The sequence below is a fragment of the Paenibacillus tritici genome (assembly GCF_013204885.1).
GTDB classification, from domain to species: Bacteria; Bacillota; Bacilli; order Paenibacillales; family Paenibacillaceae; genus Paenibacillus_AQ; species Paenibacillus_AQ tritici.
On record NZ_JABMKX010000001.1, the window covers coordinates 57,672 to 173,014 of the forward strand.

At 52.6% G+C, this 115,343-nt stretch carries 108 protein-coding genes, 1 tRNA gene and 1 other annotated feature (1 of these 110 only partly in view); of the genes, 83 read left to right on the forward strand and 26 right to left on the reverse strand.

Annotated elements, in window-relative coordinates; genetic code table 11:
* Positions 1–34: 34 nt before the first annotated feature.
* From HQN87_RS00280 to HQN87_RS00295, 4 genes are all read left to right on the forward strand, one after another.
* Positions 35–3,412 (forward strand): X2-like carbohydrate binding domain-containing protein, encoded by a 3,378-nt coding sequence (locus tag HQN87_RS00280; protein WP_173126000.1) that lies wholly within the window; start codon positions 35–37, stop codon positions 3,410–3,412.
* Positions 3,413–3,615: 203 nt separating this feature from the next.
* Positions 3,616–4,209 (forward strand): sigma-70 family RNA polymerase sigma factor, encoded by a 594-nt coding sequence (locus tag HQN87_RS00285; RefSeq protein ID WP_173126003.1) that lies wholly within the window; start codon positions 3,616–3,618, stop codon positions 4,207–4,209.
* Complete coding sequence (locus HQN87_RS00290) at positions 4,188–5,168, forward strand: hypothetical protein (RefSeq protein ID WP_173126006.1); 981 nt, start codon at positions 4,188–4,190, stop codon at positions 5,166–5,168. The genes HQN87_RS00285 and HQN87_RS00290 overlap by 22 nt, the downstream gene beginning before the upstream one ends.
* Before the next feature lie 516 nt (positions 5,169–5,684).
* Positions 5,685–6,308, forward strand: a complete 624-nt coding sequence (locus tag HQN87_RS00295) for a DUF8426 domain-containing protein (protein ID WP_173126009.1) — start codon at positions 5,685–5,687, stop codon at positions 6,306–6,308.
* A gap of 65 nt (positions 6,309–6,373) precedes the next feature.
* Here HQN87_RS00295 and HQN87_RS00300 read toward each other — a convergent pair whose 3' ends face one another.
* Positions 6,374–6,991, reverse strand: coding sequence for a nitroreductase family protein (locus HQN87_RS00300; protein WP_173126012.1), 618 nt, complete (start codon positions 6,989–6,991; stop codon positions 6,374–6,376).
* Positions 6,992–7,312: 321 nt separating this feature from the next.
* Here HQN87_RS00300 and HQN87_RS00305 point away from each other — a divergent pair, with 321 nt between their 5' ends.
* Together HQN87_RS00305 and HQN87_RS00310 are read left to right on the forward strand one after the other, a co-directional pair.
* Positions 7,313–7,750 (forward strand): DUF1641 domain-containing protein, encoded by a 438-nt coding sequence (locus HQN87_RS00305; RefSeq protein WP_173126015.1) that lies wholly within the window; start codon positions 7,313–7,315, stop codon positions 7,748–7,750.
* Positions 7,751–7,788: 38 nt separating this feature from the next.
* The gene (locus tag HQN87_RS00310) at positions 7,789–8,967 is read left to right on the forward strand and encodes an NAD(P)/FAD-dependent oxidoreductase (protein ID WP_173126018.1); all 1,179 of its coding nucleotides are present in this window, start codon (positions 7,789–7,791) and stop codon (positions 8,965–8,967) included.
* Positions 8,968–8,994: 27 nt separating this feature from the next.
* Here HQN87_RS00310 and HQN87_RS00315 read toward each other — a convergent pair whose 3' ends face one another.
* On the reverse strand, positions 8,995–9,621 hold the full coding sequence (locus HQN87_RS00315) for a TetR family transcriptional regulator (protein ID WP_173126021.1): 627 nt from the start codon (positions 9,619–9,621) through the stop codon (positions 8,995–8,997).
* Positions 9,622–9,799: 178 nt separating this feature from the next.
* Here HQN87_RS00315 and HQN87_RS00320 point away from each other — a divergent pair, with 178 nt between their 5' ends.
* The 9 genes from HQN87_RS00320 (at position 9,800) to HQN87_RS00360 (ending at position 18,090) form a co-directional block, all read left to right on the forward strand.
* Complete coding sequence (locus HQN87_RS00320) at positions 9,800–10,771, forward strand: NAD(P)H-dependent flavin oxidoreductase (RefSeq protein ID WP_173126024.1); 972 nt, start codon at positions 9,800–9,802, stop codon at positions 10,769–10,771.
* Between the two features lie 78 nt (positions 10,772–10,849).
* A complete protein-coding gene (locus tag HQN87_RS00325) occupies positions 10,850–11,479 on the forward strand; it encodes an SGNH/GDSL hydrolase family protein (RefSeq protein WP_173126027.1) in 630 nt (209 codons plus the stop codon).
* Positions 11,480–11,693: 214 nt separating this feature from the next.
* Positions 11,694–12,440: a type I methionyl aminopeptidase gene (gene map, locus HQN87_RS00330; RefSeq protein ID WP_173126029.1), complete on the forward strand. Its 747-nt coding sequence runs from the start codon at positions 11,694–11,696 to the stop codon at positions 12,438–12,440.
* A 149-nt stretch (positions 12,441–12,589) separates the two neighbouring features.
* Positions 12,590–12,877, forward strand: a complete 288-nt coding sequence (locus HQN87_RS00335; protein ID WP_436836448.1) for a carboxymuconolactone decarboxylase family protein — start codon at positions 12,590–12,592, stop codon at positions 12,875–12,877.
* A gap of 159 nt (positions 12,878–13,036) precedes the next feature.
* On the forward strand, positions 13,037–13,459 hold the full coding sequence (locus tag HQN87_RS00340) for an Rrf2 family transcriptional regulator (RefSeq protein ID WP_173126035.1): 423 nt from the start codon (positions 13,037–13,039) through the stop codon (positions 13,457–13,459).
* A 264-nt stretch (positions 13,460–13,723) separates the two neighbouring features.
* Positions 13,724–14,119: a helix-turn-helix domain-containing protein gene (locus HQN87_RS00345; protein WP_173126038.1), complete on the forward strand. Its 396-nt coding sequence runs from the start codon at positions 13,724–13,726 to the stop codon at positions 14,117–14,119.
* Positions 14,120–14,149: 30 nt separating this feature from the next.
* Positions 14,150–14,818 carry a DUF4085 family protein gene (locus HQN87_RS00350; RefSeq protein ID WP_173126041.1) on the forward strand — a complete coding sequence of 223 codons (669 nt, stop codon included), beginning with the start codon at positions 14,150–14,152 and terminating at the stop codon, positions 14,816–14,818.
* 207 nt (positions 14,819–15,025) lie between these two features.
* Positions 15,026–15,892, forward strand: coding sequence for a VOC family protein (locus HQN87_RS00355; RefSeq protein WP_173126044.1), 867 nt, complete (start codon positions 15,026–15,028; stop codon positions 15,890–15,892).
* A gap of 161 nt (positions 15,893–16,053) precedes the next feature.
* Positions 16,054–18,090, forward strand: coding sequence for a Na+/H+ antiporter (locus HQN87_RS00360; protein ID WP_436836449.1), 2,037 nt, complete (start codon positions 16,054–16,056; stop codon positions 18,088–18,090).
* A 106-nt stretch (positions 18,091–18,196) separates the two neighbouring features.
* Here HQN87_RS00360 and HQN87_RS00365 read toward each other — a convergent pair whose 3' ends face one another.
* From HQN87_RS00365 to HQN87_RS00380, 4 genes are all read right to left on the reverse strand, one after another.
* A complete protein-coding gene (locus HQN87_RS00365) occupies positions 18,197–18,631 on the reverse strand; it encodes a threonine/serine exporter family protein (RefSeq protein WP_173126051.1) in 435 nt (144 codons plus the stop codon).
* A 27-nt stretch (positions 18,632–18,658) separates the two neighbouring features.
* A complete protein-coding gene (locus HQN87_RS00370; protein WP_216857087.1) occupies positions 18,659–19,441 on the reverse strand; it encodes a threonine/serine exporter family protein in 783 nt (260 codons plus the stop codon).
* A 151-nt stretch (positions 19,442–19,592) separates the two neighbouring features.
* A complete protein-coding gene (locus tag HQN87_RS00375; protein ID WP_173126054.1) occupies positions 19,593–20,174 on the reverse strand; it encodes a YitT family protein in 582 nt (193 codons plus the stop codon).
* Between the two features lie 182 nt (positions 20,175–20,356).
* Complete coding sequence (locus HQN87_RS00380) at positions 20,357–21,229, reverse strand: helix-turn-helix transcriptional regulator (protein WP_173126057.1); 873 nt, start codon at positions 21,227–21,229, stop codon at positions 20,357–20,359.
* A gap of 168 nt (positions 21,230–21,397) precedes the next feature.
* Here HQN87_RS00380 and HQN87_RS00385 point away from each other — a divergent pair, with 168 nt between their 5' ends.
* Positions 21,398–23,368 carry a glycoside hydrolase family 127 protein gene (locus tag HQN87_RS00385; protein ID WP_173126060.1) on the forward strand — a complete coding sequence of 657 codons (1,971 nt, stop codon included), beginning with the start codon at positions 21,398–21,400 and terminating at the stop codon, positions 23,366–23,368.
* 357 nt (positions 23,369–23,725) lie between these two features.
* Here HQN87_RS00385 and HQN87_RS00390 read toward each other — a convergent pair whose 3' ends face one another.
* Positions 23,726–26,161: a glycoside hydrolase family 94 protein gene (locus tag HQN87_RS00390; protein ID WP_173126063.1), complete on the reverse strand. Its 2,436-nt coding sequence runs from the start codon at positions 26,159–26,161 to the stop codon at positions 23,726–23,728.
* Between the two features lie 92 nt (positions 26,162–26,253).
* The gene (locus tag HQN87_RS00395; protein WP_173126065.1) at positions 26,254–27,309 is read right to left on the reverse strand and encodes a LacI family DNA-binding transcriptional regulator; all 1,056 of its coding nucleotides are present in this window, start codon (positions 27,307–27,309) and stop codon (positions 26,254–26,256) included.
* Positions 27,310–27,672: 363 nt separating this feature from the next.
* Here HQN87_RS00395 and HQN87_RS00400 point away from each other — a divergent pair, with 363 nt between their 5' ends.
* Positions 27,673–28,080: a hypothetical protein gene (locus tag HQN87_RS00400; protein WP_173126068.1), complete on the forward strand. Its 408-nt coding sequence runs from the start codon at positions 27,673–27,675 to the stop codon at positions 28,078–28,080.
* An 81-nt stretch (positions 28,081–28,161) separates the two neighbouring features.
* Here HQN87_RS00400 and HQN87_RS00405 read toward each other — a convergent pair whose 3' ends face one another.
* Complete coding sequence (locus tag HQN87_RS00405; RefSeq protein WP_173126071.1) at positions 28,162–29,424, reverse strand: hypothetical protein; 1,263 nt, start codon at positions 29,422–29,424, stop codon at positions 28,162–28,164.
* A gap of 162 nt (positions 29,425–29,586) precedes the next feature.
* Between HQN87_RS00405 and HQN87_RS00410 the strand changes: the two genes are divergently transcribed.
* The 3 genes from HQN87_RS00410 to HQN87_RS00420 all read left to right on the forward strand — a co-directional run bounded on the left by HQN87_RS00410 (position 29,587) and on the right by HQN87_RS00420 (position 31,450).
* On the forward strand, positions 29,587–29,802 hold the full coding sequence (locus tag HQN87_RS00410; protein ID WP_173126074.1) for a hypothetical protein: 216 nt from the start codon (positions 29,587–29,589) through the stop codon (positions 29,800–29,802).
* A gap of 260 nt (positions 29,803–30,062) precedes the next feature.
* Positions 30,063–30,734: a stalk domain-containing protein gene (locus tag HQN87_RS00415; RefSeq protein WP_173126077.1), complete on the forward strand. Its 672-nt coding sequence runs from the start codon at positions 30,063–30,065 to the stop codon at positions 30,732–30,734.
* 191 nt (positions 30,735–30,925) lie between these two features.
* Positions 30,926–31,450, forward strand: coding sequence for a hypothetical protein (locus HQN87_RS00420; RefSeq protein WP_173126080.1), 525 nt, complete (start codon positions 30,926–30,928; stop codon positions 31,448–31,450).
* Positions 31,451–31,537: 87 nt separating this feature from the next.
* Here HQN87_RS00420 and HQN87_RS00425 read toward each other — a convergent pair whose 3' ends face one another.
* Entirely contained in the window at positions 31,538–31,786 is a 249-nt protein-coding gene (locus HQN87_RS00425; protein WP_173126083.1) for a hypothetical protein, read from the reverse strand.
* Between the two features lie 352 nt (positions 31,787–32,138).
* Here HQN87_RS00425 and HQN87_RS00430 point away from each other — a divergent pair, with 352 nt between their 5' ends.
* From HQN87_RS00430 to HQN87_RS00460, 7 genes are all read left to right on the forward strand, one after another.
* Entirely contained in the window at positions 32,139–32,630 is a 492-nt protein-coding gene (locus HQN87_RS00430) for a hypothetical protein (protein ID WP_173126086.1), read from the forward strand.
* Complete coding sequence (locus HQN87_RS00435; protein WP_173126089.1) at positions 32,627–33,154, forward strand: accessory gene regulator ArgB-like protein; 528 nt, start codon at positions 32,627–32,629, stop codon at positions 33,152–33,154. The genes HQN87_RS00430 and HQN87_RS00435 overlap by 4 nt, the downstream gene beginning before the upstream one ends.
* On the forward strand, positions 33,151–33,273 hold the full coding sequence (locus HQN87_RS00440) for an AgrD family cyclic lactone autoinducer peptide (protein ID WP_173126092.1): 123 nt from the start codon (positions 33,151–33,153) through the stop codon (positions 33,271–33,273). The genes HQN87_RS00435 and HQN87_RS00440 overlap by 4 nt, the downstream gene beginning before the upstream one ends.
* A 15-nt stretch (positions 33,274–33,288) precedes the next feature.
* Positions 33,289–33,669 carry a LytTR family transcriptional regulator DNA-binding domain-containing protein gene (locus HQN87_RS00445; RefSeq protein WP_173126095.1) on the forward strand — a complete coding sequence of 127 codons (381 nt, stop codon included), beginning with the start codon at positions 33,289–33,291 and terminating at the stop codon, positions 33,667–33,669.
* Positions 33,670–33,955: 286 nt separating this feature from the next.
* Positions 33,956–34,330, forward strand: a complete 375-nt coding sequence (locus HQN87_RS00450) for a LytTR family DNA-binding domain-containing protein (protein WP_173126097.1) — start codon at positions 33,956–33,958, stop codon at positions 34,328–34,330.
* A gap of 222 nt (positions 34,331–34,552) precedes the next feature.
* Positions 34,553–35,095 carry a hypothetical protein gene (locus HQN87_RS00455; protein ID WP_173126099.1) on the forward strand — a complete coding sequence of 181 codons (543 nt, stop codon included), beginning with the start codon at positions 34,553–34,555 and terminating at the stop codon, positions 35,093–35,095.
* A 46-nt stretch (positions 35,096–35,141) separates the two neighbouring features.
* Positions 35,142–35,213 (forward strand) — tRNA-Val (locus tag HQN87_RS00460).
* A gap of 160 nt (positions 35,214–35,373) precedes the next feature.
* Here the strand turns inward: HQN87_RS00460 and HQN87_RS32185 are convergent.
* The 4 genes from HQN87_RS32185 to HQN87_RS00475 all read right to left on the reverse strand — a co-directional run bounded on the left by HQN87_RS32185 (position 35,374) and on the right by HQN87_RS00475 (position 37,878).
* Positions 35,374–35,646 (reverse strand): Rpn/YhgA-type helix-turn-helix domain-containing protein, encoded by a 273-nt coding sequence (locus HQN87_RS32185; RefSeq protein ID WP_254075303.1) that lies wholly within the window; start codon positions 35,644–35,646, stop codon positions 35,374–35,376.
* 47 nt (positions 35,647–35,693) lie between these two features.
* Positions 35,694–35,846 carry a PD-(D/E)XK nuclease family transposase gene (locus tag HQN87_RS32190; RefSeq protein ID WP_254075304.1) on the reverse strand — a complete coding sequence of 51 codons (153 nt, stop codon included), beginning with the start codon at positions 35,844–35,846 and terminating at the stop codon, positions 35,694–35,696.
* 117 nt (positions 35,847–35,963) lie between these two features.
* Positions 35,964–36,833 carry an Rpn family recombination-promoting nuclease/putative transposase gene (locus HQN87_RS00470; RefSeq protein WP_173126101.1) on the reverse strand — a complete coding sequence of 290 codons (870 nt, stop codon included), beginning with the start codon at positions 36,831–36,833 and terminating at the stop codon, positions 35,964–35,966.
* A gap of 79 nt (positions 36,834–36,912) precedes the next feature.
* The gene (locus HQN87_RS00475; protein ID WP_173126103.1) at positions 36,913–37,878 is read right to left on the reverse strand and encodes a helix-turn-helix transcriptional regulator; all 966 of its coding nucleotides are present in this window, start codon (positions 37,876–37,878) and stop codon (positions 36,913–36,915) included.
* A 176-nt stretch (positions 37,879–38,054) separates the two neighbouring features.
* On the opposite strand from HQN87_RS00475, the gene HQN87_RS00480 reads away from it, so the two are divergent.
* Positions 38,055–38,483, forward strand: coding sequence for an NUDIX hydrolase (locus tag HQN87_RS00480; protein ID WP_173126105.1), 429 nt, complete (start codon positions 38,055–38,057; stop codon positions 38,481–38,483).
* An 83-nt stretch (positions 38,484–38,566) separates the two neighbouring features.
* Here HQN87_RS00480 and metG read toward each other — a convergent pair whose 3' ends face one another.
* Positions 38,567–40,249 carry a methionine--tRNA ligase gene (metG, locus tag HQN87_RS00485; protein WP_173126107.1) on the reverse strand — a complete coding sequence of 561 codons (1,683 nt, stop codon included), beginning with the start codon at positions 40,247–40,249 and terminating at the stop codon, positions 38,567–38,569.
* A gap of 50 nt (positions 40,250–40,299) precedes the next feature.
* Positions 40,300–40,569 (reverse strand) — a binding site (T-box leader).
* Positions 40,570–40,758: 189 nt separating this feature from the next.
* Between metG and HQN87_RS00490 the strand changes: the two genes are divergently transcribed.
* The 6 genes from HQN87_RS00490 (at position 40,759) to HQN87_RS00515 (ending at position 44,206) form a co-directional block, all read left to right on the forward strand.
* The gene (locus tag HQN87_RS00490; protein WP_173126110.1) at positions 40,759–41,835 is read left to right on the forward strand and encodes a site-2 protease family protein; all 1,077 of its coding nucleotides are present in this window, start codon (positions 40,759–40,761) and stop codon (positions 41,833–41,835) included.
* 68 nt (positions 41,836–41,903) lie between these two features.
* Entirely contained in the window at positions 41,904–42,119 is a 216-nt protein-coding gene (locus HQN87_RS00495) for a hypothetical protein (protein ID WP_173126113.1), read from the forward strand.
* A 120-nt stretch (positions 42,120–42,239) separates the two neighbouring features.
* Positions 42,240–42,683, forward strand: a complete 444-nt coding sequence (locus tag HQN87_RS00500; protein WP_173126116.1) for a GNAT family N-acetyltransferase — start codon at positions 42,240–42,242, stop codon at positions 42,681–42,683.
* Positions 42,684–42,776: 93 nt separating this feature from the next.
* Positions 42,777–43,013, forward strand: coding sequence for a DUF3892 domain-containing protein (locus tag HQN87_RS00505; RefSeq protein ID WP_173126119.1), 237 nt, complete (start codon positions 42,777–42,779; stop codon positions 43,011–43,013).
* 231 nt (positions 43,014–43,244) lie between these two features.
* Positions 43,245–43,799, forward strand: coding sequence for a copper amine oxidase (locus HQN87_RS00510; protein WP_173126122.1), 555 nt, complete (start codon positions 43,245–43,247; stop codon positions 43,797–43,799).
* Positions 43,800–43,882: 83 nt separating this feature from the next.
* Positions 43,883–44,206, forward strand: coding sequence for a DUF1292 domain-containing protein (locus HQN87_RS00515; RefSeq protein WP_173126126.1), 324 nt, complete (start codon positions 43,883–43,885; stop codon positions 44,204–44,206).
* A gap of 82 nt (positions 44,207–44,288) precedes the next feature.
* Here the strand turns inward: HQN87_RS00515 and HQN87_RS00520 are convergent, their stop codons facing one another.
* Positions 44,289–45,764 (reverse strand): aminotransferase class I/II-fold pyridoxal phosphate-dependent enzyme, encoded by a 1,476-nt coding sequence (locus tag HQN87_RS00520; protein ID WP_173126129.1) that lies wholly within the window; start codon positions 45,762–45,764, stop codon positions 44,289–44,291.
* 150 nt (positions 45,765–45,914) lie between these two features.
* On the opposite strand from HQN87_RS00520, the gene HQN87_RS00525 reads away from it, so the two are divergent.
* The 4 genes from HQN87_RS00525 (at position 45,915) to HQN87_RS00540 (ending at position 50,463) form a co-directional block, all read left to right on the forward strand.
* Positions 45,915–47,204, forward strand: a complete 1,290-nt coding sequence (locus tag HQN87_RS00525; protein WP_173126132.1) for an MFS transporter — start codon at positions 45,915–45,917, stop codon at positions 47,202–47,204.
* Positions 47,205–47,527: 323 nt separating this feature from the next.
* A complete protein-coding gene (locus HQN87_RS00530; RefSeq protein WP_173126135.1) occupies positions 47,528–48,124 on the forward strand; it encodes a YkzI domain-containing protein in 597 nt (198 codons plus the stop codon).
* 270 nt (positions 48,125–48,394) lie between these two features.
* Entirely contained in the window at positions 48,395–49,807 is a 1,413-nt protein-coding gene (gene gnd, locus HQN87_RS00535; protein ID WP_173126138.1) for an NADP-dependent phosphogluconate dehydrogenase, read from the forward strand.
* A gap of 149 nt (positions 49,808–49,956) precedes the next feature.
* Positions 49,957–50,463, forward strand: a complete 507-nt coding sequence (locus HQN87_RS00540) for a shikimate kinase (RefSeq protein ID WP_173126141.1) — start codon at positions 49,957–49,959, stop codon at positions 50,461–50,463.
* A gap of 38 nt (positions 50,464–50,501) precedes the next feature.
* Here the strand turns inward: HQN87_RS00540 and HQN87_RS00545 are convergent, their stop codons facing one another.
* The gene (locus tag HQN87_RS00545; protein WP_173126144.1) at positions 50,502–50,804 is read right to left on the reverse strand and encodes a rhodanese-like domain-containing protein; all 303 of its coding nucleotides are present in this window, start codon (positions 50,802–50,804) and stop codon (positions 50,502–50,504) included.
* A gap of 126 nt (positions 50,805–50,930) precedes the next feature.
* On the opposite strand from HQN87_RS00545, the gene aroA reads away from it, so the two are divergent.
* The 8 genes from aroA (at position 50,931) to HQN87_RS00585 (ending at position 60,486) form a co-directional block, all read left to right on the forward strand.
* On the forward strand, positions 50,931–52,223 hold the full coding sequence (gene aroA / locus HQN87_RS00550; RefSeq protein WP_173126148.1) for a 3-phosphoshikimate 1-carboxyvinyltransferase: 1,293 nt from the start codon (positions 50,931–50,933) through the stop codon (positions 52,221–52,223).
* On the forward strand, positions 52,211–52,771 hold the full coding sequence (locus HQN87_RS00555; protein ID WP_173126151.1) for a GNAT family N-acetyltransferase: 561 nt from the start codon (positions 52,211–52,213) through the stop codon (positions 52,769–52,771). Before aroA ends, HQN87_RS00555 begins: the two co-directional genes overlap by 13 nt.
* Positions 52,772–52,884: 113 nt before the next feature.
* Complete coding sequence (locus HQN87_RS00560) at positions 52,885–53,319, forward strand: CoA-binding protein (RefSeq protein ID WP_173126154.1); 435 nt, start codon at positions 52,885–52,887, stop codon at positions 53,317–53,319.
* Positions 53,320–53,543: 224 nt separating this feature from the next.
* Positions 53,544–54,215 (forward strand): putative endonuclease domain-containing protein, encoded by a 672-nt coding sequence (locus tag HQN87_RS00565; RefSeq protein WP_173126157.1) that lies wholly within the window; start codon positions 53,544–53,546, stop codon positions 54,213–54,215.
* A 464-nt stretch (positions 54,216–54,679) separates the two neighbouring features.
* Positions 54,680–56,566, forward strand: a complete 1,887-nt coding sequence (locus tag HQN87_RS00570; RefSeq protein WP_173126160.1) for a glucose PTS transporter subunit IIA — start codon at positions 54,680–54,682, stop codon at positions 56,564–56,566.
* On the forward strand, positions 56,563–58,329 hold the full coding sequence (gene ptsP, locus HQN87_RS00575; RefSeq protein WP_173126163.1) for a phosphoenolpyruvate--protein phosphotransferase: 1,767 nt from the start codon (positions 56,563–56,565) through the stop codon (positions 58,327–58,329). The genes HQN87_RS00570 and ptsP overlap by 4 nt, the downstream gene beginning before the upstream one ends.
* 227 nt (positions 58,330–58,556) lie before the next feature.
* A complete protein-coding gene (locus HQN87_RS00580; protein WP_173126167.1) occupies positions 58,557–59,081 on the forward strand; it encodes a sigma-70 family RNA polymerase sigma factor in 525 nt (174 codons plus the stop codon).
* 1 nt (position 59,082) lies between these two features.
* The gene (locus HQN87_RS00585; protein ID WP_173126170.1) at positions 59,083–60,486 is read left to right on the forward strand and encodes a DUF4179 domain-containing protein; all 1,404 of its coding nucleotides are present in this window, start codon (positions 59,083–59,085) and stop codon (positions 60,484–60,486) included.
* Between the two features lie 108 nt (positions 60,487–60,594).
* Here HQN87_RS00585 and HQN87_RS00590 read toward each other — a convergent pair whose 3' ends face one another.
* Positions 60,595–61,119, reverse strand: a complete 525-nt coding sequence (locus HQN87_RS00590; RefSeq protein ID WP_173126173.1) for a type 1 glutamine amidotransferase domain-containing protein — start codon at positions 61,117–61,119, stop codon at positions 60,595–60,597.
* 240 nt (positions 61,120–61,359) lie between these two features.
* On the opposite strand from HQN87_RS00590, the gene HQN87_RS00595 reads away from it, so the two are divergent.
* The 3 genes from HQN87_RS00595 (at position 61,360) to HQN87_RS00605 (ending at position 63,936) form a co-directional block, all read left to right on the forward strand.
* Positions 61,360–61,797 carry a hypothetical protein gene (locus HQN87_RS00595; RefSeq protein WP_173126176.1) on the forward strand — a complete coding sequence of 146 codons (438 nt, stop codon included), beginning with the start codon at positions 61,360–61,362 and terminating at the stop codon, positions 61,795–61,797.
* A gap of 341 nt (positions 61,798–62,138) precedes the next feature.
* On the forward strand, positions 62,139–63,149 hold the full coding sequence (gene ccpA / locus HQN87_RS00600; RefSeq protein WP_173126179.1) for a catabolite control protein A: 1,011 nt from the start codon (positions 62,139–62,141) through the stop codon (positions 63,147–63,149).
* Positions 63,150–63,240: 91 nt separating this feature from the next.
* Positions 63,241–63,936, forward strand: coding sequence for a 5'-methylthioadenosine/adenosylhomocysteine nucleosidase (locus tag HQN87_RS00605; RefSeq protein WP_173126182.1), 696 nt, complete (start codon positions 63,241–63,243; stop codon positions 63,934–63,936).
* 29 nt (positions 63,937–63,965) lie between these two features.
* On the opposite strand, the gene HQN87_RS00610 is transcribed toward HQN87_RS00605, so the two are convergent.
* A complete protein-coding gene (locus tag HQN87_RS00610; RefSeq protein ID WP_173126185.1) occupies positions 63,966–64,598 on the reverse strand; it encodes a GNAT family N-acetyltransferase in 633 nt (210 codons plus the stop codon).
* Between the two features lie 162 nt (positions 64,599–64,760).
* Between HQN87_RS00610 and acsA the strand changes: the two genes are divergently transcribed.
* Positions 64,761–66,485 (forward strand): acetate--CoA ligase, encoded by a 1,725-nt coding sequence (gene acsA, locus HQN87_RS00615; RefSeq protein WP_173126188.1) that lies wholly within the window; start codon positions 64,761–64,763, stop codon positions 66,483–66,485.
* 185 nt (positions 66,486–66,670) lie between these two features.
* On the opposite strand, the gene HQN87_RS00620 is transcribed toward acsA, so the two are convergent.
* Both HQN87_RS00620 and rpsD read right to left on the reverse strand, forming a co-directional pair.
* The gene (locus HQN87_RS00620; RefSeq protein ID WP_173126191.1) at positions 66,671–69,622 is read right to left on the reverse strand and encodes a transglycosylase domain-containing protein; all 2,952 of its coding nucleotides are present in this window, start codon (positions 69,620–69,622) and stop codon (positions 66,671–66,673) included.
* Between the two features lie 181 nt (positions 69,623–69,803).
* A complete protein-coding gene (rpsD, locus tag HQN87_RS00625; protein WP_173126195.1) occupies positions 69,804–70,403 on the reverse strand; it encodes a 30S ribosomal protein S4 in 600 nt (199 codons plus the stop codon).
* Between the two features lie 444 nt (positions 70,404–70,847).
* On the opposite strand from rpsD, the gene HQN87_RS00630 reads away from it, so the two are divergent.
* The 5 genes from HQN87_RS00630 (at position 70,848) to HQN87_RS00650 (ending at position 75,907) form a co-directional block, all read left to right on the forward strand.
* Positions 70,848–72,854 carry a sensor domain-containing diguanylate cyclase gene (locus HQN87_RS00630; protein WP_173126199.1) on the forward strand — a complete coding sequence of 669 codons (2,007 nt, stop codon included), beginning with the start codon at positions 70,848–70,850 and terminating at the stop codon, positions 72,852–72,854.
* A gap of 113 nt (positions 72,855–72,967) precedes the next feature.
* Positions 72,968–73,831: a hypothetical protein gene (locus HQN87_RS00635; RefSeq protein ID WP_173126202.1), complete on the forward strand. Its 864-nt coding sequence runs from the start codon at positions 72,968–72,970 to the stop codon at positions 73,829–73,831.
* 95 nt (positions 73,832–73,926) lie between these two features.
* Positions 73,927–75,042: an aminopeptidase gene (locus tag HQN87_RS00640; RefSeq protein WP_173126206.1), complete on the forward strand. Its 1,116-nt coding sequence runs from the start codon at positions 73,927–73,929 to the stop codon at positions 75,040–75,042.
* Positions 75,043–75,180: 138 nt separating this feature from the next.
* The gene (locus tag HQN87_RS00645) at positions 75,181–75,423 is read left to right on the forward strand and encodes an HPr family phosphocarrier protein (protein ID WP_173126209.1); all 243 of its coding nucleotides are present in this window, start codon (positions 75,181–75,183) and stop codon (positions 75,421–75,423) included.
* A 181-nt stretch (positions 75,424–75,604) separates the two neighbouring features.
* The gene (locus tag HQN87_RS00650) at positions 75,605–75,907 is read left to right on the forward strand and encodes an Fpa/YlaN family protein (protein WP_173126212.1); all 303 of its coding nucleotides are present in this window, start codon (positions 75,605–75,607) and stop codon (positions 75,905–75,907) included.
* Between the two features lie 67 nt (positions 75,908–75,974).
* Here the strand turns inward: HQN87_RS00650 and cax are convergent, their stop codons facing one another.
* The gene (gene cax / locus HQN87_RS00655) at positions 75,975–77,045 is read right to left on the reverse strand and encodes a calcium/proton exchanger (protein WP_173126216.1); all 1,071 of its coding nucleotides are present in this window, start codon (positions 77,043–77,045) and stop codon (positions 75,975–75,977) included.
* 154 nt (positions 77,046–77,199) lie between these two features.
* On the opposite strand from cax, the gene HQN87_RS00660 reads away from it, so the two are divergent.
* Positions 77,200–77,565 (forward strand): Asp23/Gls24 family envelope stress response protein, encoded by a 366-nt coding sequence (locus tag HQN87_RS00660; protein WP_019911482.1) that lies wholly within the window; start codon positions 77,200–77,202, stop codon positions 77,563–77,565.
* Positions 77,566–77,657: 92 nt separating this feature from the next.
* Here the strand turns inward: HQN87_RS00660 and ftsW are convergent, their stop codons facing one another.
* Both ftsW and HQN87_RS00670 read right to left on the reverse strand, forming a co-directional pair.
* Positions 77,658–78,917 carry a putative lipid II flippase FtsW gene (ftsW, locus tag HQN87_RS00665; RefSeq protein ID WP_173126220.1) on the reverse strand — a complete coding sequence of 420 codons (1,260 nt, stop codon included), beginning with the start codon at positions 78,915–78,917 and terminating at the stop codon, positions 77,658–77,660.
* Positions 78,918–78,922: 5 nt separating this feature from the next.
* On the reverse strand, positions 78,923–79,270 hold the full coding sequence (locus HQN87_RS00670; protein ID WP_173126223.1) for a YugN family protein: 348 nt from the start codon (positions 79,268–79,270) through the stop codon (positions 78,923–78,925).
* Positions 79,271–79,512: 242 nt separating this feature from the next.
* Between HQN87_RS00670 and HQN87_RS00675 the strand changes: the two genes are divergently transcribed.
* The 11 genes from HQN87_RS00675 to HQN87_RS00725 all read left to right on the forward strand — a co-directional run bounded on the left by HQN87_RS00675 (position 79,513) and on the right by HQN87_RS00725 (position 91,446).
* On the forward strand, positions 79,513–80,694 hold the full coding sequence (locus tag HQN87_RS00675) for an amidohydrolase (protein WP_173126226.1): 1,182 nt from the start codon (positions 79,513–79,515) through the stop codon (positions 80,692–80,694).
* Positions 80,695–80,767: 73 nt separating this feature from the next.
* Positions 80,768–81,199, forward strand: coding sequence for a CBS domain-containing protein (locus HQN87_RS00680; protein ID WP_173127598.1), 432 nt, complete (start codon positions 80,768–80,770; stop codon positions 81,197–81,199).
* 736 nt (positions 81,200–81,935) lie between these two features.
* Complete coding sequence (locus tag HQN87_RS00685; RefSeq protein WP_173126229.1) at positions 81,936–83,651, forward strand: DNA repair helicase XPB; 1,716 nt, start codon at positions 81,936–81,938, stop codon at positions 83,649–83,651.
* On the forward strand, positions 83,651–86,056 hold the full coding sequence (locus tag HQN87_RS00690) for a helicase-associated domain-containing protein (protein WP_173126232.1): 2,406 nt from the start codon (positions 83,651–83,653) through the stop codon (positions 86,054–86,056). The genes HQN87_RS00685 and HQN87_RS00690 overlap by 1 nt, the downstream gene beginning before the upstream one ends.
* A gap of 46 nt (positions 86,057–86,102) precedes the next feature.
* Complete coding sequence (locus HQN87_RS00695; protein WP_173126235.1) at positions 86,103–86,540, forward strand: YlbF/YmcA family competence regulator; 438 nt, start codon at positions 86,103–86,105, stop codon at positions 86,538–86,540.
* Positions 86,541–86,582: 42 nt separating this feature from the next.
* The gene (locus tag HQN87_RS00700) at positions 86,583–86,846 is read left to right on the forward strand and encodes a YlbG family protein (protein ID WP_173126238.1); all 264 of its coding nucleotides are present in this window, start codon (positions 86,583–86,585) and stop codon (positions 86,844–86,846) included.
* A gap of 167 nt (positions 86,847–87,013) precedes the next feature.
* Entirely contained in the window at positions 87,014–87,493 is a 480-nt protein-coding gene (locus HQN87_RS00705; protein WP_173126241.1) for a MarR family winged helix-turn-helix transcriptional regulator, read from the forward strand.
* A gap of 149 nt (positions 87,494–87,642) precedes the next feature.
* Positions 87,643–88,899, forward strand: a complete 1,257-nt coding sequence (locus HQN87_RS00710; protein ID WP_173126245.1) for an MFS transporter — start codon at positions 87,643–87,645, stop codon at positions 88,897–88,899.
* 93 nt (positions 88,900–88,992) lie between these two features.
* Positions 88,993–89,469, forward strand: coding sequence for a hypothetical protein (locus HQN87_RS00715; protein WP_367272640.1), 477 nt, complete (start codon positions 88,993–88,995; stop codon positions 89,467–89,469).
* Positions 89,470–89,553: 84 nt separating this feature from the next.
* Positions 89,554–90,453: a selenium metabolism-associated LysR family transcriptional regulator gene (locus tag HQN87_RS00720; RefSeq protein WP_173126247.1), complete on the forward strand. Its 900-nt coding sequence runs from the start codon at positions 89,554–89,556 to the stop codon at positions 90,451–90,453.
* A gap of 69 nt (positions 90,454–90,522) precedes the next feature.
* Positions 90,523–91,446: a PHP domain-containing protein gene (locus HQN87_RS00725; RefSeq protein WP_173126250.1), complete on the forward strand. Its 924-nt coding sequence runs from the start codon at positions 90,523–90,525 to the stop codon at positions 91,444–91,446.
* A 1,317-nt stretch (positions 91,447–92,763) separates the two neighbouring features.
* Here the strand turns inward: HQN87_RS00725 and HQN87_RS00730 are convergent.
* The gene (locus HQN87_RS00730) at positions 92,764–94,650 is read right to left on the reverse strand and encodes an Rqc2 family fibronectin-binding protein (RefSeq protein WP_173126253.1); all 1,887 of its coding nucleotides are present in this window, start codon (positions 94,648–94,650) and stop codon (positions 92,764–92,766) included.
* Between the two features lie 188 nt (positions 94,651–94,838).
* On the opposite strand from HQN87_RS00730, the gene HQN87_RS00735 reads away from it, so the two are divergent.
* The 5 genes from HQN87_RS00735 to HQN87_RS00755 all read left to right on the forward strand — a co-directional run bounded on the left by HQN87_RS00735 (position 94,839) and on the right by HQN87_RS00755 (position 102,809).
* Positions 94,839–97,649 carry a calcium-translocating P-type ATPase, SERCA-type gene (locus HQN87_RS00735; protein ID WP_173126256.1) on the forward strand — a complete coding sequence of 937 codons (2,811 nt, stop codon included), beginning with the start codon at positions 94,839–94,841 and terminating at the stop codon, positions 97,647–97,649.
* 114 nt (positions 97,650–97,763) lie between these two features.
* On the forward strand, positions 97,764–98,600 hold the full coding sequence (dapF, locus tag HQN87_RS00740) for a diaminopimelate epimerase (RefSeq protein WP_173126259.1): 837 nt from the start codon (positions 97,764–97,766) through the stop codon (positions 98,598–98,600).
* A 215-nt stretch (positions 98,601–98,815) separates the two neighbouring features.
* Positions 98,816–100,492 carry a spore germination protein gene (locus tag HQN87_RS00745; RefSeq protein ID WP_254075305.1) on the forward strand — a complete coding sequence of 559 codons (1,677 nt, stop codon included), beginning with the start codon at positions 98,816–98,818 and terminating at the stop codon, positions 100,490–100,492.
* A complete protein-coding gene (locus tag HQN87_RS00750; RefSeq protein ID WP_216857089.1) occupies positions 100,479–101,684 on the forward strand; it encodes a Ger(x)C family spore germination protein in 1,206 nt (401 codons plus the stop codon). Before HQN87_RS00745 ends, HQN87_RS00750 begins: the two co-directional genes overlap by 14 nt.
* 24 nt (positions 101,685–101,708) lie before the next feature.
* The gene (locus HQN87_RS00755; protein ID WP_173126268.1) at positions 101,709–102,809 is read left to right on the forward strand and encodes a GerAB/ArcD/ProY family transporter; all 1,101 of its coding nucleotides are present in this window, start codon (positions 101,709–101,711) and stop codon (positions 102,807–102,809) included.
* Here HQN87_RS00755 and HQN87_RS00760 read toward each other — a convergent pair.
* Positions 102,782–103,039, reverse strand: coding sequence for a hypothetical protein (locus tag HQN87_RS00760; RefSeq protein ID WP_173126271.1), 258 nt, complete (start codon positions 103,037–103,039; stop codon positions 102,782–102,784). The genes HQN87_RS00755 and HQN87_RS00760 overlap by 28 nt on opposite strands.
* 163 nt (positions 103,040–103,202) lie before the next feature.
* Here HQN87_RS00760 and HQN87_RS00765 point away from each other — a divergent pair, with 163 nt between their 5' ends.
* The 11 genes from HQN87_RS00765 to rlmN form a co-directional block, all read left to right on the forward strand.
* Positions 103,203–105,077, forward strand: coding sequence for a bifunctional homocysteine S-methyltransferase/methylenetetrahydrofolate reductase (locus HQN87_RS00765; RefSeq protein WP_173126274.1), 1,875 nt, complete (start codon positions 103,203–103,205; stop codon positions 105,075–105,077).
* Positions 105,078–105,115: 38 nt separating this feature from the next.
* Positions 105,116–106,006, forward strand: a complete 891-nt coding sequence (locus HQN87_RS00770; protein ID WP_173126277.1) for a YicC/YloC family endoribonuclease — start codon at positions 105,116–105,118, stop codon at positions 106,004–106,006.
* 51 nt (positions 106,007–106,057) lie between these two features.
* Positions 106,058–106,318: an extracellular matrix/biofilm regulator RemA gene (gene remA / locus HQN87_RS00775; protein WP_006209218.1), complete on the forward strand. Its 261-nt coding sequence runs from the start codon at positions 106,058–106,060 to the stop codon at positions 106,316–106,318.
* 18 nt (positions 106,319–106,336) lie between these two features.
* Complete coding sequence (gene gmk / locus HQN87_RS00780) at positions 106,337–106,906, forward strand: guanylate kinase (protein WP_173126280.1); 570 nt, start codon at positions 106,337–106,339, stop codon at positions 106,904–106,906.
* A gap of 55 nt (positions 106,907–106,961) precedes the next feature.
* Positions 106,962–107,162 (forward strand): DNA-directed RNA polymerase subunit omega, encoded by a 201-nt coding sequence (gene rpoZ / locus HQN87_RS00785; protein WP_036694519.1) that lies wholly within the window; start codon positions 106,962–106,964, stop codon positions 107,160–107,162.
* 247 nt (positions 107,163–107,409) lie between these two features.
* On the forward strand, positions 107,410–108,645 hold the full coding sequence (gene coaBC, locus HQN87_RS00790) for a bifunctional phosphopantothenoylcysteine decarboxylase/phosphopantothenate--cysteine ligase CoaBC (RefSeq protein ID WP_173127603.1): 1,236 nt from the start codon (positions 107,410–107,412) through the stop codon (positions 108,643–108,645).
* The gene (priA, locus tag HQN87_RS00795; RefSeq protein WP_173126283.1) at positions 108,645–111,176 is read left to right on the forward strand and encodes a primosomal protein N'; all 2,532 of its coding nucleotides are present in this window, start codon (positions 108,645–108,647) and stop codon (positions 111,174–111,176) included. Before coaBC ends, priA begins: the two co-directional genes overlap by 1 nt.
* Positions 111,177–111,273: 97 nt before the next feature.
* Entirely contained in the window at positions 111,274–111,759 is a 486-nt protein-coding gene (gene def / locus HQN87_RS00800) for a peptide deformylase (RefSeq protein ID WP_173126286.1), read from the forward strand.
* Positions 111,760–111,764: 5 nt separating this feature from the next.
* On the forward strand, positions 111,765–112,706 hold the full coding sequence (gene fmt, locus HQN87_RS00805; RefSeq protein WP_173126289.1) for a methionyl-tRNA formyltransferase: 942 nt from the start codon (positions 111,765–111,767) through the stop codon (positions 112,704–112,706).
* Entirely contained in the window at positions 112,703–114,184 is a 1,482-nt protein-coding gene (gene rsmB, locus HQN87_RS00810; protein WP_173126291.1) for a 16S rRNA (cytosine(967)-C(5))-methyltransferase RsmB, read from the forward strand. The genes fmt and rsmB overlap by 4 nt, the downstream gene beginning before the upstream one ends.
* A 151-nt stretch (positions 114,185–114,335) precedes the next feature.
* Positions 114,336–115,343, forward strand: partial view of a dual-specificity RNA methyltransferase RlmN gene (rlmN, locus tag HQN87_RS00815; protein WP_173126294.1) — the 5' portion only. Its footprint extends 33 nt past the window's final position; the window shows 1,008 of its 1,041 coding nt (coding positions 1–1,008); the start codon lies at positions 114,336–114,338; the stop codon falls past the right edge of the window.

Below are 115,343 nucleotides of genomic sequence, written 5' to 3' on the forward strand. Positions count from 1 at the left end.
GCGTTATCAAAGTATGCTATGGGAGGTAGGAATCATGACTCGAAAACGTATCCGAAGACTAGGAATACTCGTCCTGCTGACAGCGATGTCAGGCTCTTTGTTTAACGTTGCTCCCGCTGTAACCCATGCCGCAGCCAGTGAAGACTACAGCTGGAACAGTGTGGTTACCGGGGCGGGCGGCGGTTTTGTGCCGGGGATTATTTTCAACCAGAGTGAACCGGATCTGATCTATGCGCGGACGGATATTGGCGGGGCTTACCGCTGGAATGAGGCGAGCGGGAGCTGGATTCCGCTGAATGATACCGTCGGCTGGGTGGACTGGAACAAGAACGGTGTAGACGCGCTGGCTACCGATCCGGTTGATCCGGACAAGGTGTATATGGCAACCGGGACGTACACGAATTCCTGGGATGGCAATGGTCAAATTATGCGCTCCAGCGACCGGGGGGATACATGGCAATCCACGCCGCTTCCGTTCAAGGTGGGAGGTAATATGCCTGGACGTTCAGCCGGAGAACGGCTGGTGATTGACCCGAATAAGAACAGTATCCTGTTCTTCGGGGCGCGGAGCGGGAACGGCCTTTGGAAGAGTGTGGACTCCGGGGTGACCTGGTCCAAGGTTACCTCCTTCACTAACGTAGGGACGTATGTCCAGAATCCTGCGAATGAGTATCAGAGTGATATCGTGGGCCTGTCCTGGATTACTTTTGATAAAAGCACGGGCTCTGCTGGACAAGCTACCCAGACGATCTATGTCGGAGTCGCAGATACGGCCGAAAGTGTGTTCCGCAGCACGGATGGAGGAGCAACCTGGTCGGCGCTGCCGGGTCAGCCGGTAGGCTTGCTTCCGCATCATGGGGAGCTGTCCGCAACCGGCGATCTGTACCTTACCTACAGTGACGGGGTCGGGCCGTATGACGGACGCAAGGGTGAGGTCTGGAAATATAACACAACCAGCGGCGTCTGGAAAAACATCAGCCCGTCGACCGGAGCTGACAACTTCTACGGCTTCGGGGGGCTTGCACTGGATGCCCAGCATCCGAATACGCTTATGGTCGCCAGCCTTAATGCCTGGTGGCCGGACGAGGTGATCTTCCGCAGCAAGGACGTCGGGGAGACCTGGCGCCGGATCTGGGACTGGGGCAGTTATCCGGAACGTAATTATAAGTTCGAGATGGATATCACGGCGGCCCAATGGCTTGATCACGGATTGACCTCAACTTCCCTTGATCCCGCGCCAAAGCTGGGCTGGATGATGGGGGATCTGGAGATTGACCCGTTCAACTCGGATCGGATGATGTACGGTACAGGTGCTACAATCTACGGTACGAATAATCTGGGGGCCTGGGATACCGGCGGCAAGGTTAAAATATCCGTGATGGCCAAGGGAGTAGAAGAGACTGCGGTGCTGGGGCTGATCAGCCCGCCGGCGGGCGCTCATCTGATTACTGCGCTTGGCGATGTGTCCGGCTTCCGGTATGAGGATCTAACAGCGGCCCCGGTCAAGTTCCAGACCAGCCCTTCCTGGGCCAGCACGAACAGTATCGATTATGCGGAGCTGGACCCGGCCTATGTTGTCCGTGTCGGCGGTGTGGACAAAGAGAAATATCCGAACGGTAAGTCGATTGGGATCTCGAATGACAACGGAAAAAACTGGTACATGCCGAATGCAGAACCCTCCAAAGGAGGCAGTACCACGGTAGGGCAGGGTCAGGTAGCTGTATCTGCCAGTGGGAATGCGCTTCTGTGGAGCACCTCGGATATCGGGATCTTTTACTCCAAGTCAGGCGGCAACTCCTGGACAGCGAGCAGCGGAATTCCTGCCGGAGCGAAGATAGCATCCGACCGGGTGAATCCGAATAAATTCTATGGCTTCTATGAGGGTAAGCTCTATGTCAGTACAGATAGCGGAGCCGCCTTCACAGCTACGGCTGCGACCGGCTTGCCAGCCAATAACGTGAACGGCCTCCAGCCGAGCCAGGCGCAAGTGAGCCTGAAGGCCATGCCGGGCGTGGAAGGCGATATCTGGTTTGCCGGCGGACATCCGCAGGATAAGTATGGCATATGGCATTCTACGAACTCCGGGGCAAGCTTCACTAAGTTGAGCAATGTGGAAGAAGCGGACCTGATCGGGTTCGGAAAGGCCGCGCCGGGTGAGAATTATATGGCACTCTATACGGTAGCCCAGATTGATGGCGTTAGAGGAGTCTTCCGTTCGGATGACGCTGGAGCCAGCTGGGTGCGGATTAATGATGATAATCATCAGTATGCCAGAATCAACATGGCGATTACAGGAGATCCGCGGATCTATGGACGCGTGTATCTGGGAACCAACGGACGCGGAACCTTATACGCTGACCCGGTGAACGCACCGGTTACAGGCGCTACCATTACGCCAGTCAGCGCGGGTTTTGACAAGAAGAGCGGGAATCAGAGCGATATCGGAGTGACGATGACGCTGAACGGGAACACCTTAACCTCTATTAAGAACGGAGCGGCAACGTTAACAGCCGGAACGGATTACACGGTCACTGGTTCGGCAGTGACCATTCACAAGGCCTATCTGGCCGCGCAGGCTGTGGGTACAACCACGCTGAGCTTTCACTTCAGCGCCGGAGCCTCTAAGACCCTGGCGGTTACGGTAGTGGATACGTCCACAACAGCCACAGATTCAGCGATTACGCCAGTCAGCGCGGGCTTTGACAAGAAGAGCGGGAATCAGAGCGATATCGAAGTGACGATGACGCTGAACGGGAACACCTTAACCTCTATCAAGAACGGAGCGGCAACGTTGACGGCTGGAACGGATTACACCGTGAGCGGTTCGGCAGTGACGATTCACAAGGTCTATCTGGCCGCGCAGGCTGTGGGTACAACCACGCTGAGCTTCAACTTCAGTGCCGGAGCCGCGAAGACCCTGGCGGTCACGGTAGCGGATACGACAGCGCCAGCGGATGGCGGGCTTAAAGTTCAGATGTACAATAGCAGCCAGGCGGCTGCGGTTAATGCGCTGAGCCCGCGGATTAAGCTGGTGAATACCGGAACGGCTGCGGTATCACTGGGGGATGTGAAGCTCAGATATTATTACACCAGTGACGGTGAGCAGGCTCAGAATTTCTTCTGTGACTGGTCACAGGTGGGAAGTGAGAATGTCACGGGAACGTTTGTGAAGCTTCCGGCTGCCTTGAGCGGAGCGGATTATTATATGGAGCTTGGCTTCAATAGTGCCGCTGGCTCACTGGCCCCGGGAGCAAGCATAGATATTCAACTGCGTGCGTCCAAAGCGGATTGGAGCAATTATACCCAGACTGAGGATTATTCCTTCAATCCAGCAGGTACGGCTTATGCAGATTGGGCCAAGCTTCCGGCTTATATATCCGGCAGTCTCGTATGGGGCAACGAACCGTCTTAACCGGGATCACGGACCCTCAGCAGCAGTGATCGTGTCATGCATGATTGTTTAGTATAATCAACCGTTTGCCCATGAGATTGATCATGGGCAGACGGCTTTTTTTGTGAATAGATAGAATGGATGTATTTCACTCTGCATCAAGGGAACCTTCGTCCGCCAGCGGACCAATATAGATTGAATCCAGACAGAGAGGAGAGGGAGAGATGACCGAAGAAGAGCTTCACGATTGTCTGTACAGGCTGGGCAATGGAGATAATGAAGCCTTTACCTTACTACATAACAGTATTAGGCAGCAGGTGTACGGGACGGTCTGTCTGCTGGTTAACCGGCAGGCGGATGTGGCCGATGTCGTCAATGAAATCTACATCGAGCTGTTCCGCAGTCTGCCGAAGTATGACGGCAAGCGGCCGTTCGGGGCATGGCTGAACGGAATGATCGTGAGACAATGCAGCAACTGGAACCGGAGGAGCTGGCGCAGGCTGCGGATTGTTATCCGCAGCAGGGAGAATGCGTCAGAGGCATTGTTTCCGGGGGCAGATATACCGCTCCTGAAGCAGGAGCAGCGCGGAGCGCTGCTGGAGCTTGTAGCCGGACTGTCCCCCAAGCTGCGCAGTGTAATTGTACTGCGTTATTATGGGGAATGCAGCTTCGACGAGATTGCATCCGCTCTGGATATTCCGCTGGGCACTGCGAAATCCAGGCATCACAAGGCGCTGCGCAAGCTGCGGCAGAACGCTGTACTTACAGAGGAAGAGGAGCTGAAGGGGGAATGGGCATGTCTGTCGAGGATCAACTGAAACGGGATTTTGACTTCTATAAACAAACGGCAACCGTACCGGAGCAGCTGGACAGGCGGTTATCTGCCAGTTTTGCGCAATATTATAGCCTGGAGAAACCCGGAGGCTCCAGAAGGCCGGTGCGCGGAACCGTCCGGATCGCTCTTGTACTCTGCGGCCTGATGCTGTTCGGAGGTGTTGTTTATGGTGCAGAGAGGTTATGGGCCATCAGCTATGGTTCTACCGGGATTGAGGTGAATGTCCATCAGGGGATTATTGAAACAGCGGCATTTGGCAACAAGACGCGGCAGGTGATTGAAGAGATTCAGTCCCAGTTGGCGGTGAACGAATCGGCTATCCTGTATATTACTGAGCCTAACGCCGGTCATTCATTGCGTATGATCAACCGCCCGCAGGTGTTCACAGATATAGAGAGCTGGAAGAAGATTATGGAGCCGATCACGGGCACTTTGGCAGTACCGGGCAGATTGCCGGAAGGGTATCATTTCTCCGAAGGGAGGTCTGACAGCACAGTGGGGATCACAGATGGCTCCTGGGTGAAAAAATACACCAATGTACTCACAAAGCGGCTAAAGCCCGGTGAGCATTACGCCTGGATCAAGAGCTTCAATGTTCCCAATCTGCTGGCCGGAACCGTAAGCCCCGAGCTGGTATACCAAGGCCCTAAGGGGAAGGAGGATGCGATCACTGTTAGTTATTCCCCCCTTGGCCCTGAATCACAGCTTCAATCCGATGTTGGAGCCGATTCAACGGTTAAGCAGTTGAAGGTGGGTTCGGTAAAAGCATTGTATGTGGTGTCCCGGCAAGCTTATGAAGTAAGCAGCACCGGCTATTATGCATATATCCGCTGGATTGAGCTGCGGGAGAATGAGGATAAGAATATTCTGCACCAGGTGAGCACGGAATCGAAGGAGGTATCCAGAGAGACTTTACTTACAGTAGCTAAGGGGCTGCGTTAGGTCCGCATAACACATATAAACCTCTATTGTCGATAATTACATCAACAATAGAGGTTTATATTATTACTACTATACCCATGTTTCTTCTCAGACTCCTTATCCTATCCTTTGTACTCAGCCGGGTAGAAATCGTCCGAGGCGGCAGTTGATTTGCCTATCCTGCACATTAGATCTGCTCTATTTCATCCGCTGCCCACGATAGGAAGGGTTGTTAGACTTGTGAGCTTTAAGAAGCTCATACCGTTTCGTGTAGGGAGAGATAGATGGAAGCCTTTAATGTCAGGATCAAAGATATAGTCTCAGCTCTCAAGATTTCCTTGAGCTGATACCTGGATTATACCGTCCTGCGCGTGAATAGTAAAAAGTCAAAACCCTCAAATTTGTGCTTATTTGCTGCAGAATTTTAATGTAAGCGCTATTATTCTGCTGTTTCCTTAGTTTTTATAAAAATTCAAAAGGGATATCACTTGCTGTATAATTTACAAGATGATTACGTTACGGAAGGGGAAGAACGGAATGAGACTGTTTGGAATCAATCTTGCGGAGACCGGCAGCGAACGGCTGAAGTCTTTTCTGGAGGATAATTATATCACTGCGGGTTATCCCGGTCTTGGTGATCTGGAGAATAACAGCAGGGAAGAGATATGCAGCAAGCTTATGGAGGCCGCTTACCAGGGGCAGGAGCTGGAGCAAGCACTGGGAAGCCTGGACTGCTTCGTAAATGCCATGCAGGATGGGGACTATGTGCTGATGGCAGATGAAGAGTGGGTGTATCTCGGGGACCTGGGTGATTATTTCTATGATGCCCGGCTTGACGGAAGCGAGGACGGAACAGTTCACCGGCGGGGAGTAACCTGGCTGAAGAGTCTGCCCCGTGCTGCGGTCAACCCGGCTGTAACAGAGCTGCTTGCAGCTGACGGCAGGGTCACGGAGTATTCCGGAGTGCTCCCCGCAGCCAGAATAGATCTGTGGTTCGGGGATCAGGCTGCGGATGGCGGGAGTGCCGCCGGTACCGGTCCGGTTCAGGTGGATGAGGCCACAGTATCGAAGGCACTGGCTATTCTTACAGCAGCCCTGCACAGTACGGATGTGGAGCGGCAGGAGCGCGCGGCAGTGGCTATTCTGCAATATGCCAAATGAATGATTTCAAAAAGGGTCTTTCCGGCTGAAGCGCCGGAAAGACCCTTTTATATCCTATGCCGGGTTTAGATGAATTCAACGAACTCATTCACAGGCTTGCGGTAACCGCGCGGTCTGATCTTCTGCTGGTTGTCTTTGCCGATAGTGATCAGCATCACCGGGACCAGATGATCGGCGAGACCGAGGGAGGCCTTCACCGCTTCGGGATCGAAGCCGATCATCGGGCAGGTATCCCAGCCCTTATCCTTGGCAATCAGCATGAACTGCATGGCTGACAGAGAGGCATTGCGGATTGCTTCATCGCGCTGAAAAGCATCATTACCGGTATAAGAGCCGTTGATGGCTTGGATCGTCTGATCATAAGCCTCTTCGCTCATGGCGCCTAGCAGCTTAAGTCCGCTATAAATTTCGGGAGCCTGCAGATAAGCATTCTTATCACCCAGGACAACGATAACAGCGGAAGCGGTATGGATTTTGTATTGGCCGTAGGCGGCATTGCGGATTTCTTCCTTCACCGTATCGTCGCTGATGACTTTGTAGTGGGTGTGCTGCAGGTTAAAGGCTGAGGGGGCCAGGCGGGCCAGCGAGAACATCTCTTCGAGTTCACTTTGCGGAATCTTAACCCCTTCCACGAAATTATTGGCCGATCTGCGGGACTGTACCAATTCGGAAAAAGTACTCATTATTGATTACCTCCATCGTAATATGTATGCTGCTTAGTTATAATCAATTGCTAATATATTTAAATGTACTTACATTAAGTTACTTGCTTAAGATATCACGACTATTCCCATCCGTCAATGAGAAAACACAATAAATTTATAAATTCTGTTCAAATTGCCGATTGCGATAGATAAACGAAGAAAAGAAGTGATTATTATCACATAATTAGGCTATAAAGCCAAAAAGATTGTGACATTTATAACAAACACAGTGTTATAATAGTCACATAGTTTCATTGGATGAAATTTCACCAGCAATACCATCGTAAAGGAGACTTTGATATGTCAGAAACCATTACTCAAACCCCACTTGAGCAAGAAAAACCAGCAGCAGCCCTCCCCAGAGAGGATATTCTGCAAGAGCTTTTGAAGCCGGAGGTTCAGCAATCTCTGATTCTTCTGGTCGAGCAGCTTCCGCAGATTACTCAACTCGTCAGCACATTGAGCAAATCGCTGGACTTCGTGCAGTCGGTTGCCACAGATGAAGTATTGAAGAATGATACAGTAGGTGCAATCCAGGAGATGGCGGGTCCTGTGGTTGGCACGGTCAAGAACCTGGCGGCTACCGCCATTGAAGCGAAGGACCGAGCGGATGCAAGCACAGAAACAATCAGCCTGTTCGGGATGATGAAGATGATCAAGGACCCGCAGGTGCAGAAGGCGCTCCGGTTCATGAATGCTTATCTGCAGGTCAGCGGCGAACGTCAATCCGGTAAATAATCTGTTCAACTCTTAATTGTAAGGATGGAGGAATTCTCATGTCAAAACATATCGTTATTCTAGGTGCAGGTTACGGCGGCCTGTTGAGTGCACTAACCGTACGTAAATATATGAGTAAGGCTGAAGCCAGAGTTACTGTAGTCAATCAATATCCTACGCACCAGATTATTACGGAATTGCACCGGCTTGCTGCGGGCAGTGCGTCGGAACAGGCGGTGGCGATGCCGCTTGCCAAGCTGTTTGCCGGTAAGGACATCGACCTGAAGATTGCCAAGGTCAATTCCTTCTCCGTGGAGAACAAGCAAGTCATCCTCTCGGACGGCGTGATGTTGACTTATGACGCACTGGTGGTAGGACTCGGCAGCACGACAGCCTACTTCGGTATTCCCGGACTAGAGGAGCACAGCATGGTTCTGAAATCAGCAGCGGATGCGCTTAAGATTCATGCACATATTGAAGACCGGATTCGCCAGTATGCTGCAACCCGCAACGTCGCGGATGCCACTATTCTTATCGGCGGCGGCGGTCTGACAGGAGTAGAGCTGGTAGGTGAGATTGCTGACGTACTGCCTAAGCTGACTAAAAAGTACGGAGTCGATCCAAAAGAAATCCGGCTCCTGCTCGTTGAAGCCGGTCCTAAGATTCTGCCGGTGCTGCCGGATCATCTGATTGAGCGCGCTACAGCCAGCCTGGAGAAACGTGGCGTTCAGTTCCTGACCGGTCTTCCTGTTACCAATGTGGCCGGCAATACCATTGACCTGAAGGATGGCCAGCAGATCGTGGCGAATACCTTCGTCTGGACGGGCGGCGTACAGGGGAATCCGCTGGTCGGCGAATCCGGACTTGAAGTGAACCGCGGCCGGGCAACGGTGAATGAGTTCCTGCAGTCCACTTCACACCAGAATGTATTTGTAGCCGGCGACAGTGCGGTATACTTCGCGCCGGACGGCCGCCCATATCCGCCAACCGCACAAATTGCCTGGCAGATGGGTGAGCTGATCGGCTACAATCTGTTTGCTTATCTGAATGATAAAGCTCCGGAAGCCTTCAGCCCGGTCAATTCCGGCACACTTGCCAGTCTGGGACGCAAGGACGGGGTAGCCATTGTCGGCGGTAACTCCACCCCGCTGAAGGGGCTGCCGGCTACGCTGATGAAGGAAGCCAGCAATATCCGTTATTTGACCCATATTCACGGGTTGTTCAGTCTGGCTTATTGATCAACGTTACAAAAGCAGCGATTCCCGTTATTCGGGAATCGCTGCTTTTTGTTTATGCTCCATTGCCGCTTGTGTATTGTGTCCAAGAAACTCCCCTGAAATATAGGGAATAGCATATTGAATATATTGTTCTGCAGACAACGTACTGTTAAGCTTCCAATCCAGAGTTGCTCCAAATATGCCCGCACTTAACACAGAGGCGCCAACTTTGATGGATTCCGAATCCGATATTTGATGATCGTTTTGTAGAATAGTCTGAAATAATTTCTCCAGTTCAAACTTTATTTTGGATTCGAAAATATATCTGAACGATTGAAAACTTCTCTTGCATTGGGAGGTTAATTCATTTTCGAAGTTCCTCTGAAACGTTGTTAGCAGCATGAAGATATTGATCATCGTCTCTTTATTTAAGGTGTCGAAATTCTTCAGGCAATCCCCGAGTTGTTCTACAATCCCTTCAGAAATAGCATTTTCCATCAATTCATATTTATCCTCGAAATGAGCATAAAAGGTTGCCCGGTTCAGCGTTGCCTGGTCCGTGATATCTTTAATAGTGATATCCTTGAAGTCTTTTTTGTTAGTTAAATGTGTAAACGCATCCACCAACAATTTCCTCGTTCGGATAGTCCGGGGATCGGGTCTCTTGTCCTCCATATGAAATTTCCTTCCTTCCATAATCAACAGATGTATTGAAATGTTGCTTAAGCCATAATCGGGCGAAACTGATGATTGAATTATGCTCGAACTTCACTAAAATTAATTATACAACATGTGTTGCTTATAATAAATATGTTGATTAGATGTCCGGAAGGAAAGGGAGTTGTCAAATAGCATGAACAGAATAACAGATATTCTAGGGATTAAGTATCCCATCATTCAAGCACCTATGTCTTGGGTGACATCAGCCGAACTGGTCGCAGCAGTATCGAATGCCGGGGGGATGGGGACACTTGGCCCAAATGCAGGGCATCATACGGTAGCAAATGGGCCAGAAGATAGTGCAGAACGTTTAAGAACAGAGATCAGAAAAACGAAAGCATTAACAGATAAGCCTTTTGGAGTCAATTATTTCCCCCCTGCTGTGGATGCAGGAGCGAATCCTTATGGAGAAGCGCAATTAAAGGTTCTAATGGAGGAGGAGGTACAGGTTCTTGTGGTCGTTGGCGAAGCGAACGAAAAGGATATGAAAAGATTGAAGGGATTAGGCTTCACGGTCGTTTTCAGGGAACTGCATCCAACGGTTATGGGAGCCAAAAAGGCAGAAGGAGCAGGTGCTGACATTATTGTGGCTACTGGTTTTGACGAAGGCGGTTCGACGCCGGACATCCCGGTTGGTACAATGACAGTCGTTCCTATGATTGTGGATGCGGTGAAAATCCCCGTCATGGCAACCGGAGGGATTACGGATAAGCGAGGGGTAAACGCTGCTTTTGCCTTAGGCGCCGAAGGGGTGTATCTTGGTACAAGGTTCATTGCATCTGTTGAGTCGCCTGCCCACGAGAATGCTAAACAGGATATAGTGAAGCACGGTACAGAAGATTTAGTCCTTCTTCGCACCGGTTACGGCGGCTACTGGCGGGCAACTCCGCATTCAGCGGCTTTAGAGGCTCACAAGCTGAAGGATCATGAAGTGGATAGCACTTATTCGAGAATAGGAAATTTGAAGACAGCCATGTTGGATGGGCAGCTTGAAGAAGGAATTAATACCGTATCCAGTGGAATCCAGTTTATTCAAGAGATTACAACATGTGAGGAAATCATAAATGAACTAATGGCGGATTATATCTTGAAAAATATACAATGAAAACGTGTTCGCAGGAACGCCTATTTGCTATAATGATCATGTTTATACTATTAGATGTGTTCATAGGAGGATTTAGGCATGCCATTTCAAAAGAACGATATCATCTTGTTCCAGGGGGATAGTATCACGGATTGCGGACGTAATTACGCTGACGCTGCATCGCTGGGTGTAGGTTACGCGCTGATGGCGGGCGCCCGTCTGGGGCTGCAGTATCCGGAGAAGAACCTTACGTTCATCAACCGGGGGATCAGCGGCAACCGTGCAGTGGATCTGCAGGAGCGCTGGGGTAGGGATTGTCTGGAGCTGAAGCCAACCTGGGTATCCATTTATATTGGAGTCAATGATACTTGGCGGCGGTTTGATTCCGGGCAGGAGACAACAGCGGCCGAATTCGAGGCCTCCTACCGCGACCTGATTGAACGCACGAAGCAGCATCTGGATGCCAGGCTGGTGCTGGTTGAGCCGTTCGTGTTGCCGGTGCCGGAAGACCGTAAGGGCTGGCGTCAGGATCTGGACCCGAAAATTCATGTAGTACGTGAGCTGGCCCGTGAATATGGCGCTGTGCTCGTCCCGCTGGACGGCTTGTTCGCAGCGGCTTCCGTTAAGGCTGAGCCTGCCTTCTGGGCTGGTGACGGTGTCCATCCTTCACCTGCCGGACATGCGCTGATTGCAGATGCCTGGATGAGAGCAGTAGGGGCTATAAGCTAAAGTGGAATAGCGGGAGAACTGCTACATACCGAAATTGCCGCACAACCGGTTCCTGCGTATAGGGGACCGGTTGTTGTTATCTGTCCGGGAGTTCATTTCACTCTGCGTAATAAGACTGTTATACTTGTATCATACATAAGAATCGGCGGAACCATTGGCAGCGGAGCTGCACAGGATGAAGAAGCCCGGAAATACGAGAGGAATGTGAACAGGAATGACGAGCGAGACGCTCCAGGATATGCAAGGACTGAAGGCAGCCGGTAAAGTAGTAGGCCACACCATCGCAGAGATGAAGAAGAGTGTAGTCCCCGGAATGACGACTGCGGAGCTGGATGAAGTGGGGGCGAAGATTTTGAACCATTTTGGCGCAAAATCAGCTCCTAAGGTAACCTACAATTTTCCCGGAACTACCTGTATTAGTGTGAATGAAGAGGTGGCCCATGGAATTCCGGGACAACGGGTGATTCAGGCCGGGGATCTGATCAATATTGATGTCTCAGCCGAGCTGAACGGTTATTACAGCGATGCCGGAGTATCCTTCCAGCTCCCTCCTTATAATGAGAAGCTGATTCATCTCTGCCGGAGCACGGAAGAAACAATGATGAGTGTGATTAATCATCTCAGAGCGGGAATGAAGGTTAACGAGATCGGCCGGGTGATGGAGTCAGAAGCACGGAAACGCGGCTATAAGGTGGTGCGTAATCTGTGCAGCCATGGCATCGGCAAGGCCTTGCATGAGAAGCCTTTTGAAATTCTGCCCTTTTATAATCCGCGGGTGACCACAGTTCTGAAAGAAGGCCAGGTCATTACCATAGAGCCGTTTCTGTCCACGGGCGCTGACTTTGTAGAACAGCAGTCGGATGGATGGACGCTCAGTGTGGCCGATAACAGCCGGGTGGCCCAGTATGAACATACGATTGTGGTAACCAAGGGCAAGCCTATTATTCTGACCAGCGCCTGAGGCGTACAGAATATTGTAACAGCGGCAATGTATGCCTTACGAATTCGATTCCCATAATAAATAAAGTGATGTGAATATGCACAGGATCTGTTTCTAGAATCGGAGGGTTAATGATAGTGGATAATGTATCGCATGTCAGTCAAGCATTTATGACGTTTATGAAGGAAGCGCCGGAGCAGCAAAAGGCTTTTGGGGAGGTAGTGCAGAAGCTGGATGCTGCAAGCAGTCTGGATGCCAAAACCGAAGAGATTGCCTATATCTCTGTACTTGCGGCGGTCAGACTGGAGAGCGGACTGCCTTTTCATGTCAAACACGCCAAAGCGCTCGGTGCTACCCGCGAGGAGATTATCAGCGCCGTGCTGCTGCCTTTTCCGGCCGTAGGCAATGTGGTGATTCAGGCCTTGCCGGTGGCATTGCAGGCATATGACAGCGAGTAGTGGCCCGAAGCCTGCTTAAGGACAAAGTGAACCGGAGCAGCCGGGAAGTACATCTTAGAGCTTGCCAGACTCCCCCTGAGGATTGACAACGGCCTGGAATGTAACTATTATAGTTGCATCTGGCGGAAAGCTTCCGGTCAGTGCGAAGGAGAGATTGTCATGAACATTAGCACCCGGTTTGCGGTAGCTATTCATATTCTAACTTTAATCGACAGCAACAAAGACGGCAAAAGCACCTCGGAGTGGATTGCCGGCAGTGTCAATACGAATCCGGTGGTCATCCGCCGTCTCACAGGTATGCTGAATAAGGCCGGTCTGGTGGAGGTCCGCCCCGGCGTAGCGGGAGCGAAGCTTACCCGCAGCGCAGCCGACATCACGCTGCTGCAGATCTATCGGGCGGTCAATGCAGTGGAAGAGGATTCGCTGTTCTCTGTCCACGAGCATCCGAATCCCGACTGTCCGGTCGGCAAGAACATTGCCGGTGCGATTGTTCCCGTATTCTCGCTGGCGCAGAAGGCCATGGAGAATGTGCTCCAGGAGGTCACTCTGGATCAGATCGTACATCAGATTCCTGTTTCGTGAGGCAGCTATGTGAGACCCCGCCGTGCCCCGGCGGGGTCTTTCTTTTGATATATCATTTTCATCAAACCTTTATGTGGTTTTCATCTGGCGTTAAGCTTCGCTAGGTATATTAGTCACATGACCCCCTTACAATAGACTTTGGCCCTGCCGGATACCGGCAGGGCCGCTTTTTTATGACGGACTGGATTACCCGGCCTATTCTTTACACCTAATTCCGGATCGTTTAGACTGACAACATACATACGATCTAAGGAGATGTTGTTCATGAAGAATCATTATACTATCCTGGGAGCGGCACTGATTCTGGGTCTTTGCGGTGTGGCAGGCAGCTTCGTTATCAGCAAAGAGCTTACACCCGGCTATGAGATGCGGCAGCAGACTATAGCGGAGACGCAGAAGGAAATGCAGGATACGGACCACCCGTTAATGACGCTCACAGAGACTGCGCAATTCCTGCGTCTGAGTGAGGAGCAGGTCATGAATATTATGAAGGCAGAGAATGCCGTTCTGAGGAATGACGGACCTTTCGAGGGCAAGAAGCTCCCTTATCTCAGGGTGGACAATGAGTTCCTGTTCAACAAGCAGCAACTGCTGAATTGGATTCAGCTGGCTTCTGTGGAGAACAGGGTATATAATGGCACGAAATTAATTGTTCAATAATGTTTACCAGTGATTGGAGGGAGAGCTGCAATGAAATTTTTCACCATACCCTGGTATGAGGAAATGCAGGTGCGCGGGTTCATGGTATTCCCAGAGACGGAGCAGGATTGGCTGGAGGATGTGGCCTGGCATGTTGCGGAGGGAATCAGCTATGAGGAGCGGGCGAAGGATTTCCTGGAGTATATGAAAGCGGACTTGCTGAAGTATCTTCCTGAGTACTTCCATTCCTCTATTTATGATGGAACGATAAATTCAACCTATCCGGCTCCAGAATTCAAGGAACAGGCATTGCAGTGGGGCAGGAATTATGATGAACGGCTACAGGAGAATTTCAGGGAATACCGTCAGGGTTTCGAGGCCATTAAGGATCTTCTCCCGGCCCCTGCCTTGCAGCTAGTCGAGAAGAATCTGCATGATTCGCGGGTAATCTCTTATGTAGTTCCTGAAGATGGAGTGATGGAGATGACTCTGGACTGTAGCGGTGCCATGCATTATCAATGTGATATTCGGCTCAGATTCACTGGTGTGACCGGACTCATGCTGCCCGAGCAGCTAGAGAAGAAATATTGGCTGTATGATGAGATCTATGCGGTGGAGCAAGGATTCGAGCTCCGGGTTCTGATGGATTCCCCGCCGAGTGAGTTGAGAATTACGGCCCAGGATATCTCGATAGAGCTCCTTGGTGAACCGAATTACTGAATAACTGCTTCGGAGCCTGGCCCATGGGCCGGGCTATTTTTATGGGCGAACGGCGTATTAAGCGATTTTTAAAAGTAATTGACAAACATATAGATCGCTACTATAATTAAGTTAGTTAGTGTGTAACGGGAATAGTTACAAGCACGGAATGGACATTATCATAATAGTTAACACTATAGCATCAGCCATTATACAGGAGGGGTTATTATGTCAGTAACAGCCGCACTGCCGCAAGCGCTGGAAATCGGACTTGTACAGATCCGGGTAAGTAATTTGGAGCGTTCGCTCAACTTTTATCAGAATGTCATCGGACTGCAGATTTTGCGCCGGCAGGGGCGTGAGGCAGAGATGACGGCCGATGGCAAGCAGGTGCTGCTTGTTCTGCGGGAGATTGACCATGCCCGGATTCTGCGCAGCAATTCAGCAGCCGGTTTGTACCATTTTGCGATTCTGCTGCCGGACCGGCCCAGTCTGGGACTCGTGCTGCGCAGTCTGATCGATTCAGGCATTCATGTCGGGCAGGGGGATCATATGGTCAGTGAGGCATTGTACATCCAGGACCCTGATAATAACGGGATTGAGCTGTACCGTGACCGGCCCCGCGACACCTGGAAGTATGATGCGGAGGGGCATGTCGTTATGACCACCGATCCGGTGGATGTGGACGGACTGCTTGCCGCGTCAGAGGGACTGAGCTGGACCGGACTGCCCTCCGGCACAGTGATTGGCCATGTTCACTTGCATGTTGGCGATCTGGCGGAGGCCAAGAGATTCTATGTAGATGCGCTTGGCTTCACTGCGACTGCCCATTACGGGGATGCGGCAATGTTCATATCGGCCGGCGGGTATCACCACCACATGGGGCTGAATACCTGGGCTGGACAGGGCGCTCCTGCTGCTCCTGCCGACGCTGCGGGCATCGACTACTTCACTCTGCTGCTGCCTGACAGCCGGGATGTGTATGAAGTAGCTGAACGTGTGAAGCGCGCAGGATACCAGGTTGAAGAAGAGGGCGGCATCGTTACGCTGAAGGCCCCGTGGAACATCGGGATTCAACTGCTGGTGAAGCACTAAAATCATAAATATCCAGTTCCGGAAGTAACCGGCGAGGCCTAAGAGAACTGGAGTATAGCGGGAGGTACGTGCGGATGATTTTAATTCCGCAGTGCCTTCCGTTTATTGACGTTTGACGTTATCATAGGATATCAATATGCTCAAATATAAATCGGGAGATGATGGACTTGGAGACTTTTCTTGCTGTATTGCTGATGCTCGGACTGATCGCGGTCTCGAATATCGTGAACCGGTTCATTCCGTTTGTCCCGATTCCCCTGATTCAGATCGGACTTGGGATTATTGCTGCACTTGTTCCAACCGGCATACATATGCACTTTGAGCCTGAGCTGTTCTTCGTGTTATTCATTGCGCCTCTGCTGTTCAATGACGGGCGGCGGACACCGCGGGATGAGCTATGGAATCTCAGAGCGCCTATTCTGCTGCTGGCACTGGGACTTGTATTTGTAACGGTATTTGTCGCAGGTTACGCGATCAACTGGATGATTCCTTCGATTCCGCTGGCCGCCTCCTTCGCACTGGCAGCGATTCTCTCCCCTACCGATGCCGTAGCGGTTGGAGCGCTGGCTGGAAAGGTCCATCTGCCGAAGAGTATTCACCGTATTCTTGAAGGGGAATCGCTGATGAATGATGCGTCCGGCCTGGTTGCTTTTAAATTTGCTATTGCAGCCATGGTTACCGGAGTGTTCTCTCTTCCGAAGGCATCGCTCAGCTTCGTACTGATTGCCGCCGGTGGACTGCTGCTCGGTGCGGTGCTGTCGTTCCTGCTGATCCGGCTCAGCGTGTTCATCCGCAGGTTCGGTATGGAGGATGTCACGATTCATGTGCTGCTGCAGATTCTTACGCCGTTTATCATCTATTTGGTCAGCGAGGAGATCGGAGTCTCCGGTATCCTCGCGGTTGTAGCAGGCGGTGTGATGTTCGCTATTGAGAAGGACCGGGCAGTCTCCCCTCAATATAAGCTGCAGCTTGTATCAGCCAGCACCTGGTCGGTACTGCTGCTGGTGCTGAACGGGCTGGTATTCCTCATGCTTGGCGTGTCCGTTCCGGATGTGGTTGAAGTGATCTACCGGGATCAGACGCTCAATAACTTCATGGTTGCCGGGTATGTGCTGGCGATTACGGCGCTGCTTATTGTGCTGCGTTTCCTATGGGTCTATGCCTATTCCTTATGGGAGAGCAAGCGCCTCAAGGCAGAGAAGGCGCCGCTTAAGTCCCAGATTATCACTTCAATCTCCGGCGTGCGGGGAGCCGTAACCCTTGCGGGTGCCTTTTCCATTCCGCTGGTGCTGGGTGACGGGATCACACCTTTCCCCGAACGGGACTTAATTATTGCGCTTGCTGCTGGTGTCATTCTAATGTCGCTGATCATCGCCAGCATCTTCCTGCCGCTGCTCGCCGACCAGGAAGAGACTGTGGTTCAGACCATCGGAGCCGGCCACGGGAGCACAGAGCTGGCGGCCAGAAATGTAGTGATTGACGCAGGGATGTCCATGCTGCGCAGCCTGGTTGCGGAGAATCCAGAGCGGGCAACACAGCCCGTCCTGCTGGAATTCACAGACAAGGTTGACAGACTGTGTGCTGCGCGAGCAGACAAGGATTCAGCCAATGAGCAGTTTCGTCGTCTGGGAGTCGAAGCGCGTATGAATGCTATTGAAGCAGAACGTACAGAGCTGCGGCGGATCATGGAGAAGGGGGCGCTGCCGGCGCCGGTCGCCGTGAAGATGGAAGAACTGCTGGATCATACGGAATCTCTGCTGTGCAAACGGCTTGATACACAGATCAAATTCTCGCTTACGGAAATTCAGCGCTTGTTCTCGGGCCTGTTCTCCGGCAAGCTCAGCGGGGAAGAGGGACGCCTCGCCGTGCAGAATGCCGAAAGCGCCCGGACGGCGAAGATTGCGATGTGCCAGGCGGCCGTCTCCGCCGTCAGTGCGGGAATGAGTGAGGAGAACCGGCTGGCTTCGCAGAAGGTCATCGACAAGTACGAACGGCTGGAATCCCGGCTGGAGCAGGGGGAAGGCTGGAGCAAAGACGGCGTCGTGGATGATGAGAAGCTGGAGCTGAAGCTGCAGGCGATTCAGGAGCAGCGGAACACGGTACAGGAGATGTACCAGAACGGGGCGATTAATCTTAAGATTGCCGGCAGGCTGCGGCGGTTCGTGGATCAGCTGGAAACCTCGATCTGGGAGGATTAAGGTTAGGAGAGGCACCCGCTTCAACCTATTGAATGCAAACAAACCCGCATACTGCCAGGACCAGTCCTGTAGTATGCGGGTTTATTAGTCTTATGGGAGCATCCGGTCAGATTCCTGAACGTCTTGTCCGGCGAAGAAACATCTGTCCCATCACCTCGCTCAGCACCAGTCCGGCAGCAATGGCTCCGGACAGGAGCAGGGCCTGGACCGCAAGCTGAATCCCATGGTTATTGTCATTCTCCACGAACCTGCGCATGGCGTCATAAGCGAGACCGCCCGGTACGAGCGGAATGATGCCGCCGACACTGAATATAATGACCGGCATCTTGAAGGAGCGCGCAAAAAACTGGCTGATCACTCCAACCACCAGGGTAGCCCCGAAGGTGGCAACGACCGTATCCCACTCGTAATCAAGCTGCAGATACAGCATCCAGCCGATCATCCCGGCGAAGCCGCATTGGAGCAGCGCGCGTGCCGGTGCATTGAACAGGATGCAGAAGGAGGCAGCGGCAATAAAACTGGTTATAAGTTGCAAAATCATGGAAGAACTACCTCTTTCACATGGGTGTTAGAAAAGGGACAACACAAGACCTATACCGGTTCCTATGGCAAAGGCGGTCAGAAATGCGTCAGCCCCCTTGGAGAGACCGGAGACCAGATGACCTGCCATCAGGTCACGGACCGCATTGGTGATGAGCAGCCCCGGCACGAGCGGCATGACACAGCCGATGATAATCTTGTCCATCTCGCGTCCCACACCGAACTTGACGGAGAAGAAGGCCAGGAGGCCGATGATAAAGGAGGCGATGAATTCCGCGAAGAAGCGGACCTGCACCAGACGGTGAAGATAGATGACGGCGGCGAAGCCTGCCCCGGATATCGGCAGGGACGGCAGCGCATCCCACAGGCTGCCCTTGAACATGACGGTGAAGCAGGCTCCGGTCAGAGCGGCGGCTGCAATCTGCAGCCATACCGGGTAAGCATGAGCTGCATCATCGACAATGCCCAGGCGCTCCCGGGCTTCTGCGGCAGTCAGCTGGCGTTCACTCAGCCGCCTGGAGATGTCGTTGACCTCGGATACCTTTTGCAGATCGGTCGTCCGCTCGGCGATCCGGAACAGCTTCACCGGCTCGGTCCGGCTGGTGGTGAACATAATGACCGTCGGGGTGACGTAGCTATGCGCACCGGGGAAGCCGAGGGCCGCTGCCATCCGGCTCATGGTGTCCTCCACGCGGTAGGTTTCGGCGCCGCTTTGCAGCATGATTTTGCCTGCCAGCAGGCACAGATCAATAATGTCATGCGTGGAAGTGTTACTGTTGATGCTTGTGTTATCGGTGCTTGGGCTATCCAACTTCGTCGATCCTCCCCGGGAATGTTATCTACTGATTGTCGCCCGAAAGCCTGAAAATTTCAACCTTTATTCCATATATTCTGACGAATCCATGTTTTTTATCAGAAAACATACAAAAGTCGGTTTCATTGCTGCATCAAGAATACCCGCTTCATTGCTCCAGCGTACATAATCCCGTAGCCACACCGCCAGAGATAATGGTCAGAATCGAATGGAAAAAGGTCTCCTTGGAGATCAGCAAACCTCCGGCACCGATGATGAGGAAGTCCGTCAGGAAGATGATCAGCCCGATATTGAGCGGAAGATAACGCTGGATGTATTTGGCCAGCAGATCTGTGCCGCCTGTACTGGCTTTGAACCGGAGCATAAGGCCGAGTCCGGTGCCCATCAGGAAGCCGCCGATGATGGCGCTTGAGATAGAGCCCAGCTCAATGTAGTACAGGAAATAATATTGCAGCGGAAAGAGCAGCTCAATCAAGAGGGACGAAGCCAGCAGCCCCATAATGCTGTTGTAGAAGATATCCCTTTCCCGGAACCAGGCCAGCAGGAAGATAGGCAGGCTGCATAGCATAATGCACAGTCCGATTTTGGTGCCGGAGATATAATTAATGATGAGGGCGATGCCGATAATTCCTCCATCGAGGATTTTATAGGGGACCAGGAAGAAGTTAGTTCCTGTTGCAATCAGCAGGCTGGCCAGCAGAATAATAACGTAGCTTGGATAGGACCGCATATTCAACATCTCCGGATTTGAGGCATGTCTTAATAACTATGCGCCTATCTGGAAAAAAATAGCTAAAATTTCCTATTTGTCAGAATTCATTGACAGCAGAGCAGGTATTCCGTATCCTTCCCTCCAATTCTTCCTGAGGTTATACCTTCAGTCCGGCAGCATTCACGTTGATGTATACACTGTTAGCGGGAATAACGCTTGCGGAAACGCAGCGGTGAGATCCCAACCTTGCGGCTGAAGCGCCGGGAGAAGTAAGCCGTACTCTCGAAGCCTGTGCGTTCTGCGATTCCCGCTATCGGGATCTCCGTCTTCAGCAAGAGCAGCTTGGCCTGCTCCAGCCGGTAATCCGTCAGGTACTCCATAGGGGTCAGCCCGTAGACACGCTTCATGCAGCGGGCCAGATAATTGTAGTGAAAATGCAGCGCGTCCGAGAGAGTGGTATTCGTGATATCCTCCGCATAGTGGCTCCGCAGGTAAGCCTCTGTCTGCTCGGCGATCTCGGCACTCTGGCTTCCGGCCGTATCCTGCCGGGCCATATCCATCGTCCGCAGCATCTCCTCGAAGATGCGCTGCTGCTGCCAGACTGTGCTTGAGCGCCGCCCGGCCTGGAGCTGCAATAATTGCTCGGCCTGGCCACTGCGCGCGAATGGTGCAGGCAGCGGTCCGAATTGTGGGATGCGGATAGTATAGGGATAGGTAAGGAACTGGCGGAAATGCTCCTCCCGGTCCGCATACACCGGCTCGCCCGCAGATTCAACCCACTCTCCCACCGTGTGAAAATGAACCCAGGTGAAGCGTGTCTCCTCCTCGCAGGGCTGAACGGAATAATGGTAGCGGTCAGGCAGCAGCAGTAAAGTATGCCCGGAGCCTACAGCCCACTCCTTATGCTCTTCTCCGATGAACAGGCAGCCCTGCTCCACGATGATAAGGTCGAATTTCCCCATGCGGCTGCGGTTCGGATGCTGTGCCCCGGGCGGGTATACAGTATGGCCACACTCCAGGAAATAGGGGAACGGCGGTGCGGCCAGATGAATATAGGAAGGATTAAAGGTCATATGGACTCCTTGTACAGGCAGGAATGTTCTGGCGGACTTCGCTGTAGGCCAAGAATAGATAGTGTGAAAAAGTACAAAAACAGAGTTGAGTCTGATTCTGTTTTTGTTTCATTGTACCGTCTATAATGACAAATAGCGAGTAAGAGTTAAAGCAGAGGAGATGCGGAAATGAGCGAATATGAAGGTACAGAGGTTCAGCCCACTGATCGTCCCGGCCATTCAAGTCAGACAGTGTCCGTTCACGATGAATTCTGGGGCCGGTACATCCGGCTGGTACAGGATACGGTAATTCCATATCAATATGAGGCGCTGCATGACCGCGTGGCGGAAGCAGAACCGAGCTATGCCATCGCCAATTTTGAAATCGCTTCCGGGAGGAGAGAGGGCAAGTTCGGAGGCATGGTCTTCCAGGACAGTGATGTGGCCAAATGGCTGGAGGCAGCGGGGTATTCACTTAGCATCAAGCGTGATCCTGAGCTGGAGCGTCAGGCGGATGAAGTGATTGATCTGGTTGGAGAAGCGCAGCAGGAAGACGGCTATCTTAATACGTATTTTACGATCAAAGAACCAGGTAAGCGCTGGACCAACCTCCAGGACTGCCATGAGCTGTATTGTGCCGGGCACTTCATTGAAGCGGCGGTAGCTTACTATGAAGCCACAGGCAAAGACAAGCTGCTGAATATCATGCGCCGGATGGCCGACCATATTGATTCCGTCTTCGGGCCGGAAGAAGGCAAGCTGAAGGGATACGACGGTCATCAGGAAATAGAGCTGGCGCTGGTCAAGCTGTACCGGCTGACGGGTGAGGAGAAGTATCTGAGACTCAGCAGCTTCTTCATCGACCAGCGTGGACAGGAGCCGAACTTCCTGCGGCAGGAGTGGGAGAAGCGCGGGCGGATTACACATTGGACGGGCCAGACGGACCAGCTGGATACAGCCTACTATCAGGCACATCTCCCGGTCCGGGAGCAGAGTGTGGCTATAGGCCATTCCGTCCGTGCCGTCTATATGTACAGTGCCATGGCCGATCTGGCGCGGATTACCGGAGATGAGGCACTGCGCAAGGCTTGTGAGCAATTATGGAATAACATGACGGACAAACAGATGTACATTACCGGCGGAATCGGTTCTACCCACCATGGCGAGGCGTTCACCTTTGATTATGACTTGCCTAATGACACCGTGTATGCGGAGACCTGCGCTTCCATAGGGCTGATCTTTTTTGCCAAAAGGATGCTGGAATTGACCCCGGACGCCCGGTACGCCGATGTGATGGAGCGGGCGCTCTACAATAATGTGCTTGGCTCAATGGCACAGGACGGTAAACATTACTTCTACGTGAATCCGTTGGAGGTATGGCCGCAGGCCTGCACCTGCAATCCCGGCAAACATCATGTGAGATCAGAACGCCAGGGCTGGTTCGGCTGTGCCTGCTGCCCTCCGAATGTAGCCCGTCTGCTGACTTCATTGAACCAGTATATCTATACGGTGCATAGCGACACACTTTACACGAATCTGTATATTGGCAGTGAAGTGAAGACAACGCTGGGAGGGACAGAGGTAACAATCAGCCAGCAGAGCCGTTTCACGTGGGATGGAACCGTCATCCTGAAGGTTGATCCTGCCGAAGCCGGAGAGTTCGGTATTGCCCTGCGCATTCCTTCATGGAGTACGAGCAACGAGATCAGAGTGAATGGAGCAGCGGTTAGTGCTGAGGAAGCTCTGGAGCTGGGATATGCGGTAATCCGCAGGGAATGGCAGGCCGGTGACCTCATTGAGCTGACTCTGCCGATGGAAGCGCACCGTGTATACGCTCATCCGAATCTGCGTGCCGATGCCGGGAAGACGGCCATTCAGCGCGGACCGCTGGTCTATTGCCTGGAAGCTGTGGATAACAGCGAGCCGCTAAGCTCAGTTTCCTTGAGTGAAGCAGCGGCATTCACTGAGACGTATGATGAGTTGCTGCTTGGTGGTGCTGTAGTGCTCAGAACAGATGGCTACCGTGTGGACGGTCAGAGCTGGAGCGGTGGACTCTACAGCAGAACCAAGGCTGCTGTCCAGCCGGTGGAAGTAACGGCAGTCCCTTACTATCTGTGGGGCAACCGCGGCAGCGGCGAGATGAAGGTCTGGATTCCGTAGTTATCACATATGAGCGGTAGCTGCCATATAATGCTGTAGCCAACCTCCCCTGTAGGCAAGTAGGTGGACAAATGTATCTTAATTTCGCTATTTTGGTTTCTCTGAGGGATTTAGTTGGATAAACGTAATTTAATTCCAGACACTTCCCGCATTTTGATCTGTTTTGCTAAGTTTAAGTGCTCTTTTTCCAATTGCTGCCCTGGCATTGCTTCTTTCGTACTTTAGCAAGTGGAGAAAATCCATCTAATTACGGCTGCCGCAGCAGACCGGCTCTCACGAATACTGCTTCAAGCACACAATAGCCCCCGGCTGCACCGCTTAGGCGGAACAACCGGGGGCTATTGTCAATAATGCTGACTAACCCAATACAACAACAACCTGGTGAACCGCACCGTCGCCCACAGGAGCGATGATGTTGCCTTCCACAGCAGCGCCGTCAAGGGTCAGGCTGGCTACGCCTTTGGAGACATGGTTCGGGTTCTGGATCGAGATCACATAAGTGTCTCCACGGAAGGCGCGGGTAATTTCGAAGCCATCCCACTCCGCAGGGATACAAGGATCTACCTTGAGACCGGCAAAGTCAGCTTGAATACCGAGAATGGACTGAGTAATCGCTACATAGTTCCATGCAGCTGTGCCTGTCAGCCAGGAGTTTTTCGCCTCGCCGTGACGTACCGCGTCTTTACCAGCGATCATCTGGGAGTACACGTAAGGCTCCATACGGTGCACTTCGCTGATGTCCTCCAGGTAAGCCGGAGCGATTTTTTTGTAGATTTCAAAAGCTCTGTCGCCGTGTCCAAGCACCGTTTCAGCGATCATGATCCAAGGGTTGTTATGGCAGAAGATGCCGGCATTCTCTTTGTAACCCGGAGGGTACGTAGAAATTTCACCCAGGTTCAGATAGTACTTGGAATACGGAGGCTGCTGCAATACGATACCGTAGTCCGTATCCAGACGTTCCTGCACGGAAGTCAGGGCGCGGGCGGCTTCGCCGTTCTCCACACCGATACCCGCCATTACGCACATGCCTTGCGGCTCGATGAAGATCTGGCCTTCCTCGTTCTCCTTGCTGCCGATCTTGTCGCCGTAGTGGTCGTAAGCGCGCAGGAACCAGTCGCCGTCGAAGCCGTGGGACAGAGTAATGGCACTCATGTTCTCGATCTTCGCTACTGCATCTGCAGCGACATCATCCAGTCCGCGCATGCGGCAGATCTCGGCATAGTCCGGTCCGACGAAGACGAACAGGCCTGCAATGAACACGGATTCGGCTACACCGCCCGCGATATTCTCGGTGGTCTGGAACGATTCGCCCGGCTCGGTGGAGAAGCAGTTCAGGTTCAGACAGTCATTCCAGTCCGCGCGTCCGATCAGCGGCAGGCCGTGAGGTCCGAGGTTGTTCGTTACATGCTCGAAGCTCAGCTTCAAATGCTCGAACAGGGTGGCGGTGTGATCCGGATTGCTGTCAAAAGGAACCTGCTCGTCGAGGATCGAATAATCGCCGGTTTCCTTGATGTAGGCCGCTGTACCCGAGATCAGCCATAGCGGATCATCGTTGAAGCCGGAGCCGACTTCGTTGTTGCCTTTTTTGGTAAGCGGCTGATACTGGTGATATGCACTGCCGTCAGGGAACTGGGTGGCGGCGATATCGAGAATACGTTCTCTGGCACGCTCAGGAATCTGATGCACGAAGCCGAGAAGATCCTGGTTAGAGTCGCGGAAGCCCATACCACGGCCGATCCCGGATTCGAAGTACGAAGCAGAACGGGACATGTTGAAGGTAACCATACACTGGTACGGGTTCCAGATGTTAACCATCCGGTTCAGTTTATCGTCACCGCTCTGGATCTGATATTTGGACAGCAGGTTATCCCAGTGGGCGGCCAAGTTAGCCAGCGCAGCATCCACCTGGGCGTCTGTAGCGAATTGATCAATTACAGCCTGTGCAGGTTTCTTGTTGATAACGTTCAGGGATTCCCATTTCTCATCCTCAGGGTTCTCGATGTAGCCGAGTACGAAGATGAAGCTTTGTTCTTCGCCTGGTTCCAGCGTGATGTTGAGGGCGTGGGAGCCGATAGGTGACCAGCCGCTGGCTACGGAATTCGTAGCTTCACCTGCAGCAACTGCCTGCGGAGCGTCCAGACCATTGTACATGCCCACGAAGGATTCGCGGTCGGTATCGAAGCCGGCGATTTCTTTATTTACCGAATAGAAGGCGTAGTGGTTTCTGCGCTCGCGGTATTCGGTTTTGTGATAGATAACGGAATCCTTCACTTCAACTTCGCCGGTGCTGAGGTTACGCTGGAAGTTGGTCATATCATCATTGGCATTCCACAAACAGAACTCGGCAAAGGAGAACAGCTTAACAGTCTTCTTCGCGTCGCCGGTGTTCTTAACGACAAGGCGGTGTACTTCAGCGTTATGGCCCATCGGTACAAAAGCAAGCTGGTTCACGGAAATGCCGTTACGCTCGCCTGTAATGGAAGTGTAGCCAAGACCATGGCGGCATTCGTAGAAGTCCAGATCGCGCTTCACCGGCATCCAGCCCGGGGTCCAGAAATCACCGTCATCGTACAGGTAGTAGTAGCGGCCGCCTGTATCCAGCGGAATATTGTTATACCGGTAACGGGTAAGTCTTCTCATCCGCGCATCGCGGTAGAAGGTATAACCACCGGCAGTATTAGAGATCAGGCCGAAAAATTGCTCGTTGCCGAGATAGTTAATCCACGGGTAAGGGGTTTTGGGGGTGTTGATTACATACTCTTTGCGGGTATCGTCAAAAGTTCCGAATTTCATGAGAGACAAGTCTCCTTTCGATTGTGAACGCGCGTTTACAAGACGGAGAAAAAATTCCCTCGGGGCAAGGGAGTTTTCTGTATCCTGAAATATTACTTCTTCGGCGGCTGGCACGAATCTCTTGTGACCAGACGCGCCGGGAAACTGATGGTGCTGAAGGTCGGCTGCTGCGAATCGCACAGCTCAATGACCTTCTCGACAGCAGCCTTGGACATCTCGTAGATCGGCAGACGGACAGAGGTCAGCTTGGGATGAATCCGCGCGGCAAGCTGCACATCATCGAACCCCGCAATGGATATATCCTCCGGCACGGAAATGCCATGCTCGGCGAACGCTTCCATGGCTGAAATAGCCATGTCATCATTGGAGGAGAAGAAGGCTGTTGGCAGCGGGCCGCCGGAGCTCAGCAGCTTCTTAACCTCTTCATAGGCGGTTTCCTTAAGGAAATCGCCTTGCAGGATGAAGTCCTCATTCAGCGCAAGTCCATGACGCTTCAGCGTATCCTCGTAAGCCGTGTAGCGTTCCCGGCCGGAGTAGGTGTTCATCCGTCCGCTGATAATGCCGATCTCCTGATGGCCGAGACCAATCAGGTACTCAATCGCTTCAGCCGTGCCTTCATAATCCTTGGAATTTACAATAGCCAGATGATTGCGGTCCAGATGCTCCGACATAATCTCCGAAATGTCATAATCAATCAGCACAAGCGGCGAGTCGAGACCGACCATCTCCCTGACAATGCCGATATCCTTCTGCGTGCCGACGATAATGCCGCCGTCAATCCGTTTCTGCAGGAAAGCCTGCTTCACCTTCAGGAAATCGTCGGGAGAATAGACGGTATGGATCAGAACATAACAGCCACGGGCGTTCGCCGTGTCCACAACGGCATCGACGAACGGGGCGAAGTAGTTATTCTGATAGATCCGGGTCGCATTCTCTTTCTCGTTCATGCTGATGGCAAACAGCCCGATCGTATCGGTCTTCTTGCCGGCCAGAGCCCGGGCGAAGCTGTTCGGCTCGTACTGGTGCTGCTCAATGACCTTCAGCACCTTGGCCCGGGTCTCCTCAGGGACATTGGAATAGTTGTTGATCACACGGGATACGGTGCTTCGCGAAACCCCGGCTAGCTTGGCAATATCTTCGCTTCGCATGATGTACCCCCTCTAGTGTAAACGCGCGTTTATGGATTCATTGTAAAATAAACCGCTCCATAAATCAATCGTCTGTCCAAAGAAACTTGCTTTGAAAGATAAGAAAGAGTCGCCTGAACAAGCGCTGGATATCGGAGTGTTATATTCTAAATATTTACAAGGGAAAATATACCTGATATATTAAAAATGCTCATAAAACCATTTTGAGAGGGAAGGAGACTTGCGTATAGACTCCAATCTGCCGGATAGTGTGAAGTGCAAATAGTCTGCTGCTCTGCTCAGCCGGACTTCGCCAAGCGAGTGCTGTGCGTTTCGTTCAGACCGATTCCCCTATTCCCCAAGAATTAAGGAGGATATTGATACATGAGACAATTAAAAACGTTGATCGTGTTTCTCTTCGCAGCAAGTTTCTTATGGGTCTCCGCTCCTTCTGCGCATGCCCTTTCTCTGGCCCCTGGGTTTAATTCGCCAGTAACCCTGACTCTGCAGCCGGGACAAACCACATATTTGCTCTGTACAGCCTACGCCAAAACGATTAAAGCCGTTGTGGAGAAGCAATCGGGTACGGGTAAAGTGACGGGAGCTTATTATTTCAACATGAGCAACCGCGGCCAGATCCAAATGGGCACAATGAGTGGTGCCAGTGCTGTTCAGGATCTGTATTTCAGCTATTGGGACGGCAGTGCCGGAAATGCGCTGCTCTACCTGAATGCAACGGATACAACGGCTCCTGTTCAGGTGAAAGTGACCTTTTATAATTTAAGCAACTAATATAAGGACAGGCGATAAGCCGTCAAAAGAAAAGATTGCTATTCCGCGATGGAATAGCAATCTTTGTATGGTTATAGAAGCTTATTCAATGTTAATGCTCCATTGTCCGTCTGCTTCAACGGCAAAGACATAGGTACCTTCTGAATCTATGGCTTCGGCCGTTGAGCCGGAATAGTTACCCACTTCGTTGACCAGCAGGAGGCTGTCATTCACTTTGACAACAAAATTGGATTTTCCCACATGCTTGGATGTGAACCGGGTCAGCTTGCTTTGCAGCTTCGCAAAGACAACATCGTTACCCTTGCCGGATAATTTGACTGGAGCGCTCTTAATATTATCAGGTATGGTCTGAGTGATATCAGCCTTCCAGGAGCCATCTGATTCTACATTCAGCATGTATTTCCCGTCTTCCGGAATGACCACTAAGGATTTTCCCTTGTAAGGTCCAATTTCATTCACCAGCATTTCCTTGGAATCTCCTGCTTCATTGTACAGGTAAATAACGAAATTCGAGTCCCCGGCATCGGTTGCTTCCACAATGGCAATACCGCTCTTTAGATTGAAGAAGTCAGTTGCCTGATCGCTTTTTCCTTTGAGATGAAGGATATCGTCCTTGGCCGCCGCAGGCTCAGGCGCAGCCGTTGCCGCAGCTGAATCAGATCTGCCTTGGTATAACGGCAACAGTTCACCGTAGAGCTTCTCAACAGTAGACTCATCATCCTTTTGTATCGCAATGGCCATTTCCTTGAATTTGCTTTGATTCTCCTTGACTATAAACTCCAGGCTTTTGAGAATAACCGCTAAAGCTTCGTCTCTAATTTCTTGGGAAAGGTCTTTTTCCAGATAATTTCTGGCTAAATTAAGCGCTCTAGCTCCTAATTCCTGATCTGCATCGGCAAATGTTGTAATCTCCGGCGTTTCTGTCGGATCAGATTCAGGTGTGGGATCTGGATAGCGGCCGGCCACTGACGCAGGCAGAACTCCTCCTATTTTTGTGAAAAGCTTCTTAACATTTTGGACATCGCCTTTTTCGATAGAATCGGCAATCTCCAGATAAGTAAATGTATTCTCCTTATCTTCTCTGGCCTTCATGCGTATTTTCTCAGCGATATCTTTGGAGTTCTCGTTATTCCAGGAATTAGTGCCAAAGCTCGTGAGATATTCCAGCGTCTTATCCTTCACAGAGAAATTCTCAAGCTGCGGCGCAGGAGTAGGAGTGGCAGTCGCAGCAGGAGTTGCAGTTGCCTCTGGCGCAACCTCGGCAGACTCGCCGCAACCGGTTAATGCAACCGGTAAGGTCAAGAGAGCAAGGGCCAAAGTGATTGTTGTTAATTTTGTGTACATCAGTAATTTCCCCCAATTTCGTATTCATACCTGGCTATTATATCAAAAATGGAATATTTTACGTTGAATTTTAATAGAATATTCCATTACATATACACAAAATGTTCCAGACCCTTTATGATCAGGTTATATTCTGTAACATCGTGAGAGGAGCGCTGAGAAATGTCGACAATAGGATTGGGGTCCTTGCTTGCTGGAGGGTTCAGCATATTTGCATTTGTACTCTGGCTGGCTTGTCTGGGGCTTGGGATCTATTTATTTGTTCTGGTGGTCAAGCTTGCACGCAGGGGCATTATTGCTCTGGATCTGTACAATCATGCCAAGAATCTGGAGATCCGCGAACGTCATGAATCGTATCACCGGAGGGATGAACTCTAAACCCGCGGTTATACACCAGGTTGTATTAAGATCCCCTGCCGGAATGGCGGGGTTTTTGTGAAAATATAAGAATTTATAGGTTGCACACGATAACTTATCCTTCTATTTCTCGCTGAAACGGTACCGTCCTTTAAAAGGACGGCAAAGCCGTTTCCACTTGTAGCGGACTACCGCGGCAATGTTGCAACTGATGGAAGGATTGTTTATACTCTCAACAAGGATTATTAAAATTTGTTATATCGGGAGAGGAGTTTGATCGAATGAAAAAGAAGATGACTGCTGCACTGACTGCTTTTGCCGTACTTGGAGGGATGGGCACGGGGGTGTATGCCGGAGCTAACCTGCAGGAGATCAAAGCTTATCTGAATCCGGGAATCAAATTCAAGGTGGATGGCCAGCCTGTGCAGCTCAAGAACGGCAGCGGTGCAGTGATTGCTCCGATCTCCTACAAGGACACAACTTATCTGCCAGTCCGTTCCGTGTCCGATCTTCTCGGGGTTACCGTCAAATTCGATGCCGCCTCCAACACTATTAGTCTAGGAGAGCAGACAGCGGGTGTCTCTATTGCTGCCGGTTTCGACGACATGTATCACACGAAGGACCCTGGCAAAACCGTCTACAAAGACAAGGATTACAAGGATGTCTTCTTCGATAACGCCAGCGGTGACCGCGGCACTTCATTCATGCTCTACCCGAATAAAAAATACCAGAAGCTCTATCTCCAGGTGGCAGCGATCGGTGGAGATATTAAAGATTTCGCTGTACAGGACAGTGATACCAACACCGTACTGAAGAAGCAAACCGTTACCACGGCTGGTGGCCTCACAACTATAGAAGTGGACATTGCCGGAGTCAGCAAGCTGTATGTAAACGGGGATGTGAAGGACGGGACAACGGTCTTTGTTCCACTTACGACTTCCTATTATAAATAATTCTACGCAATTATAAGGAATCCTACCAACTACCCGGAAAGCTCCAGCCTTCCGGGTAGCTTTTTGTCAATGGGGACGTCTGTTTATAAGAATGGCATATGGGGTATTATCGGGTAAGCCAAGGGCTTAGTGATCTTAAGAGGAGTGAGTAAATGTATACGAAAAAAATAATCATGACATTGTCCTTAATTTTGTCCATGTTGGCTCTGAGTGCCTGCGGTAACGCAGCCGATACACCGTCAACCGAATCCATGCAGACCGTTGCGCCGTCAGCCGAATCGGTGCAGACGCCAGCACCTTCAGCGGAGCCAGAGCAGACACCTGCACCAACGGCAGAGCCGGAGCAGACGCCTGAGCCGTCAACCGGAGGTAACGACACAGCCGCTGGTTCCACGGAGCTTCCGAAATATCTGCCGGAGGATTTCCCGATGCCGAAGGATGTGAAGATCGGACTGTCCCACTCGGAGGAGACTGAGGGGCGGAAGACAGCAATGCTGATTTTTACAACCACCGAAAGTATGGAGTCGGTAACGAAGCTCTATGATGATTACCTGGCCTCCAAGCTGGGGAGTGAGTCCGCGAAGACGGTTGATCCCAAGAATCTGATTATCCAGGGCACGACCAAGGACAACAAGCAGAGCTGGTCGATTATTGGTGGCCCGCTGGCCTCCCAGGAGGGTGTCGTGGAACTGACTGTAAGCTGGTCGGAATTATAAATTGAACAGCACCATCCCCGTATAATGACGAACATCCGTTGAAGATCTATCCAGATCTCAACGGATGTCCTCTAGATATTTACCCCCTTAATTCCGCTGGAGTAACAAATATCCGCTGATGCTTGAGGTTTTTTTGCGGTACACAATTTTGAAACCGATGTCGTGATCTTGCAGACAAGCCAAGGCTGTACTAAGCAATCCATTGGTTCTCAAGCTGCGCACACAGGGCTCAGCATTTCCAATAACCCGGCTGGCGGTAATTCTGCGCGCTGATCCGGGAATCAGCGGGTTGCGGCTCCAATTAATCAATACCAGATCCGGCTGACGAGTAGCCATGCCAATCTACCCCTTTCTATATAAGGCTCTCTATATAGAATGCAAGGGGGATTTGTTATGCTTTAGACTTAAGCGGATTCTGTTGATGTGCCAACAACTCTGCCTACAATCTTCACTCTGTATTTTGTGAGGTTTTCCGAAAATAAGTAGTATACTCAGTATCTATAGCAGTTATATAATTGAACAGTTAAATGAAAATAATGTCGGGCGGTGTTGTATTTTGTCGTGGGAACCAATTGGGTTTATGGTGTTCTCTAATTTGGAGGCGTTCGCATGGTGTGCTCTCTGTATGTCAATCTTCAGGTTTAAAACATCAGATTATGCGTTGCAAATCCTAGTTGTTGTTACTCTTATGAATTTACAAAGCTTTATATTACGTAATGAATTATCACTTTCTTATTTGGTTCCGCTTATCAATGTTTTGTTTATTACATTCCTGTTTTCTACAGTCGTCAGAGTTTCGTTGTTAGGCTCGTTAACGATAGCGAGTGCGGGCTTGGTTGTATTTGGATTTATACAGACCATGCTGGCAATCGTGCTCTTTGGCTCCATCAATGCTGTGGATGCGTCTCTTGCCAATGGTTATGCTTTGCAGATGAGCACCGCTATAATTGGACTGCTGTTATCCTGGTTTTTATACCGTTTCGGCTACGGATTTTCTTATGACTTCGAGCGGTTTCGTATGAAATACGAAAGAATGATGATCATTCTGACGATCTCTGTTTTTATGACTTCTGTTGCGTTAGTGCTATATCTGAATCAAATTTTGAATGTCATTATTGTGCTTGTAATCGCACTGCTCTTTTTCCTGAAATACGCAATTACAAAGGAGAAGGAGCTATGATTGAGCAAATGGCTGTCAAACTGGCTCGGGGAATAAAACAAAGATCGCCTGAACATCCTGCAACGGTAGCTGTCCTTACACATTCTCTTGCCATTCTGATTAATACATTTTCAATATTGGCACTGACTATGGTGCTTGGAATTTTAACAGATCACCTGCATGAAACTTTCGTAGTATTGGTTTCTTTTGCAGCACTGCGGATGGTTTCTGGTGGTATGCATCTTCGTTCGGGTACTTTCTGCGTAATTGTTACTACTGTTATGGTACTAATAGTTTCGCATGTTGAGATTACAGTGAATTGGACTTGGGGAGTGACGGCAATTAGTTTTTTAATAGCTGCTAGGTTTGCACCAACGGATATACAAAAGCAGTCCCGAATTCCCCGGAAATACTATCCAGTACTTAAGATTCTTTCTATTATCCTTATATCCATGAATTTTCTGCTGGGGTCATCGGTGGTTGCTGCTAGTTTTCTGGTGCAAACACTGCTTTTAATTCCTTGGAAGGAGGTGGGGAATAGATGAGAAAAAACAAATGGAATCTGCTTTCATCAGCGTTAGCTTTTTTAGCGGTAATTACGGTTACACCTGCGAGTGTATTCTTTGTATATGGCGCGGAAGCTCCTGAAGAATTATTGAAGTAACTGGAGATGACGATAATGGAGGTACTATCAGTAACACGGGATGTTGATGGAACTGCCGGTCTGGTCCAACTGCCAATCAGTAATATTGCATACATGGCTTACATTAAAAAAATTAATCGCGTGACAGTTCACACAGTGGATGATGAGTTTTTTCTCATGGGCACTCTAGTATTCTGGCAAAATGCATTAGTGGCAAACGGTTATAGATTCATTTCCGTTGATCGGACAAACGTTGTGAATATAGATCGAATTAAATATTTAGATAAAACCAAGCATAATGCTTATTTCGAGTCTGCACCTTCCAAAACATCCAAGAGGTGTACAATGACAAATATCAAGTTTGATCAGATAGCAGATATGATACAAATGAATTATATTTCCCATCTTCCTGTATAATACAAAAGAGAACCGCTATGCAGCGGTTCTCTTTTTATAGAATATTGCATTATAACACAAACAACAGGATGAAAGAAGAAATATTTCAACTTTTCGTCTAGACGAAAGTATGTTGTCATGGGTTGTAATATGATATTAAATAGAATTAACTCAACCGTTGAATAATTGTTGACAAATTAACTTTAATACCCCAGTCATTATATCTAATAATTGATAATCCTAGAATTATTCGTAATCAAAATTGACGCTCTATTAATGAGGGGGGATAAAGACATGGAGGGACATTATGATTTACTTAACGGTTACTAAAGACCAACATGGGGCAGGAATACAACAAATACCAGTCGAAGACATCCTTTACATGCAATTTGATAATCGCCTGTTGATTTCTGTTCAAACTGAAGCAGCGCAGTACTTTACTGTAGGCAACTTAAGATTTTGGGAGGCAGCATTTGAGAAAGCGGGCTTGAATTTCTTGCGTCTCGACCGCGGTGTACTCGTAAACCTCAATAAGGTTCAAATGGTAGACCCTACTTATAAAATAGCATATTTCGGAACACATACTAATTCCAAGCGTTGCACAATGTCCACCTCTGGTTACAAGCTTATACGGGAAAAAATGTCTCTTGAGTTTTCACAGAAATCACTACCGATTACATAACACCGATTAGATAACGATTTACTATCCGGTTGTCTCGACTTCTGCTTTTACGGACTCGATTTGTTTGGATGAATAACCTTCACTGTACAAAGGCTGTGTGAGATCGTTCTCACGCAGCCTTTTCTAATTTTTTAGAGCTATATTGTCCCTGTCCAGAGAAGCGGCCTGTTTCTTATTGCTCCTTACAAGGTAAACTTTAGATAAAAGACCTGGGAGGACAATATGAGAAAAACGGTACTGGTTTTGTTGTTTTTGTTCGTATTAACTGCTTGTGGATCTTCCGAAGATGGACTCACCGTGAAGGATCTGGCTATACACAAGTCAAACGATGATAAAGTGGTGGTTCAATACGGAATGAGTCGTGCGGATGCGGAGAAGGTGCTGGGTACAGGCGAAGATATGAAAATTGGCCATACATTCACTTATAGCGATGGAGTCAAGATTATGTACCGGGAGGATAAAGTGGCGGGGATTTATTTGACCGAAGAATCGAAAGATGTATATGAAACGGCTCAAGGGATGAAAATAGGTATGCCCAAAGATGATTTCAAGAAAAAATATGGAGATCAATATGTGGCGGATCTGGAGAAAAACCTGGATTATGCATACGATACAGACAGCAAGCAGTATGTAAAAGAAGCGGAATGGGCAAAGAATTTTGAGGACAGCACAAAAATTTATTTGATTTCAATGATGTTTGATAGTGACGGAACTGCACAAACCATTCTATTAACAGATAGGCAAATGGCGATCATGTATAAATAAACTCTTGCCATACCCTGACCTCCTGTGTTATTATAAATCTCGTTGCAGGACGGTAGCTCAGCGGGAGAGCACTATCTTGACAGGGTAGGGGTCATGGGTTCGAACCCCATCCGTCCTATACGAAGAAAGCCTTGATATTCAAGGCTTTCTTCTTTTTATGTAGAGAAAATAGACATGCAAACAGGCCGGCCCCCTGTGGTCACGGATTGGTCCCGAATGTATAAATCTGCCCGCAAAATAAGCCAACCCGTATGGATTGGCATTAGCTTCATGGTCTGTTAATTCTTCTGTAGGTTACGAACTTCTTGTTCAGAAAGCTCAGTAAGTTTAACAACAAAATCCACATCGTGTCCCAATGCCAAGAGTTTTCGAGCGGTTTCTCTTTTTTCACGAAATACACCCTCAGTGATCCCTTCGGCCTTAGCTCCGTTCATCCGTGAAGCCTCATCCCGCAAATGCTTCATCCGGGCATCATATTCCATACGTGTAGCGGCATCCTGACTCAAAAATTCCAGTGTATCCATTGCCTTTTTCAACATCGGTTCATTCATGGTCAACACCTCCCAGCTTGGTTAATTCCATCACATGAATCTCAAGATCAATGTTCAACGGAATTCCTGTGATCTTCCCGAAGGCGAAACACATTATGATGGCGGTCATTGGGCAGACAGGAGTAGTTCAATATATTGATCGTCACCCATTTCTTCAATTGGCTGTAATCGTCACCTTTTTGTGTCTGGTGGTAGTACATCTCGCTCTAGTAAAAGAGTATCCGCTTCTCCACCTGAAAAAATAGGTTTTTAGATGATTTTGAAGTGTGAAAATCATCATAATGAAACGAAGCCGATCATAATGACCGGCTTCGTTTTTACTGTAATGATCTTAACTTCTCAATCTCTTCTAAGGACAAACCTGACGCCTCGGCAATAACTGATGACTCTATACCTAGAGCAAGTAACTTATAAGCCATTTCTTTTCGCGCTGTAGCCTCACCCCGAGCCTCACCCTCAGTCCGTCCTTTAGCTTCCGCCACCTTAGCTGCTTCATACATCGAGGCTTCATCATGCAGATAGCGTTGACGCGCCTCATACTGCCTGCGGGCTTCATCATTCTGACTCAGAAACTCTAGCGTATTCATGGCCTTCTTCAACACAGGTTCGTTCATCGTCAGCACCTCCCATTTGGATTGGTCTGCCCCCTTGAGGAATAGCAACCAATTTACCAGTCCGCCTTGTTCCAGCGAAACGGCCTCTTCATCCAGCTTAGGCAACTCCAGAAAGTGAATTTCAATGTCGTCAAGCAAGGGGATTCCCGTACGGTCCTCCCGCAAGTGAAAGACATTATGATATAGAGTATTCGGCAATAAAGCAAAGTTTATAATATTGATCGTTACGCAACGTTTTAACTGGTTGTAAGGCTGACTCTCCTGCAACTGAGCAGAGTACTGCTTGCTCCAGTAGTAGAGCGTCCGCTTCTCTGTATCGTATTTGTTGAATAGCTGCATCTCTACATTAATGATTTCGCCCTCGGTCGTCTTGGCCCGAATGTCCAGAATGGACTGCTTATCGCGAGGCGAATCTTTGTCGGTGTAGGGATTCAGAAGAATAATATCACTTAGCGAGGGTTTGCCCGCTTCGGTAAAGGTGCGATTTAGAAAGGCTAACAGTACGTCACGGTTCTCTTCGCTTCCAAAAATGCGTTTAAACAAGAAATCATTTCGAGGATCAAGCAATTCCATCGAGTACTAACCTCCGTTTCAGTCTTATTATACCATTATTGCCTCATCTCTTGCTCGGTTTGCTCAGATGCACCTGCTTCTACTTCCGCACAGGTCTGATATACTTGAAATGCCGTTCCGGATTGAAATAGAAGTAAATGATTCGTCCGGGAGAAGTATCGAAGCAGTAACCGGTGTCTGCAAAATCAAAGGTTGCCATTACCCGTTCAATCTTGTCCTCCACGCTGCGGTTCTCCTGCTCATAATCGAAGGGCCCATGTTCAAATACAATGTATTCGTCTTCGGGAACATCAATCATAAGCATCTGCGGGGGGAGCTGGCCGTCATATTCCAAAGGTAACCGTACCCCATAACACTCTGTGCGCGGAATCCCCCAATCGCAGAGTCTGCCGTCCGGGTCATTCATGTACGCCATAACCTGGCCTCCTGCTCCGTTAGGTTCGCTTCCGCCATCGTCATCTAGTTTGCCCTTGATGCTATCGAGTAAGCCGCAGATGGTTTCGTAGTCCTGTCCCGGAATGAGATTTTGCTTTTGCCAGAAGTCCCAATACCCGTTACTCTCATAGTTTTTAATGTGCACAAATTTGTGAGCGGGAATGGTTACAAAATAAATTTTTACATCCTCTGTAGATTTGATCATCCCAATCTCTCCCAATCCTAAAAAGTAGCGGTCGAAAGGGTTTAATTTCGTACGAAGAACGACTGGCTTCGGATTTTTCCGGAAATCACTTGGAGTTACTGCATAGGTTCCCTTAAAGGCTCTGGTAAAAGCTTCATGAGAGGAAAATCCGTAATTAAAAGCGATATCTATAAGGCTTTTTTCACTATCCCGGACTTCTTTTAGTGCAAAGGCTAATTTTCTGTGCCGCAGATAATCCCTGAATGGCATACCCGAGATTTCTTTGAACTTCCTGGTTGTATAAAATTCGGAATAACCCAGCGTATGGGAAAGATAGCGCAGTGTCAGGGCTTCATCATTATAATTCTTAATACACCTGTCAATTTCATCAACGATGATTTGAATTTGTTTCGGCCACTCGTACATTCGTCAGTTCACCCCGTTTCAATCACTCTATATGTACTATAAATAAATAGAGCTATTGCTGCTTGATTTCACTTGCGGTTCTTTCAGAAACGATCTTATAATACATAATAGCTGTGTTCTGGAAAAAAATCTCACCCCGTCCATTATACATAATGACAAGAAGGAGTTTTGCTAAAATGATAGTAACTTTGCATGAAGCTAAGCGCCCGGAGATTAACCTCAAGTATGTTGTGATTGTCATCAGACAAGGGGAGGACTGGGTGCTGGTGCGGCACCGCGAGCGGTCCACCTGGGAATTTGCCGGCGGGCATATTGAAGCAGGTGAGACTCCGGGTGAAGCTGCCGTTAGGGAGCTGTATGAAGAGACGGGCGCGGAGGAATACAGGCTGCACCCTGTGTGCATCTATTCGGTCAGCAGTGAAGCAACCCCCGAGAGCTTCGGGATGTTGTATTTTGCAGCGGTAGAGAAGTTTGGACCCCTGCCCCAGTATGAAATGGAGGAGCGAAGAAGCTTCAGAGAGCTGCCGGAGGCGGTAACGTATCCGGGGATCTACCCCACACTGTTTGCTGAAGTCAATGAAGCTCTTGTATCAATGTCAATGTAACCCCGGGTCTGCCGGATACTTCTTCTATATAATAGGGGCCGGACGTAATCCGTGTCATGGCAACTAATATAATCTCTCCGTTGTTATCCCGTACCACCAGCACCGCCACCATGCGAGTGATTAAGCCGCGCCGTCTCTTCCTCAATCCGCTGCACATCAATCCGCTCAAATAACAATACAAGTCCCTGCACCGGCTGGTGCGCGGCAACGGATACCGGCTGCCATGCCGGTTGCTCCAAGGACAGGAATCCTCTGATCTTCTCACAGGAGAAGGGGAGGAACGGGTTCAGCAGGTTAGACAGATTGGCGATGATCTGCACACAGGTATACAGCGTGTTGCCGCCAGCCGCCGGGTCATGCTTAATCTGCAGCCACGGCTGCTGCTGATCGAAATATTTGTTGGCCTGACGAATCTGCGTGAAGATACATTCCAGCGCTTCCTTGAATCGTCCGGCTTCAATCACGGTCCCGGCCTCCTTATACAGGTTCTTAATGCTGTTACCCCATGCCGCATCCAGTGTCCCTGAGGGTACCTCACCGTCCCAGGACTTGTTAATGAATGCCAGACTGCGGTTGACGAAATTACCGAAGGCGCCCAGCAGCTCACTGTTATGACTGTAGATGAACTCTCTCCAGGAGAAGTCGGCATCCCGCTTCTCAGGACCGTTCGCAATCAGGAAATAACGGATCGAATCCGGCTCATACCGGCTGAGAATATCCGGCAGCCAGACTGCCCAGTTGCGGCTGGTGGAGAATTTCTGCCCTTCCAGGGTCAGATATTCAGAAGAGAAGAGTCGGTCTGGCAGATGCAGATTCTCAGCGCCCAGCAGCAGCGCCGGCCAGATCAGGCTGTGAAAAGGAATATTGTCCTTCCCATGGACATAGTAAGCTGTGATAGGCGGTTGTTCCTGGTGATTTGGCCCGGATGAATCCAGCCAGAAATCTTCCCAGCGGTTACCGGTCTCCGCCGCCCATTGCTTGCTGGCAGACAGGTAGCCGCTGACTGCTTCGATCCATACATAGATTTTCTTGTCGGTGAAGCCGTCTGCCGGAACATCCACGCCCCAGTCTAGGTCACGTGTGGCAGCACGGTCCTGCAGCCCTTCCTGCAGATATCTGCGGGTTAGCCGTACAGCATTATCTCTCCAGCCCTGCGCTGATTCAGCGTATTCTGTGAGTGCATTCTGGAAGCTGGACAGAGACAAATAGTAATGCAGGGTGGGACGCAGCACAGGCGTGGACCCGCAGAGGGCGCAAGTGCGCTCCAGCAGATCAACGGGGTCGAGAATCGTCGAGCAATAGTCGCACTGATCCCCCCGGGCCTGCTGTCCGCAGACCGGGCAGGTTCCCTTCACGTAACGGTCCGGCAAGTAACGCCGGTCGTGCTCACAATAGCACTGGAGTGTGGATTTCTGGTACAGGTATCCGTTATCCAGCAGCTTAAGGAACAGCTCCTGCACTGTGCGGTGATGATGCGGCTGATCTGTCCGGGTGTACAAATCATAGGTGAAGCCGAGTGTGCGGAAGTTTTCTGCGAACTCCTGATGATACCGGTTGGCGAATTCACCAGGTGATATGCCTTCCTGCGCCGCCTGCACAGCAACGGGAGTGCCATGGCAGTCGCTTCCCGATACATACAGCACAGTGTCGCCTTTGGCGCGGTGATAGCGGGCCAGAATATCTCCCGGGAGAATACTGGCAAGTCTGCCCAGATGCAGGGAGCCGTTGGCATACGGCCAAGCCCCTCCGATAAAAATATTTGTCATGTCGTCGTCCTCCTGAAGTTTTTTTGGACACAAAAAAGGCACTCATCCCCTAAAGGGACGAGAGCCTGTGCTCACGTGTTACCACCCAAATTCATCAATGCCTTGCGGCATCCACCTCTTCAGGTACGTCCGCAGAAGTCAGCGGGTATACCCTAGCATGGTAACGGATGCGGGTTCCGGCGCAGCCTACGTCCCGTTCATCCGGGCTTCGATGCGCAGCTCTGAGACCATATTCCCGAGGGTTTTCTTTGCTCCTTTTCAGCGTCCGGAGCTCTCTGTGTAAGAATGGCCAAGGTACTCTTTCTCTTCATAGCTATTGTGGTTATCCTAATTACTGGATATCATATATGCAGGTGCAGGGCAAAGTCAATACCGTAAACAAATTTGCAAAATACCATAGCCATATGCGACAGTAGGGGAAGAGGGAAAACGGAAAACGGGAAGCAGAAGGAATAGCGGCCCGCCCGCCTGAAAGTTGTGAGACAGAGAGATGAAGGGAATGGGGACTATTGCCTGAACAAAAGCAGGAAAAGAAAAACACGGGTGCATGGGGATGGCTGGGCAGCGGGGCAGTATTGCTGCTGCTTAAAGGCAAAGCCATTATATCTCTGCTCAAGCTGGGGAAGATAGCAGGTCCGCTGATCTCCATGATGGTATCCATCTGGGCTTATGCCCTGATCTCGCCATGGGAATTTGCGGTGGGCTTCGTTGCCTTATTATTCGTTCATGAGATCGGCCATGTGATCGCTGCCAAGCGGATTGGACTGCCGGTGAGCGCGCCGCTGTTTATTCCGTTTATGGGTGCACTCATCACGATGAAGCAGCAGCCTCTGGACGCCAGACAGGAAGCTTATGTAGCGTTTGGCGGCCCTATACTCGGGAGCATGGGAGCGGCTGTAGTATTCGGAGCAGCTTATTATTATCATAGCCCCTTTTTATATTCACTGGCATACGTGGGGTTCTTCCTGAACTTGATTAACCTGCTGCCGATCCATCCGCTGGACGGGGGGCGAATTGCCACAGCGGTAACACGCTGGTTGTGGCTGGTAGGGCTCGTTGGCGGCCTGGCTGTAATTATTTATCTGAAGTCTATCCTGTTCTCCATCATCTGGGTGATGTTCGCCTACGATATGTATAAGAAATATATCAGCCGGCGTACGAAGCAGCAGATGCATACCGTGTTAAAAAGCTTCCTGATCCCCATTGAGGATCTGCAGGAGCAAGGCTATCTCATTCCCGGGCCTGAACATAAGCGGGAGCTGCCATATACCACCTATAGTGATTTGAACCGCCAGCAATTTGTCGGGGTCCGCTGGGATAATCTGGATTACTACGGAACTACGACTATGCCGGTGCAGTCTCTGATTGGAAAAGTCAGAATAGTGCAGCTGGACCAGATGTATGTGGACGCCAGGCTTCATTTGAAGATGCAGTGTGAGATCAGCTTCACGGTGTATGACAATGATAAGTATTATGAGGTGCCTGCGGCCGTCCGCTGGAGATATGGGGCTGCTTATTTAGTACTGGCAGGCTTTCTGGGGGGCATGATGTACCTTGTTCATGTGGTGGGGAATGTAAATCTGTAAGGATTCGTTTATGAACCTCCCGATTCGTCAAAGCTGTAAAGAGCTGAGAAGGAGAAGGAGGTTGAGCAATGCGCAAGGCAAGAGTAACTCTCCTGTGGATTGGGGCATGTCTCATTATAGGGACGGCCGGATGTACGGCAGGCAAGGAGGTTCCCGAACACACGGGGGTTCACAGGATGAATGAGCTGGACGGGAGCCTGCAATCACGGGATGGCCTGACTTCACCGGTGATGCAGGATGTGTACGACCGTTCGATTCCCGAGGAGGTCTATGACATTCCATGAGGCCTTAAGCCGTTCCCTGTCCATCAACCCTGCTCTGAAGCTCTAGATCCTATATACAGGATATTAATAATTCTGTATAATGCTTCATATTGATTGGACCTATAGAGAGGAGCCAGGGGGATGGCAGTGGAAATTATTCATGTAACTACAGAGGAGCAGCTTCGACTGGCGCTTGCGATCCGCAAGCAGGTATTTGTGGAAGAGCAGAAGGTGCCGGAAGCAGAAGAAATAGATGAACATGATGTGATCAGTGATGAGGTGTTTCATTTCCTGCTCATGGAGGGCGGGCAGGCGGCCGCTGCCGGACGGATGATCTATTACAAAGCGGAAACCGCCAAAATGCAGCGGATAGCCGTTCGTCAGGAGCACCGCTCCAAGGGATACGGGCGTATTCTGCTGCTGGCTATGGAAGAACGGGCCAGAGAGCTTGGTCTCCAGGGATCAGTCCTGGATGCCCAGTGCCACGCAGAAGCCTTTTACAGCAAGCTGGGGTATGAAGTGATCTCCAAGGAGCCGTTCTATGATGCGGGGATTCTGCATGTGAGAATGCAAAAGACTCTGTAATTCTGCCAAGGTTACATACTCTTTCGATGCGGTGGACAAGCTAGAAGTGAGCCTGATTGATGGCTAATTCAAGTGCGAAGGAGTAGATTCTAAGTGATGAATCAAGAACGAGAACGTTTTGTTGCCGCCAAGCGCAACGGTGACGGGGATTTGACCGAGTTCCAGACCTCTTCCGGGCGTGTACTGGATTACCAGCAGGCACTTCAGGAGGTTCAGTCCGGAAGCATTGAAGGGGTCAACGTATTCAAGGGAAGAGACGGAGAAATGTATATCCGCGGGGATGCTGACGGTGATCCTACGAACAACCTGGATCAGCTTCCGCAATTTTAGCCTGGCATAGATCACATATAGAAAAGGCCGGACAGGCGTCCATATGACGCTGCTGTCCGGCCTTTTCTATATGCTGGAGAAGACGGAAGGCTTCTCCAGGCCGAAACCGGTTGCACACGGGCGCGATTTTCTTTTCTTCTGCAAAAAGAAATAATTCCCTGAATTCTGCGCAACTTGTCGAAGGGTTAGCAGTATACATTAACAGCATGAATTACTTGGAGGGGCTTTACAATGAGATGGAGAAAAATTGCTCTGTGCGCGGTTGTGTTTTTCATGATGGGAAGCTCCTATTTGTTCGCTGACGCTGTGAACCAGAAGATCAAAGTATGGAGCAATGGAAAGGAAATAGCCGATGGCGGCTATCTGATTGACGGCAAGGCCTACATTCCGGCCAGAGAGGCAGGCGGTGTAATTGGCTGGGACGGCTCGGGTAAAGTGACGATCCTCAAGCCGAATGTTCATATAGTACTCTTCAAAGGCGACACGGTGTTCGGCAATGTCAATACAGGCAAACTTAAGATGAAGATCCTGACGCAGGTGGACAGCCTGAAGGACAGCATTGCTGCCGTGAAGGTGGCGATCACCGATCCCTCGGGGAATGTAAAGGATATACTGGAGGATGCAGGCGGCTCCAAGAATGAGGATTTCTGGTTCTCTACACCGGAATTCACCTATGATTTCAAGGAACCGGGCAAATACAGTGTAGGTTTCTTCATGAAGGCATCAAGGAACGGAGATTACATTCTTGTGTCAGAAAAGGTAGTTACGGCCTCGTCCAAGAATTAAGCCCTCTATGCAAATTGACCTGAACTTATCTTACGTGTTACGATACCAAATGTAGGATAATTCAATTAAAGTGAGGTATTACAATGAGCGATCACAAACATGAGCATGGCCATGAACATGGTGAAGCATGCGGTTGCGGACATGATCACGACCATGAGCACGAGGAGTTTGTGCTGACCTTGACGAACGAGCAGGGCGAAGATGTAGAAATGGTACTGGTGGAAACGTTTGATGTAGCCGAGAAATTATACGCTCTGCTGCTCGAACGCGAGAATCCGGAAGCAGACGGGATTATCCTTCGTATGGAAGAAGAAGACGAAGAGATGGTTCTGTACAACATTGAAGATGAAGCTGAATGGAAAGCTGTTGAAGAAGCTTATAACGAGCTGCTTGCCCAGCAAGAATAGATTTCAGGCATTCAATGCAAAACCCCGATACGAATACAGTATCGGGGTTTTGCATTGCCGTATGTCTTAAGGACAAGCCGGCTTAGGAGATAGGTTCTGCTTCGACAATAACCTTGATGTTGGTAATGCTGCGGTCCTCAGGGCCTTTGACGGGCAGTCCGATTTCTACATGGTCAATGATATAGTCGATATTATCTTGGGTAATAACTTCACCAGGGAGAAGAATTGGGATTCCCGGCGGGTAGACATAGATGAACTCTGCAATAATATAGCCTGCGGACTCCCGGAAAGGGACCAGCTGGGTGTCGGCGTAGAAGGCGTCTCTCGGGATTAGGGCAAGCTGCGGAATATTCGGCACCTGAACCTTAAGCTCATAGATTTCACCTTTGCTGTAATGAATCGCTGAGAGCACCTGCAGCGCCGCGAGCAGCTTATCTACCGATTCCTGTGTATCACCAGGAGTAATCAGGCAAAGAATATTATACATGTCGCTAAGTTCTACTTCGATGTTATACTTCTGACGGAGCCAGTTCTCGGTCTCGTAACCGGTAATCCCTAGATGGCGGACATGGATGTTCAGCTTGGTCGGATCATGATTGAAGGTGGCTTCTGTTCCGAGAATTTCTTTGCCGAAGCTGTAGAGTCCCTCGATTTCATTAATCGAATTGCGGGCATAATTGGACAGGGCGATGGTTCTCGCCGCCATCTCATGGCCGTTCAGGGCAAGGTTACGTCTGGAGGTATCCAGAGAGGCAAGCAGAATATATGAAGTTGAAGTGGTGGTCAGCATGCTGAGAATGGTCTGTACCCGCTGTGGGTTGACAAGGCCCGTCTTGGCATTGAGATTCAGTACCGAGCTCTGCGTCATGGAGCCGCCGAGCTTATGGACGCTGGTCGCTGCCATATCTGCACCGGCCTGCATAGCCGATACCGGTAAGTCCTCATGAAAATGAATCAGTACTCCATGTGCCTCGTCCACAAGTACGGGAACCCCGTAACTGTGGGCCAGGTCGACAATCGAACGCAGGTCGGCGCATACGCCAAAATACGTCGGATTGATAACGAGGACACCTTTGGCATCCGGATGGCGCCTCAAAGCCCGTTCGAGCGAGCTTGTGGTTATGCCGTGGTCTATCCCAAGATTCTCATCCTGTACAGGAGAGACGAAAATAGGCTTGGCTCCGGAGAAAATAATGGCCGACATCACAGATTTGTGAATATTGCGCGGCACAATAATTTTATCTCCTTCTGAGCAGACAGAGAGGATCATAGTCATGATGGCATTGCTCGTGCCTTGTACACTGAAATACGTGTAATCGGCGCCGAAGGCCTCTGCAGCCAGCTTCTGAGCTTCAAGAATAACCCCGGTGGGCTGATGAAGATCATCAAGCGGTGCAATATTGATCAAATCTATGGATAGAGCGTTATCGCCGATAAACTCACGGAATTCGGCATCGGTTCCTAGCCCCTTCTTATGTCCCGGAATATGGAATTGAACTGGATTTCCGGCGGCATGCTTTTTGAGAGCAGTGAAGAGGGGAGTAGCTTGTTGATTCATTTAATGCTGTCACAACCTTTCGCGAAGATTAGTTTTAGATTTCTCGCTGAAGCGGAAGTACCATCCCTTGGGGACGGAGTAGTCCCTTCTGCTTGAACAAGCAGTCATCAGTATAACAAATCAATCAACATAATACTAGGATGTGATGAAATGTCTGGCAAAGCAGCGCAACGTATGCATATCAGTTTAGCCTCTCCGTTCATTTTAGAAATGTGGATCATTATTTTTCTGGTCGAATTCGTCAAAGGATCGCTGCTGGTAGCCCTGCTGCCGGTCTATATGGAGAATATTCTCGGCCTGTCCGTAACGGTGGTCGGGTTCGCCTTTGCGCTGCAGTATCTTGGGGATAACCTGTTCCGCAGCCCGTTCGGCTGGGTGATGGAGCGCATCGGCTACCGCTGGACGATGACAGGGGCACTGCTGCTCCTTGTGGTGGCCGTAGGACTGATTATTTATGCCAAGGATGCAGTAACCTTATCCATCGCTTGTCTGATTCTGGGGATTGGAACCTCCCCGCTGTGGCCTTGTACGATGACTGGCATCACCGAACTGGCAGGCTCTACCCGGAGCGGCAGCAGCGGCGCGGCCATGGGGGCGGTAGAGATGGCTTCCCTGGCCGGAACCGGAGTGGGACCCATTATCGTTAATTTCATGATGGACCATGGCGGACAGGGCTACCGGACGGTCTTCCTGGTGCTTATGGGCTTCGCGGCCGCAGTGGTCATAGTGGCCCTGTTTCTGCCGTCAAAGATCGGCGGTCATGCGCCGCGTGTTGTCCGTGAGATGACGGCTGAGGGGCCTCCGGTGCCGCGTAAGCCGCTGCGCCCCCTGCAGAGTCTGAAGCGGACCTGGCAGCAGGTCACTTCCTCTCTGAAGGTAAGCCGGCTGCTCTTCCCGGCCCTGTTCCTGCAGGCTTTTGCCATCGGTCTTATGACGCCGGTGGTCACCTTGTTCGCCCGGTCGGAGCTGCATGTCACCCCCAACCAGTTCAGCCTGCTGCTGATTGCCGGCGGGGGAATTACGGTGGTGACGCTTATTCCTGCGGGGAAGCTGGTTGACAAGATTGGTACATCCATCTTTCTGAATATCGGCTTCCTCCTCGCAGCCGGCTCCCTGGCGTTCTTCTCACAGGTCCGCTGGCTGCCGCTGGCCTTCGTGGCTGTGGCAATGGTCGGGATCAGCTATGCGCTGATTCTTCCGGCATGGAATGCCTTCCTGGCGAAGCAGGTGCCGGAGGGAGAACGCGGAACCGTCTGGGGACTCTTCCTGACGCTGCAAGGCTCGGGGATGGTGGCAGGTCCTGTGCTGTCAGGCAAGCTATGGGATACGGTTAGCCATAGTGCTCCTTTTCTGGCCAGTGCAGGAGTCATGGTTCTGTTATTCGGACTGCATCTCATGATTGTTCACCGGACGAAGCTGAAGCACGGCAGAGCGAACTGAGTACGTCAAGGGCCGGGGAGTGAACCCGGAGCGGAGTCCAGATAAAGTAAGCCGCAGGCAACCTGAATACCAGGCGAATGCGGCTTTTTTGGACCTTACAGACCAGGGAATTCGCTCCGTAGCAGGGTTTGCGTTTGGAAAAGGTGTAAAACGGGTAAAAATAGTCAATAAACCAAGTTACCGCTACATAAAATAAAGTATAAAATAAGTGTAAGCTGAACACAGAATCACGAGGTGCAAGGGGAGGTCCGGCAGTCTGTTCTGCTCTTAAGTTAGGCCGTAAAGCTGACGATGCTTAAATCAAGCAGTTAGGGGGGAGTGCCGTGAACAAAAACGACGAAGTGGAGTACTGCAATCTGGAGCTGCGGTTCGACAGACAACATATCCAGGATTTAATCAAGGATCTGATCAAGGAAGGCTATTCCCTTTACTGGAGTGAGAACGAGAGCGTTTTTCTTATTTCGGTGCGCACCGGCCGCAAGCTTGTGAAGCTGCGCTTCCAGCGGATCAAGGACGGCTTCAAGCTGGTGGGTGATTATATGATCCGTGATGCGCGCCTGGCAGAATGGATGGAGAAGCTGATTGGCGATATGAGAGGTCATGCTGTAGTCAAGCGCTTCCGCGACCGTCAGATCATTATAGAGAATATTTTATTCGGTGAAGTGATCCGCCTGGTGGAGATTTCCGGATACCAGCAGCGGGTCCTGTACCAGAAGGGACCGCTATTGTCGGATCAGGAGCTGACGAAGCTATTCTACTCCACCCATGGCGAGGAACGGATTCGTGACCACAGGCTTGCGGTTGACGAACAGCTCGACCGGCTGAGTGAAGCCATGCGCGGCAGCGACGCTGAAGCGGTGATGGATTGCACGGCCAAGCTGCAGCAATTGACCAGGGAGCTTGCGGCTCTGGAATGGTGATGTGCTAAGCGGGTTATTATATTTCAATTAGGGGCATCCCGCAGCGGGGTGTCCTTTATTCTGTCATTCTTGAGGCCGGGGGGTTCACTTCTGCGGACAAAACCGTTAAAATAGTCATTGTGAGCAATTTCCCTGATAGATCGAACTTTGTCAATGAAATTGATCTCTCTTTCGCAGGCAGAACTTTGCTGTCGCTGACAAAGGGTGGTATTCTTATACTGCGAGAAATGGATTTCACAAAAATACAGGGTGCAAAGGGTGGAGAACCAGATGTCAAAACAACAAATCGGCGTTATTGGCTTGGCGGTAATGGGCAAAAATTTGGCTCTTAACATCGAGAGCAAAGGCTTCAGCGTATCCGTGTTTAACCGTTCCCCGGAGAAGACACATGATCTTGTCGCAGAAGCAGAAGGTAAAAACCTGGTTGGCACGTTCTCCGTTGAAGAGTTTGTGCAATCGCTGGAAGTACCGCGCAAGATTCTGATCATGGTTCAGGCGGGTAAGGCAACTGACTCTACAATTGAGCAGCTGCTTCCATTCTTGGATCAGGGCGATATCATTATTGACGGCGGCAACGCTTATTTCCCTGACACTGTACGCCGCAGCAAAGAGCTTGAAGACAAAGGCTTCCGCTTCATCGGCACCGGCGTTTCCGGCGGTGAAGAAGGCGCACTGAAGGGCCCTTCCATTATGCCTGGCGGTCAAGAAAGCGCGTATAAGCTGGTTGAACCTATTCTTACGGCAATTTCAGCCCATGTGGGCGGAGAGCCTTGCTGTACATATATCGGGCCGGACGGTGCAGGACACTATGTCAAAATGGTGCATAACGGCATTGAGTACGGCGACATGCAGCTGATCGGCGAAGCCTACCATCTGCTGAAGGATGTCCTGGGTCTGGATGCCAAGGAACTGCACAGCACCTTCGCAGAATGGAACAACGGCGAGCTGGACAGTTATCTGATCGAGATTACCAAGGATATCTTCGCACAGTATGACGAAGAGACCGGCAAACCTATGGTTGACGTCATCCTTGATGCTGCCGGCCAAAAGGGTACCGGCAAGTGGACAAGCCAAAGCTCGCTGGATCTCGGCGTGCCGCTGTCCATGATTACCGAATCCGTCTTCTCCCGCTTCCTGTCTGCCATGAAGGAAGAACGCGTTGAAGCCAGCAAAGTGCTGAGCGGACCTGCGGCAGTAGCCTTTGACGGCGACAAGGCAGAATTCATCGAGAACGTACGCAAAGCATTGTTCGCCAGCAAGATTGTATCGTATGCCCAGGGCTTCGCCCAGCTGCGTGTAGCTTCTGACGAATACGGCTGGGATCTGAAATACGGCGAGCTGGCTAAGATCTGGCGCGGCGGCTGCATTATCCGTTCCCGGTTCCTGCAGAACATCACGGATGCTTACGAGAACAATGCCGAGCTGAAGAACCTGCTGCTCGATCCGTTCTTCAAGAATGTTATGGATAATTACCAGTCAGCATGGCGCAAAGTAATCGCTTCGGCTGTCACTCTGGGTATTCCCGTTCCGGGATTCGCCAGTGCCCTTGCCTACTACGACAGCTATCGTACAGAACGTCTTCCGGCGAACCTGCTGCAGGCGCAGCGCGATTATTTCGGTGCCCACACCTTCAAGCGCGTGGACAAAGAAGGCGTATTCCACCACAACTGGCTGGCAGAGTAACAGGCAGCCGTTCCGCTTAACTCACAGGGACCCGAGATGCTTTCCGCTTTATGCGGAGGGCTTTCGGGTTTTTTTGCAAATTTGCCGCCATTGTGCAAACTTTTCACCCTGTGTTATGATATGACAAATGTCGCGGCCTGGAGGTAGTTATGGACGATAGAAATATCATCCTCGTGGGGATGATGGCTACGGGGAAATCAACGGTAGGCGCCATTCTGGCCGGGGAGCTTGACTATGAACTGGTCGATTTGGATGCAGTGATTACCGAGAGCGAAGGCCGGAGTATTGCCGATATTTTTGCACAAGGCGGGGAGCAGGCTTTCCGGGAGATTGAATCGGCTGTACTGAAGAGGATGCTGCAGGGTGAACGCAGAGTGATCTCTACAGGCGGAGGTGCCGTGCTGGCACCGGGGAATGCAGAGGTTATGCTGGAGCATGGCTTCGTTGTGGCGCTAACGGCCACGGAGGAAGCGGTTATTGCCCGGGTCAGCGGGGATGAGAACCGGCCGCTGCTCGCCGGCAATGCCGCAGAACGGGTACGCTCCATTATGGAGCAGCGCCGGGAGGCTTACCGTTTCGCGCATTGCACGGTCGATACAACTGAGCGGAGTGTGGCCGAGGTCTCCGAATATATTTTAATGCATTACCGCGCCTGAGCTTTTAAGCGTGTTGGCGTTCGGGAGTAAGCTACGGCTTATTCCGTTTCATCCCATTCAATCATGCCGCCGCTGAGGTTCGAGCCTGTAATGCCGAATTGCTGCAGATATTCACAGACACGCTGGCTGCGGCTGCCGGAACGGCAGATGAAGATGATCTCGGTATCAGCCGGAAGCTGCTCCGTCTGCTGCGGGATCTGGCCCATCGGGATGTGCTGCGCACCGGGAATCATGCCGAAGGCAACCTCATCGTCTTCACGGACGTCGATCAGTAGAAGTTCTTCGCCGGAAGCGAGTCGCTTACGCAGCTCCTGCGGTGTAATTTGCGGAATCTCATTCATGGTAGTACCCTCTTTTCTGTCCGAATATTTATGGATTGGCTTCACGCTATGATAACACAACTGCGGATTACCCTGTCAAACAGGGCCGTACATACAGACCACTTTATTTGAAGGAGCGCTTATACTATGGACGTTATTGTTAGGCCCACGCCGACGCTGCAAGGAGAATTCGGAGCCCTGTCATCCAAAAACTATACTACCCGCTATCTGCTGGTAGCCGCTCTGTCTGAAGGAGTCAGTACGATTTACCATCCCGCACACAGCGAGGACAGCGATGCTATCCGCAGATGTATCGCCGATCTCGGCGCTGTGCTGACTGAAGATGAAGAGAAAATTGTAGTTCAAGGGTTCGGGCGCCATCCCCGTGATGTCAAAGAGCTGAATGTCGGGAATGCCGGCGCCGTGCTTCGTTTCCTGATGGCAGTGGCTGCGCTCAGCCCTGAGGTTACGTTCGTGAATACCTACCCGGATTCCCTTGGTAAGCGGCCGCATGATGACCTCATTCAAGCGCTCGGGCAGCTTGGCGTTGAGGTGGAGCATAATCAAGGAAGGCTGCCGATCACCATCCGCGGCGGTAAGCCGCAGGGGGGGCGGATTACCGTCTCTGGTGCCGTAAGCTCACAGTATCTCAGCGCACTCTTGTTCCTGACTCCGCTGCTTGAAGAAGACAGTGAGATCATCGTGCTGGATGATCTGAAATCCAAGGTGGTCATCGGCCAGACGCTAGAGGTCATGGAGCAGGCCGGGATTATCGTCCATGCGGCTGAAGATTACATGTCCTTCAAGGTGCCGGGCCGTCAGGCTTATGCCGCCAAGTCCTATACGGTTCAGGGCGATTATCCGGGATCGGCGGCTGTGCTTGCCGCCGCAGCGGTGACGAAATCGGATGTGACGATTCACCGGCTTGCCGAGCAGAGCAAGCAGGGGGAGCGGGCGATTGTCGATGTGCTGCGGATGATGGAGGTGCCGCTCACCCATGAGAACGGAACGGTACATGTGCAGGGGAACGGGGTTCTTAAGGCGGTAGAATTCGACGGAGATGCAGCAACCGATGCTGTGCTGGCTATGGTGGCAGCGGCCATATTCGCCGAAGGCACCTCACGCTTTTATAATGTGGAGAATCTGCGTTATAAGGAATGTGACCGCATCACGGATTATCTGGCCGAGCTGACCCGTGCCGGTGCGAAGGTCGAAGAACGGCGTGACGAGATTATTGTTCATGGTACACCGGAGGGGGTTGAAGGCGGCGTGACGATCAATGCCCACTATGACCACCGTGTGATTATGGCACTTACTGTAGTGGGACTGCGTGCCCGCCAGCCGCTGCTGATTAAGGATGCGCATCATGTAGCGAAGTCTTATCCCCAATATTTCGATCACTTGCGCTCATTAGGCGCCAATGTGGAATGGGTAGAGTGACGGAGACAGGCCAGTTAAGCATAGCTCCGCTTACCCGGGAGGATGTTACTTCGGTAACGGATCTTTACAGGCTTTCGATTACGGATGCTTTTGAAGGTGAAGGACTGGGTCACTTGGACAGTGAGATTCAGCAGGAGATCGAGTCCAAGATACGGATGGTTAACATTTCCCTGAATCCGCAGAACTCAGATACGTATTTCTGGGTGGCCCAGATGGACGGTAAGGTCGTCGGCACCATATCGTATGCCCCTTGCGGAGAGGATATCCGGGTTTGTACAGGAAATAAGCTTGATGCTGTAGGTGAGCTGGGCAGTCTATATGTTCTGCCGGATTATCAGGGACAAGGGATTGCTTCGGCTTTGATTGCCGAACTGATGATATTCCTCAGACAACAGGGGATTACTGCGTTCTGCCTGGACAGCGGCTATAGACGCGCGCAAACCAGGTGGCTGCAAAAGTTCGGAGCGCCCTATGCGGTAGTTAATGATTATTGGGGACCGGATTCTGTTCATATGGTGTGGCTGTGTCCGGTGAATGGAACAATATAGCGGGATCATGCAGATGGTTCGGATTTGGAACTTTTCCTGATGCGCGGTATGATGTAGGTATAGCTGAATCTGGTATGTGCCCAGATGCGCAATCAACGGAAGGGGTAATACACATGAGCTTTGAGAATCCTAGCAGGGATCAAATTGGAGACATTCTGGCTGCTGCAGGCAATATTGCCGTAGTGGGCCTGTCCGACAAAACAGACCGCACCTCTTATATGGTAGCCGGCGCTATGCAGAGCCGGGGCTACCGGATTATTCCGGTGAATCCGTCGGTAGACGGGGAGATCCTGGGCGAGAAATGCTACCATACCCTCGCGGAAATTCCTGAGCCGGTGGATATTGTGAATGTATTCCGCCGCAGCGAATATTGTGCAGCTGTAGCGCAGGAGGCAGCTGATATCGGCGCGCGTGTTCTCTGGCTGCAGCAGGGTATTATTAGTCAGGAGGCTGCGGACATCGCCGCTGCCCATGACATGATCGCGATCATGGACCGCTGTATCAAGGTGGAGGAAGCCATTACGATGAAGGGCCGTAGCCGGGGGTAATTGCTTCGAGGACAGCCGGAGGCGTACTTCCGGTTCCGGGAGTGATGCACGCGCTCCGGGCTATCATGCGGACCCCGCTGTCTCACCTGGAGGAGTTCCGTATTCGCAGAATAATAAGTTTTATTGAGTTTGATTTGCTATACTTTACTTAGACGAAGAACGTCCTTTATCCCATTTCCAGATGGGGAGGACGTTCTTTTTTTATTTTGCGGGAGGAGATTTCTATGGAATTTGAACAGGCACATGGTAACTTTCTGGAGATGCATACTAATGATAGGGGCGGTGAGCGGCGGGGAAGGCTGCTGCGCGGACATAACTATGCGGAGAAGCTGTTTTTGCAAAATGTATGGTGGCCTTTGTTCGAGTCACTGGAGCATTTGCACCCGGAGTATGAAGTTTATGACTGGAACCGGAAGTCACAATTTTTGGACTTTGCTTTTTTACCGCTGAATGGTGCGCGCTTCGGTATCGAATGTGACGGTTATCAGAGCCATATCAAGGATATGGACCGGGAGAAATTCAGCTATGCGCTTAACCGGGATACCTTCCTGACTGGAATGGGCTGGAGGCTGCTGCATTTCTCCTTCGACGATATCCAGCAGCGTCCCGAAGTATGCCGGATGCTGCTGCAACTGGCGCTCGCGCCTTATCTGGCCCGGAACAGGGCAGGCGGGGAGCACCTGTTGTCAAAAGAAAAAGAAGTCCTGCGTCTGGCGTGGCAGCTTGGCAGGCCGGTTCGGCCTAAGGATGTCACGGACATTTTTCAGATGAACTATAGAACTGCCCGCAAGCTGTTAAGCTCATTGAGCGCTAAAGGGATGCTACAGCCTGTTACTGGTGGAAGAGGGATAAGGTCCTATGAACTCCGGCCCATGCATCAGGATCAAACTTGGTGAATATACTCAGCTGCCCGCTCCTTAAGGCTGGAAAGTATAATTGAATCGTATTAAAGGAGTACTTGTGCGTTCTATGACACCTGTGGTCTATATGGTTGTATGGGCAAGCGGGATATTACTGCGAATGTATGGAGATGATGATTGCACTTTGTGCAATAGATTCCGCTGGAGAACCACTTTTATAAGGTTCTGTTGCACTTTGTGCAGTAGAAATTTGTATTTAGGTTGATATTGGCCGGATTCTGAGAATTCTAATGTACGAAGTGCAATAGATCGTTAATTTGAGGAGGATTACAGGTGATCTGATGTACAAAATACAATTGCGGCGTATTGCAGCGTAGTTCTCAGGTTACTTGTCCCGACCTTTCGCAACGAAGAGTGGCCTGCACGAATCACACGGATTCTTTTGACAAAAACTGCTGCAACGCTTACCATTCAATATAGAAAGAAAGGAGAGGGTCGCCTTGAATTGGCTCGGATCTTTGCAGCAGTTGGGCAGAGCCATTATGCTTCCTACCATGGTGCTTCCGGCGGCAGCTATTCTGCTGAGTCTGGGCAGCTTGCCATGGTCTGCATGGGGACTTTCTTCGGTATCCGAAGTGACGACGTACGCGGGGCAAGGAATATTCTATTTCATGCCTTATTTGTTTGCTGTCGGTGTGGCGTGGGGATTGTCCAATCAGGCCGGACCGGCCGGACTGGCCGCACTCGCAGGGATGTTCACTTATGACCGGATTGTTTCCAATATGGGAGACGGGGCTGTGCAGCCTGCAACATTAATTGGTATTATCCTTGGAATTGTAGCCGGTGTGGCGCATAACCGGTTTAAGAATATCAAGCTGCCGGAGGCGATCCAGTTTTTTGGAGGGTCGCGTTTTGTTCTGCTGTTCATGGGGTTATTCTCGGCGCTGTTCGCCTGGGTGATGCTTGGAGTGTCACCGCTCCTGCAGGAGCTGCTGAATGAACTCTTCAGGGTGGTGCAGGTTACCGGCGGATATGGAGTGTTTGTCTACGGGGTTCTGTACAGGGTGCTGACGGCCTTCGGCCTGCATCATATCCTCAATAATGTATTCTGGTTCCAGCTTGGCTCCTTCACGACGCCTGACGGCAGCGCTGTGGTGCAGGGGGATTTGCCGCGCTTTTTTGCCGGAGATCCTACAGCGGGTGTGTTCATGGCCGGACTGTTCCCCATTATGATGTTCGCCCTGCCGGCTATCGCGTTTGCGATCATCCAGGAAGCGCGCGAAGACCTTAAGCCCAAGATTAAGAAGACTTTTTTGCGTGCAGCCCTGGTATGCTTTCTGACCGGCGTATCGGAGCAGATTGAGTTTGCCTTCCTGTTCGCTTCGCCATATTTATTCGCACTGCATGTGGTTATGTCCGGTCTTGCTATGGTGCTGACTTATTCGCTCGGGATTCATCATGGCTTCTCCTATTCGGCAGGGACCATTGATTTCTTCCTCAACTTGCATCTGTCCCAGCGGGCCTGGCTGCTGATTCCCATCGGGATCGGGTATGGAATTGTCTACTACAATGTGTTCCGCTGGGCGATCCGCCGGTTCCAGATTCCTACGCCGGGCCGTGAAGAAGGCTCTGAGCTTGGGGATTGGGCGGGGAATATTCCGTATCAGGCTCCGCTGATTCTGGAAGCGCTGGGCGGCAAGGAGAACATTGTGCAGGTGCAGGCCTGCATTACCCGGCTGAGATTAACGGTGCATAACGACCGTTTCATAGATACAGGGGCGCTCAAGGGGCTTGGCTCCGCAGGCATTATCAAGCTGGGCGGCGGCAATGTGCAGGTCGTGTTCGGTACCTATTCAGAGCTGATCCGCGAAGAGATTGACAAGCTGATGCTGCGCGATCTGCCGCAGGTGCTGTTCAGTTCGCCCATCCAGGGGCGGATGATGCCGATCGAAGAAGTGCCTGACCATATTTTTGCCGCGAAGCTGGTTGGAGATGGAGTGGCCTTTTTCCCGGACAAAGGAGAGCTGGTCTCGCCCGTATTCGGCAAGGTGATGCACGTATACCCTACGATGCACGCAGTGGGCATTGCTACGCCTGAAGGCCTGGAGGTGCTTATGCATATAGGGATCGATACTTCGCAGCTTAAAGGGCCGTTCGAGGCGCTTGTACAGGAAGGTGACAGTGTGGAGCCGGGGCAGCTGCTGGTCCGGTTTGATCTGGCCTACTTGAAGGAGCATGCCGCTTCACTGGCGACACCGATGGTGATCACCAACCCGGACCGGGTCAAATCCTGGAGCTATGCTCCATTCAAAAACGTTAAAAAAGGGCAGTCTTCCGTCATGTCCGTGGTATTACATGAAAGCAATGTTGGAGGGATCGAAGCATGATACAAGGCATAGGCGCTGCAGCAGGTGTTGCCATCGGGAAGGCCTTTGTTTTGCCGAACTGGGAATGGAGTCTGCCGGACACTCAGGTGAACCCGGTGGATCTGGCCAAGGAGTTTGAACGTCTGTATGAAGGGATCCGTACCTCCAAGGACGAAATCGAGTTTATCAAAAAAGAATTCCGGGAGGTTGTCGGACCGGAGGAATCGAGTATTTTCGATGCCCATCTGGCGATTCTGGATGATCCTGTGTTCATGAGCGAAATCCGCGGCATTATCGAACGCCAATATAAAGCGGCCGAGGTGGCAGTGAAGGAAGCGATAGACCACTTTGTAGCGATGTTCGATCTGCTGGACGATGAATATATGAAGGAACGGGCCGTGGACATTAAGGATGTCGGCAACCGTCTGCTGAAGCATCTTCTGGGTGCGCCCGAGGTAACGCTGCCGTCTGATACCCAGCCCTATATCCTTGTGGCTAAGGAACTGTCCCCCTCACAGCTGGCCCATTTGAATCCGGCTTATGTGCTGGGCATCGTTACGATGATGGGCGGCAAAACCTCGCATTCCTCCATCATGGCCCGGGCGCTGGGCATTCCGCTGGTAGCAGGGCTGGAGAACAAAATCCTGACCCCGATCCAGACCGGGGACATGCTGGTGCTGGATGGAGAGACCGGAGCGGTGATGCTCCATCCCGATGAATCTACATTAAGAGACTTCACCTCCAGACGCGCGAAGCAGCAGAGGAAGCGGGAGCAGCTTGAACTGCTTGCTACAGTCGAGGCAGTTACCAAGGACGGTGTATCGCTGCGGCTGGCCGGTAATATCAGTTCGGTGAAGGAGCTGAACATGGCGCTGAAATATGGGGCCGAGGGAGTGGGGCTGTTCCGCACGGAGTTCCTCTATATGGACCGCAGCTCCTTCCCGACAGAAGATGAGCAATTCGAGGTGTACAAGCTGGTCGCGGAAAAAGTCGGCAAGGAGACCGTTGTCATCCGTACGCTTGATATCGGGGGGGACAAGCACCTGGATTACTTCCAGCTGCCGGAGGAGCAGAATCCGTTCCTCGGCTACCGGGCAATCCGGATCAGTCTGGACCGCAAGGACATGTTCAAAACACAGATAGCGGCGATTCTGCGGGCCAGCCATTACGGTAATGTCCGAATGATGTTCCCGATGATCTCCTCTGTCGAAGAGGTTCAGGCTGCCAAAGCGGTGCTAAATGAAGTGAAGAACGAGCTGGACAGCCGGGGGATTCCGTATAACCGCGAGATGAAGGTAGGGATTATGATTGAAGTTCCGGCCGCTGTAATGATTGCCGATCTGCTGGCGGAGGAAGTGGACTTCTTCAGTATCGGCACGAATGATCTGGTGCAGTATGTACTCGCAGTGGACCGGATGAATGAGCAGATTGCCCACATGTATCATCCTTACCATCCGGGCGTGCTGCGCATGATCCGCATGACGGTAGATGCGGCACATAGCGTGGGCATCGACGTCAGTGTATGCGGTGAGATGGCAGCGGACGAGCGTTCGCTCCCGCTCTGGCTGGAGCTTGGCATCGGCGTGCTGAGCATGTCGCCGCAGGCGTTGCTGAAGGTCAAGCACCGCACGCTGAACACGCTGGCTTCCGAGGCGAGGGAGATTGCGAAGGTGTGCTTCCGCAACCGGACCAGCACGGAGACGGAGGAGCAGCTCAGTGCTTATGTAGGGCGCAGCGGGTTCACCTTGGGCGGCGGCGGAGATTCCAAAGAAAAGACATCATAGCCTTAACGGCCGCATGTTAAAGGCTGAATTGAATATAAAGTCCGGCGTGGGGGTCAAGCGAGCCCAGACACACCGGGCTTTTTGCTGTACAGATCGGCGGAGGATCGTCCGCTGCACGGCGGATTGCTCCTATAACCCGGCCTTCTTTTCAAAAAAAGTAAAACCGTTTGGACTGCCGGACAGTCAGTATATACAGAAGTCAAAAAAGAAGGGGAGAGAGTTCCGGGATGGAGAATACGTGGGAAGGCGAGCGGGTGCGCCTCTTGAGTGAACAGGAACAGCTGTTTATCGGCCGGGTGCTGGAACAGAAAAAAATACTCTACAGCATCGCATACAGCTACTTACGGAGCGAAGCGGAGGCGCTTGAAATGGTACAGGAGACTACATACAGAGCCTGGGTCAAGCGTTACAGCCTGAAAGACGGGGACCGGTTCGCACCGTGGCTGACCCGCATTCTGATCAACTGCTGCAAGGATGAACTGAAGCGGAGGAAGCGGCTGGCTGCTCCTGTGCCGGATCGGGCGGGCGGCGGACTGCAGGAGATGACCAGTGACCGTAAGCTGGATATGGAGCGGGCACTCGAAGGGGTCAAGCCGAAATACCGTCAGGTTCTTGTGCTGAAGTATTACCGGGACATGACGCTGACTGAGATTGCTGCGGTGCTGGGCAAGCCGGAAGGAACGGTCAAGACCTGGCTGAACAAGGGACTGAAGCAGCTCCGCGACAAAATGAGAATAAGAGGGGGACTATAGAATGGTTAGAACGGAAGAAGATTTGCTGAAGGAGTACTATCAGAGTCTGTCAGCAGAAGCAGAAGAGATCGCTGAAATGAAGCTGAATACGGCGATTCGCAGAGGGTTAACCCGTTCACGCAGACCCACTAGGTCACTTACGAGCCGCTACGTTCTGGGTACAGTAGCTATCCTGGGGATTGTGCTGCTATTCTCCATTCCTTGGGCAGGCGAGAGGTTAAAGTCCCAGGGGGCTGCTCTGGATCAGGCAGCCATATTTCAGAGCTATGGGCAGTTTGAAAAGTACATTCCAGCTTTAATTAGCAACGCCACAGTATCTTCGGCAATCGAGACTGGCCTTGTACAGAGCATCAGTGGTGTTACCGCAGAGCAGAACGGATTTGTCCTGACCGTAGATGGAATTGCTGCAGATCAGAAGGGAATCATCATTTTGTATTCATTGCAGAATAATACAGAAGAGCGAGCTAATGTAAACTTTATGCAGCTTACAGGAAGTAGCTTGAATCCATTGCATAGTTCCCGGGGCGCCGGTACGGCAAGTACTCCAAATGGTATAACCTATGGTTATGAAGTATTGCAGTGGGAAAAGGGTTATAGTTCCCTTCCGGACCAAATCACGTTTGAACTGGAGCTTGGTGAGTATAAACAATTCTCCCCTGTTGCCGCAGATACCCAGCTGGCTAAGCTGTCTGTAGCCATCCCGCTGGACCGGGGCCAGATCGCCAAGTCGGGACAAACCATTCATGTTGACCAAACGATGGCTATAGACGGACAGGAAATCGAAATTAACGAGGTCTATCTCGCAGCCTCCGGCATTTATCTGGACTATTCCTGCAATCCGCTGAATTCCAAACAAATCTTTTCCATGTACAAACCGCGTATGCTAGTCGGCAGCGGCGGTGACTATACGAATCTTGAATTACGCTCCGCCAAGTTTACGGATAGTAAGAGCAGACTGATATTTTCGAACGACAGCCGCTCGACAGAGAGTCTTCAACTACAGATTGGTGGAATCCTGGCGTTGGATAAAGAGAAAACTCAATTAATTATTGATACGGAACAACAGAAAATCATCAAATCTCCTGATCAGAATTTGCATATGTCCCTCCACAATACTAATAAAGGCTCTACTATGGTTCTGGAATATTATTCCCAGGCCCAGAGTAACAGCATCTACAATACATTTATGCTGGATAGTACATTTACCGATGGAGCAGGTAAAGTTCATGAGACAGGCAAGTTCGACATCAGTATTCCACCTCGTAAAGAGCCGGAGAATGCAAAATTAATCCCTCATCTGAACTATCAAGGATTGGGCAGCAATAAATATCCCCAGCCGCTGACGTTCACCATAACCAGCTATCCGAACCTGATTAAGGAGAAGCTATCCCTCTCCATCCGGTAATTGCTGCCCGAATGACAACAAGCCCTGAACCTTGTCGGATGACAAGGCAGGGCTTGTTTGGGGTAGATTAGCTCCATTTCCCTTAGGTTTACACAAACTGTTCTTGGACTATTCCCCCGCCAGCGCGTCGCAGAACGCCTTGCCGTAAGGCGGGAGATCCGGCGGACGGCGGGCGGAGATGATATGTCCGTCCGTAACGACCGGCTCATCCTTCCAGATGGCTCCGGCATTCTCCATATCGTCGCGGATGCCCGGCGTGGAGGTGACCGTTACACCTTCCAGGATCTTGGCAGAGATGAGGACCCAGCCCGCATGGCAGATCTGGCCAATCGGCTTCTTCGCGGCATGGAAATCCTGCACCAGCTTCAGCACTGCGCTGTAGCGGCGGATTTTGTCGGGGGCCCAGCCTCCGGGAACCAGTATGCCGTCATAGTCAGCAGCATTCAGCTCGTCCCAACTGTATTCTGCGGTGGCGGGTACGCCATATTTGCCCACATAAGTCTTGTTCTTCGTAAGGCCAGCCAGATGAACTTCGGCCCCTTCTTCACGTACACGGTACACAGGATACCATAGCTCCAGATCTTCGAATTCTTCGTCTACAAGCGCAATGACCTTTTTACCGGCCAGTCTCATACCTTACACTCCCTTCGGAATTCACAAACTGATTTCTATGTCATTCTAACAAAAGAAAAACTTGAAGTCACTTTGGATATGGTAATTCCTAAGTCAATTGCCAATTAAAACATTATATGCAAACTTGCAGGGATTCGCAGGAACAAAGTCGAATAGTAGAATACGTAGTAGAGAAAAGGCAAAACTATGCGTTTTGTAAAAGATCATTCTGAGGTGTGGGAGATGTATAAGGATAACTTAATGAAGAAGTCATGTGGCTGCGGCGGGGTCATGACCATACATATGCATACGCTGATTTATAGTGCAAAGATCAAAATCACTCATGTTCCTGTATATACTTGCGGGGAATGCTCCCGTTATGAGCCTCTGCCGGTCATCAAGCGGGAACTTGGTCTGCTGATCAGGGAACTCGGGGAGCGCCCGTCCGGGCAACAGCAATTGTCCTTTGCGGACCGTAACGAGTGGGCCAGTGTGCTGAAGGATATCTTTGCTGCAGGTTTGTTCGCCGGCGGCTTGCCGGAGCTGGAAGAGTCGATTCGCAGGTCTATTCAGGGGCGGATTGATCTGCTGCTGGATGTCTATCGCACGGCGGCTGATCTGTCCGACAGGAAATGGATGGAAGAAATCGGCCTCCGGCTCTCCCAGTTGACGGCGCATTCGGCAGAAAGTGCCAAATAAAGAGCATTTTTTTACATTTTAAAAAATTTTCTGCAAAAACAATGAAAAACTTTCATCGAATGTTGGATTTTTCACGCGCTTTTTGATACGATAGAGGAAGATTACAGAATTCTTGAAATCTGAAGTGTTTCCACTTGAAATCTAAAGTGCTTTCAACTGGAAGCTGCTGGAGGACTAAGGATTGGCTGAAGGCGTACAAGCCCGCGCCAGGACTGGCGTTTCAACCTTTGAAAGAAATTTTGAAAGGAAAATGAAGCGTTATCATTGCACAATTGTACAAAGTGTCGTATCATAATTTTAATTAGTCGAACGATAAAATTTATCGCAATGGAGAGAGTAATTTGACGGTAACCATTTACGATGTAGCTCGAGAAGCAGGCGTATCTATGGCTACGGTATCACGGGTTGTGAATAATAACCCCAACGTGAAACCGCAGACCCGGAAGAAGGTTTTTGAAGCGATTGAGCGTTTGGGCTATCGTCCGAATGCTGTGGCGAGAGGGCTCGCCAGCAAGAAAACGACAACCGTAGGGGTTGTTATCCCTGATATCTCCAACTCGATTTTTGCGGAAATTGCACGCGGGATTGAAGATATTGCCAATATGTATCACTACAATATTATTTTGTGTAATGCGGACAAGCGCAAGGAGAAAGAGATCCGTGTAATTAACACATTGCTAGAGAAGCAAGTGGACGGATTGCTCTTCATGGGCGGAACGGTTACGGATGAGCATATTCAGGCTTTCCAGACTTCCGCAGTGCCTATCGTTCTCTGTGCGACCCGCGATGAGAAGGGCACCTATCCTTCCGTGGATATCGACCATGAGACAGCTGCGTTCGATGCCGTGAATACGCTTATCCGCCACGGACACCGTGAGATCGCTATGATCAGTGGCACTCTGCAGGACCCTGCGAACGGTTATGCACGGTTCCACGGGTATAAGAAGGCGCTGGAAGCGGCAGGTATCGAATATCAGGAGGATCTGGTCCGTATCGGTAACTATCGTTACGAATCCGGTGTCGAAGCCATGAAGTACTTCCTGGGTCTTAAGAAGAAGCCGACAGCTGTCTTTGCGGCTACCGACGAGATGGCTATTGGCGCTATTCACAGCATTCAGGATGAAGGACTTAAGGTGCCGGATGATTTCTCGATTATCAGTGTTGACAACATCCGTATGGCTTCCATGGTTCGTCCGCTGCTTACAACTGTAGCACAGCCGATGTACGATCTCGGAGCCGTAGCGATGAGATTGCTGACGAAGCTGATGAAGAAGGAGACGGTCGAGAATCCGCGGGTTATTTTGCCGCATGAGACGATTCTGCGTCTGTCCGTCAATCATGTCAACAAATAAAGGCCTGTAGGTTCAGCTTAGATACAGGTTTCTTAAGAAGCTCCTTCGGGGGCTTTTTATGTTTCCGTGAAGAGAAATGGAGGATAAGCAAATGAGCGGGGTTCTGGGATTGATTGGAGCAATGGATGAGGAAATCAGGCTGCTGCTTGAAGAGATGGACAATCAGCAGGTGACGGTGAAGGCGGGGATAACCTTTTACACTGGAACGGTGTTCGGTAAAAAGGCCGTAGTCTGCAAATCAGGTGTCGGCAAGGTGAACGCTGCTGTCACGACACAGATTCTGCTGGACAGCTTCGACGTTGATCAGGTGCTGTTCACAGGAGTAGCCGGGGCGCTGCATCCTGATCTGGATATCGGAGATATTGTTATTTCTTCACAGTGTATTCAGCATGATATGGATGTTACAGCACTCGGTTATGCCAGAGGGGTGATTCCGTATCAGGAGATCTCCGCCTTCCAGGCAGATCCGCTGCTGGTGAAGTTAGCAGAAGAGGCCTGTCAAGAGCTGGAGCAGAAGTCTGTAACAGGCATTGTGCTGTCCGGGGATCAATTCATTGCCAGCAGGGCGTCAGTAGCTATGCTACGTGAGCAGCTGGACGGGGCCTGTGCAGAGATGGAGGGGGCGGCGGTCGCCCAAGTCTGCCATATGAATGGGATACCCTTTGTAATCGTCCGCTCCATGTCCGACAAAGCCGATGGCTCAGCCCATGTGAATTACAGTGAGTTCACGGTGACCGCCTCGCAGCATTCGCATGCCATCCTTGAACACATGCTTAAGGCTATGTGAGGGATAAGGAATCTGAGCCGGTTAATAGGCTAATACATAAACCGCTGTCTGAAGCGAACCCGGTCGAAGGTCTCGCGGGAGGACAGCGGCACAGCCTGGCCCATGCGGACCATCAGACAATTGGCCGGGTGTGAGCAGATTTCCGGATCATCAGTGGCATACCACACCATATCTACCGTCTTCATCAGCTTCTCCATCATCTGGCGGTACTCCCATACCGTAAGACCGCTCCCCTTCAGGTCCCAGTGCCAATAATACTCCGTGGTGAACACGATGCAATTCTCCAGCTGCTCCTCTTCAAAAGCACTGGTCACCAGCAGCTTGCCCAGTCCGCTCCCCCGGTACTCGTCAGCTACTTCAATCGCCCCCAGCTCAATCAGATCGTCCATCCCGCCCTGAGACCAAAGCTCCAGCTCATCCGGATAATGAAAGGTGACATACCCCACTATAACGTCTGAGGCTAATGCTGCAACGATGCGCCCTTCCGGCAATCCGGAGATCTCAATTAATGCTTCGAGCTGCTCCCGCGGCTTACGGAAGGCATCCAGATCGCTATGTATGCTTAACGCCCGGAGGGTATCAGGCGATAAGGGCCCACTGACCGTTATAAGCTGTCCTTTGTGCTCTACGGTATGGGAAACGGGGATTTTACGATGCTCCATGGTCAGGGCTCCCTCCGGTTCACTATAATATGGAATGTAACCGCTTCCTGTGATATACTGATTCCGACACGGAATATTCACAAATGAAACATTGACAGAAATGAATAGAAACAGGTTCTTACCCTTAAAGCTTAAAGCAAACCAGTAGGGGAGGCAAGAGGAATGGGGCAAGTCCACAACGAAATTTTGCAGAAACGCGTGGAGCAGGCGAATATGGCCGATTATTCCCGGGCCGTTGACGAATTCCGGTGGGAGGATGTCGAGCGAAACTTCTCCTGGTATGAGACCGGCAAGGTCAATATGGCTCATGAAGCTGTGGACCGTCATGTGCTGGAAGGGCGGGGGGCAGCTACGGCCCTGATCTACAGCGATGCAGTGCGCGAGGAGCGTTACACCTTCGGGGACTTGCGGGAACGGTCGAACAAGTTCGGCAATGTACTCCGCAAATACGGAATCGGCAAAGGAGACCGGGTATTCATCTTCATGCCGCGCACCCCGGAGCTGTATTTCAGTCTGCTTGGTATTCTGAAGACGGGAGCAGTGGCAGGACCGCTGTTCGAGGCATTCATGGAGACGGCGGTGAAGGACCGTCTGGAGGACAGCGGAGCGGTGGCGCTGGTGACTACGCCTGAGCTGCTGCACCGGGTAAAACGTGAGCAGCTTCCCGGGCTGCGCCATATTTTTCTGGTCGGAGGAGAGGTGTCTGAGGATTCCGGTCTGCTGGATTATGGAACGGAAATGGCTGCGGCCTCTGCAGAGCTGGAACCGGAATGGCTGAGTCTGGATGACGGTCTGATCATGCACTATACCTCCGGTTCCACCGGGAAGCCCAAAGGCATCTACCATGTGCAGAGAGCCATGATCCAGCATTATTATACGGGGCAGGTAGTTTTGGACCTGCGGCCGGACGATGTGTACTGGTGCACGGCAGATCCGGGCTGGGTGACCGGCACCTCTTACGGTATTTTTGCCCCCTGGCTGAATGGTGTAGCCAATGTAGTCCGGGGAGGCCGCTTCAGCCCGCAGGACTGGTATAAGACGATTGAACGCTTCGGGGTTACGGTGTGGTATAGTGCGCCTACGGCTTTCCGGATGCTGATGGGAGCAGGCAAGGAGACCTTGGAAGGCATAGATCTGAGCAGCCTGCGGCATGTCCTGTCTGTCGGAGAGCCGCTGAACCCGGAAGTTGTACGCTGGGGGGATAAAATCTATCACCAGCGTATTCATGATACTTGGTGGATGACAGAGACCGGTGCCCAGCTCATCTGCAATTACCCGGGAATGGACATCAAGCCCGGCTCCATGGGACGGCCGCTGCCGGGGATAGAGGCGGCTATCCTGGATGACCGCGGCAACGTGTTGCCTCCATATGCCATGGGCAATCTCGCTATCCGCACGCCCTGGCCATCCATGATGGGCAAGGTGTGGAACAACCCCGCTAAATATGAGGAGTATTTCAGGATTGCCGGCTGGTATATCTCCGGGGATTCGGCGTATATGGATGAAGACGGGTATTTCTGGTTCCAGGGGCGGATTGATGATGTGATCAATTCCTCCGGGGAGCGGATCGGCCCCTTCGAGGTGGAGAGCAAGCTGGTGGAGCATCCCGCTGTTGCGGAGGCAGGGGTTATCGGTAAACCGGATGTCATGCGCGGCGAAATTATCAAAGCCTTCATCTCGCTGCGTGACGGGTATTCCCCGACAACCGAGCTGAAGGAGGAGATTGCGGCATTTGTCAAAGCAGGCTTGTCTGCCCACGCTGCGCCGCGCGAGATTGAATTCAAGGATAAGCTGCCCAAGACCCGGTCCGGCAAAATTATGCGCCGTGTCCTGAAGGCCTGGGAGCTGCATCTGCCGGAAGGCGATCTGTCTACCATCGAGGACTGATGATATATTCTTAATCTTGCATCTCTTTATTTTTGAGCTGGATCAACGTAAGCACCTGGATGGACGCTAAGCAGCAATGGATCAAAAACAGAAAGCAGCGATTCACTCTCGTTATTGGAGTGAATCGCTGCTTTTTTGACGTTCGAAGCTTTTGAGAATTTTGAGCATCTGACTTGTGGCAACCCTTATCCTCCGGTATTGCCGGCAGGCTTATTGGTGGCTTTCCCGCCAGTGTTAGTGCTGCCATTGCCGCTGTTCCCCCCGGCGCCGTTAGTTCCGCCGCCTAAGGGAGCGGGTTCATTGTTAGCAGTTGGCTGAACAATGATCATGCCGGGGTCCTCGGTCTTCTCCGGGATGATTCCGGGGTCCGGTGTCGGCGGAGTGACCGGAGGCTGTTCCGGAGAAGGCGTTGGCTCCGGGGTAGGCTTAGTGCCGCCAGCTATAACGCTGGAGGCCGTCTCGTGCCCGGCTACGTCCACCGCTGCAACATAGAAGCTGGCGCTTACACCGGCTGGTGTTCCAGGCTTGAAGACGGTACTTTCTCCAGCCGAGAGAACGTCCTGCTTTTTGAAGGAACCGCCGTTAAGGGAACGGTACAGACGGTAGCCAACCACATCGGGAGAACCGCTTGGAGTGAAGGTGACTACAGCCTTGCCGCTGCTGTAAGAGACCATTACTTCTCCGGGAGCGCTTGGTCCGTTGCCGTCATCCACCCGTGGATCGACCTCGGAAGGGTAGTCGGTTTTGGCATCCCGCGGCATGTAGTAACTGAGTGATTCGTGTGACCTCATAGCCGGGAAGGCTGCACGCAGCTCTTTTACCAGCTCCTGAATGGGTTTCTCGCGCTTGACTACGATCTTCTCCTTCAGGAAATCCTCAGGAGTGCCTTCGAGGGGAATGTAATTCACCCCATTGTAAGTGATATACCTGGCCTTGGAAATACCGTCGTCACTCTCTGTAGGGACAAATTTCGCATTGAACAGATCCGTTGTATATCTGTCCGTCAGCCTGGAAGGCTTCTTGCCGCTGTAAGCAGAGACTGTCGCTTTGACGATACCCTCGGGCTTGGAGAATTCCTTCGTTACAAACAGCTCAGGACGCTTGTCGATTACAGTATTCATAACTTTGGTCCACAAGGTCTGCGCTTGACGTTTCTGTGAATCACCCTGGAGTGTGTTGATCTGCTCTTTGTAGCCCACCCATATACCGAGTGTGACATCCGGAGAGTAACCCATGAACCAGACATCCCCGTAGTTCTGGGTGGAACCGGTCTTGCCGACAATCGGCACGTCTTTGAAATGCTTGTAATTCCTCTTCACCGTACTTGCCGTACCGTCAGTTATTACAGTACGCAGCATATCAGTCATCAGATAAGCCGTCTGTTTGGAGAAGACCTGCTCCGGATTAACTTTATGCTGGTAGACGATTTTACCTTGCGAGTCCACGATCTTCTCGATCATATACGCATCCGTGAAGGCACCCTGATTGCCGATGGAGGCATAGGCATTGGTTAGCTCTTCCACCGAAACCCCGTAACGCAGCCCCCCGATAACCCCGGTCTGTGCGTTATAGTCATTCTCCTCTATAGTAGTGATCCCCAGCTTCTTGGAGAAGGCCCAGGCTTTCTCGATCCCGACCTTGTCATTGAACAGCTTAAGGGCCGGGAGGTTCAGGGATTTGTTCAAGGCATACCGGGCGGTAACCAGACCCTGATAGCGGTTGTTGGCATTCTTGGGAATATGGTAACCTTTGCCCCCATCCTTCATAACTACAGGTGCATCGTCCAGAATACCGGCAGGCTGAATCAGTCCTGCATCCAGCGCAGGCAGATAGGCTGCGATCGGCTTCATCGTAGAGCCGGGCTGGCGGATCATTTGGGTAGCGTAGTTCATTTGCTCGATGTTGAAGTCGCGTCCTTCGATCATGCCGAGGATCGCTCCGGTCTTATTGTTAATCATAATGCCGGCCGTCTGTTCCTTGCCTCTGGCCTTACTGTCCTTCGTGAAGTTACTGCTGTCTTCGGAGATGGTGTGCATGGCACTGTACACTTTCTTATCAATGGTAGTGTAGACCCGGTAGCCGCCGGTCATTAGCTGCTGGCGGGCTTCCTCCAGAAGCTGAGCAGAATTGGATGTGCTGGCAGTATTGCTGGCGGCGTTCTCTTCCTTCAGTTTGAGCAGGATTTCAGACGCCTTGCGTTCAGTCTCCATCATAAGATAAGGGAAGGTGGCATAAGCCTTCTTCGTATGTGGAGCAAGGGAGCCCTTGATGTCGAAGAGCAGGGCTTCATCGTACTGGGAGGTGGTAATCTTGTTCTCCTCCAGCATCCGCCGCAGTACGAGCCGCTGACGGTCCATCGCCCGTCCGAAGGCCGTCTCGTTGAATTCGCCCACACCATTGAACGCGGAGTACTTAGAAGGGAGCTGAGGCAGACCCGCGAGGTATGCCGCTTGGGCCACGTTCAGCTTCTCCAGATCATTAATGCCGAAGATGCCCTTGGCGGCAGCCTTGATGCCGAATACATTATAGCCGTTGGAACCGTTCCCGAAAGGAACCTTGTTTAAATAAGCCGTTAATATTTCCTGCTTGGACAAGAAACGCTCCAGCCGCAGGGACAGCAGGATTTCCTTCACCTTACGGTCTTCCGTACGGTCCAGGTTCAGGAACACGCGCCGTGCAAGCTGCTGGGTAAGAGTGCTTCCCCCGGTCTGAGTGGATTCATTCAGCACCTTTTGCTTGACGGCCCGCAGGGTGCCGCTGACATCCACCCCTTTATGATTGTAGAAATTATTGTCCTCTATAGCGAGAACGGCATCAATCACAAGCTGTGGAATATCGTTGAATTCAATAATTCTGCGGTCTTCTTCCGTCCGGAGCTGGCCGATCGGCTGCCCGTCACTGAAGTAGGCAAAGCCGGTAATGGCATTCAGTCCAACTTGCTGCTGGATCAATTCTTCAGTCCGGACCGGATCATCCTTCACTATCGAAGTGACGTACCCTGCAACGGCGCCTCCGGCAAACAGAAAGCCGAGTATACCGAGTATGAACATCCACTTCACGACTGAACCGAACCTGCGGAGCCAGGATCTGCGCGGTGGACGCTGTTTTGCGGTCTTCTTTTTGTTCTCCTCAACCATCGACGATAATCCTCCTTTTAACGGAACTATTATAGCACAATTTGGCGATTTTGAATGCGCTTCTGCTGCAGAGGATTTTCAGCTGGGGCGTATGCATCATATAATTCCCTTATATTTGAACAAAAAAAGCTCCCGGATAAAAATCCGGAAGCTTTGATCAGATTCTGCTTGCAGCGGAATCTTAACGGTTGTAGAACTCGACGATTTGCTTCTCATCGATATCCTGGGACAGCTCGGCACGTTCAGGCAAACGAAGGAATTTACCTTCGAACGATCCGTCAGCATATTCCAGATAACCTGGAAGGTGGGAGCGGTTGTCCAGAGCTTCTTTGATAGAACCCATAGCGCGGCTTCTTTCGCGAAGTCCGATAACGTCGCCCACGCTTACGCGGTAAGAAGCGATGTCAACTTTTTTGCCGTTAACGGTTACGTGGCCGTGGGATACCAACTGGCGTGCGCCTGCACGGGAGTTAGCAAATCCAAGACGGTAAACCAGGTTGTCCAGGCGGCTCTCAAGCAAGAACATGAAGTTTTCGCCCGCGATACCCTGAAGCTTTTGTGCTTTGGTGAAAAGAGTTTTAAACTGCTTTTCGCCCAAGCCGTACATGTGACGCAGTTTTTGTTTTTCCAAAAGCTGCATTCCGTAGTTACTTACTTTTCTGCGTTGGTTAGCGCCGTGCTGTCCTGGTGGGAAAGGGCGTTTCAGGTCTTTGCCTGTACCGCTTAGGGAAATGCCCAGACGGCGGCTGAGTTTGAATTTAGGTCCGGTGTAACGTGCCATTATAGTAGACTCCTTTTAATTAAGAAAATTTATTGTAGGGCCTATTTGCGCCGCAATTCGTATCCGTGAAAGCGTTAAATGGTTTCACACTGCACAGGGAAGTTCAGCCGCTGCCCTGGCAGTAACGAAATGCGTAGAGGGTGACACAACGTTACGCCCAATTAAGACTTGTTACAGTCTTGTTCAACAATAAATATTATATGAAAATGACAGTCAAAGTCAAGCGCAAGTTAAAAGAGTTTTTGTCTTTCTTTGTCGTTAGTACTTTGGTCCTAAAAAAAATCCCGGTTTTGCGGAAAATATGATGCAATACCTAAGGAAAGGGAGTAAAATATAGCTAATTGGATGTTATCGGAAAATGTGATTTCAAATATCCTTACTATATAGAATCAGGGGGCGTGCTCCGGCCCTGGCCTGATTGAAGATGCAAAGGGGGTCCTCTTTATGTCAGAGCAGGAGGCATACGGTCATAAGGATATGGACAGCCGTATGCTGTTACAGGACAAGAGGCATTCTGGCGGTGGATCGGAAGATCCCGCCGCCTGGCTGCGGGAGACGGATATCGTATCTCACGATTTCCCTTATGCAGCCAGCTTGATTGCCGATAGTTTCAGAGAGTGGCGGGGACAGGGAGTGCCCTCCTTCACGGAGAGCTGGAGCTGGTGTGTGCTGAATTTTGAAGGTGACTGGATTGAATCTGACTCTGAATTCCGGCAGGGGCGCTGGAGATCAGAGTGGGAGGCGGCAGCCGGAAGCTGCTTGCAGACAGGCAGTATACATATTGCTGAGACCGTGGACGAAGGACAAGCCTATACATTACTGGCTTTGCCCATATTTACGCGCGGGCACGGAGAAATATTTGCGGTCCTTGGCTGCAGAATGCCGGCTGAGCAGTACGACATGGGCGGAAGACATACGGCAGAAGCCATGTCAATGCACTTCCAGACCTGCTTTTATCATACATTTGAACATGTATTTGTCTCGGACCTTGCAGGTGTGCATCTGCATGCCGAACGGGAGGGCAGCCGCCGGTCGCTGCTTTTTCAGATTGTCCAGCGCATGCATGACAACATTGATGTGGATGCCGTGCTGACAGAGGTCATTGACAGCATTGCGGCGATGTATCCGGGGGCACGGCTGGATCTGTTCATGTCCCAGGACCACCGCAGCACTCATCCGCAGGTCAAGCCGCTTCCGCGGCAATGGGCAAGCAATGATGTCTGTGCCAGAGCGTTCAAGGACGGGAAGGTGATCCTTCACACCGGGCGTGAAGACAACGCGACAGTTGAGGTAGGGCTTCCGCTCGGCGGCAAGCAGGGGGTCTACGGTGTATTTCATATGCTGCTGGACAAGCGCTCCTTCCACGAACTGGATCTGAGCTTTCTGTCCATGGTCGCCGATACAGCGGGCACCGCCTTCGAGAATGCGAAGCTGTATGAGCGCTCCAACCAGCTCATCAGAGAGCTGCGCATGAGCAATGAGCTTACCCAGCGGCTCAATCAGAGCCTGCGTCTGGGCGATATTTTTCAGTTTGCCTTTGAAGAGCTGCTGGCTATGTTCGAAGCGGATTACTGCTGCATTCTGCATAAGAATGAAGAACGCGGCGGCCTGGAGGTCATTGCCTGCAATCATCTCCCGCTGCTGGGTGAACTGGTTGAAACCGGGCAGGGACTCGGCAGCAAGGTATACGGCTCAGGAGAGCCGCTGCTCATGTCCGATTATAAATATGCGGTCGGGCAGACTTCGGCGCTAATGGATGCTACCGGTTCACAGTCGCTGATCGCAACCCCGCTATGTGTTGGCGGTGAGGTCCGGGGGGCTATTATGCTTGCACATAAGGAGGCCCATTTCTTCTCTTATGACAGCTACAGGCTGCTGCAGGCGATGGCAGGCCATATCGGGCTGGCTGTCGGGAATGCCAGGCTGCACGCTGAAGTGCGCCGTCTCGCCAACCGTGATACGCTGACAGGACTTTTCGCCCGGCACTATCTGGATGAAGAGATCAAGCAGCGGCAGTCCAAGGATTTCTGCGGAACGCTGATTGTTGTGGACATTGACCAGTTCAAGATGGTCAATGATACCTATGGGCACCAGAAGGGTGACAAGATCCTGCGACAGGTCAGCGAAATCGTCAAATCCTCGATCCGTCAGGGGGATGTTGCCGCCAGATGGGGCGGAGAAGAGCTTGCCGTGTATCTGCCCCAGCTTGGAGTCCAGCAGGCAGTATTCGTGGGCGAGCGTATCCGCAAGCGGGTGATGGGCGAGACAGAGCCTTGCGTGACCGTATCCTGCGGGATTGCCGAGTGGAGCTGGACCGATGAGCGGGTGAGCGTGGAATCGCTGTTCTACCGGGCGGATATGGCACTGTATGAAGCCAAGAACAACGGGCGCAATCAGGTAGTGATTGATAACAAAATGCTGGAGAACACCTCGAAGAATCCTTGGGCATAGACCTGGGGATTCTTTTATTTTTGTGGGGTGGATTCGCGTATAAGCCCAGCATTCAAGGAGACCCTAGGAAGAATGTATGTATACCCGCTTATTGCAGAAAGGGCTTGGTTGCCATGATGAAATTGCTGCGGCTGCGCACGGGAATCCTGATATTGCTGATGCTCTGTGTTCTTCCGTTCACCGGGTGCGCGGTTATGAAAGACAAACCGGCGGCGGAGGACCTAAGTCTAGTTATGGCCGGTATGGATGGCAGCGACGGCGTATCCTTTGAAGGAGCGGCTGCTCTGCTGGTCGGCGGCAAGGCGGTCCCGGAATCTTCGATCTACTATGGGGGCAAGGTGGCAGATCATAACAAGATCAGCCTGTATTCCCTCCTGCCGGACGGGGGCCATCCCGCTTCTGCGGCAGAGTCCGGTCCGCATCCGCTCGGGCAAGGCCCGGGAGAGGCTCCGGTCTATTATACCCGGCTGGTGAAGGAAGACGGTACATGGACGATGAAGCAGGGCTCCCCGGCCTTGGCCGGGAGCAATCCGCTGGAGGCATTGAACCCGCTGCGGCAGCTGGAGGACCTGGAGAGGCTGGATAAGAAGGTGACCGAGGAAGCGGGAAGCGCACGGGGAACCCGGGTCCTGCGGATTGAGCTGACGGCAGAGGCGGCGCGCAGTCAGCTCTCGGCAGAGCTGGAACGCGAGATGCAGGCGATACGTCCGGTTGCCGGGAGCGGGGCAGTTACGGCTGCTGGCACGCACGCTGAGGCGCTGGAAGCAAAGACTGCATTATGGGAGCAGAAGCAGTCAGAGCTGCAGCAGAGACTGGATCAGGCAGATATCCGGACGATTTATTACCTCAAGGTAGATCCGAAGCGGAATCTGCCTGCACGGCTGACCTGGAACCGCACCCTAACCTATCTCGGCAAGGCAGGAACGACCACTGAAGAGACCTATATCACCCAGGTTGATTTCTATGGTTATCAATGAGTATTCGCTTCCCGTAATGGCTTGCGCTCTATAGCAGGCGTGCTACAATATAACGGTATGTTTATTTTCTGTATCAGGAAGGAAGAGAGAGAAAGATGAATGATCCCCGGATTCAAAAGCTGGCGGCGAACCTTGTAGGTTATTCCGTAAATGTTCAGCCCGGCGAGAATGTACTCGTCGAAATGATCGGCAGTGAGAGAGATTTGATCAAAGCCGTTGTGGAGGAAGTGGGCAAAGCCGGAGGCAGTGCATTTGTACAGCTGACCGACCGTACCGTTCTGCGCAGTATGCTCAAATATGCAACACCTGAAGGAATGAAGGCTTGGGCAGACATCGACCTGAACCGGATGAAGCAGATGGACTGCTATATCGGCATCCGTGCCGGTGAGAATGTCAATGATCTGTCCGATGTGCCGGAAGAGAACATGAAGCTCTACAATTCCCTGTATTCCCACCCGGTACATAGCGAAGAGCGCGTCAAGCACACTAAATGGGTGGTTCTGCGCTACCCTAACGCCAGCATGGCCCAGCTTGCCAATACGAGCACTGAGGCCTTCGAGGACTTTTATTTTGAAGTCTGTAATCTGGATTATGCCAAAATGGACAAGGCCCAGGATTCGCTGGCTGAGCTTATGCGCAGAACCGACAAGGTGCGTATCTCCGGTCCCGGAACCGATCTCACCTTCTCCATCAAGGGAATCGGGGCTGAGAAATGCTCCGGCCAAAAAAACATTCCGGACGGGGAAGTTTACAGCGCTCCTGTGCGTGATTCGGTAAATGGAACGATCAGCTATAATGCTGCGTCGATCTATAACGGCGTGACCTTCGAGAATGTGAAGTTTACGTTCGAGAACGGCCGGATCGTGGAGGCTTCCAGCAATGATACGCCGCGCCTGAATGAAATTCTGGATTCCGACGACGGCGCGCGCCATATCGGCGAGTTCGCCATCGGCTTCAACCCGTATATTCTTCATCCCATGAAGGATATTCTGTTCGACGAGAAGATTGCCGGCAGCCTGCACTTTACGCCGGGCCAGGCTTATGATGTGACCGACAACGGCAACCGTTCGTCCATTCACTGGGACCTGGTGCTCATTCAGCGTCCTGATTACGGCGGCGGAGAGATCTACTTCGATGATGTGCTGATCCGCAAGGATGGAATTTTTGTACTGCCGGAGCTGGAAGGTCTGAATCCGGAGAACCTGAAATAAAATGATATAAAAGCGGTGAGCAACGAAACGCACAGGCTTGTTTTTAAGAAACACCTTGCGTGGGTAAGCGGATTCAATGTATCATGGAATTGGTTACAGATGAACATAAGTTCATAATCAAGTTGCGGAGGGATTCCTATGTCCAACAATGCGGCAATCGTGGATATTGCACAGACAGCAAGCCAGTTTAACTCATCTATCGTTCTTCAAGCGGACAACAAGTACATTGATGTCAAGAGCATCCTTGGCTTGTTCACTACCCTGGTATCCAGCCAAAGCTACGAACTGCACGTACATGGAACAGATGCTGAGGCAGCCAAGAAAGCTATGAGCGAAGTTTTTGCCAAACACAATTTGAATTTCACTGTAGTAGCAGAGTAATTTAAGATTTCCCTAAGACGTCTGGCCCTGCGGCTGGGCGTCTTTGCTGTGAATAACGTTGTTTTTGCAGGAACTTCGGGAATAACCATAACTGAAATCTTGTATTAGGTCCTAATTTCGACTAATATTAAGAATAATAAGCATTAGCAGCTGTAACTTTGGGACATGGGGGGGAAAATGCATGACTTCATCGGATTTGCAGGAACAGCTTAATATCAAAGCAATCAATCTTCTTCAAGAAGATGCCGATAAAATTCAGAAGCTTATTGAAGTACAGATGGAGAATTTGGCGACCCGTTACTGCCCTCTCTATGAGGAAGTGCTGGATACCCAGATGTATGGCTTCTCGAGAGAGGTCGATTTTGCGGTCAGGGCAGGACTGGTACCGGAATTTACAGGCAAGCAGGTGCTGAGCAAGCTGGAGCGTAATTTGGCTGTATTGTACGAGGCGCTGAACAAGAAGGCTGAGGAGCGGGAGATGTAAGTCCCGGTCATTCATAAAAACGCACACGAAAGACCCCAGGGTCGATCATGTGCGTTTTTTTTAGAATCTAAACCAGATAGAACGATACGCCCAGAATCAAGTAGACCGCCAGCAGCAGGAGGCCTTCGTACCAGTTAGTGGAACCGTCCTGAATAATCGACTTGGCGATGAACACGGATACGGCAATCGCTACAATCTCAATCGTTGTGAAGACAATAGACATGGTGTTGCCCATGAAATAACTGGCGAAGATCAGCACAGGGGCGACGAACAGGGCGATCTGCAGACTGCTTCCTACGGCAATCTCAACGGCGGCACCAATCTTGTTCTTCATGGCCAGCATAATAGCGGCACTGTGCTCTGCGGCGTTACCGATAATCGCTACGAGGAAGGCGCCGACGAACAGCTCGCTGAAGCCGAAGCGTTCCGTCAGGGTCTCCAGGGTACCGACCAGCCATTCGCTGACGAACGCGACCATCACTGTAGCAATCACCAGATAGAGGATCGAACGGTTTCTGGACCACACAGGAGCATGTTCGTTCGGAAGCTCCTCTGCGTTATCCTCAGTGACGTCGGCCAGATATTTCTTGTGCGTAATCATGGAGAAGACCAGCCACGCCAGGTAGGCGGCGATCAGCAGGCCTGCGACGACAAGGCTCAGCACATCCGTGTCCTTCTCGGTGATGGAGTGCGTGTTGAAGAACATGGCAGGAACGAACAGAGCGATGACTGCAACAATCATCAGCGAGCCGTTCAGACCGGCGAGTGTGACATTGAAGTTCTGAACCTTGAACTTCATGCCCCCGGCAAAAATACTGAGTCCGAGCACCAGCAGCAGGTTGCCGATGATCGAGCCGGTAAGACTTGCTTTGACCATGTCGAACAGCCCTTCCTTGACCAGGAAGAAGGCGATGATCAGCTCGGCCGCATTGCCGAATGTGGCGTTAAGGAAGCCGCCCAGCCGCTGTCCGGCATAGTGGGCTACGCTCTCTGTGGCCCGGCCGAGGAAGCCGGCCACGAAGATGACCGAAACAGCGGACAATACGAACTGAAGGGTATGATCCCAGTCCGCGTAATGCCCTATGGCGCTGAGGATGAAGCTGATGACCAGCAGCGCCGGAGAGATCCATTTTTTCAAGGTACAGCACACTCCAGTCTCTATATGTAGGTTGATTTCATAATCAATATACCCAAATTGTTCAGGGCTGTAAACGGGGCTGAGAGAAAGTGATTTGCTTTTTAGCCTGTTTTGGAATTACAATAATTGATAATGAGAGTAGGGGGGATATGGCATGGCAGAACAGCTTCAACTTGAAATGGGAAATATACGGATATCCAATGACGTTGTCTCAAAAATTGCCGGCTTGGCAGCACTTGAGACTCCCGGAATTGCAGCCATGTCTGGCGGTTTGTCAGAGGGCTGGGCGAAACGCCTGAGCGGCAAGAATGTGCAGAAGGGTGTTACGGTCGAGGTAGGCCAATTGGAAGCTGCGGTAGATCTGCGCATTATCGTCCTGTATGAAACGCCGATTCATGAAGTGTGCCGCATGCTTCAGCAGAATGTCCGCGAGGCCGTGGAGAGTATGACAGGGCTTCACATCGTAGAGGTAAATGTTAAGGTCGAAGGCGTAGCGTTCAAGAACGACGAGATTTCTTAAGCACAATTATATTAGACATCCATGCAAAAGGCAGTCCGGAACTATTCCGGACTGCCTTTTAATTTCCTCATACATCATCTGTATGTAGCCTCTTAGCGCGCACGGGTACCGGCACTTCTGTTGTTGCGGACCTGTCTGACGGTAGTCACAGACTTCACGACTTCCTCTTTGGCAGGGCGGTTGGTCTCTCTGGAGATGCTGAGAATAATTCCCATGCAGAGCATGGTGACGAGCAAGGAGGAGCCGCCGTAGCTGATAAAGGGTAGTGTGACCCCTGTAAGCGGGATGGTGTTGGTTACACCGCCAATATTGATGAAGGCCTGAATGGCGATGAGTCCCATGATCCCGATGCCGACGAGTGTGCCAAAGGGATCAGTACAGCGCAGTGAGATCAGAATCCCCCGCCAGATAAAATACAGGTACAGCAGGAGAAACAGAGCCGTTCCCACAAAGCCCAGCTCCTCACCGATCACGGCGAAGATAAAGTCGGTATACGGATACGGCAGATAATGCAGCTTCTGGATGCTCTGGCCGAACCCGGAGCCTTGCGTGCCTCCTTCGCCCAGGGCGATTAAGGATTGCATAATTTGATAACCGGAGCCGTCAGCATTGCCCTCAGGGTCCAGGAAGGCTTCAATACGGCCCTGTCTGTAATCCTGCGTAACTTCGGCCTTCTCGGACGGCGGCGATAAGGAATCAATGGCGGTCTTGGCTCCCATGACGAGGGCCACCCCCAGCACAAGCAGGCCGATTGAGCCCATAATATGCTTCATGCTGGCGCCGCCGGCATAGATGACAAGTCCGCTGGTAGCAACGAGAATGAGGCAGGAGCCGAGATCGGGCTGCATCATAATCAGTCCGGCGACAATCCCGACGATAATCATCACAGGGATATATCCTGTCCGTAAATCGCGCAGGCGTTCGCCTTTTTTGGTGATCAGGGCAGCCAGATACAGGATGATGGAGATCTTGGCCAGCTCGGTAGGCTGAATCCCAAGGGTTCCGATGCTCATCCAGCTCTTGGCGCCGTTTATCCCCTCTGTGGTCGCAACGAACAGCAGCAGGACTAGTGTAATTACGAAGATCGGGGCGTACCACTTCTTGAACTTGCTGTAGTGAATATTCATCACGATGAACATGATGAAGGTGCCCAGCACAGCCCAGACCAACTGGCGCTTCACGAAAAAGAAGGCATCATAACTGAATAACTTGTTCGCAAGGGTTAAGCTGGAGCTGGAGCTGAACACCATTAGCACGCCGAAACCGACGAATAGCAGGGTGAGAATAAGCATCTGGAAGTCGGGCGTCCCTCTTTTGGGCGGGCTGGATTTAGCAGCCGTTCTTCCCTTCATGGTACTCAAGCTTCCAGCAGCGCTTTCAATTCATGGATATGCTTCTTGGCGGCATCCAGCACCGGCTGAGGCACCGGAGATTCGTAATCCAGCCCGTGGGGGAAAGTCGCTTTGCCCAGGTAGACGGCTTCAATGGCCAGCACCGCATCGGATTTCTCCAGCTTGCCTTCCACTGCGCGGGTATTGACCCGCAGGAAGTATTCGCCACCATCCTGACGGTCTTCTATTTTGCAGTCGTAAGTAGCGCGGTAGTATTCCCATTGCCACCTGATGAATCCGGCTTTGGTTGCACTCTCGTCGAGATAAAGAAGGTCACTCTTCAATCCTTCGAGGCCAGTGTTCTCAAATATCATAGCGCACAACTCCCCTTAATGAAGTATAATGATACATTTGTAATTAAAATTTGCTATTGTTCTTCCTCATGATAGTATGTTTCCCGGGGTTGTGCAAGGTAGATCGGGCTGATCGGTACCCACTTTTTTTGGCGAATCTGCTACAATAAAAGAAAGTTGGCAGGCTGCGGACGAAGCCGGGATGAAGCAGGCACGCCGCAGGCTTGTCCTAAGGATGCTGCCAGAGAAGGGAATGGAGAATTATGGAGAGGTTAACGGCCAGCGGGCTGCTACCGGAAATGGTGAAATGGCGGCGCCATCTGCATCGTCATCCGGAGCTGTCGTATCAGGAGAAGGAGACCTCCGCCTATGTCGCGGCAAGGCTCGCTGAACTGGGGATTGAGATCAGACGGAGCAAAGCGGGCTACGGCTTGACAGGCATACTTAAGGGCCGGGAGTCCGGCAGAACGGTTGTCCTCCGGGCGGATATGGATGCACTGGCTATCACCGAAGAGAATGGCCGGGAATATGCTTCGCAGTATCCCGGTATTATGCATGCCTGCGGGCATGACGGCCATACGGCCATGCTGCTTGCAGCCGCTGCTTATTATAGCTCCCGCCGGGAAGAACTGAAGGGGGAGGTCCGCTTTTTGTTCCAGCCGGCGGAGGAGGTCTGTCCCGGCGGTGCGGTGGGAATGATTGCGGAAGGCGTGCTAGAGGGGGCGGATGCTGTCTACGGGCTGCACTTGTGGACACCGCTCCCGCTCGGAACGGTAGGCAGTGCGCCGGGGCCGCTGATGGCATCCGCCGATGAGTTCTTCATTGATATGATCGGCAGGGGCGGACACGGTGGGATGCCGAACCGCACAGTAGACAGCATTGTTGCCGGTGCGGCATTGGTGACCGGGCTGCAGAGTATTGTCAGCCGGAACGTTGATCCGCTGCGCCCTGCTGTAGTCAGTGTAGGAACCATTCAGGGCGGTTCGGCCCAGAATATCATTGCTGAGCGCTGCCGCATTACCGGGACGGTGCGGGCGTTCGATGAAGAGACGCGTCATCTGATCTGCCGCAGAATCGAAGAGATGGCAGCTTCGGTTGCCGCGGCGTACGGTGCAGAAGCGAAGGTCGATTATCTGATGGGCTATCCGCCGCTGGTGAACGACGAAGCGGAATATGACCGCTTTTACCGTGTCGCACCTGAGGCGCTGGGGCCGGACGCAGAAGTGATTCGGATGGAGCAGATTATGCCGGCGGAGGACTTCTCTTATTATGTGAAGGAGATTCCCGGCTGCTTCATCTTCGTAGGTGCGGGCAACCCGGACAAGGATGCTGTCTATCCGCATCATCACAGCAAATTCGACTTCGATGAGGATGCCATGCTCCATGGAGTCAAGCTGCTGATCGCGATGGCCGATTCCTGTCTGAATGAAGCGTCATCCGTATAAAACCTGGCGCTCCAGGAAAAACTACTCTCAAATGCCATGGTAACATGGACAGGAGGGTTCATTGTTGAAGACCTTGAAGACAGTCAAAGAAGTCATGACCGCGCATCCGGTGTCGGTTACTCTGCTGGACAATATCTACGAGGTTGCCGTTAAAATGAGAGATAACGGGACCGGCTTCATTCCTGTGGTAGATTCGGCTGACGGGGCAACCCTGATTGGTGTAATCACCGACCGGGATCTGGTCATCCGGGGATATGCGGACAAGCATTCCGGCTCAACTGCTGTAGAGACGGTCATGAGCCGGGAGGTCATTTCCGTTCCAGAGTCTGCGTCCGTTGAGGAAGCGGCTGAGCTGATGGCGTCCGCGCAGATCCGCCGGATTCCGGTGACCCAGGACAAGAAGCTGACCGGGATAGTGTCGCTGGGCGATTTGGCAGTCAAGAGAGTGTTCGCCGATGAGGCTGCGGAAGCGCTCCATGACATCTCACAGCAGCAGCTGCACTAAATAGCATGAGGAAAGGCTCATTATCCGGGTTGCGGAGATGGGCTTTTTCGTTGTACCGAAAAATACGGAAATCAAAAGGATAAGTCCCTCTGAATGGGCTGGAAGAAGGCCGGATGGGGGAATCAAAGGGATAAGTCCCTCTGAATGGTGCTGGGAGTAGGACGGATGGTGGAATCAAAGGGATAAATCCCTCTGATGGGGCTGGAAATAGGCCGGATGGAGAAATCAAAGGGATATATCCCTCTGATGGGGCATGAGAAGGCCGGGATGGAGAAAACAAAGGGATAAATCCCTCTGAATGGGCGGAGTGTAGCTGAAAGTGAGGAATGAGGAGCACTAGTGCACTTGAATTCAGCGGACGCAGGCTAAATGAGCAAATGAGGAGCAATAGTGCACCTGAATTCAGCAGACGCAAGCTAAATGAGCAAATGAGGAGCAGTAGTGCACCTGAATTCAGCAGACGCAGGCTAAATGAGTAAATGAGGAGCACTAATGCAACTGAATTCAGTGGACGCAGGCTGAATGAGCAAGTGAGGAGCAGTAGTGCACCTGAATTTATCGGATGCGGGCTAAATGAGCAAGTGAGGAGCACTAGTGAACCTGATTACGCCGGACGCCGCCAAAAATCACTCATTATTCACCCCCAAATGTGTTTTGTTTCACCACCCGGTATCTCAGATATGCTCAGTTAGCAGTTTAAGAGGTTGAACCACATAGGAGACAAGGAGGGAATAGGATGAACGGAGCAGGTACGGGGCCATGTATCGTAAGGAATGACCGGACAATTCTGCTGGAATGCGGCCATTCCGGGTATGAGGAAGCGCGGGAGATGCTAAGTGAGTTTGCCGAGCTTGTTAAAAGTCCGCCAGCCTATCACACTTACCGGATCACGCCGTTGTCCCTGTGGAACGCAGCAGCCGGAGGGCAGGCTGCGTCAGAGGTGATTGGCAGGCTCCGGAAGCTGTCCCGGTGGGGCATTCCTTCCGGTCTGGAAGATGAGATTGAACTGCTGATGTCACGTTACGGCAGCTTGCAGCTGCACACGCATGAGAGTGATCCGCAGCTTGTTACGTTATCCGCCGGCCACGCCGGGCTGCTGGATGAGCTGGAAGAGCAGGATGCCGGCCAGCAGCTTAAGCAGCTGGGATTGTTCCGGTCCGGGGAGCGGCAGAGCGATTGCCCCAAGGTGAACCGGGGGCTTTTGAAGCAGGAGTTAACGAGACTGGGTTATCCGGTCCTTGATTATGCCGGGTACCGGGACGGGCAGGAGCTGAGGCTGACCTGGCGGGAGTCCCTCAGAGAAGATACGGAGGGGTCCGGCTTCGGGCTCCGGGATTATCAACGGGAGGCTGTCCGCCAGTTCCAGGGGATCGGCGGACAAGGGGGCAGCGGTGTGGTCGTGCTGCCCTGCGGGGCAGGCAAGACGGTTGTCGGTCTTGCCGTACTGGAGCAGCTGCAGTGCGAGACACTGATCCTTACTTCAAGCACCACCTCTGTAGAACAGTGGCGGGAGGAGCTGCTGAAGCGGACTACTCTGAGCGCAGAGGAGGTTGGGGAATACAGCGGGGAGAACCGGGAGGTGCGGCCTGTAACCGTTGCGACCTATCAGATTCTGACCCACAGGCGCTCCAAGGGAGGGCCGTTTGTCCACATGAATCTGTTCAATGAACGGAATTGGGGGCTGATTATTTATGACGAGGTCCATCTGCTCCCGGCGCCGGTCTTCCGGGCAACCGCAGATATTCAGGCTACCCGGCGGCTGGGTCTGACCGCAACCCTGGTCCGGGAAGACGGGCGGGAGGGGGATGTGTTCTCCCTGATCGGCCCGAGATGCTATGACCTGCCCTGGAAGGTGCTGGAGAAGCAGGGGTGGATTGCGGCTGTCGACTGCATCGAGGTCATCGTCCCGATGAACGAGATGCTGCGCCAGCAATATATGTATGCCGGGGCGAAGGAGCAGTTCCGCCTCGCGGCAGGCAATCAGGCCAAGGCGCTGGCCGCATCACAGATTGCTGCAGCACATCCCGCAGCGGCCATTCTGGTGATCGGCCAGTACCTCGACCAGCTGGAGCAAATGGCGGAGCAGCTGGAGGCCCCGCTGATCACAGGCAAGACTTCGCAGAAGGAGCGCAGCGCACTGTACGCCGCATTCAATGAGGGGAAGCTGCCGCTGCTGATCGTCTCCAAGGTGGCTAACTTTGCTGTGAATCTGCCGGATGCCACGGTGGCGATTGAGGTATCCGGGGCCTTCGGCTCGCGGCAGGAGGAGGCGCAGCGGCTGGGCCGTATCCTGCGCCCGAAGCCGGGCGATAACAAAGCGTATTTCTATACGCTGGTTACGGGCGACAGCCGGGAGCAGGACTTCGCTCTGCGCCGCCGGATGTTCTTGACGGAGCAAGGCTACGAGTATGGAGTGCGGTTGCTGGACCCGGCGGAAGGGGCTGTTCTGTGATGAGACAGGAGCAGGCAGAGGATACCTTGAAGCTGACGGCAGAGGCCTGCGAAGTGCTGCTGCGGATAGCCGCGGAGCATGCGGCTTCTCCTTTTGCCGCAGATACTGTTGACCGGCTGCGGCCTGAATTCCTGTGCCGTGCGCAGCAGGCGCTTGCCCTGGATGAGCTGCTTCACGCAGGGATGCTTGAGCTGCGGCAGAAGGTCTGGGGAGAGAAGCTGTATCAGATTCCGCAGCGGCAGTTGTCCTTCATCCTGCGGAGCTTCTGGGAGGGATGTCCGCAGGTCCGGGTGGAGGGTTCTGTCCAGGTTGAGCTTGCTGCCTGTACGGAGCTGGCCGCAGAGGTATTCCGCGGGCTGCTGTTCATCGCTCAGGAAGGCCTGCCGCTGACAGCTAAGGGAGTGATACATAAGAAGCAGCTCAGCCGGCTTGCCGGACAGCTGTCCATGCAGGAGCAGCATGCAGCACTGCTGCGGCCGGCTTCTTCAAGGCCGGAGAGCTATCCGCTGCCGGTAACGGTAATCATTGATCTGCTTACCGTGCTGGGTCTGATCAGCCGCCACAGCAGCGGGTATCTGCCGGACAGGGAGCGGCTGCAGCAATGGCTGTCGCTCTCTGCTCAAGAGATGACGGATACGCTCTACACCATTGTGATCAGCCGTTATGGTTCTCCGGGGCCTGAAGAGCAGCATTTCAGGCACTTAATCTCGGCGGCGGAGTTCACAGCAGGCGAATGGTTTGCTGTAAATCCTATTCTGAGATGGATGATGCAACAGGGGCTCGCCAAGGAGTGGTCTATCTCGGAAGAGGCAGACTCCGGCCTGAAGCTGTCTGTTCTTGCCTGGATTTCTCTGCTGGCCGGATTCGGCTGGTGTGAGCTGGGAACTTCGGCGGAAGGAGAACCTTGCTTCCGCTGGAAGGCAGTGAAGCCGCAGCTGACCGATATTAAGGCTGGAATAACTTCGCAGGGTGTAGCGGGGGCAGAGGAGGCTTACAGGAGTCCTGATGGAGTAGGGGGCGCTCCTGAAGCACAGGAGATGGTCAGCAACAGCTCATGGAGACCCGGAGAAGAGGAAGCAGACAATAAGAGCACACTTGCTCTGGGCTGCACGCCACTGGCTCTGGCCTGCACGCCACTGGCTCCGGGCAGCGCGCGACTGGCTCCGGGCAGCGCGCCACTGGCTCTGGACTGCACGCCACCGGCTCCGGGCAGCGCGCCACTGGCTCCGGCCTGCACGCCACTAACTCCGGGCAGCGCGCCACTGGCTCCGGACTGCACGCCACTGGCTCTGGACTACACGCCACTGGCTCTGGACTGCACGCCACTGGCTCCGGACTGCACGCCACTGGCTCCGGGCAGCGCGCCACCGGCTCTGGACTGCACGCCACTGGCTCAGGGCAGCGCGCCATCGGCTCCGGGCTGCACGCCACTGGCTCCAGACTGCGCGGCATCCGGCTTCATAGTGCAGCCGGATTTCGAGGTGCTGGTCCCGCCGGAGGTTCCTTATGCGGTCCGCTGGACCTTGGCCGGGTATGCGGAGCTGCTGCATAATGAGGATCTCTGGAGCTTCCGGTTAACCCGGGAGAGGCTGGAAGCCGCAGCGGAGCAGGGCAGCGATCCCAGTGAGGTTATCGCTTGGCTCAGCGCCCATGCTGCGGGGGGACTGCCGGAGCAGGTTGAGCTGTCGCTGCGGCAGTGGGCCAGAGGAATCGGGCGGACCGTGCTGGCGGATGTGCTCCTGCTGTCCTGTGCTGGGGAGCAGGAGGGACAGGATATTGCCGAGCATCCCCGGCTACAGGACATCGTTACTCGTATCGGGCCGCTTCACTTCATCGTCCGGCCGGAAGCTGCCGGGCAACTTCGCAAGGAGCTTACAGCCGCCGGTCTGGCTCCGTCGGTAAGGACCGGGGGCGCGAATGAGGACACCGGACAGCAGCGGCTCTTCGAGCCGTTTGCACCGTCCGGGGCAACGCGGTGTTACGAGCTGCCGTCAGCGGCCGGGGAACGGGGACTACTGGGTACAGGCCCCTCTCCGCAGCTTCTGCCGCTGGATAGAGACAGCCGGATGAAGCTGGAGCTGCCAGGTGAGGAAGCCGTGCCGCAGATGTGGTTCAACCAGTGGAGGCAGTATCATATCACCACAGCGCAAAAGATCATGGAGCAGGCTCTGGGCTGGGGAATCAAGGTTCGCCTCTCGCATCAGGGCAGGGCAGCCGAGTTCATCCCTGAGCGGATCAGCGGGCGCCCATGGAAAGTCCGGGGCATTCTGCTGCTTCCGGACACGGAGACAGCTGAGGAGATCGAGCTTGCTGCGGAGGACTGGGAGGAAATGAAGCTGCTCCATCCGCTCAACCATAGAAATTCTTCTTCTGCTGGGGCGGGCGGATATGTTATGATAAGGTAGTCTATCGCTGCGGTAGAACATTAAATGCAGAAAAGAGTTGAAGTTCATGAGCGTAGCGGAAATGAATACGGTTGATATGGCCGAAGTGCTGACATACGCCTATGAATTAGGCGATATGATTAATCAATCCGCAGAAGTGTCGGATTACTTATACTGGAAGGGCCAGGTGGATACCGATCCCGAAATCCAGGCCATAATCAAGCGGCTGCAGGGCAAGAAGGAGCTGTTTGAGGAGACACAGCGGTTTGGCCATTTTCACCCGAACTATCACTCGGCCAAGGATGAGGTTGCGGCCGTAGAACAGGAGCTCGAACAGTTCGAAGCGGTGGTGCGGTTCAAGAATGCGGAGAAGACGCTGGATGATATTCTTCATTCCATGTCTGAGGCGATCGCATTCTCGGTATCGGACAGTATCAAGGTTCCAAGCAATGACCCGTCCCCCAAAGGCGGATGCGGCAGCGGCGGCAAATGCTCTTGCGGATAAGCTGACCCATGAATAGACAGAGAAAGAGAGGCGGATGAGCTTATGTTTGCGGAACGGACAGGTTATATCGTATGGGTCAGCGACGTCAAGGCGGCGCGCAACCTGGAGAAATACGGAACACTGCACTATGTTTCCCGTAAAATGCACTATGCGGTAATGTATGTCAATGCAGAGCGCGCCGAGGAAGTTATGAAGAATGTCCGCAGACTTTCCTATGTGCGCAAGATTGAGCGTTCTTACCGCAATGAGCTTAAGACAGAATATACCAGCAACGGACCGGACAAGTCCCGGTATTTCGGTCTGTAATTCATTATAGCAGTTACTTGGACAGGCGCCGCTGGGCGTCTGTTTTTTTGAAAATATAAGAATGTATAGGTTTCACATGATAACTTATCCTTATATTTCTCGCTGAAACGAACGCCGTGCTTATAAAAGGACGGCAAAGCCGTTTCCGCTTGAGCGGAGGGTTGGCAATGAATAAAGAGGAGCAGGTATTAACAGCTTTCCGGGACTTATTCAATAAGTTAAGCTGGCTGAACAAAGCCAAGATGGAATCCAGTCTTAAGGGCAATAAGCCTTCGGAGGTACATTGTATTGAATACATTGGGAGAAATGCAGATTCTAACGTGACCAGACTTGCCGAGTCCTTGTACATGACCAGGGGGGCCATAAGCAAAATTACCCAGAAGCTCCTGCACAAAGGTCTGATCGAGAGCTACCGGAAGCCGGGGAATCATAAAGAAATTTATTTCAGGCTTACGGCCGAGGGGCAGTCCATTTACGACATCCATGATAAGCTGCACCGGGAGTTCCGGGAGCGGGACCGCCCTGTGTTCGAGCAGGTGACCGCCAGCCAGTATGACAGTATGATCAGCTTCATGGAGAAGTACAGCAGACATTTGGATAAAGAGATTAAGCGGCAGGAGCTGGACAACAATCCCGAATCTACTTGAATAGGAAAACAATAAACCGAAGCAGCCGGACTCTATAGAGAGCAGGCTGTTTTTTTATTGTATAATTATTGTTTCCAAGGAACCAAAAACGTGATAGGATATTATTGTTTCTTAGGAAACATAAATCAATTTCTGAGGAGAGTCGGGAAATGTCCATTTTCAGATCAGATCAACCGTCGGATAAACGCCAGCATACAGGACAAAAGGTAGACAAACACGCGCTAATCTTCGGCCTTATCTCTGTATTTTTGTGCGGAATAGGCTTCAGTATCATAGCTCCTGTTGTCCCGTTCCTGGTACAGCCTTATATAAGCGATCCCGGAAAACAAGCGGTAATGGTTACGATGCTGACTTCTGCGTATGCTGCCTGCGTGTTTTTTGCGGCTCCCGTAATCGGTGCTCTAAGCGATAAATACGGACGCCGCCCCCTGCTTTTAATCTGCTTATTGGGTTCTGCCACCGGGTACTTCATTTTTGGGCTTGGAGGGGCGTTGTGGGTGCTGTTTGCCGGGCGGATTATCGAAGGGATCACAGGCGGGAGCATCAGCACGATATTCGCCTATTTTGCAGACATCCTTCCGCCGGAGCAGCGGACAAAGTACTTTGGCTGGATGAGTGCGGTGGTAGGGGCGGGGACTATTATTGGACCGTCAGTGGGCGGATTGCTGGCCAGGTTTGGTTATTCGGTGCCCATGTATTTCGGAGCTGCTGTAACTTTGGTGAATGTGGGGTACGGATTCTTGTTCATGCCGGAGAGCCTGGAGAAGCAGAAAAGACTGAAGGAAATCTCATGGATGAGGCTGAATCCCTTCACGCAGCTTGCCAATCTCATGTCCATGAAGAACTTGAACAGGCTGTTTGTCTCCGCATTCCTGTTGTGGATACCGAACGGATCGTTGCAGGCTATCTTTTCACAATTTACCTTGGATAATTTCAGCTGGAAGCCGGCGGTCATCGGACTTATGTTCTCGATTATGGGTCTGCAGGACATTCTGTCACAAGCATTCATCATGCCCAGGCTGCTGCAAAAATACAGTGACAAACAGATAGCCATTCTAGGAATGGTCTCGGAAATTGCGGGCTACGGTCTGTTTGCGTTGTCTGCCTTGTTCTCCTTCTATCCTCTTTTTATCGCAGGTATGTTTATCTTCGGTTTCGGCGATTCGGTCTTCGGGCCTTCATTCAACGGGATGTTATCCAAGTCTGCCGCTGCCGGCGAGCAGGGACGGGTTCAAGGGGGCAGCCAGTCGATTCAGGCGCTGGCAAGAATGATCGGGCCGCTGATTGGAGGACAACTCTATGTATTGCTGGGACCCTCAGCACCTGCTTTTATGGGGATGATTCTCATAATGGCGGCTATCCCCGTGCTGTATAAGATCAACCGGACCGGATTATTGCCGAAATAGGCATACAGGAGATTCCGCACAGCCGGACTGCCTGGGATCGCGGTATGCTTGAACAACAGCCGTCAATGCGGTAAGATTGACAACAATAAGAGCATGCCAAGACCCTTTTACGTGGAGTGTGATGACAATACAATGCAGGGCAAGGGGATGGACTGGTGGGGGGTGTACGAGCCCTTCCATATCGTGCTTAATAATTACGGGATTGCTGACATTGTGCTTACCCGGCATGCGAAGGACCGTTACGCGAACAGGATTGCCCAGGAGGAGGGCGGGAACGGCGAGGTGACCGCCTGGATCTGGCAGGCCCTGAAGCAGAACCGGCTGAGGCCTTACTCGAACAGTGAATATAGCGCTTATCTGATCGACAATGATACGGTGATCGTGGCTGATTTCAGGCAGCTTGAGGGCGTAACCACCCTCGCCGGAGAGCCGCTGTACGTCATGATAATCGTGTCCTTTCTCGGCAAAATATCGGTCACTCCGCAGCTCCGGGATCTCAAGAAATACTACTCCTGGCTGCGTCATTCCCGGCGGATCAAGCTCTCGAAGAAACGCCGCAGGCGCAAGTAGGATACCAAGAACGAGGGAGGCATGCGGCTTAGGGCTGCGTGCCTTTTTGCTGGAAATATACGATTAACAAAGGAGCAGTAACGTATGAATTTTCATCAGCTTCATATTTTCTATACCGTATCCGAACGGGGCAGCTTCTCGGCGGCGGCACAGACCCTGCATATGACCCAGCCGGCGGTGACGATGCAGGTCCAGGCGCTTGAGGATTATTTCGGAACCAAGCTGTTCGACCGGTCCACCAAAAAAATCATGCTCACCGAGGCCGGTCTCACGCTGATGCCGTTCGCGCTGCGCAGTATGCAGCTGATGCGCGAGACGGATCAGGCGATGTCGGCCTTCACTCACATGCTGGAGGGCCGGCTGCAGCTGGGAGCCAGCCTGACCATTGGGGAATATGTGCTTCCCCGCCTGCTGGGGCCTTTCGGCAAGGAATATCCGCACATCTCCATCATGATGAAGGTGATGAACACTTCACAGATTATGGATGAGATCAACAAGCACCAGCTGAATTTCGGGCTGATTGAGGCGCCGGTAACCCACCCGGATATGGTGATTGAACCGGTAATGGGCGATGAACTGAAGCTGATCGTGCCCCGGGATCATCCGCTGGCCAATCAGGCTGAAGTGACTCTGGAGGGGGCGCTCGCCTATCCGTTTGTCCTGCGCGAGCGCGGCTCGGGTACAAGACGGGTGATGGAGGAGCAGCTGGAAGCCAAAGGGCTTGATCCTGCCGCCATGCGGATTGTGATGGAGCTGGGCAGCACCGGAGCAGTGAAGTCAGCGGTAGAGGCCGGGCTGGGGATCACGATCATCTCGACCTCCTCGGTCAAGCATGAAGTGGCGCTCGGCCTGCTGAAGATTGTCAATCTGGCGGACGCGTCGTTCAAACGGCAATTCTATGCGATTCATCTGAAATCGACCCTGCTGCCGATCTCGGCGGTGACCTTCCTGAACTTCCTGCGCCAGCATACCGGCGGACAGTAGAGGACAATAGCATAAGAATAACCGTATAAGAATAGCTGTATAGACCGATCTGAAGAACGGAGGGATTCTATGAAAGATCATAACAGTCATAGCGAGCCGTCACAGGCTGAGGCCCACACGCAGGACACTGCTGATACCGCTGGGAGATGCGATCTGCACACCCACACACAGGCCTCGGACGGCATGCAGCCGCCGGCCGAGAATGTGCGGCTGGGCTTTGAGAAGGGGCTGGCCGCGATAGCCATTACCGACCATGATACGCTCAGCGGTGTTGCGGAAGCGCTGGAGGCGGGCAGGCAGTACGGAATTACCGTGGTTCCCGGTGTAGAAATCAGCACACGTGCAGGCGGCAAGGAGATCCATGTTCTCGGTTACTATATTGACACTGAGCAGGAGCTCTTGCTGTCCCGGCTGGAAGAACAGCGCAATACCCGGCTCGGGCGCAATGAAGCGATTCTGAAGAAGCTGCGCGGGCTGGGCATTGCGATCACCCTGGAGCAGGTGGTGTCAGGGCTGGGGCGGGAGCTGAAGCCGGATGAGAGCATTGGCCGCCCGCATATCGCCGATGAGCTGGTCCGGCTGGGCGCGGCAGTGGACATGCGGGATGCTTTTGACAAATATCTGGCTGAAGGTGCGGCGGCCTATGTATCTCCTCCGCGCATCACACCGGAGGTGGCCTGCCGCTGGATTCGTGAAGCGGGTGGTGCGGCTGTCTTGGCGCATCCCGGTATTTATGGCGATGATGAACTGGTGCGCAGCATTGTGGAGCAATGTGATCTGGACGGCATCGAGGTCTACCATTCCGACCACGGTCCTGCGGAGCATGCCCGTTACCTGTCACTGGCCGAGGAATTCGGCCTGCTCGTTACCGGCGGCTCAGACTTCCACGGTGCGCGGCAGGGCGTTGTTTTTCACGGGGAAATCGGCAGCGTGAGTGTGCCTGCTGCTGTGCTGGCGCAGCTGAAGGCCGGGATAGGGAAGCGGTTAGGGTAAGGGATTAGAGTAGGAGTAAGGGTAGCAGTTGGAGTAAGGGTAAGAGTAAGAGTAAGAGTATGGAGCAAGAGTAAGAGTAAGAGTAAGAGTAAGAGTAAGAGTAAGAGTAAGAGTAAGAGTAAGGAGTAAGGAGTAAGGAGTAAGAGTAAAGGATAAGAACAAAGCTTAAGGACAAAACACAAGAACGAAGCATAAGAACAAATCAAGAACAAATCAAGAACAAATCAAGAACAAAGCAAGAACAAAGCAAGAACAAAGCAAGAACAAAGCTTAAGGGCCTTGGAAGACTTAGGGTAGTTCGGAAGAAAACTGGGGAGCCACTGCACAGGAGGCCACCGTAATTCCAGCCAAAGTGGGATGAATGAAAGAACTGAAGTGTATAAGTGCACCTCATTCCGATTAAAGTGGGCTGGATGAGAGAATGAAGTGTATAAGTGCACCTGATTCCGACTAAAGTGGGCTGGATGAGAGAATGAAGTGTATAAGTGCACCTGATTCCGACTAAAGTGGGCTGGATGAGAGAATGAAGTGTATAAGTGCACCTCATTTCGATCAAAGTGGGCTGGATGAGAGAATGAAGTGTATAAGTGCACCTGATTCCGGCCAAAGTGGGCTGGATGAGAGAATGAAGTGTATAAGTGCACCTCATTCCGATCAAAGTGGGCTGGATGAGAGCATGAAGTGTATAAGTACACTTGATTCCGCCAAAAGCGGGCGGAGTGGGTAAACCAAAGGGATAAATCCCTCCGAATCCGCCAAAAGCGGGCGGAGTGGTGAAACCAAAGGGATAAATCCCTCCGAATCCACCAAAAGTGGGCGGAGTGGATAAACCAAAGGGATAAATCCCTCCGGATCCGCCAAAAGCGGGCGGAGTGTAGAAACCAAAGGGATAAATCCCTCCGAATCCACCAAAAGTGGGCGGAGTGGTGAAACCAAGGGGATAAATCCCTCCGAATTCGCTAAAAGCGGGCGGAGTAGGGAATTCAGAGCGATAAAAGGATTGGATGAATAAATCGGATGACTTGCAGCACCGGAAATCCAAGGGTATAACGCCGGAAATCAAGGTTATACCGCCGGAAATCCATGAGTATACCGCCGAAAGTCCAAGGGTTCACCGCCGTGACGACCAGCTTCAAATACAAATCTAAAAAAACCCCCGTCCGACAATGGACGGGGGTCTTAAGGTTTGTAAGATTAGAGCTGTCCAGACAGCGATGCAGAGGGTTACCGGCGCAGCTATAGAAGGCACGATCAGAATTCCTTCGCAGTCAGTTGTCCTTCTGTGAGATCCGGCATGTGCCGACTGCGCCAGGAGTCTTAGCTCCGCAGAACATTCGGCAGATGCTTGATCCGCTCTTCATCCGGTGTGACGAACAGCGTCCGCTGATGATCATAGATGACGAAGCCGGGCTTCGCTCCGCTGGGCTTGCGGACATAACGGATCAGAGTGCAGTCAACCGGCACGCTGCTCGATTGCTTGGCCTGGCTGAAGTAGGCCGCAAGCTGTGCGGCTTCCTCCAGCGTGGCATCGCCGAATTCTTCGCTGCGGATCACCACATGCGAGCCTGGAATATCCTTGGTATGCAGCCAGGTATCATTCGGAGAAGCCAGGCGGTTGGTGACATATTCATTTTGCAGATTGTTTTTGCCGACATAGATATCCACTCCTTCAGAGGAAGTGAACACCTGCAGCGTGGGTCTGGCGGCCTTCTTTTTCTTTTTGCCTTTCTTGCTGCGGTCACGCAGGTAACCCTGACTGACCAGCTCCTCGCGGATCTCCTCAATGTCATTCAGTGAGGCGTGGGCGAGCTGCTGGAGCAGCAGCTCCATGTAGGCAATCTCTTCATGTGTCCGCTGCACCTGCTCCCCGATCACCCGCAGGCTGTTCTTGTACTTGTTGTACTTCTTGAAATACCGCTGTGCATTGTCCGTAGGGCTTAGAAGCGGGTCCAGCGGAACGGTAATCTCCGCCTGGTCCTCATCATAGTAGTTGACTAGCCTGGCTTCCTTGTCTCCCTTGTTCAGGGTGTGCAGGGAAGCGAACAGCAGCTCACCCCAGATTCGGAACTGGTCGGCATCCTGGGCTTCATCCAGATCCTTTTGCAGGTTGGCCAGCTTCTTGATGTTCTTGGCGCGCTCGTTGCTGAGGAAGCGGATGAGGTCGCTTACCCGCTGCTTGACGGTGTCCTTCTCTGCCTTGTCTCCGTAGTAATCCTCCAGGCACAGGCTGATGGAGCTGTAATGCTTCACATTCCCACCCATCACCCGCAGCGGAGTAGCAGAGAAGATTGGCTTACCCTTGGCATTCAGCCCGGTAACCGGGGAGAAGTCCTGCTTCCGGACAGGCTCCATTACGGAATCGAAGGCTTGCCATAGCTGCTCCGGCTTGTCGGTTCCGCTGGTGTATTCTTCAGCGGCTCCCCCAAGCTCCTTATAGCGGTGGACGATCTCGCCGGCGATCAGCGGACTCAGGCCGCTGAAGGCATGGACCAGCCACCCGGCCGGATCGGCTGAAGGAGAAGGTCCCCCGGAGCCGTCGGCCTTCGGAGCCTCCAGGGAGGCCAGCAGTCCTGCGATTTCGCCTTCGATCAGGTCTTCCTCCGGCTCCTCCGGGTGCTCGGCTGCATAGAGGGCCGCTTCTTCTGCCGCTGCCATCAGCGCGGTGAAGCCGGCCTTGCTGATCTCCAGCGGATTCAGCTTATGCTGCTGCGGAGGCTGTGTATAGGCGGCTCCAGGCATCACGACACGGTAGCTGCTGATCGACGGGGTAACATGATGAATCCCGTCGATAATTGTACCTGTGGACAACTCGGTCAGAATGATATTGCTGTGCCGTCCCATCAGTTCGATGATGATTTTTTTGGCGGAGACATCCCCCAGCTCGTCGCGGGTTCTGATGGTGATATGGATAATCCGCTCCAGGCCCACCTGGGTAATGCTCTCGATGGTCCCTCCCTCACAATGCTTGCGCATCAGCATGCAGAACATCGGCGCTTCGGCCGGGTTGATGCTGCTTCTCTCGGTCAGATGGAGCCGGGGATAGGTCGGGTTGGCGGACAGCATCAGCTTGCCGCCTCCGCCTGCACCGCGGAGCGTGAAGATTAGGTCATGTGTGCTGGGTTGATATATTTTGCCGACGCGTGCACCGATGAAGGGCTGAAGCTCATGCACGATCGCTTGGGTAACAATGCCGTCTAATGCCATGATAAAGTTCTCCTGTCGCCTAATAATAAAGTACTCCCTCTATGATGCCACACTTTCACCGGTTCGCGCAAAAGGAAGCCGCCGGCGGTGATATTTTGGGACGACCATGAATACACTTGGACATGAACAGGTGGAAAAGCTGTGCGCCGCCGGAAGTCAAGAAACGACCGGGAGGGGAAAGATTAGTCATGGAACAAAAAAGCTGGCACCGGCTCGGTGCTGAGGAGCTGCAGGAGATGTTCGGCGTTCATCCGGGAACGGGCCTGAACGCCGAGGACGCCGCCGCAAGACGCAAAGAGAGCGGGTACAATGAGCTGTCTGAGGGCAAAAGGGTATCCCCCTTTACGCTGCTGCTCAATCAGTTCAAGGATTTCATGGTACTGGTGCTGATGGGTGCGACACTGGTATCCGGCCTACTTGGCGAATATCTTGACGCGATTACGATTGTTGCCATTATTCTGCTTAACGGGGTGCTCGGGTTCGTGCAGGAGTTCCGCGCCGAGCGTTCACTGAGGGCGCTGAAGCAGCTCTCCGCACCTACCGCCAAGGTGCTGCGCGGCGGGAAGCAGGAGGTGCTCCCGGCCAAAATGCTGGTTCCCGGAGATATTGTCCTGCTGGAGAGCGGGGACCGGATTCCGGCGGATATCCGCTGGCTGCAGTGCAGCGGGATCTATGCCGAAGAGTCGGCGCTGACGGGGGAATCCCTTCCTGTCTCCAAGCATGCCACCGCCATTCATGCCGAAGACATTCCGCTGGGCGACCAGAAGAACATCGGCTTCATGGGTACGATGGTGAACCGGGGGACCGGCCGGGGAGTCGTCATCCGCACGGGTATGGCTACCGAGATGGGCAAGATTGCCGATCTGATCCAGAATACCGAATCTCAGGAGACTCCGCTGCAGCACCGTCTGGAGCAGCTCGGCAAGATTCTGATCTACGTCTCGCTGGGGCTTACCATTGTCGTGGTCCTGGCAGGAATTCTGCATGGACAGCCGGCGACAGCGATGTTCCTGGCAGGCGTAAGTCTGGCAGTGGCGGCGATCCCCGAAGGCCTTCCCGCGATTGTGACGATTGCGCTCGCTCTGGGGGTCCAGCGGATGATCAAACGCAAAGCAATTGTCCGCAAGCTGCCATCGGTAGAGACCCTGGGCTGCGCCTCCGTAATCTGCTCGGATAAGACGGGAACGCTCACCCAGAACAAAATGACAGTCACACAGGTGTGGAACGCGGGGCGGACGTTCGAGGTATCAGGAGAGGGATATGCTCCGGTGGGGAATGTAATGCAGAAGGGCAGGGCCGTTGATCTGAAAAACGACCAGAGCCTCCGGCGCATGCTCCAGGTGGGGGCACTTTGCAGCAACGCAGAGATCTATGAAAGCATCCCCGAGACACGCGGCAAAAAGAAAGGCAAAGGGGCCGATGCGGATAAAGGGGCGAAAGCGGAGCCTGTCTGGGAACTGAAAGGCGATCCGACCGAAGGTGCGCTGGTGGCCTTGTCCGCCAAAATGGGGCTGACCGCCCAATCCCTTGCTGTGACCTATACCCGGGAAACGGAGTTTCCATTCGATTCCGAGCGTAAGCTGATGTCGGTCATTGTGAATCATCCCGGCGGGCGGATGATCTGCACCAAAGGCGCACCCGATGTGCTGCTGAATTGCTGCACTTATATGCTGTGGGAGGGCGGTGTTGTTCCCTGCACGCCGACCTTGCGGCAGAAGGTGCTGGAGGCCAATGAAAAGATGGCTTCAGGTGCGCTGCGCGTGCTCGGAATGGCTTACCGTGACATGCGCAGCGGAGAGGTCGCGGGGAGCGAGAAGGAAGCAGAGAGCCAGCTTGTCTTCGTAGGGCTGGCCGGAATGATTGATCCCCCGCGCAAAGAAGTGCGCGATGCGATCAGCGTCACCCGCCGGGCCGGAATCAAGACAGTAATGATTACCGGCGACCATGGAACCACCGCAGAGGCCATTGCCCATCAGCTCGGCATTCTGCAGCGCGGCGGCACGGTCCTGACCGGCACCCAGCTTACCCGGATGGACGACGATGCGCTGGATAAAGTATCGGACAGCGTCTTCGTGTATGCGAGAGTATCGCCGGAGCATAAGCTGCGGATTGTGAAGTCGCTGCAGCGCCACGGCCATGTCGTAGCGATGACCGGCGATGGTGTCAACGATGCGCCTGCGATCAAGGCAGCTGATATCGGAATCTCGATGGGCATCACCGGCACGGATGTCACCAAAGAGGCTTCATCCCTGATCCTCGGGGATGATAACTTCTCGACCATCGTGGCGGCGATTGAAGAAGGCCGGAATATCTATGAGAATATCCGCAAGTTCATCCGCTACCTGCTGGCCTCGAATGTCGGCGAGATTCTGACCATGTTCTTCGCCATGATGCTGGGGCTGCCGCTGCCGCTGGTGCCGATCCAGATTCTCTGGGTCAACCTGGTGACGGACGGTCTGCCCGCTATGGCGCTGGGGGTAGACCAGCCGGAGAAGGATTTGATGGAGCATAAGCCGCGCGGGGCGAAGGAGAATATTTTTGCCCGGAGACTGGGCTGGAAGATTGTCAGCCGCGGACTGCTGATCGGCCTCTGCACCCTGGCCGCCTTCTGGCTGACCCTGCGGACCGATCCGGGCAGCGCACAGCAGTTAGTCCGTGCGCAGTCGGTAGCTTTTGCCACACTGGTTATGGCCCAGCTCATTCACGTATTTGACTGCCGCAGCTCAAGGTCGGTATTCTACCGGAACCCGTTCCAGAACAAATATCTGGTCCTGGCTGTCCTGTCCTCTGTCGTGTTGATGCTCGCTGTGATGTACCTGCCTGTGCTTCAGCCTGTATTCAAGACCGTTCCGCTCAGCTTCCGTGAATGGTGTCTGGTGCTGGTGATGGCCGGTATCCCTACCTTCCTGATGGGGGCGGGCAGTGTCTGGGGCGGCATGAAGAACCGCAGCCGCAGCGGCGGAGGCCAAATGATAAAAAGTACAAAGTTTTCAGCATAAAATGAATAGCATCTCCCCGCTTCTATAAGGTATGCTGGTTTCACTGAGAAGCTTGGTTTATGATGAATCAGGTTTGTGTTGAGGCTGATATTACTTATAGGAGTGGACCTGACAATGGAATTCACAAAAATGCACGGATTAGGCAATGATTTTATTATCGTATTCGGTGAGGATGAGCTGCCGGGCAACGCCCCGGAGCTGGCAGTTACGCTGTGCAACCGGTTCTTCGGCATCGGCGCAGACGGACTGGTGTACATTCTGCCCTCGCAGCGCGGCGATTACATGATGCGTATCATGAATTCCGACGGCTCTGAAGCGGAGCAATGCGGCAATGCGATCCGCTGCGTATCCAAATACGTATATGAGCATGGTCTGGTGGAGTCCGAGCAGCTTGTCATTGAAACCATCGGTGCCGGAGAACAGAAGGTAACCCTGAAAGTAACAGACGGGGTAGTAGAGAGCGTGACGGTGGATATGGGCGAGCCGGTCCTGTCGGGACTGCAGATTCCTGTCGCCATCGACGCTGAGCCTGTGCTGAACCATCCGATTGAAGCGGACGGAACAGAGTTCAACTTCACGGCGGTCTCGATGGGCAATCCCCATGCGGTCATCTATGTGGACGATGCGGTCTCCTTCGATCTTGGCACATGGGGACCGAAGCTAGAGGTTCACCCGCTCTTCCCGCGTAAAGTGAATGTGGAGTTCGCCACCGTGGTTAACCGCGGACATGTGGACATGCGTGTCTGGGAACGTGGTGCCGGACCTACTCTGGCCTGCGGAACAGGAGCCTGCGCGACCCTGGTCTCCTCCGTGCTGAACGGAGTGACGGACCGTTCGGCGGTAATCAGCCTGAAGGGCGGCGACCTGTTCATTGAATGGAATGAGGAAGACAACCATGTATATATGACCGGTCCTGCACAGGTTGTATACACAGGCTCGGTGGATGTCTGAACCGTTATAGATCCATAACCGCATATTCAGAATGCCCCGCGAGCCGGTAGCTTGCGGGGCATTTTTATTGAAATAGAAGCAAACGGGCAACGTCCTTTATGAGGACGTTGCCCGTTTGCTTCTACCTGTTCGTCTTATGGCAGGCCGGCCGAATAATGGCAGGGATATCCGCAAATAATAGAATTTTGGATGAATCAGGAAGGGATGAAGCGGAGATGAAGTCAGGGGCAAACCGAAAAGCGCAGGCACCAGGAACAGGCTCCGCAGCGGGCCAACCGCCAGGCAGTGCCCCTCTGGGCCTGGCGGATACCGTAGCCCAAAGTCTGATCAACCTTCAGACCGAGCTTGGCGGCAGCCCGGATCTCAAGATCCGCAGAATCCGGCTTGGCGGAGACAGCCGGATAGAAGCGGCTGCAGTTCATCTCAGCGGGCTGGCGGATACTGTGGCGGTGAATGAATTCGTAATAGGGTCCCTGCTGGACAATACGGATGACCTGCTCCGGGACAAGCAAGAGGACGGCGCCGGTGCTTCCCGTGAACAATCTCCGCTTCCGCAGGTCATCCTAAGCCGCGCCCTCGCCATCGGCGACGCGGTTCTTCAGGAGGAATGGAAGGAGATTATGCTGGCCATTCTCTCCGGGGACACGGCAATCCTGATGGAGGGCTGCCTCGAAGCCATCATTTGTGATACCAGGGGCGGTGAACAGCGGGCCGTCAGCGAGCCCTCTTCCCAGCTTGTGGTCCGGGGGCCGAAGGACGGGTTCGTCGAGTCGGTGGCTACGAATATTTCCCTGATCCGCCGCAGAATCAAATCCTCCAAGCTGCACCTGGAGGTAATGAAGATCGGTTCAGAGACACACACTCATGTGGCCCTGATGTACATGAAGGGAGTGGCCGGGGAAGATCTGGTCCAGGAGGTCAGAGAGCGCCTGCGTAAGATTACCTTGAATGAGGTGCTGGAGTCGGGATTTATTGAAGAGCTGATCCAGGACAAGACGTTCACGCCGTTTCCTACTATATACAACTCCGAACGGCCCGATGTGGCTGCAGGCAATCTGCTTGAAGGCCGGGTGGTGATTATTGTGGACGGTACCCCGTTTGTTCTGATTCTTCCGGCGGTCTTTACGCAGTTTTTTCAGTCTGCCGAGGATTATTCCCAGCGGTTTGATATAGCCATCTTGATGCGTCTGGTACGTTATGTGAGCTTCCTTGTCCTGATTCTGGGTCCTTCGGTGTATCTCGCGCTGACCACCTATCACTATGAGATGATTCCGACCACGCTGCTGATTAATCTGCTCTCCCAGCGGGAGAATGTTCCCTTCCCGGCTTTTGTAGAGCTGCTGCTGATGGAGACGGCCTTTGAAATTCTGCGTGAAGCCGGGGTGCGTATGCCGCGCGCCATCGGGCAGACGGTATCTGTGGTCGGAGCGCTGATTCTGGGAACGGCGGTAGTGGAGGCCGGAATAATCGCACCTATCATGGTTATCGTAGTGGCGTTGACCGGGATTGCCAGCTTTGCCATTCCGGCGTATAACATGGCGATTGCCGGCAGAATTATCCGGTTTGCTTTTCTGATTCTGGCGAGTTTATTCGGCTTCTACGGAATTACACTGGGACTGATTGTATTTGTGGCCCACATGAACAGCCTGCGTTCTTTCGGCGTACCCTACCTGTTCCCCTTCGTACCTCTCTCTGTCAACGGGCAGAAGGATACCATTCTCAGACTCCCGCTCTGGATCGTAGGGCGTGACAAAACACCGAAGCAGATGAGTAAGGAGCTGCCGGAGTATATGCAGTTAACCACAGGCCATGACGAGCAGCTGCCCCCGCTCATTCTCAAGAATGATACTCCTGCAAGTCGGGGGATGGAGGGGGAGAATGATGAGAAATAGATCCTTTTGCCTGAGCCTGGCCCTGCTGCTGGTCCTTCAAGTGCTGCTAACAGGCTGCTGGGACAATGTTGAACTCAACCGGCGGGCCATTATTTCCGGGATAGCGATCGACAGGGGGGACACGGAGGCTGAGAAGTACAAGCTTTCTTTTCAAGTGATTGTGGCGGAGGAAATATCCGGGGAGAAGAGCAGGGGAATCTCACCGGTAGCTCTCTACACAGGGGTAGGCCGGACGATGTTCGAGGCGCTCGCGGACGCTTCCCGCCAGACAGCACGCTTCTTATCGCTGGGACATGTGCGGGTACTGGTGATCTCCGAGAAGTTCGCCCGTGAAGGGATCAAGGACATTCTGGATGTACTGGAACGGGAGAGCGATACCCGGCTTAACAGCGAGATCTTTATCTCCAAGGGACAGCCTGCCCGTGAATTGATGTCTACCATGACGGTGTTCAGCAAAATCCCGGCCAATGACCTGGTAGAGAAGCTGGAGACGACCTCCAAGCAATTTGGGTATAACTTCAGGATGGCAGTAGATGACGTAATCCGGGGAATTCAGATCAGGGGAGGCGGTCCGATCATCAACGGGGTATATACGAGCGGAGACCGTGAACAGGCAGGCAGCAATGACAGCCTCAAGAATATCGAACCCCGGACGATTCTGAGAGTCTCCGGGCTGGCAGCATTCAAGGATGATAAATTGAAGGGCTGGCTTACGGGCGACGCCGCGGTGGGCACCGTTCTGCTGCATAACAACCTCAGGGAGTATCCGAGCCTGCTCAAAGACAAGGAGGGCGGTTATATTTCCTTCAATATTTATCAGTCCCAGGTAACGCTGAAGGTTCAGTCGGCAGACCCGGAGCATCCCGTCATTACCATCAAAATCACGCAGCAGGCTGCGCTCAAGGAATCTCCGAATACGCTGGATCTTACTTCTCCCCGGGTACTGGATGAGCTGTCGGACCAGCTTACAGAAGAGACGGTGAAACAGCTTAAGGCGGCCGTAAGTGCTGCCAGAGGATATAAGAGTGATTATCTCGGCTTTGGACAAGCACTTCAGCGTAAGAACCCTCGTGGCTGGAAGAAGATCAAGGATCATTGGGAAGAGGTATTTACCACCTGTGGAATCCGATTCGAGGCGGATGTGATCATCCGGCATACGGATATGCGCAGCAATTCTTTTCAAATCTATTAAGTTTGCCGGGGAGGAGAATCAGGAATGGGGAAGGTCAAATTTGGATTAGGCGAGTTTTTTTGCTTGACGGTTCTATTTGAGCTGGGCACGGCGCTGGTTGTTAATCTGGGCATGGAATCGGGCCGGGATGCGTGGCTCTCCATTCTGCTCGGCTGTGTGGCCGGGCTAATTATGTTCACAGGGTATGCCTATCTGTACCGCAAGCAGCCGGATCTGCCTTTTACAGCCTATACGAGGAAGCTGCTCGGCAAATATATCGGGACTCCGGTAGCCTTGGGGTACATTATTCTCTACATTAATCTTGCCGCCCGGGATCTGCGCGATGGCAGCACTATGCTGGCTATGGCGACTATGCACAACACCCCTCTGTTCATACTCAGTACCCTGATGCTGCTATCGGGAGCCTATGTGCTGCATAAGGGACTGGAGGTGCTGGGCAGAACTTCCATGGTATTTGCGGTTGTGGTAATGCTGATCGGCCTCTTCGGTACCCTGATGCTGATGCTCTCGGGAACGATCAATCTGAACAGATTGTTGCCGGTACTTGAGAATGGAATCCAGCCGGTGCTGGCCTCGGTGATTCATCAAAATTATATGTTTCCGTTCGGGGAGATGGTATGCTTCACGATGCTGATGCCCTATCTGGCAAATGTCAAAAAAGGCCCGTGGGTCATTGCCGCCGCCATGCTGTTCTCCGCGTTTTTACTCAGCTTCACTATGGCATTGAACATTTCTGTCCTGGGTGAGGATATCGTGGAACGCTCCCCGCTCCCGCTGATGCCGACGATCAGCAAGATTTCCATTTCGGATTTCATTCAGCGGGTAGATATTTTCGTGGTCATGGTGCTGATTATCGGAGTTTTTTTCAAAATGGCGGTATTCTTCGCTGCGGCGCTGGTCGGAATTTCCGAGCTGTTCCGGATGCCGTACCGCAGGATGCTCTATCCCTGTGCGCTGATCATTCTGTTCACCTCTATGCTGGATGCGCGCAGCTTCATTGAACATCTGGATGAGGGAGGGACCCTGCTGTACAGGGTATATCCTTATTTCATGGTGGTAATTCCGGTAGTACTGGTGATTGTAACGGCGGTCCGCGATCATTTCTCCGCCCCCCGGCCAGGCTGATTCCCGCGAATCCAATAGATGGCGTCCGGAATGATCAGAAGCAGCAGCAGTGCAGCCGCAGTCAGCTTCTCGGAAGCGGTGTACAGCAGATAGTTCAGAATGTAGCTGATATTCCCCAGGCCATAGCCCAGCATCCAGTCCGTCAGGTACAGATATAGCACTGAGAGCGCAGACAGCAGGAGGATCACAGCATATTTGCGCAGCAGCAGCTTCCTTGTATTCTTCTTCATTTCACAGGCTCCTCTGCAAAGAATAGGAGTAGTATAAATCAATTGCCGGACCCGCATACAAGGAAAAGCAGCCGCAGCCTAAATTGCCTGCTAAAGCTTATCATCCATCCCGTTTTATGTTACATTAGTATGAAACTAATGTCAGTTGGGGGAGGTTCTTGCGGTGAAGCCGGATTTGCGCTCTGCATGGGAGAAGAACGTATTAGTCGGAGACGGAGCGATGGGAACCTTTTTGTATCAGAAGGGTTTCCCTGTCGGCATCTCTTATGAGGAATTGAATCTGACCTCTCCGGAGGTAATTGAGGATGTGCACCGGAGCTACATTAACGCCGGTGCTGTACTGCTGGAGAGTAACACATACTCGGCCAACTACGATAAGCTGTCCAAGTTCGGTCTGGAATCCAAGGTTGCGGATATCAACCGTGCAGGGGTCAGAATTGCCCGCAAGGCTGCCGGAGAGAACGGCTATGTCGTCGGTGCAATCGGTTCGATCCGCGCCGGCAAGCGGGCTAATCTGTCCGCTTCCGAGCTGAAGAGATTCTTCTCGCAGCAGATTGCTGCACTCCTGGAAGAAGCGCCGGACGGGATCATGCTGGAGACCTTCTATGACGTCGAAGAGCTTCATCTGGCGCTTAAGGCTGTGCGCAAGCTCAGCCCTCTGCCGGTGATTTGCCAGCTGGCTGTAGATGATTCGGCGCGGACGCTGGACGGGTTAACCCTGCCGGAAGCCTTCCATATTCTGCAGCAGGACGGAGCGGATGTCATCGGCTTCAACTGCAACACCGGACCGAACGGAATCAAGCGTGCGCTGGGTACGCTTCAGGGCAAGCTTGTGCTTCCGGTGTCGATCTATCCGAATGCAGGGGTAGCGGATTATGTGGACGGACAGTACCGCTATGGGGCTTCACCGGAATATTTCGGCCAGATGGCTCCGGTCTTTGCGGACATGGGCAGCCGGATCATCGGAGGCTGCTGCGGTACCACACCCCGGCATATCGAAGAGATCTCTGCTGCACTCAAGGGTTATGTGGTTGAACCGCTGCCTGAACCGGTTGAAGCTGTAACGGCTGAACGGATTGCTGTACAGGAGCATCTGGCGGCTGACGAGGGACAGGGCGGCGGCGAACCGACGCTTGTGGATCTGGTGAAGGAGCGTCATACCGTCATCGTGGAGCTTGATCCTCCGCGTGATCTGGACATCGCGAAGTTCATGCGCGGGGCAGAGGCGCTGCGCCGGGCCGGAGCCGACGCGCTGACGCTGGCCGATAATTCGCTTGCCGTAACCCGGATGAGCAATATGGCGCTCGGACATCTGGTGCAGGCCCGCACGGGTCTGCGGCCGCTGGTGCATGTGGCCTGCCGTGACCGCAATCTGATTGGCACCCAGTCGCATCTGATGGGCTTCGACGCGCTGGGCATTGACCATGTTCTGGCTGTGACCGGAGACCCTGCACGGTTCGGGGACCTGCCGGGCTCAAGCTCGATTTATGACCTGACCTCTTTCGAAATCATACGTATGATCAAGCAGTTGAATGACGGTGTAGCCTTCTCCGGCAAGCCGCTCAAGCAAAAGGCCAAGTTCGTCATCGGAGCTGCCTTCAATCCCAACGTCAAGCATCTGGACAAAGCGGTGGAGCGGCTGGAGAAGAAGATTGCCTCGGGTGCGGATTATATCATGACCCAGCCCGTGTATGATCCTGAATTGATTGCCCGTATTGCCGAGGCCACCCGGCATCTGGATATTCCGATCTTTATCGGGATCATGCCGCTGGCCAGCGGCCGGAATGCGGAGTATCTTCATAATGAAGTTCCGGGTATTCAGCTATCCGCCGAGGTGCGCAGCCGGATGCAGGGACTCGAAGGTGAAGCGGGACGGGCTGAAGGAGTTATGATCGCCAAGGAGCTGCTGGATGCGGCGATTCCGCATTTTAACGGCATTTATCTGATTACGCCATTTATGTTCTATGATATGAGTGTGCAGCTGCTGGAGTATATTTGGGAGAAGCAGGGACGGCAATTATCCCCCTTGTTTCGCTAGTAAGAATCAATTACAATAGTGTAATGGATGTGATTCCGTTGTCATTTAGTATGACCGGATACGGTCAGTCAGCCCTGCAATTCGGCGGTTACAAGATTACCTTCGAAGTGAAATCGGTGAATAACCGGTACTGCGAAGTTGTACTGCGGATGCCCCGGGAATGGACGGGTTATGAGGATATGCTGCGCAGAATGGTTCAGGCTCATATCAGACGGGGACGGGTAGATGTCATTATTAATAGGGAACTTACCGATGGAGCGGCTGGCGCGCATGCGCTGGACCGCAACATGGTGAAGTCCTATCTTGATGCAGCGGAAGCACTGGTCCGGGAGTATGGCTTCAAGGGGGAGTTAACCCTTCAGGATATTCTTGCTATGCCCGGTGTGATGGATGCTAAGGAAGAGGCTTCTCCTGCTGATTCCTCCGGGGAACTTGCAGGTCTTCTGGAGAAGGGGCTTCATCTTAGTCTGGAGGCCCTTCTGGAGATGCGTAGCCGTGAAGGCGCCTATCTGACGGCAGATCTGACACGGCGGCTTGACCGTCTGGAAGAGCTGCACACGGGGATTAGTGCACTTGCTCCTCTGGTGGTTGAGGAATACCGCGAGAAGCTGCGGCAGCGGCTTAGCCAGCTGAATGACGGGAGCTTCCCATGGGATGAGCATAAATTCGGCATGGAAGTTGCCATTTTTGCCGACCGCTGCAATATAGATGAGGAGCTAACCCGGCTCTATAGCCATTTCGGCCAGTGCAGGGCGCTGCTGCTTGGCAGCGAGCCTGCCGGACGCAAGCTGGATTTTCTTATTCAGGAGATGAACAGGGAGACCAACACAATCGGGTCGAAGTGCAATCATCTGGCAGTGGTGAATCTCACGCTTGATCTGAAGGCGGAGCTTGAGAAGATTCGTGAACAAGCGGCGAATTTAGAATGACAGGGACCTGAAGCATGCAATGATGGAATTTATGGGGGGAACAACCGGAACATGGCAATCAAATTAATCAACATCGGCTTTGGGAATATCGTGTCAGCCAACCGTATTATTTCCATTGTCAGCCCGGAATCGGCGCCGATCAAGAGAATTATACAGGAGGCCAGAGACAGGCATATGCTGATCGATGCCACCTACGGAAGGCGGACAAGGGCTGTTATTATTACGGACAGCGATCATGTGATTCTCTCGGCTGTACAGCCTGAGACCGTTGCTCACCGCCTATCCAGCAAAGATGACGATAACGACGAATAACAACAATTGGAGTGTATTATGTCAAAAGGATTGCTGATTATACTGTCCGGCCCTTCCGGTGTCGGCAAAGGTACGGTCTGCACTGCGCTGCGGCCGAGAATGCCTGAACTCGTCTATTCTGTTTCTGCCACCACACGCTTGCCGCGTTCGGGTGAAGAGGACGGAGTCAATTACTTTTTCAAATCCAGAGAGCAGTTCGCTGACATGATTGAAGGCGACAAGCTGCTGGAATATGCGGAGTACGTAGGCAATTATTACGGTACTCCGCGTGATTTTGTAGAGAGAACACTTGAGAGCGGAAGAGATATTATTCTGGAGATCGAGGTTCAGGGAGCTCTCAAAGTCAAAGAGAAATTTCCCGAAGGGATCTTTGTATTCCTTCTTCCCCCGTCCATGGACGAGTTGAAGGACCGCATCCGCGGACGCGGAACAGAGCATCCTGATGTGATCAGCCACCGCATGTCTGTGGCAGAGGACGAGATCGGTTTGATCCGGCATTATGATTATGCCGTGGTGAATGATGAGATTGATCTGGCCTGCAAGCGAATAGAAAGCATTATTATCGCCGAACATTGTAAGGTGCGATGAACAAGTTCTACAGGATTGGTCCATATTTACAGTAAAAGATGAAGAGGTGCCTTACATGCTATATCCATCCATTGACGAATTGGTGACTAAGGTCGACAGCAAGTATTCCCTGGTAGTCGCTTCAGCCCGCCGGGCCAGAGCACTTCGTGAAGGCGGCAAGACCGATATCGTTGCGCCTAAATCGCATAAGTATGTCGGGGTTGCGCTCGAAGAGATCTATGAAGACCGTATTATTGTAACGCGCGGCGAGGAATAGGACGGTTCTAACGGCACAGGGCACTAGAGGCCTGGTGCAATAGAGAATCCGTATATTTCCCGCTGAAATGGTGCCGTCTGGACAAGGGCGGCAGTGCCATTTCTGCCGGGTAAGTAATTTTATATTTTGACAATAGCCCGTACCGGGCTGTTCCTGACAACCGGAAGGTTGTTATTTTTTTCTCTATTGATAAGGATATGTGCAGGTCTATATAGATGGGTACAGACTTCAGAAGCGGGGGGAGAGCATAGTGAAGAGCTTACAAGGGAAGTCCATTATACTTGGAATTACAGGCGGAATTGCTGCGTACAAGGCGGCTGCATTGACCAGCAAGCTTACCCAGAAGGGCGCCAAGGTGCATGTCATCATGACAGCATCGGCCAAGCAGTTCATTACGGAGCTGACGCTCCAGTCCTTGTCGAAGCAGCGGGTGTTCAGTGATACTTTTCAGGAACGCGACCCGTCTTCGATCTCGCATATTGATCTGGCGGATTCCGCCGACCTGGTCCTGATCGCTCCGGCTACCGCCAATATTATCGCCAAAATGGCCCATGGGCTGGCAGATGACATGCTGTCAACTACGCTCCTTGCCGTTACAGCGCCTATTATGGTAGCTCCGGCAATGAATGTCCATATGTATCAGCATCCGGCGGTTATCAGCAATATGGATACACTCTATAAGCGGGGTGTACAGTTTATTGAGCCCGGAGAAGGACAATTGGCCTGCGGTTATGTGGGCAAGGGACGGCTGGAGGAGCCGGAGACGATTGTGAAGGTGGTTGAGAACTTTTTTGTTAGGCAACAGGAGAAGGAATCCGGACCGCTTACCGGCAAAAAAATAGTGATTACCGCAGGCGGCACCGTGGAGCGTATTGATCCGGTCCGTTATATCTCCAATGATTCCTCGGGCAAAATGGGCTTCGCCCTGGCGCGTGCTGCACGTGCTATGGGGGCCGAAGTGACGCTGATCGCCGCACGTACCGACGAAGCGCCGCCTCTTGACCCGGCTATTCATCTGGTCCGCGTTGAATCGGCACAGGATATGTATGAGGCGGTTATGGACCGCTGGACGGATTGCGATATTATGGTCAAAGCGGCCGCGGTTGCGGATTACCGCCCGAGACAGAGCAGCGAATCCAAGATTAAAAAAAGCGGCGACACCCTGACGCTTGAGCTGGTGAAGACGACCGATATTCTGGAGAGTCTGGGGAAAAATAAGGATAAGCAGTTCCTGATCGGCTTCGCCGCCGAAACCGGAAACGCCGAATTCTACGCCAGGGACAAGCTGATCCGCAAGAATCTCGATCTGGTTGTGGCCAATGATGTGACGCTGGAGGGTGCCGGATTCGGTACGGACACTAACATCGTGAAGGTCTATGACATCGAAGGGCTGGTCCTTGATCTTCCGCTGGCTTCCAAGGATGAGGTAGCGCGCCAGGTCCTGCGGCTGGCTGCAGACCGTGTTGCCGGAGCTTTATTATAATGGATATTGCCAAGGTCATTGTCGATGTTCCTGTACGCAGCACCGACCGGCCGTTTGACTATATTATTCCGGATTCACTGAAATTATGGATTGAAGTTGGCAGCCGGGTAGCGGTGCCGTTTGGCCCCCGCACGGTTCAGGGATTCGTGGTGTCACTGGAGTCGGGAGAGACCGGCAGCGTGTCACGGATGAAGCCGATTGTGGAAGTGCTGGATCTGCTGCCGCCGTTATCACCGGAGCTGGTAGAGCTGGCGGATTGGATGAGTCAACGCTATGCCTGCAGACGGATCTCCGCACTGCAGGCTATGCTTCCGACTGCCCTGAAGGGCAAAGCGGAGCGGCTGATCTCGCTCGGAGATACCGAGGAAGCGGGCAATCCTCCCGGAGACGAGCTGTTTCCGCTCTTCCTGGAGCCGGACAACGAAGAACAGCAGATTATAGACTTCGTAATACGCCACAGCGAGGTATCCATGAAGCTGCTGACCCGAACCTTCCCTGAAGCCGCTGAAACTGTGAAGTTTATGGTGCGGCGCGGAGTGCTGGCAGAGAGCCAGTCCATCAAGGATAAGATGGGCAAAAAGAAGCTGAAGGCCGTAGACCTGGCCACCTCTCTGTCGGCAGCCCGGGAGTCGCTGGCTGGCTTCCCGGCACGTTCCGCGCGCCAGAAGGAAGTGCTGTCGTACCTGATTGATATGGAAGCGATGCTCCCCATGCCGCTCAAGGATATTCTGTCGATCCTCCAGGTTACAGCAGGGACAGTGAAAGCGCTGGAAGACAAAGGTTATATTGAGATCAGTGAAATCGAAGTCTACCGTGATCCTTACCGGGGCCGCGACTTCAAGCCAACGGCTCCGCTGCCGTTGACAGCGGAGCAAGAGGTGGTCTACAAGCGGATCGTCGGGACTGTTGAGCAGCAGATTCATGAAGTCTTCCTGCTGCATGGGGTGACCGGCAGCGGGAAGACGGAGATCTATCTGCAGTGTATTCAGCGCTGCATTGAGCAGGGGCGGCAGGCAGTAGTATTAGTGCCCGAGATCGCCCTGACTCCGCAGATGGTAGAACGGTTCAAGGGCCGGTTCGGCAGCGGGGTGGCTGTGATGCACAGCCGGTTGTCGGTCGGTGAACGTTACGACGAGTGGCGTAAGATCCGCGAAGGCAAGGCGATGGTTGCCGTGGGGGCGCGTTCTGCGGTATTTGCCCCTTTTGCCAACCTGGGTCTGATTATCATGGACGAGGAGCATGAAGGCTCTTATAAGCAGGAGGAGAATCCGAAGTACCATGCCCGTGATGTGGCTGTCCGCAGGGCGGAACAGGGCGGAGCCGTAGTTATTCTTGGTTCGGCAACCCCTTCGCTGGAGAGCTACCATGCGGCAAGATCGCAGAGCGACATCCATTTCTCTCCGGTTCTGCTGGAGATGCCGAGCCGTGCACTTGGTAACGAGCTGCCGAAGGTCGATGTCGTTGACATGCGCGAGGAGCTTAAGGAAGGCAACCGCTCCATGTTCAGCCGCAGGCTGCATGCTGCACTGGTGAGCAGGCTCGAACGCGGCGAACAGACCGTGCTTCTGCTCAACCGCAGGGGCTTCTCGACCTTCGTGATGTGCCGCAGCTGCGGCTATGTCGCCGGTTGCCCTGAATGCGATATCTCGCTGACCTACCACAGCCGCAGCGACAATCTGCGCTGCCACTACTGCGGCCATGCGGAGCCTGCTCCTAAGCTGTGCCCCGAATGCGGCAGCGAGCATATCCGCTTCTTCGGAACAGGCACACAGCGGGTAGAAGAGGAGCTGGGCAAGCTGTTCCCCGGCATCCGGGTTATACGTATGGATGTGGATACAACGACTGAGAAGGGCTCGCATGAGAAGCTGCTCAACCAGTTCCGGGACAAGAAGGCCGATGTGCTGCTCGGTACACAAATGGTAGCCAAAGGACTCGACTTCCCCGATGTAACGCTGGTGGGGGTCATTACTGCCGATTCTGCGCTCAATCTGCCGGATTTCCGGGCGGCGGAGAAGACCTTCCAGCTGCTTACGCAGGTTGCAGGGCGTGCAGGACGGCATCAGCTTCCCGGCGAGGTGGTGGTGCAGTCGTATACACCCGAACATTATTCGATTATTCATGCCAGCGGGCATGATTACCGGAGCTTCGTCCGGGACGAGCTGAAGCACCGCAAGGAGCTGCATTATCCGCCGTATTGCCGCCTGATTCTGGTCACCTTGTCGCATGAGCAGCTTCCGCTGCTGCTGAAGCTTGCGGAGAACTATGCGCTGAGCATCCAGGGCAAGGCCAGACAGCTGCGCTGGTATGGGAGCCTTGATAAGCTCTCCTCGGATGCGCTGGATCTGCTGGGGCCTGTGGCTTCGCCGCTCCCGCGGCTGAAGGGCCGTTACCGGTTCCAGTGTATTCTGAAATGGCGCGGTGCGATTGATGCCATTGGTCTGGCCCGCCAGGTGGCAGAAGAGCTGGAGGACTCTGTCCGCGATAAAGGACTGCAGATCAGCATTGATGTCGATCCCCAGATGTTGATGTAATTCTCCGGCGTGTTACAATGGTAAGGCAGTTTTTATGATATCCCCCTCATATACTATAGAAATTAGATATGTTCAGAACAAGGATGGTGTTAGTGTAATGGCAATCAGGCTGATTGTGAAAGAACCGGATGAAGTGCTCCACAAGAAAGCAAAAACCGTAACAACCGTTACTCCCAATGTGAAAAAACTGCTCGATGATATGGCAGATACGATGTATGACGCAGAAGGCGTAGGTCTTGCAGCTCCGCAGGTGGGAATCCTGAAACGGCTGATCGTAGTGGATGCCGATGAAGAGCATGGGCTGATCAAGCTGATCAATCCGGAGATCATCAGTATGGAGGGGGAGCAGCTCGGACCCGAAGGCTGCCTGAGTATTCCCGGCTTGAACGGAGATGTCCGCCGTGCAGAGACGGTGACCGTACGCGGCCTGAACCGCGAAGGTGAAGAAGTTACCATTACCGGAAGCGGCCTGCTGGCCCGGGCTTTTCAGCATGAGATCGACCATCTGAATGGCGTGCTGTTCACAGATATCGCTGAGAAGGTCTATGAGTATACGGCAGAACGCAGTGAAACTGAGGAGTGAATGAAATGAAAATAGTGTTCATGGGAACCCCTGCCTTTGCGGTACCTTCCCTGCGGATGCTGCTGGAAGAAGGCTATGAGGTAGTGGCCGTGGTGACTCAGCCGGACCGTCCCCAAGGCCGCAAGAAGACGCTGGCGCCATCTCCGGTGAAGGAAGCGGCACTGGAGCTTGGACTGCCGGTCCTTCAGCCTGAACGGCTGCGCCGCCCCGAGGCGGTGGCTGAACTGGCTGCCTATGAGCCGGATCTGATTGTTACAGCCGCTTACGGACAGATTCTCCCGAAGAGTGTGCTTGAGCTGCCGCAGAACGGATGTGTGAACGTTCATGGCTCGCTGCTGCCCAAATACAGGGGCGGTGCCCCGATCCAGCGCTGCATTATGAACGGTGAGAAGGTGACCGGTGTAACGCTGATGTACATGGCGGAAGGACTGGATACCGGCGATATGATCTCGCGGGTCCTTGTGCCAATTGAGGATGAGGATACCTCCGGTACTCTGTTTGAGAAGCTTAGCGCAGCGGGCCGCGATCTGCTGAAGGCTGAGATGCCGCGCCTGGCAGCCGGCCGTGTGGAAGCCACTGTGCAGGATGACAGCGAAGCAACCTATGCGCCGAATCTGAGCCGTGAAGATGAGCGGATGGACTGGACTAGAAATTCACTCGATATCTATAACCAGATTCGCGGTCTTGTACCGTTCTCGGGTGCTTTCACCCTGTGGAACGGCGAGACCTTCAAGGCATGGGCTGCAGCGAAACCGCAGGCGGCTGAAGCTGCTGGAAGCAGCGCTGCTCCGGGCACGGTGCTGTCTGTGAGTGAACGCGGTGTTGAGGTGAAGACCGGTGACGGGACTCTCCGGCTTACGACCGTTCAGCCTGCCGGCAAAAAAGCCATGAGCGCAGCCGACTTCAGCCGCGGGACAACCCTTGCGCCCGGAACGGTGCTCGGTTGAGCGCGGGCGGCAAGGGAGGAAGCGGACCGCGTCCGCATAATCCCGGCAATAAGGCTGCGGCTGCCGGCGGCAGGTCCGGCAAATCCGGGGGGGCCGGCAAAGGAAATCCGGGCGGTAAGCCCTCTGCGCCAGCTTCTGCGCGTGAGGTTGCCCTCGATATTCTTGTCCGTGTAGAGCAGCAGGGTGCCTACAGCAACCTGCTGCTCGGCAGCAGTCTCCAGAAAGCGGAGCTTAGCCGTGAAGATACGGGACTGGCTACAGAGCTGGTCTACGGAAGCCTCTCGCGGATGATTACACTGGATTATGTACTCGGCAGCTTCGTCAGCAAAGGTCTTGCCAAGCTGGAGCCTTGGGTGCGGAGTCTGCTTCGTCTGAGCCTGTACCAGATTATGTATCTGGACCGGGTGCCTTCCCATGCAGCGGTTAATGAAGCTGTGAATATCTCCAAGAAACGCGGCCATCAGGGGATCTCGGGCATGGTCAACGGTGTACTGCGCAGTGTGCTGCGGGCCGGCGAACTGCCGGTCTTGCCAGAGGGGCTGAGCCGGGAGGAACGGATCTCCATTCTGCACTCCCATCCCCTGTGGATGGTGCAGCGATGGTCGGCGGAATATGGTGCGGACACGGCTGAAGCCATGTGTGCTGCGAATAATGAGCCGCCGGCGGTCAGTGTCCGTGTCAACACGACGATGATTAGCCGTGAGGCGATGCTGGCTGAGCTGCTCGCTGCCGGTCTGGATGCCGCCGAATCGAAGGTGAGTCCCTTCGGGCTGGTCGTCAGAGGCGGCGGCAATCTGGCACTGACCTCCTGGTACAGGGACGGTTATCTGTCCGTTCAGGACGAGAGCTCCATGCTGGTGGCTGAAGCTGTCGCTCCTGAAGCCGGTATGAAGGTGCTGGACTGCTGCGCTGCCCCGGGCGGCAAAAGCGCCCATATGGGCGAATTGATGCGGGATGAAGGCTCTATCCTTGCCAATGATCTGCATGAGCATAAAGCCAAGCTTATTGCAGAGCAGGCTGCACGCCTGGGCCTGGAATGTATCACAACCGCTAGCGGTGATGCGCTGGAGCTGGGGGACACTCTCCAGCCGGAATCCTATGACCGGATTCTGCTGGATGCTCCCTGCTCGGGGCTTGGGGTTATCCGCCGCAAGCCTGATTTGAAATGGCGGAAGCAGCCCGGCGATGTGGCCAGCGTGGCTGCGCTGCAGCTTGAGCTGCTGCAATCGGTCTCCGGGCTGCTGAAGCCGGGAGGGGTGCTGGTCTACAGCACTTGTACCACGGAGCAGGAGGAGAACAGCCGGGTTGTCGCCGATTTCCTGGAGCGCAATCCGGGCTTCGCGCCGGTCAGCTTCAAGTCAGCCGTCTGGGAACGGCTGGAGGGAACCGCGCTTGCTGCGGGGGCAGGCATACAGCTGCTCCCCCACCATTATGGAAGCGACGGCTTCTATATTGCCCGGCTGGAGCGGGTCTTGTAATATAGCAGCATCGCCTGGAATGACAGCTTTCCCGCCCGCAGAGCGTCTGCGCGGCGGGCTTTTCTTTTACCGTCTCTGAGTTTTGTGTTAAAATAGGAAGAATGAGAAACAATATGCATATAATTTATGAAAGCACAGGTGCAAACAACCAATGAAACCTTTAATATATGATTTTTCTTTAGAAGAGTTACAGCAATGGGCCAAGGACAACGGAGAGCCGGCTTTTCGCGGCGGCCAGATATTCGACTGGCTTTATGTGAAGCGGGTCAATGATTTTGAATCCATGAGCAATCTCTCCAAGGCACTCCGGGGCAAGCTTGCTGACCAGTTCAGCATTTCAGCGCTTACTGAGATTACGAAGCTGGAGTCCAAGGACGGCACTGTGAAATTCCTGTTCGGTCTGCATGATGATCATGCGATTGAGACAGTTATTATGAAGCATAACTACGGCAACAGCGTATGTGTAACCACCCAGGTGGGCTGCCGCATCGGTTGTACCTTCTGCGCTTCCACGCTCGGCGGTCTGAAGCGGGATTTGACCGCAGGCGAGATTGTGGCCCAGGTCGTCCGTTCCCAGCAGATTCTTGATGCACGCGGCGAACGTGTCAGCAGCATTGTGATTATGGGGACAGGCGAGCCCTTCGAGAACTATGACGCAACCATGAGATTCCTCCGTCTGATGATTCATGAGAAGGGTCTGAACATTGGCCAGCGCCACATCACCGTATCCACCAGCGGAATTGTGCCGAATATCTACAAATTCGCTGATGAAGATACGCAGATTAATCTGGCGATCTCGATTCACGCGCCTAATGATGCCCTCCGTTCCAAGCTGATGCCGGTTAACCGCCGTTATCCGTTCGATGATGTAATCGAGTCGCTGCGCTACTATCAGGCCAAGACAGGCCGCCGGGTCAGCTTCGAGTACGCTTTGATCGGAGGCGTGAATGATCAGCCGGAGCATGCGGAGGAATTGGCCGGTGTGCTGAAGACGATGCTCTGCCATGTGAATCTGATTCCGGTCAATCATGTGCCTGAGCGCAAGTATGTCCGGACTTCCCGCAATGATATCTTTGAATTTCAGCGTATACTGGCCGATCATGGCGTGAATGTTACTATCCGCCGTGAGCAGGGCCATGATATTGCCGCCGCATGCGGT

Excerpts from the sequence above, each read along its gene's own strand:
- HQN87_RS00380 (WP_173126057.1), bottom strand. The coding sequence starts at position 21,229 with ATGACCTTTAATCCTTCCTATATTCATCTGGCCGCACCGCCGTTCCCC.
- HQN87_RS00435 (WP_173126089.1), top strand. The coding sequence starts at position 32,627 with ATGATTGAGCAAATGGCTGTCAAACTGGCTCGGGGAATAAAACAAAGA.
- HQN87_RS00320 (WP_173126024.1), top strand. The coding sequence starts at position 9,800 with ATGAACAGAATAACAGATATTCTAGGGATTAAGTATCCCATCATTCAA.
- HQN87_RS00620 (WP_173126191.1), bottom strand. The coding sequence starts at position 69,622 with ATGGTTGAGGAGAACAAAAAGAAGACCGCAAAACAGCGTCCACCGCGC.
- HQN87_RS00345 (WP_173126038.1), top strand. The coding sequence starts at position 13,724 with ATGAAGAATCATTATACTATCCTGGGAGCGGCACTGATTCTGGGTCTT.
- HQN87_RS00540 (WP_173126141.1), top strand. The coding sequence starts at position 49,957 with ATGGACGATAGAAATATCATCCTCGTGGGGATGATGGCTACGGGGAAA.
- HQN87_RS00305 (WP_173126015.1), top strand. The coding sequence starts at position 7,313 with ATGTCAGAAACCATTACTCAAACCCCACTTGAGCAAGAAAAACCAGCA.
- HQN87_RS00730 (WP_173126253.1), bottom strand. The coding sequence starts at position 94,650 with ATGGCATTAGACGGCATTGTTACCCAAGCGATCGTGCATGAGCTTCAG.
- HQN87_RS00520 (WP_173126129.1), bottom strand. The coding sequence starts at position 45,764 with ATGAATCAACAAGCTACTCCCCTCTTCACTGCTCTCAAAAAGCATGCC.
- ftsW (WP_173126220.1), bottom strand. The coding sequence starts at position 78,917 with ATGAAGGGAAGAACGGCTGCTAAATCCAGCCCGCCCAAAAGAGGGACG.
- HQN87_RS00340 (WP_173126035.1), top strand. The coding sequence starts at position 13,037 with ATGAACATTAGCACCCGGTTTGCGGTAGCTATTCATATTCTAACTTTA.
- HQN87_RS00725 (WP_173126250.1), top strand. The coding sequence starts at position 90,523 with ATGAAAGATCATAACAGTCATAGCGAGCCGTCACAGGCTGAGGCCCAC.
- HQN87_RS00715 (WP_367272640.1), top strand. The coding sequence starts at position 88,993 with ATGCCAAGACCCTTTTACGTGGAGTGTGATGACAATACAATGCAGGGC.
- rpsD (WP_173126195.1), bottom strand. The coding sequence starts at position 70,403 with ATGGCACGTTACACCGGACCTAAATTCAAACTCAGCCGCCGTCTGGGC.
- HQN87_RS00670 (WP_173126223.1), bottom strand. The coding sequence starts at position 79,270 with ATGATATTTGAGAACACTGGCCTCGAAGGATTGAAGAGTGACCTTCTT.
- def (WP_173126286.1), top strand. The coding sequence starts at position 111,274 with ATGGCAATCAGGCTGATTGTGAAAGAACCGGATGAAGTGCTCCACAAG.
- remA (WP_006209218.1), top strand. The coding sequence starts at position 106,058 with ATGGCAATCAAATTAATCAACATCGGCTTTGGGAATATCGTGTCAGCC.
- HQN87_RS00390 (WP_173126063.1), bottom strand. The coding sequence starts at position 26,161 with ATGAAATTCGGAACTTTTGACGATACCCGCAAAGAGTATGTAATCAAC.
- HQN87_RS00285 (WP_173126003.1), top strand. The coding sequence starts at position 3,616 with ATGACCGAAGAAGAGCTTCACGATTGTCTGTACAGGCTGGGCAATGGA.
- HQN87_RS00300 (WP_173126012.1), bottom strand. The coding sequence starts at position 6,991 with ATGAGTACTTTTTCCGAATTGGTACAGTCCCGCAGATCGGCCAATAAT.
- HQN87_RS00720 (WP_173126247.1), top strand. The coding sequence starts at position 89,554 with ATGAATTTTCATCAGCTTCATATTTTCTATACCGTATCCGAACGGGGC.
- HQN87_RS00705 (WP_173126241.1), top strand. The coding sequence starts at position 87,014 with ATGAATAAAGAGGAGCAGGTATTAACAGCTTTCCGGGACTTATTCAAT.
- ptsP (WP_173126163.1), top strand. The coding sequence starts at position 56,563 with ATGATACAAGGCATAGGCGCTGCAGCAGGTGTTGCCATCGGGAAGGCC.
- HQN87_RS00350 (WP_173126041.1), top strand. The coding sequence starts at position 14,150 with ATGAAATTTTTCACCATACCCTGGTATGAGGAAATGCAGGTGCGCGGG.
- HQN87_RS32185 (WP_254075303.1), bottom strand. The coding sequence starts at position 35,646 with ATGAATGAACCGATGTTGAAAAAGGCAATGGATACACTGGAATTTTTG.
- aroA (WP_173126148.1), top strand. The coding sequence starts at position 50,931 with ATGGACGTTATTGTTAGGCCCACGCCGACGCTGCAAGGAGAATTCGGA.
- HQN87_RS00510 (WP_173126122.1), top strand. The coding sequence starts at position 43,245 with ATGAGATGGAGAAAAATTGCTCTGTGCGCGGTTGTGTTTTTCATGATG.
- priA (WP_173126283.1), top strand. The coding sequence starts at position 108,645 with ATGGATATTGCCAAGGTCATTGTCGATGTTCCTGTACGCAGCACCGAC.
- HQN87_RS00525 (WP_173126132.1), top strand. The coding sequence starts at position 45,915 with ATGTCTGGCAAAGCAGCGCAACGTATGCATATCAGTTTAGCCTCTCCG.
- HQN87_RS00360 (WP_436836449.1), top strand. The coding sequence starts at position 16,054 with ATGGACTTGGAGACTTTTCTTGCTGTATTGCTGATGCTCGGACTGATC.
- HQN87_RS00455 (WP_173126099.1), top strand. The coding sequence starts at position 34,553 with ATGAGAAAAACGGTACTGGTTTTGTTGTTTTTGTTCGTATTAACTGCT.
- HQN87_RS00480 (WP_173126105.1), top strand. The coding sequence starts at position 38,055 with ATGATAGTAACTTTGCATGAAGCTAAGCGCCCGGAGATTAACCTCAAG.
- HQN87_RS00685 (WP_173126229.1), top strand. The coding sequence starts at position 81,936 with ATGAACGGAGCAGGTACGGGGCCATGTATCGTAAGGAATGACCGGACA.
- HQN87_RS00395 (WP_173126065.1), bottom strand. The coding sequence starts at position 27,309 with ATGCGAAGCGAAGATATTGCCAAGCTAGCCGGGGTTTCGCGAAGCACC.
- HQN87_RS00735 (WP_173126256.1), top strand. The coding sequence starts at position 94,839 with ATGGAACAAAAAAGCTGGCACCGGCTCGGTGCTGAGGAGCTGCAGGAG.
- HQN87_RS00695 (WP_173126235.1), top strand. The coding sequence starts at position 86,103 with ATGAGCGTAGCGGAAATGAATACGGTTGATATGGCCGAAGTGCTGACA.
- HQN87_RS00635 (WP_173126202.1), top strand. The coding sequence starts at position 72,968 with ATGATGAAATTGCTGCGGCTGCGCACGGGAATCCTGATATTGCTGATG.
- dapF (WP_173126259.1), top strand. The coding sequence starts at position 97,764 with ATGGAATTCACAAAAATGCACGGATTAGGCAATGATTTTATTATCGTA.
- HQN87_RS00545 (WP_173126144.1), bottom strand. The coding sequence starts at position 50,804 with ATGAATGAGATTCCGCAAATTACACCGCAGGAGCTGCGTAAGCGACTC.
- acsA (WP_173126188.1), top strand. The coding sequence starts at position 64,761 with ATGGGGCAAGTCCACAACGAAATTTTGCAGAAACGCGTGGAGCAGGCG.
- HQN87_RS00700 (WP_173126238.1), top strand. The coding sequence starts at position 86,583 with ATGTTTGCGGAACGGACAGGTTATATCGTATGGGTCAGCGACGTCAAG.
- HQN87_RS00385 (WP_173126060.1), top strand. The coding sequence starts at position 21,398 with ATGAGCGAATATGAAGGTACAGAGGTTCAGCCCACTGATCGTCCCGGC.
- HQN87_RS00400 (WP_173126068.1), top strand. The coding sequence starts at position 27,673 with ATGAGACAATTAAAAACGTTGATCGTGTTTCTCTTCGCAGCAAGTTTC.
- map (WP_173126029.1), top strand. The coding sequence starts at position 11,694 with ATGACGAGCGAGACGCTCCAGGATATGCAAGGACTGAAGGCAGCCGGT.
- HQN87_RS00310 (WP_173126018.1), top strand. The coding sequence starts at position 7,789 with ATGTCAAAACATATCGTTATTCTAGGTGCAGGTTACGGCGGCCTGTTG.
- HQN87_RS00410 (WP_173126074.1), top strand. The coding sequence starts at position 29,587 with ATGTCGACAATAGGATTGGGGTCCTTGCTTGCTGGAGGGTTCAGCATA.
- HQN87_RS00430 (WP_173126086.1), top strand. The coding sequence starts at position 32,139 with ATGAATTTACAAAGCTTTATATTACGTAATGAATTATCACTTTCTTAT.
- HQN87_RS00445 (WP_173126095.1), top strand. The coding sequence starts at position 33,289 with ATGGAGGTACTATCAGTAACACGGGATGTTGATGGAACTGCCGGTCTG.
- HQN87_RS00585 (WP_173126170.1), top strand. The coding sequence starts at position 59,083 with ATGGTTAGAACGGAAGAAGATTTGCTGAAGGAGTACTATCAGAGTCTG.
- HQN87_RS00405 (WP_173126071.1), bottom strand. The coding sequence starts at position 29,424 with ATGTACACAAAATTAACAACAATCACTTTGGCCCTTGCTCTCTTGACC.
- HQN87_RS00500 (WP_173126116.1), top strand. The coding sequence starts at position 42,240 with ATGGCAGTGGAAATTATTCATGTAACTACAGAGGAGCAGCTTCGACTG.
- HQN87_RS00675 (WP_173126226.1), top strand. The coding sequence starts at position 79,513 with ATGGAGAGGTTAACGGCCAGCGGGCTGCTACCGGAAATGGTGAAATGG.
- HQN87_RS00375 (WP_173126054.1), bottom strand. The coding sequence starts at position 20,174 with ATGCGGTCCTATCCAAGCTACGTTATTATTCTGCTGGCCAGCCTGCTG.
- HQN87_RS00690 (WP_173126232.1), top strand. The coding sequence starts at position 83,651 with ATGAGACAGGAGCAGGCAGAGGATACCTTGAAGCTGACGGCAGAGGCC.
- HQN87_RS00470 (WP_173126101.1), bottom strand. The coding sequence starts at position 36,833 with ATGGAATTGCTTGATCCTCGAAATGATTTCTTGTTTAAACGCATTTTT.
- gmk (WP_173126280.1), top strand. The coding sequence starts at position 106,337 with ATGTCAAAAGGATTGCTGATTATACTGTCCGGCCCTTCCGGTGTCGGC.
- HQN87_RS00475 (WP_173126103.1), bottom strand. The coding sequence starts at position 37,878 with ATGTACGAGTGGCCGAAACAAATTCAAATCATCGTTGATGAAATTGAC.
- HQN87_RS00425 (WP_173126083.1), bottom strand. The coding sequence starts at position 31,786 with ATGGCTACTCGTCAGCCGGATCTGGTATTGATTAATTGGAGCCGCAAC.
- HQN87_RS00745 (WP_254075305.1), top strand. The coding sequence starts at position 98,816 with ATGAAGTCAGGGGCAAACCGAAAAGCGCAGGCACCAGGAACAGGCTCC.
- HQN87_RS00450 (WP_173126097.1), top strand. The coding sequence starts at position 33,956 with ATGATTTACTTAACGGTTACTAAAGACCAACATGGGGCAGGAATACAA.
- metG (WP_173126107.1), bottom strand. The coding sequence starts at position 40,249 with ATGACAAATATTTTTATCGGAGGGGCTTGGCCGTATGCCAACGGCTCC.
- HQN87_RS00440 (WP_173126092.1), top strand. The coding sequence starts at position 33,151 with ATGAGAAAAAACAAATGGAATCTGCTTTCATCAGCGTTAGCTTTTTTA.
- HQN87_RS00610 (WP_173126185.1), bottom strand. The coding sequence starts at position 64,598 with ATGGAGCATCGTAAAATCCCCGTTTCCCATACCGTAGAGCACAAAGGA.
- HQN87_RS00755 (WP_173126268.1), top strand. The coding sequence starts at position 101,709 with ATGGGGAAGGTCAAATTTGGATTAGGCGAGTTTTTTTGCTTGACGGTT.
- HQN87_RS00630 (WP_173126199.1), top strand. The coding sequence starts at position 70,848 with ATGTCAGAGCAGGAGGCATACGGTCATAAGGATATGGACAGCCGTATG.
- HQN87_RS00315 (WP_173126021.1), bottom strand. The coding sequence starts at position 9,621 with ATGGAGGACAAGAGACCCGATCCCCGGACTATCCGAACGAGGAAATTG.
- HQN87_RS00640 (WP_173126206.1), top strand. The coding sequence starts at position 73,927 with ATGAATGATCCCCGGATTCAAAAGCTGGCGGCGAACCTTGTAGGTTAT.
- gnd (WP_173126138.1), top strand. The coding sequence starts at position 48,395 with ATGTCAAAACAACAAATCGGCGTTATTGGCTTGGCGGTAATGGGCAAA.
- HQN87_RS00290 (WP_173126006.1), top strand. The coding sequence starts at position 4,188 with ATGTCTGTCGAGGATCAACTGAAACGGGATTTTGACTTCTATAAACAA.
- HQN87_RS00590 (WP_173126173.1), bottom strand. The coding sequence starts at position 61,119 with ATGAGACTGGCCGGTAAAAAGGTCATTGCGCTTGTAGACGAAGAATTC.
- HQN87_RS00650 (WP_173126212.1), top strand. The coding sequence starts at position 75,605 with ATGACTTCATCGGATTTGCAGGAACAGCTTAATATCAAAGCAATCAAT.
- HQN87_RS00355 (WP_173126044.1), top strand. The coding sequence starts at position 15,026 with ATGTCAGTAACAGCCGCACTGCCGCAAGCGCTGGAAATCGGACTTGTA.
- HQN87_RS00295 (WP_173126009.1), top strand. The coding sequence starts at position 5,685 with ATGAGACTGTTTGGAATCAATCTTGCGGAGACCGGCAGCGAACGGCTG.
- HQN87_RS32190 (WP_254075304.1), bottom strand. The coding sequence starts at position 35,846 with ATGTACTACCACCAGACACAAAAAGGTGACGATTACAGCCAATTGAAG.
- HQN87_RS00560 (WP_173126154.1), top strand. The coding sequence starts at position 52,885 with ATGAGCTTTGAGAATCCTAGCAGGGATCAAATTGGAGACATTCTGGCT.
- HQN87_RS00565 (WP_173126157.1), top strand. The coding sequence starts at position 53,544 with ATGGAATTTGAACAGGCACATGGTAACTTTCTGGAGATGCATACTAAT.
- HQN87_RS00595 (WP_173126176.1), top strand. The coding sequence starts at position 61,360 with ATGAAGAAGTCATGTGGCTGCGGCGGGGTCATGACCATACATATGCAT.
- HQN87_RS00325 (WP_173126027.1), top strand. The coding sequence starts at position 10,850 with ATGCCATTTCAAAAGAACGATATCATCTTGTTCCAGGGGGATAGTATC.
- HQN87_RS00580 (WP_173126167.1), top strand. The coding sequence starts at position 58,557 with ATGGAGAATACGTGGGAAGGCGAGCGGGTGCGCCTCTTGAGTGAACAG.
- HQN87_RS00750 (WP_216857089.1), top strand. The coding sequence starts at position 100,479 with ATGATGAGAAATAGATCCTTTTGCCTGAGCCTGGCCCTGCTGCTGGTC.
- HQN87_RS00280 (WP_173126000.1), top strand. The coding sequence starts at position 35 with ATGACTCGAAAACGTATCCGAAGACTAGGAATACTCGTCCTGCTGACA.
- HQN87_RS00645 (WP_173126209.1), top strand. The coding sequence starts at position 75,181 with ATGTCCAACAATGCGGCAATCGTGGATATTGCACAGACAGCAAGCCAG.
- HQN87_RS00335 (WP_436836448.1), top strand. The coding sequence starts at position 12,590 with ATGACGTTTATGAAGGAAGCGCCGGAGCAGCAAAAGGCTTTTGGGGAG.
- HQN87_RS00660 (WP_019911482.1), top strand. The coding sequence starts at position 77,200 with ATGGCAGAACAGCTTCAACTTGAAATGGGAAATATACGGATATCCAAT.
- HQN87_RS00710 (WP_173126245.1), top strand. The coding sequence starts at position 87,643 with ATGTCCATTTTCAGATCAGATCAACCGTCGGATAAACGCCAGCATACA.
- HQN87_RS00415 (WP_173126077.1), top strand. The coding sequence starts at position 30,063 with ATGAAAAAGAAGATGACTGCTGCACTGACTGCTTTTGCCGTACTTGGA.
- HQN87_RS00605 (WP_173126182.1), top strand. The coding sequence starts at position 63,241 with ATGAGCGGGGTTCTGGGATTGATTGGAGCAATGGATGAGGAAATCAGG.
- rpoZ (WP_036694519.1), top strand. The coding sequence starts at position 106,962 with ATGCTATATCCATCCATTGACGAATTGGTGACTAAGGTCGACAGCAAG.
- HQN87_RS00555 (WP_173126151.1), top strand. The coding sequence starts at position 52,211 with ATGGGTAGAGTGACGGAGACAGGCCAGTTAAGCATAGCTCCGCTTACC.
- HQN87_RS00495 (WP_173126113.1), top strand. The coding sequence starts at position 41,904 with ATGCGCAAGGCAAGAGTAACTCTCCTGTGGATTGGGGCATGTCTCATT.
- fmt (WP_173126289.1), top strand. The coding sequence starts at position 111,765 with ATGAAAATAGTGTTCATGGGAACCCCTGCCTTTGCGGTACCTTCCCTG.
- HQN87_RS00365 (WP_173126051.1), bottom strand. The coding sequence starts at position 18,631 with ATGATTTTGCAACTTATAACCAGTTTTATTGCCGCTGCCTCCTTCTGC.
- HQN87_RS00515 (WP_173126126.1), top strand. The coding sequence starts at position 43,883 with ATGAGCGATCACAAACATGAGCATGGCCATGAACATGGTGAAGCATGC.
- HQN87_RS00760 (WP_173126271.1), bottom strand. The coding sequence starts at position 103,039 with ATGAAGAAGAATACAAGGAAGCTGCTGCTGCGCAAATATGCTGTGATC.